Here is a 112,621-nt window from a genome sequence, read left to right as displayed (position 1 = left end):
CAGGCGAGCATGGGGCGAGCGGTTGAGGGCTTGGAAGACTTGCAGGGTATCCAGTGCGGGCATGCTGTTCGAATCGGCAAGGGGTCCGGTTTCCGGTGGTTTGCATGCTACTCCCTCGCCGCTTCGCCGCCAGCCCCGGGCCGATAAAAAGCGCAAGTTTATGCAAGCGCCCAAGGTCGGGCGGGCGGGACACTGCACGCCTTATAAAGGAGTCGTGCCATGAACCTATCGCTGTACCTGTTGACCGTGCTGATCTGGGGCACCACCTGGATCGCCCTGAAACTGCAACTGGGGGTGGTGGCGATTCCGGTGTCCATCGTCTATCGCTTCGCCCTGGCGGCCCTGGTGCTGTTCGTCCTGCTGCTGCTCAGCCGCAAGCTGCAGCCGATGAACCGTCGTGGCCACCTGATCTGCCTGGCCCAGGGCCTGTGCCTGTTCTGCATCAACTTCATGTGCTTTCTGCACGCCAGCCAGTGGATCCCCAGTGGTCTGGTGGCGGTGGTGTTTTCCACCGCGACCCTGTGGAACGCCCTCAATGCGCGGGTGTTCTTCGGCCAGAAGATCGCCCGCAATGTATTGCTCGGCGGCGGCCTGGGGCTGTTGGGGTTGGGGCTGCTGTTCTGGCCGGAGCTGGCAGGCCATAGCGCCAGCCCGCAAACCCTGCTGGGCCTGGGCTTGGCTCTGCTCGGCACCCTGTGTTTCTCGGCGGGCAACATGCTCTCCAGCCTGCAGCAGAAAGCCGGGCTCAAGCCTCTGACCACCAATGCCTGGGGCATGGCCTACGGCGCGACCATGCTGGCGGTGTACTGCCTGGCCCAGGGCATCGCCTTCGACGTGGAATGGAGCACCCGCTACATCGGCTCGCTGCTGTACCTGGTGATACCGGGTTCGGTGATCGGCTTCACCGCCTACCTGACCCTGGTGGGGCGCATGGGCCCGGAGCGCGCGGCCTATTGCACGGTGCTGTTCCCGGTGGTGGCGCTGAACGTCTCGGCGTTTGCCGAAGGCTACCAGTGGACCGCCCCAGCGCTGGCCGGGCTGGTGCTGGTGATGCTGGGCAACGTCCTGGTGTTTCGCAAACCCAAACCTGCCTCTGTAGCCGCTGCCGAGCTCGCGAGGCTGCGAACGGCGGCGCAGCCGTCGCAAAACCAGGCGACCTGATTCTGCCGGGCTATCGCTGAAGGTCCTGCGGACCTTGTCGCAGCCTCGCAGGCTCGGCAGCGGCTACAGGGGGTGATAGGCAGTGGGGGTCAGCCCTTCCACACTTGCGGGTTGACCAGGTCCTGCGGGCGTTCGCCCAGCAGGGCGCTGCGCAGGTTGGCCATGGCGCGGTTGGCCATGGCGTCGCGGGTTTCATGGGTGGCCGAGCCAATGTGCGGCAGGGTCACCGCGTTCTTCAGTTGGAACAGCGGCGACTCCGCCAGCGGCTCTTTTTCGTACACATCCAGGCCGGCGCCGCGAATCTGGCCCTTCTGCAAGGCTTCGATCAGCGCCGGTTCATCCACCACCGGGCCCCGGGAAATGTTCACCAGGATCGCGCTGGGCTTCATCAGCGCCAGTTCGCGGTGGCTGATCAGGTGTCGGGTCTGTTCACTCAACGGCACTACCAGACAGACGAAATCCGCCTCCGCCAGCAGCTGCTCCAGGCTGCGAAACTGCGCCCCCAGTTCCTGCTCCAGGGCCGCCTTGCGGCTGTTGCCGCTGTAGAGGATCGGCATGCCGAAGCCCAGGCGCCCACGACGGGCGATGGCCGCGCCGATGTTGCCCATGCCGACGATGCCCAGGGTCTTGCCATGCACATCGCAGCCGAACAGCGCCGGGCCGACGCTGGCCTGCCATTGCCCGGCCTTGGTCCAGGCATCCAGCTCGGTCACTCGGCGAGCGCTGCTCATGAGCAGGGCGAAGGCCAGGTCGGCGGTGCTTTCGGTGAGCACGTCGGGGGTGTTGGTGAGCATCAGCCCGCGTTCGTTGAAATAGGCCAGGTCATAGTTGTCGTAACCCACCGAGATGCTCGATACCACTTCCAGCTGCGCGGCGTTTTCCAGTTGTGCGCGCCCCAGCTTGCGGCCGACGCCGATCAGGCCGTGGGCCCGGGGCAGGGCTTCATTGAACTGCGCGGCGATGTCTCCCAGCTTGGGGTTGGGGACGATGACCTCGAAGTCCTGTTGCAGGCGTTCGGTCATCTCGGGGGTGATGCGGCTGAAGGCAAGTACCGTCTTTTTCATTGCGGGAAGACTCGTCAGGCGGGAGAGAATGCCAAGCAAGCTAACATTCCCCACCGGCTTTTTGTAGCCGCTGCCGCAGGCTGCGATGGCTTGCAACGGGGGCGGCCTGGTGGCCGCTCTGCAGGGTTCGGCGAGAGTTGCTCAGGCTGAGCCCGCGCAGCCTCGCCTTGGCTCGACAGCGGCTACAGGCCCCCGGTTCAAGGGGGCGGTGCTCAGGTGGCCAGGCGTGCGCCGCTCAGGCTGCCGCTCAGTTCATAGGCCGCCAGTTCCGCCTGGTGCGCGGCGAGGATCTCCGGCAGGGAGCCGCGCAGGTATTCGACCCAGGTCTTGATCTTGGCATCCAGGTACTGGCGCGACGGGTAGATGGCGTACAGGTTCAGTTCCTGGGAGCGGTACTGGGGCATCACGCGTACCAGGGTGCCGTTGCGCAGGCCTTCGATGGCGGCGTACACCGGCAGCACGCCAATGCCCATGCCGCTGATGATCGCGGTCTTCATGGCATCGGCGGAGTTCACCAGGAACGGCGAGCTGTTGATGGTGACCATCTCCTGGCCTTCCGGGCCGTCGAAGGCCCACTTCTCAAGCGGTATCACCGGGCTCACCAGGCGCAGGCAGGCGTGGTTCAGCAGGTCGCTGGGTTTTTGCGGGCAGCCGTTGGCTTTCACATAGGCCGGGGAGGCGCAGACGATGCTGTAGGTGATCCCCAGGCGCTGGGAGACGAACCCCGAATCCGGCAGCTCGCTGGCCAGGACGATGGACACGTCGTAGCCCTCGTCCAGAAGGTCCGGCACGCGGTTGGCCAGGGTCAGATCGAAGGTCACGTCCGGGTGCGACTTGCGGTAGCGGGCGATGGCGTCGATCACGAAGTGCTGGCCGATGCCGGTCATGGTGTGCACTTTCAATTGCCCGGCGGGGCGGGCATGGGCGTCGCTGGCCTCGGCCTCGGCTTCTTCGACGTAGGCCAGGATCTGCTCGCAGCGCAGCAGGTAGCGTTTGCCGGCTTCGGTCAGGGCGATGCGGCGGGTGGTGCGGTTGAGCAGGCGGGTTTGCAGGTGAGCCTCAAGATTGGAGACTGCGCGCGAGACGTTGGCCGTGGTGGTGTCCAGTTGCACCGCCGCGGCGGTGAAACTGCCGGCTTCGGCCACACAACTGAAGGCGCGCATGTTTTGCAAAGTGTCCATGGGGTGCTCTCTGGGGAGATGGCAAATTGTGACACGAAGTTACGGGGGCTTGGATAGGCGACCAAGGGATTATCGCGTTTACGGTAACAAAGATTCACAGGAATCCCTGCTTATCGCCGCCCCGGCCGCCCCCTAGAATTGCCCCGATCCGTAGGAGTCGGCGTGCCGGCGATCCGCGCAACGCGGTGTAGCAGGCGTATCGCTGCGCCGGCCGGCCGACTTCCACGAGAGAAATACTCCCCCCCGATCTTCAGGAATTCGCAGCAGTGCCGCGTCGCATCAGCAGAGGGTTCAAGACCCTCAGTGTTTGGGCTTTATCGTTAGCAATCAGCGGCTGCATCGGAACCGGAGGCATTGCCCCACAAGGCAAGACACTTCCCGCTAATACATTGGCCACCGACGAGGCGATAAAGAGCGCCGCGCGCGACGCCCATTGGCCCAGCGCCCAGTGGTGGCAGGCCTACGGCGACCCGCAGCTGAACCGCTGGATCGAGCTGGCCTTGCAAGGCAGCCCGAGCCTGGCCATGGCCGCCGCCCGGGTGCGTCAGGCCAAGGCCCTGGCCGGTATCGCCGAGTCGGCCGAGTCGTTGCAGATCAAGGGCGACGCCACCCTCAAGCGCCACAACTGGCCCACCGATCAGTTCTACGGCCCCGGCGCCCTGGCCAACACCACCACCTGGGACAACAACGCCGCCCTGGGCTTCAGTTATGCCCTGGACCTCTGGGGCCGGGAGAGCAACAACACCGAGCGCGCCGTCGACCTGGCCCACATGAGTGTGGCCGAGGCCCGTCAGGCCCAGCTGGAACTGGTGAACAACGTGGTGCGCAGCTATATCCAGCTGTCCTTGCACTTCGCCCAGCGCGATATCGTGGCCGCCACCCTGAAGCAGCAGCAACAGATTCTCGAACTGGCGCAACGGCGCCTGGACAGCGGCCTGGGTACCCATTTCGAAGTCAGTCAGGCCGAGGCGCCGCTGCCGGAAACCCATCGCCAGCTGGACGCCCTGGACGAAGAAATCGCCCTGACTCGCAACCAACTAGCGGCCCTGGCCGGCAAGGGCCCGGGAGAGGGCGCGCAACTGCAGCGGCCAAGCCTGTCCCTGGGCGCCGCGCTGAAACTGCCCTCGGCCCTGCCCGCCGAACTGCTGGGCCAGCGCCCGGACGTGGTCGCCAGCCGCTGGCAAGTGGCGGCCCAGGCTCGCGGCATCGATGTGGCTCACGCTGGCTTCTACCCCAACGTCGACCTGGTGGGCAGCATCGGCTTCATGGCCACCGGCGGCGGGGCCCTGGAGTTCCTCACCGGCAAGAAGCTCAACTACAACGTCGGCCCGGCCATCAGCCTGCCAATCTTCGACGGCGGGCGCCTGCGCTCGGAACTGGGTGACGCCGCGGCCGGCTACGACCTGGCCGTGGCCAGGTACAACCAGACCCTGGTGGACGCGCTGAAAAGCATCTCCGACCAGTTGATCCGCCGCGAGTCCATGGACAAGCAGCAAGCCTTCGCCGCCGAGTCGGTGGCCGCGGCGCAGAAGACCTACGACATCGCCACCGTGGCCTTCCAGCGCGGCCTGACCGACTACCTGAACGTGCTCAATGCCCAGAGCCTGCTGTTTCACCAGCAGCAGATCCAGCAGCAGGTGCAGGCCGCGCGCCTGACGGTCCAGGCGGACCTGGTGACGGCCCTGGGCGGCGGGCTGGAAGCCGGCCGCGACGTCCCCGCGCAGGATCGCCTTGAGGCACCCAAGACTCCCGCGGCCCTGGCCGTGTTCGACCACTGAAGCAGGCCCCCATGACTTCCTTGCCCGCCCCTTTGCGCTGGCTGTACTCCCTTGAATGGCGCCGGGGTTTCTTCGACTGGGCGCGCAGCGACGGCGTGACCTGGGTCTATATCTTCAAGGTCCTGGCCGCCGCGTTCCTTACCCTGTGGCTGGCCATGCGCCTGGAGTTGCCGCAACCGCGCACGGCGATGATCACCGTGTTCATCGTCATGCAGCCGCAGAGCGGCCAGGTGTTCGCCAAGAGCTTCTACCGCTTTCTCGGCACCCTGACCGGCTCGGCGGTGATGGTGGCGCTGATCGCCCTGTTCGCCCAGAACACCGAGCTGTTCCTCGGTTCCCTGGCGATCTGGGTTGGTATCTGCTCGGCCGGTGCCGCGCGCTACCGCAACTTCCGCGCCTATGGTTTCGTGCTGGCCGGCTACACCGCGGCCATGGTCGGCCTGCCGGCCCTGGCTCACCCGGAAGGCGCCTTCATGGCGGCGGTGTGGCGGGTGCTGGAGATCTCCCTGGGGATTCTCTGCTCGACCCTGGTCAGCGCCGCGATCCTGCCGCAAACCGCCAGCGCCGCCATGCGCAATGCCCTGTACCAGCGCTTCGGGGTGTTCGCCCTGTTCGTCACCGACGGCCTGCGCGGGCGCAGCCAGCGCGACAGTTTTGAAAGCAGCAACGTGCGCTTCATCGCCGAGGCCGTGGGCCTGGAAGGGTTGCGCAGCGTCACCGTGTTCGAAGACCCGCACATGCGTCGGCGCAACGGTCGCCTGAGCCGCCTGAACAGCGAATTCATGGGCATCACCACGCGCTTCAACGCCCTGCACCAGTTGCTCGAACGCCTGCGCAGCAGCGGCGCCGACCAGGTGGTGGCGGCGATCAAGCCAGGGCTCTATGACCTGGCGGAACTGCTGGACGGTTTCTCCGGCCGTGCCCTGACCAGCCCCGACGCGGCGCGCCTGGCCACGGCCCTGGCGGCCTACAAGGCCGAGCTGCCGGCGCGGGTGCGCAGCCTGCGGGCGGCCTTTCAGGAGAGCGGCCCGAGCGACGCCGAGCAGCTGGATTTCCATACCGCCTACGAGCTGCTCTACCGCTTTGTCGACGAGATGCACAGCTACGCCCAGACCCACGCGTCCCTGGCCGACCACCGCCACGAACGCGAGCGTTGGGACGAGCCCTACACCCCGCAGACCAACTGGCTGGCCTGCGCCGCCTCGGGCATCCGCGCGGCCTTTGTGCTGGTGGTGCTGGGCAGCTACTGGGTGGCCACCGCCTGGCCCAGCGGCGCCACCATGACCCTGATCGCCGCCGCCACCATCGGCCTTTCGGCGGCCACGCCGAACCCCAAGCGCATGGCCTTCCAGATGGCCTGCGGGACCTTTATCGGCGCGCTGGTGGGCTTCGTCGAAATGTTCTTCGTGTTCCCCTGGATCGACGGTTTCCCGCTGCTGTGCCTGATGCTCGCGCCGGTGATCGTGCTCGGTTCGTTCCTCGCGTCCAGGCCCAAGTACGCCGGGGTCGGCCTGGGCTTGCTGATCTTCTTCAGCACCGGTTCGGTGCCGGACAACCTGACCGTCTACAACCCCTACGCCTTCATCAACGACTACATCGCCATGGTCATGGGCATGCTGGTCTGCGCCGCGGCGGGGGCGATCATCCTGCCGCCCAACAGCCGCTGGCTGTGGCGCCGCCTGGAGCAGGACCTGCGCGGCCAGGTGGTGTACGCCATCAGCGGCAAGCTCAAGGGCCTGGCATCGAGCTTCGAAAGCCGCACCCGCGACCTGCTGCACCAGGCCTATGGCCTGGCGGTGGGCCAGCCCAAGGTGCAGAGCGAGCTGCTGCGCTGGATGTTCGTGGTGCTGGAAGTCGGCCACGCCATCATCGAGTTGCGCAAGGAACAGGCGATCCTCCCGGTGCACCCGGCCTATGCCGAGTCCCAGCCCTGGCGCCAGGCGATCCGGGTCATGGGCCGCTCTTTGGTGCGGCTGTTCCTGCAACCGAGCCAGAGCAACCTGGAGCGCGGCCTGATCGCCGTGGACCACGCCATCAGCCGGGTCCAGGCCACCGACGAACCCTTTGCCCCGCACTTCGACACCTCGGCCCTGCGCCGGGTCAAGAGCTACCTGCACTTCATCCGCACTTCATTGCTCGACCCGCAATCGCCGCTGGCGGCCTATGCCCTGGCCAAGCCTACGGCGCCTGCACCCCAAGGACTTGACCATGCCTCGTGAAATCGCCTTCCACGGCGTTTACATGCCCACCATGACCCTGATGTTCTTCATCGCCGCGGCCCTGGCCTGGGCCCTGGACCGGTTCATCTCCGGCTATGACCTGTATCGCTTCTTCTGGCACCCGGCGCTGCTGCGCCTGAGCCTGTTCTGCTGTCTGTTCGGCGCCATGGCGCTCACTGTCTACCGTTGAGACCCCCGCAATGAAAAAGTTTTTCAGCCTGCTCGCCACCCTGCTCGTGCTGGCCCTGGCCCTGTGGATCGGCCGCACCCTGTGGGAACACTACATGTACACCCCCTGGACCCGTGACGGCCGGGTGCGCGCGGACATCATCAACGTCGCCGCCGATGTGACCGGCGAAGTGGTGGACGTGCCGGTCAAGGACAACCAGCTGGTGCGCAAGGGCGACCTGCTGATGCAGATCGACCCCGAGCACTACCAGATCGCGGTCAAGCAGGCGCAAGCGCTGGTGGCGTCGAAGAAGGCCACCTGGGAGATGCGCAAGGTCAACGCCCGGCGCCGCGCCGACCTGGACAACCTGGTGATCTCCAAGGAAAACCGCGACGACGCCGGCAACATCGCCGACTCGGCCCTGGCCGACTACCAGCACGCCCAGGCCCAGCTGGAGGCGGCGGAACTCAACCTCAAACGCACCCAGGTGCGGGCGGCGGTGGACGGCTACGTCACCAACCTCAACGTGCACCGTGGCGACTACGCGCGCATCGGCGAGGCGAAGATGGCGGTGGTCGACATGAACTCGTTCTGGGTCTACGGCTTCTTCGAAGAAACCAAGCTGCCCCATGTGCGCGTGGGGGATAAGGCCGACATGCAACTGATGAGCGGCGAAGTGCTCAAGGGCCATGTGGAAAGCATTTCCCGCGGCATCTACGACCGCGACAACCCGGAAAGCCGCGAACTGATCGCCGACGTCAACCCGACCTTCAACTGGGTGCGCCTGGCCCAGCGCGTACCGGTGCGCATCCACATCGATGAAGTGCCGGAAGGCGTGCTGCTGGCGGCGGGCATCACCTGCACCGTCATCGTCAACCCCGAGCCTCTGTAGGAGCTGGCTTGCCAGCGAAAGCGCCGGCAGGGGCGATTAAAGGCGTAGCGCCCGCCGCACAGGTTATGGCGTGCGCTTGGCCAGGAGGGTTTTGGCCTTGGCCACGCTGTCTTCCACGCTCAGGTCATCGTCCTCCAGCACGGCCTGCAGCGCCGGGTCTTGCCACAGGTCCACGGCCGGCCCGGTGCTTTGCACCAGGCGGGAAATCAAGGCATAGGCCACCAGTTGGCCGCGGGTGTGGAACTTCGGGTAGCGGTCCTGCATGTCCACCAACTGGGCGACGAACGCATGCTGTTGCTCAGGCGACATGCCCGCGAACACCTCCGGGTAGTCGTAGTAGATATCCCCTGTGCCCAGGAGGATGACGTTCTGGCGCAGTTCCTGCTCAAGATCCTGTTTGGAGGGGAGCTGGCTGAGCAGCCGGGTGTAGTGCTGTTCGCCTTCGGCCATCTGCTGAGGGCTCATCTTGCGTTTCAGCGCTTCGAGCGCTTGGGCGTCATCCAGGGTTCGGGCCCAGGCGTAGGCCAGCGGGAAATTGTCCTGTTCGTTGCTGCGCAGCATCTCTTGTTGCGAGTCCTGGTCGCCGTGCCGGGCGGCGCGTTCCAGCCAGGCCATGGCCAATGCCTTGTTCGCGGGCTGGTCCAGCTTGCCAAGGTTGTAGATGTCGTACAGGCCCGCTTCCGCGCAGGATTCGTTGTGCTGGGCGGCGTAGGCGATGTAGTTGAAGGCTTCGCTTTTGTCATAGTCCTTCTGCCTGGAGCCGACAATCCCGCCCAGGAGGCACAGGCTCATGGTGTCGCGGGGGGCGGCCATGATCAGGCAGGCGCGGGCCATTTGTATGGCCTTGCTCGCCAGCAAGGTGCGGCTTGCGCCATGCAGTACCTTGTCCTCATTCATCAGTCGGATGCCGAGGCCGACCAGCCGTTCGCTGTCCATCTCCGGCGAGCAGTACGGGTTGGCTTCGACCTTGGGCAGGATCTGTTCCAGGCTCAGGTCCGGCAGGGTGGCATTGAGTTTTTCGTCCGGTGACGAGGCATTGCAGCCCAGCAGCAAGGCGAACAGGGCCAACGGTAGTGCTCTACGACATTTCAATGGGGCAGATCCCTGATCGGCGAATGAACAAAGGCGCACCGCAGTAGGAGCTGGCTTGCCAGCGAAGGCGGTCGCAAGGTTTGCACTCGGCTCGCGGTACACCCTGGATGGCTTGCGTGCGTGGGGCTCAGAGCTTGGCGCTCAGGCCAAACCGCTTCATCAGTCCCTTCTCCAGCAACCCCTTGGGCAGCAGGTTGGCCAGCAGCGGCAGGGCGCGACTGCCATTGCCCAGGCGCAGCAGGCGTGGCGGCTTGTCCTGTTGCACGGCCTTGAGCAAGCCGGCGGCAAATTCGCTGGCCGGGGTCGGCTTGTCCTGGGAGGCCTTGGCCCGGGAGCGGATGCCCTCGCGCAGTGGCCACCAGGGCGATTGTTCGTTGAGCAGCTGTTCGGCTTCGTGCCCGGCATTCTTGGCAAAACTTGAAGCAATGGCCCCGGGCTGCACTTCCATGACCCGGATGCCGAACGGCGCCAGTTCCATGCGCAGGGCATCGCTCAAGGCATGCACCGCGGCTTTCGAGGCGCAATAGGCACCGGCAAACGGCGTCACCAGCACCCCGGACACACTGCCGATATTCACCACCAGGCCGCGACTGCGGCGCAGCACCGGGAACATCGCCCGGGTCACCCCGACCACCGAAAATACGTTGGTTTCGAACTGGCGCTGCATGGCTTGCACGCCGCCATCCAGCAGCGGGCCCATGGCGCCGTAGCCGGCATTGTTGATCAGCACATCCAGGCCGCCGTACTGCTGGTTGATCTCCTCGCTCAAGGTGCTCAGGGCCGGGCCATCATTCACATCCAGTTGCACGGCCTTGAAACCGGCGGCTTGCAGAGCGCTGACGTCCTCGGCCTTGCGGGCGGTGGCCAGTACCGTGAAACCGGCGCCCTTGAAGGTGTCCGCCAGGGCGCGGCCGATGCCGCTGGAACAACCGGTGATCAACGCGACGGGCATGGCGCGGTCCTTGTGCTGGGAGAGGGGAGGGGCGAATCAGTCGGAGAAACTACCCTGTAAACGCTCGGCGCGAAACTCCAGGGTTTGCGGACGATAGCCGGGGCGCAGCGGCGGCAGGGGCAAGCAGTCCTGCCAGTTGGCGCCGGCCTGCAACTCGCCGGGGCCACGGTAGCGCGGGGCGCTGTACTGGTTGTCGGCGAGGTTGACCGTATCCCCCGGCGCGTAGGCCGCGACCCGCCAGCGCAGCTCGATCAGCGGCACCTTGTTGCCGTTGTTCAGCTTGACCTGCAATGGACGGTCGGCGGGGCAGTGCTCCGGCGCGTAGGTCAGGCGCAGCTCCAGGCGCGCCAGTTGCTGGGCTTCGCGGTTGTCCAGCCAGACCACCCAGCACGCCACCAGGGCCAGGCCGAACGCGGCGGCCAGGGACACGGGCAGGGCTTTGGCGGGGTAGCGCAGAAGCAGGATCAGCCAGGTAATGACCAGCAGAACGCCGATGAACATGACGCGAGCCTCGGGGAAAAGGAGGGGACATCCTACCTAAGCGTAGGTGGGGTTGGCGATGGAGGAGGGCTGTTGTGGCGTTATCCACAGGCCAGGTTTTGATGGGGGCGTTAGGGACAGCAGAAGGTCTGTCAAAGCGGATTTATGCCGATAGTGGACATCATGTGGTCCACTCTGGTGCCCGCCCGAGCAGGTAGCTGGCATGCTCCGGGGGGCATCTATCCATTCTTGGAACACCTTTACCGGGACTGGAAAATGTTCAGGTTCTCAGGGCTGCAAACATCGAACGAGGCGAATGCTAGCTGAAGGGGTGGGCTCCACTTTCGACGGTGAAGAGTGCTGGTGCCAAGGACGAGACCTGCCCGTGGTGGCGATCTATGAGGTGTATAATCTCCGGGCTTTGGCATCAATCATGGGGCGATGATGGACCTATCACTGCAGCAGATTTTGCAAACTGCACAGGTCAGCGATCTGAAGAAGCTGGGGACGTTTCTTGAGGTCAAACGCTTTGTCGAAACTCAGCTTCATTTGAAGTTAGGGGCAAATGGCTGGAGCTCTTTATCTTTGAAGTTAAAGCGCCTGAGTGCCCTTGCAGAAGAGGGGCGAGAGTGCGAACGCGTGCTTATTGATGCGTTGCCCTATCCGGTTGTGCGCAATGAAGTTTCAAAAAGAATCGGCTTCAGGATGTGCGCCAGGAATGTTGCAGAACTTAGAGGCGCTTTGTCCCTGTTGTCAAAATGCGCTGCTCGTCCTGGGTTTGATCCTTATGAGCGTTTCGAAAAGAACAAGCTTAAAAACTTTGTCAGCAGTTCAAGACTGGAAGGCATAGATATACCGGTCTTCGACGAAAAAGCCTCGTTGGAAAAAATCTTGGCCAAGCATGGAAGACCGTTGAATGGATAAATACGACTGTAGTGGTCAACAATTCCCGGACACATAATTACGTCTTTCTTCCGCAACCGCTGGCGGTACGAAACCGTTGTGCTGATGCGGCCTTGTCCAGTTATACCGCTGCATGAGATAGCGGCCGATGTCCCGCTCGGCCAACGCTGTAGTCATGTAACCCACCGTCGGCACCCACTCTGTTTTCAGGCTACGAAACAGCCGCTCCATGGGCGCGTTGTCGTAGCAATTTCCCCGTCGGCTCATGCTTTGGGTCATCCGATAGCGCCATAGTCGCTGGCGGAAGCCACGACTGCTGTATTGGCTACCCTGGTCGCTGTGGAACAGGACGCCATGCGGCTTGCCTCGTATCTGGTAAGCCCTGTCGAGCGCCTTGATGACCAGATCAGCATCGGGCTTGGCGGACATCGCCCAGCCCACCACTCTGCGGCTGCACAAGTCCAAGACGACGGCCAGGTAATGCCATCGGCCCTGCGTCCAGATATAGGTGATGTCACCGCACCAAACTGTGTTCGGCGTTGCCACGGTGAACTGCCGATTAAGGACATTGGGAATGTCGGGGCGCTCAACCGTGGCCTTCTTGTACGCATGAGAACCAGGCTGCTTGCTGATCAAACTCTGTTCCTTCATCAAACCTCTGACCTTGACGCGTCCGATCTCGATACCTTCATTGCGAAGCATGGCAACGAGACTGCGACTACCGGCTGAGCTACGGCTTTGGTTGAACAGCTCGTTGATGCGGCTGCGCAGGCTCACTCGATACACATCGACACGACGCCGCCGAGCCAGATGGGCGTAGTAACAAGATCGGGGCAGTTCGAAGAGCGAACACAACAGCTGAACAGGGTAGTGCTTGGCCAATTGCCGAATCGACTTCAACGTCTGCGCCCGTGCTCCTCGGCCATCAAGAGCGCAGTGGCCTCCTTTAAGATTTTCTTCTCAAGCTCCAGCCTGTTGATGCGGGCCTGAAGCTCTTGGATCGTCTGCTGCTCTGGCGTGAGCGCCTTGGCGGTGGGCGTGACGCCCCCACGCTCCAGTTGCAACTGGGCGACCCAGCGGCGTAATGCGGTCTCGCCCACGTCGAGGGACTTGGCAGCCTCAGGGCAGCTGTAGCCTTGGTCAAGCACCAAGCTGGCAGCCTCACGCTTGAAGGCGGGGGGGAAGGTACGTCGTTGTCTGCTCATCGAACACCTCTGTATGGCGATCATTCTCGCCTAAAAAGGTGTCCGGTTTCATTAGACCACTACATATCGAGATCAGTAGTCGGCCGCGTCCAGCAGCTTCGATTGAGTTTGTTTTCTCCAAAGATTAAGACCGTTTCGGGATCTATCGTAGATGAGTAGATTTTTTCGCATTAAACTCCCTACCTATCTATCACTCCGAGACCAGACATATGCTGAAGTCCTTGCACCTGAAGGGAGTTGGTCCGGCCAACGAGCTAGGTCCCATCCAATTTTCTGAACGACTAAATTTTATTACTGGCGATAACGGCCTAGGAAAAAGCTTCATCTTGGACACCGCTTGGTGGGTGTTAACTCGAACCTGGGCGAGAGACTCTGTTGCAACCCCTCGCGAGTCATTTAAAACACCAAGCATTAGTTTTGAATACAGCAAGGTCACGGCTGGAAATAAACATGGCGAGATCTTCTTTAAGAACGGTCTCTGGCCACAACCAAAAGCGAGACCTGCAATCCCTGGCGTAGTTATTTATGCCGGTGTCGATGGGAGCTTTTCCGCATGGGACCCTGCCAGGAACTACTGGAGCAACGCAGAGGAAGAACAAGAAGAGAAGATTCGGGCATTCAATTTTACACCAAATGAAGTTTGGTACGGCGCAACGTCGGAGAAGGGCACAAACATCTGCAACGGGCTAATTGCTGATTGGGTGCGCTGGCAACAAATAGCGCCAGATACTACCTTCAAAGAATTGACTAAAGCGCTTGATGCCCTATCACCTTCAGGGTTAGAGAAACTTGAACCAGGACCTCCTAGATACCTAGGGGCAATTGATGAGACTTTATACCCGACCCTTAGAATGCCGTATGGCGAAGATGTTCCTTTAACGCATGCTTCAGCTGGTATGCGCCGCATTGCTGCTCTGGCCTATCTAATTGTATGGACCTGGAGCGGACATCAGCGGGCGTGCAAAATTAGAGGTATAAAGCCTGCAAAAGAAATCATTTTTCTTATTGATGAAATTGAATGCCACCTTCATCCGCAATGGCAAAGGCGAATTGTCCCAGCCCTTTTAGACGTCATGAAAGTCATGACCCGAGAAAAGGTTTCGGTTCAATTAATCGTTGCAACACACTCTCCCTTGGTGCTTGCGTCGGTAGAACCCGCATTTGACGAATCAAAAGACTCTGTATTCCACATTCGTTTGAGCGATGGACAGGCAGTGATTGAACCAGAGGTTTGGGCAAAGCAAGGTGACGTTGTCAACTGGCTAGTATCTGATACTTTTGGGATGCAACAAGCACGATCCGTAGAGGCTGAACGCGCGATTGAAGCTGCCGAGGCATGGATGCGCGGAGAACTCACAGATCTACCTGATAAATTAAATACAGAACGTAAAATTCACAACGAACTTATTCGCGTTCTACCTGGCGGGGACCACTTCTGGCCGCGCTGGATTGTGTGGACAGAGAAAAATAAAACTAAAGGATCGGTAAAGTGATTCCTATCCCTAACCCTATCGAGGAGCCGTCAAAATTTGACGAGCGATGCAGAAAAGCTGGAGCGGCTTGGCTAAAGGATAACCCTAACTGCGAACGCCCGACGGATAAGTGGACACCTTTTCGCCATGCATTAGCCGACGGTTTTTCGAATCGTTGTGCCTTTGGAGCAATGTATATCCCTAGCGGCACTGTTGATCATTTCGTCAGTTGGAAAGAAGATAATTCTCTAGCGTATGAGTGGGCAAACTTTCGATATGTCGAAGGGTGGGTAAATTCCTCGAAAAACAAAAAGGAAGCCTCCCTAGTCCTAGACCCCTTCGTAGTGGGTGAAGGATGGTTCGAAATTTTACTTCCATCAATGCAGCTTGTGGCTACTGATCTTATTCCCGATGAATTTAAAGAACTGGCAAAAAGCACTTTGGAAAAGCTTCCAATCCGAGACGACGAGCGAATACTCCGAGTCCGCCGAGAGTGGTACAGAATGTATGAGGAGGAGGAGCTTACCCTCGAAGGATTGAGAAAAAAGGCCCCTCTTATCGCAGCAGCGGTTGAGAAAAAGAATGCGCAAGATGGTGGCTAATCCTCGCAAATCCAAAGTTGGCCGCAATGGCCTGCTTGTTCTGGCGTGCTACGGCGTGCCGCCATCCTGAACATTCCCAACACCCGTGGCTTGGACATAAACTGCGACGCCTTTGTCGTTGCTCCGTATCGAACCCGGGACTAGCCTTTGAGCGTCGCTGCGAAAGCAGTGATCGGGTTTGGTCGCCCGACTTGATACAGGCGCAACAGCGCCCCTTGACGATTGCAGGCGCTTTTTTTGCGCCCGCATTTCCGTGCAATGGCGGCTGTGCGTGGAAGGGCTTCGGCCCTGCCGGGTTCCTGTATCTCCGGTCGACCAATCCACGCACGGCTGCCACCCATTCGTTTGGTCGCGAACGTGGCAGTCCTCACTTTGATACGGGAGGTTCAACCATGTGCGCTATCAAGACCTCGGGCTTCGTCACCTTCGGTTCCTGTGGTGACGCCGATCAGTCCCTGTTCCGCGTCAATGCCGATGTGCCTTTGCAGCAGGCGCTGGAGCACGCGTCGACCCTGCTGTACTACGCCAAGAAACTCGCCCTGGATGCGGCCATGGAAGACCAGGGCGAGCGCTACGCCTGGGCCGCGCATTTTCTGGCGGAAATGGGCAAGGCGGTGATCGATGACGTGGGATTGGGAATGAAGGAAGAGGTGTTGCAGGCCTGATCGATGTTTCTTGATGGAGGGAGTCGAAAGGGCGCTGCGTCTTCGTGGGAGGGACGCAGCGCTTTTTTGCTTCTTGTAGCCGCTGCCGCAGGCTGCGAACGACCGCGCAGCGGGCGCAGGGGGCTTGAGATCGCTGAAGGTCCTTCGGCCCTTTTCGCAGCCTGCGGCAGCGGCTACAAAAATCCCCCTGTCCAAGTGCCTGCGGATAGGGGACGCAGGCACCTGGAAAGGGGGAGCACAAAGGTCTTGCTAGCACGACTCCCTGCTTTTACTTGCAGCTTGCCGCTTGAAACTTGCCGCTGCGCTTACTGCGCGATGGTTTTCACCGAGACGCCACGTTCCACCGGGGTGGAGCGGCCGTAGATATCTTCAAAGCGCTCGATATCGTCCTCACCCAAATAGCTACCCGATTGCACTTCGATGATCTCCAGCGGGATCTTGCCCGGGTTGCGCAGGCGATGCACCGAGGCAATCGGGATGTAGGTGGACTGGTTCTCGGTGAGCAGGAACACGTTCTCGTCACAGGTGACTTCGGCGGTGCCGCTGACCACGATCCAGTGTTCGGCGCGGTGGTGGTGCATCTGCAGCGACAGGCAGGCCCCCGGCTTGACCGAGATGTGCTTGACCTGGAAGCGCCCGCCCATGTCCACCGAGTCGTAGGAACCCCACGGGCGGTAGACCTCGCAGTGGTTCTGGGTTTCGCTGCGGCCCTGTTCGTTGAGGGTGTTGACCATCTGTTTCACCCCTTGGACCTTGTCCTTGTGGGCAATCATCATGGCGTCCTTGGTTTCCACCACCACGATGTTTTCCAGGCCGATCACCGACACCAGTTTGCCGTTGCCGTGGATCATGCAGTTCTTGCTGTCCTGGATCACCACATCGCCCTTGCTGACGTTGCCGTTGGCGTCCTTTTCATGCACGTCCCACAGCGACGACCAGCAGCCCACATCGCTCCAGCCGGCGCTCAGGGGCACCACGCAGGCGCGCTGGGTCTTTTCCATCACCGCGTAGTCGATGGAGTTGTCCGGGCAGCAGGCGAAGGTGGCTTCGTCGATGGTCACGGTGTCCGGGTCTTGCTGGCTGCGTTCCAGGGTCAAGAGGCAGGTGTCGTAGATGTCCGGGTCGTGTTTCTTCAGTTCTTCGAGGAAGCGGCTGGCGCGGAACAGGAACATGCCGCTGTTCCAGAAGTAGCCGCCGGCCTGGACGAATTCGTTAGCGCGTTTTTCGTCGGGCTTCTCGACGAACTGCGCGACCCGGCTGATGCCTTCCGGCAGCAGGGCGTCGTTGGCGGACTTGATGTAGCCATAGCCGGTTTCCGGCTTGGTCGCCGGGACGCCGAACAGCACCATTTCACCACGCTCGGCGGCCACGGTGGCCAGGGCCAGGGCTCGTTGCAGGGCTTTCTGGTCGTCGAGGACGTGGTCGGCGGGCAGCACCAGCATCAGCTCGTCGCGGCCTTCGTTGACCAGCATCATCGCGGTCAGGGCCACGGCCGGGGCCGTATTGCGGCCGAAGGGTTCCATGAGGATGCGCTGGGATTCGAGTTTACGCGCCGCCAGTTGCTCGTTGACGATGAAGCGGTGGTCCTTGTTGCAGACCACGATCGGGGTATCCATGCCTTCGAATACCAGGCGCTCCAGGGTTTGCTGGAACAGGGTGTGTTCGCCGGTCAGGGCGAGGAATTGCTTGGGGAATTGCTTGCGCGAAAGCGGCCAAAGACGTGAGCCGCTACCACCTGACAAGATCACCGGAATCATGTTGTTACTCCTTCAAACATCGTATGGGTTAGAGCTACTGCGTTCTGTCGTTTCACTCTTGTTTTTGTCTCGGTGTAGCCGCTGCCCAGGTACGAGGCTGCGATGGGCTGCGAAGCGGCCCCTGAGGGCGGTCCTGCGGACCGCGTCGCAGCCTCGGGCCTCGGCAGCGGCTACAGGTCTTAGCGGGTGGAGACGGGGCGTTTCACCCAGACCGGCGACAGGCTGCTGCCGTTGCCGGTGACGTAGAGCACCGCCGCTTCGCCGCGCTCCAGGGCCACGGGCTTGAGGTCGCTGACTTTTTTCTCACCGTCGTACAGGGCGAAGCTGACCTTCACCGGGTTGATTTCGCGCTCGCCGCGGCCTTTGGCGGCCACGGCCTTGACCACGTCGGTCTTGCCGTCGGCGGTCTTCAGGGTCAGGGCCTGGTCACTGAGGTTCTGCACCCGCACCAGGGATTTCTGCTTGTTCTTGAACGGCGGTTCTTCGATCAACTGCGGCTGGCCGCTGGCGTTGTTGACCAGGGTGTAATAGTGATCGGCGGCCAGTTTCACCGGCACGCTCTGGCTGCCCACCTTGGCGGTGTAGTCACCGCCGGGCATGAAGCTGAAGTCGCTGCTGGCCAGGGGCGCGACGTCATTGACGTTGGTGCTGCCCACCGTGGCGCTGACTTCGCTGTTGCTGGCGTTGTACAGGCGCACGAAGGTCGAGCCCTTGGGCGCGGTGGGGCCGTACAGGGCGGCGTCGCCACCGGCGAAGGCCGACAGGGACAGGACGCTCATGCCGGCAGCCAGGGTGATTGCTTGGGCGAGACGACGAGGAGTAGTGATGAAAGTCATGAGTGTTACCTCTTTTTCAGTTTTGCGCCCGGTCGGGCGTCTCGGATTTGGTGTTAACAGCTAGGTTCTGTTGGCGAGCACCGGCTTGCTTGAGTTCTGCGACCCACTGCGGGTCGGCGTCGCCGATTTCGTTGTTCACAGGCAGATAACGTTCAGGGAATTCCCAGATCAGTACCTGGGGCGGGTGGTTCTTGAAGTCGTCGCTTTTCAGGTAGCTGAGCATCGGCAGGATCGGCCCGTGGCCGTCTTCGGCGTAGCTCAGCACGTCGCTGTGCAGGGCCTGTTTCAGGGCGCCGACGAAGTTCCAGTTGGGGTTGGCGCTGTAGCTGGTGCCCACCAGGGTCACTGGCACTTCGTGGTCGGCGAACAGCGCATCGTCGGCGGCCGGCTGTTCCCCGCTGGCGCGGGTCACGCGCTTTTGCAGCGGCTCTGCGGCCGGCATCAGGTTGTCGAACAGCGGGTCCAGGGGCAGGAAGCGCCGCAGGTCGCCCTGGTGCTTCACCGTCTCTTGGGTCTCGGTGACGAAACGTTGTGGCGGGCCGCTGAGCGGGGCCTTGGTGGCAATGGCCTGGGCCAACTGGCGGGCGACGACTTCGGCGCCGGCCGGGGTCCAGTGGGTGTCGGTGCGCAGGAACACTGGCTGGCCCTGTTGCTTGGCCTGTTGCAGGGGCCCCAGCAGGTCGGGGGCGAGAATCTTGTCGGCGGCGACCCGGGCGTGGAAGTCCTGGTAGAGGTTGGCGTGGATCCGTGCCGGGCGCACTTCGTCCAGGTGTTCCGGATACAGCCGGGCCTTGGCCGGGACGATGGCCATCACCAGTTTCACCCCGTGCGCCTTCAAGGTCTGGCGCACGCCTTCCACCAGGGCGTAATTGCCCTGCAGATTGAGCTCCTCGTTGACCACCGGGTTGAACTCTTCATCGCTGTACAGCCACTGGTCGCGGCCCAGCACCACCCCGGGGCGGCCTTCGTTGAACAGCTTGAAGTCCAGGGCGGCCCACAGGTTGGTGCCCAGACGCTTGATCGGGAACTGGTCGTCGTAGTGGGTTTCCACCGCCTTGGCCCAGCGCCCGTTGAGCACGGTGGCGTCGTTGTTGGTGCGCAAATCGAAGAAGCTGCGCACCGACCACAGCCCCAGCACCAGCAGGGTCAGCAGGAACAGGGCGATGTAGAACACACGTAATGAGCGGGTCATGGGTAGATCCCTCAGAACTGGAAGTAAAGGAACGGCGAGAAGCTTTGCGCCGAGAGTTTGAGAATCGAGGCAATGAACAGCAGCAGCACCAGGGCGCGCATGGCGTAGCGCGACCAGTCGGCGCTCCAGTAGGCCGGCTGCACCTGGGCCTCGGTGCCGACGATGTAGCCCGGCTGGTGAATGCTGCCGGGCTTGTCCCCGGGCACCGCCTTGATCAGGCCGGGCTGGGCGCTGGCCGGGCCGTCGGCGGGGCTGTCGACTTCAGGCTTGGCCTTGACCGGCGCCGGGTTGCGGTACAGGTCACGCAGGCCGAAGAACGCCAGGGTGGCGTAGGCCAGGATCAGGGTCGCCACTTGCAGGCCGGTGAGGCTGGCGCGGTTGAGTTCCGACAGCGACCAGTCGCCGAAGCTGAACATCGCGCCATACATGCGCCCGGCCACGTGCAGGTTCTCGGCGCGGAAGATCACCCAGCCCATCACCACCAGCAGGAAGGTCAGGGCCCAGCGGATCGGGTTCAGGCTGCGTGGGGTGGTGTTGATGCCCAGGGCCTTTTCGATGGCCAGCCACATGCCGTGCCAGGCGCCCCAGACGATGTAGGTGAAGTTGGCGCCGTGCCACAGGCCGCCCAGGAGCATGGTCAAAAACAGGTTGCGGTAGGTGATCAGGGTGCCTTTGCGGTTGCCGCCCAGGGTGATGTACAGGTAGTCCCGCAGCCAGGTAGAGAGGCTGATGTGCCAGCGCCGCCAGAACTCGGTGATCGACTGGCTGATGTAGGGCTGCTTGAAGTTTTCCATGAAGCGAAAGCCCATCATCAAGCCCAGGCCGATGGCCATGTCGCTGTAGCCGGAGAAGTCGAAATACAGCTGCGCGGTGTAGGCCAGGGCGCCGAGCCAGGCATCGCCCGTGGTGGGGTTGTGCAGGGCGAAGCAATGGTCGGCGACCACCGCCAGGGTGTCGGCGATGAACACCTTCTTGATGAAACCCTGCATGAACCGCGTGCAGCCTTCGGAGAACTTGTCCAGGGTGTGGGTACGGTGGTTGAACTGCTCCGCCAGGTCGCGAAAGCGCAGCACGGGGCCGGCGATCAGGTGCGGGAAGATCGCCACGAACGCCGCGAAGTCGATCAGGTTGCGGGTGGCCGGGGTGTCGCCGCGGTAGACGTCGATGATGTAGCTGATGGACTCGAAGATGTAGAACGAGATGCCGATCGGCAGCAGCACGTGGGTCAGGATGAACGGCTCAAGCCCCATGGAGGCCATGATGGCGTTGATGCTGTCGACGCCGAAGTTGGCGTACTTGAAGTAGCCGAGGATGCACAGGTCCACCGCCACCCCCAGCAGCAGCCAGCGCTGGGCGGGTCGGGTGCGCACACCGGCGGCGCCGACTTTCAGGCCGATCCAGTAGTTCCACAGGGTGACCCCGGCGAACAGCGCCAGGAAGTCCACGCGCCACCAGGCATAGAACACATAGCTGGCGATCAGCAGCAGCAAGTTGCGATAGCGTTGCCCGCTCAAGTAGTACAAGCCGAGAAAGATCGGCAGGAACAGGAACAGGAACACATTGGATGAGAAAACCATCCCGATCTCTCCATGTTTAACCAATAGTCAGAGGCCGGAGCCCCCCCAAACCCCCCACTGAAAAAACCGTGGGAGGCGTACTGCATTGATGACGCTCTCTGTAGCCGCTGCCGAGGTACGAGGCTGCGATGGGCTGCGAAGCGGCCCCTGGGGGCGGTCCTGCGGACCGCGTCGCAGCCTCGTGCCTCGGCAGCGGCTACAGGTTCAGGTGCTACGGGTTTGTGCTGCCTTTTTCGTGGGCCGGGTCGTAGACCTTGGTCAGGTCGCCACCCAGGCGGAAAGTCTTGAACGGCTGCATCTTGTGCTTGCGCTCCAATGTCTCTGGAGCGCAGGTGTAGAGGCTGCAGTAGGGTTCCAGCCAGGCGAATTTCGAGTCGACCTTGAGGTCGGTCATGTCCTGGGCCTTGCCGTTTTTCTGCTCGAAAAGCTCCGGGTCCTTGACCCCGGCCAGCACCCGTTCGCCCAGGCGCTTGAGCGCGCTGTTGTTCTCCTGGCGCAGGTCGACGCCGTTGACCTGGGCGAAGCTGGCGATCATCGCCAAAGGCGGCAGGGCGTAGTTGTGGTAGGCCAGGGCCCGCTGCTGGCGCTTGAGTTCGTTGGGCAAGAAGCCGTCGGCATCGACCTGGTTGGCGCCGACCTTGTATTCCTTGACCGTCCAGTCGAACAGGTCGCGGCGGTTGGTGGCCACGGCGGTGGCCATCACCGACCAGGCGGCCCAGTAGGAGTGGTTGTTGGTCTTGTCCAGGGGCAGGTTGTCCCAGTCGCTGACCACCTGGTCGGCCATCTTGCTGAACCAGGCTTCGATCTTCTGTGCCTGTTCCTGGTGGGTGGCCAGGGGGTGGGAGTCGGAGAACTTCAGCCGCAGGTAGGCCGAGGCCATGCTGCCCAGGGCCCATTTGCGCATCGACTTGCCGGTGTGGTTGAAGTCCTTGGACATCAGCGCGTCGGCCTGGGCCCAGGCGCTGAGCCAGGCAAGGGTGCAGTCCAGCTGTTCCGGGCGGCCGTCGCGCATGAACTGCATGACCCGTTTGCTGGTGCCGCGCTCGATCTTGGTGATGTCGGCGGTGGTGTCGCGAAAGGCCTGTTCGGACTGCACGTTGAGGGTGGCCCGGGCCTTGTCCGAGCCTTCGTACTTGCTGCGAAACTGCAGGGCGCCGGTGTAGGGCGTGGGCATGGCGTCGCAGCCTTCGCTGTGGTCACCGCTCTTGAACTTGTCCACCGGGGCGTAATAGCCCTGGGGCGGGCGCAGCGGCGCGGCGGCCTGGGCGCTGCCGGTGACCATGGCCAGCCCCAGCAGGCTGGGTATCAACAAGCGTTTCAAGTCTGTGCTTTGCATAGGTAACCTCATTGCCCGATCTGCGCGGTGCGTTGCTCGGCGCTCGGGAATACGTTGCGTTTGCAAATTTTCGCTTCGACCTTCTGCCCCGCAGTGCCCGCTTCCGGGCCCTGGATCTCGACCGCCAGCAGGTTCTGCGTGGCCCAGTCTTCATCGGTGCGCAGTTCGAAGGCGAAGCGCCCGTCGGTGTCGGACGTTTCCGGTTTTTCGATCTTTATGTCCTCGTGGCGGCCGTTCATGTACCAGAGGGTGGCTTGCAGGGTTTTCACCGAGGTGTCGGCGAAGCGGATGTCGACCTGATGGCCGCTGTTGCGCAGGTCCAGGTTCTTGCTGTTGACCAGCAGTTCGTTCTTGCCCGGCTTGAGGGTGGTGCTGGCGCTCATCTGCGCGTCCTTGCCTTCGCAGCCGTTGTCCAGCAGGGCCATCATCTGCCGGTAGATGGTTTCCTGGTCCAGGCGGTACAGCGGCGAGAATTCCCAGATCAGGATCTTCGGCGGGCTCTTCTGGAATTCGTCGCTGCCCAGGTATTGCAGCATCGAGCCTTCCAGGCCACCGCCGGGGAAGGCGACGTTGAGAATGTCGGCGCCGATGGCCTCTTCGAGGAAGCCGGCGAAGTTGTAGTTCTTGCCGCTGTGGCTGGTGCCCACCAGGGTGATCTGCGGGTTGCCGGAATCACCGAACAGGTCGCCGTCGCCGGCCTCGCCCTTGGGCTCGGTGGTGAACTGGTCCATGTACTGGATGGCGTAGCTGGTGCCGCACAGCTGGCCGGCCATGTTGTGCAGGGTGCCGGTCTTGCCCATGCGCCCGGACTTGTGGGTTTCGAATTCACGCCGCGGAATGTCGGCGAACGCTGGCAGTTGCTTGACCTTGTCGGCGACGATCTTCGCCGTGCGCTGGGCGCCATAAGGGGTCCAGTGCTGGTCGCCGCGGAAGTAGAAGTCGTGGGCCGGCAGGGTTTCTGGCAGTTGTTCGTTGGTCAGCGGCGACAGGTCCGGCACCACGTAGCCCATCTGCGCGAAGCGCCCGAGCATGGCCTTGTAGTTGCTCAGCGCCTTGTCGTAGTCGAAGCGGGCTTTCTCCGCCGGGTTGAGCTTGTTGCGGTTCACCAGGCCGCGAGTCGGCTGATAGACCAGCACCAGTTCCACGCCCTTGCTCTTGAAGGCTTGGTGCAACTGCTTGAGGCGGCGGTAGCCCTCGGGCGTGGTGTCAAATTCGGTGCGCAAATCTTCCTGGGTGCGGAACAGCCAGTCGCCCTGGGCTTGTACCAGGGTGGTGAAGTTCTGCTGGTAGCGGGTCACGTAGTTCTTCGCATCGTGGGCGGCCGGGCACAGGTTGCAGCACGGCTCGGCCTTGAAGCTGGGGGCGGCGCTCGGCGCGCTGGCCCCGTCGGCGCGGGCGCCAGCGCTGGCGGCGAGAAGCCCCGCGGTCAGGGCCGACAGGCCCAGGAGTTTGATCCAGTGTGGGTGCATGCAAGTCATCCTCAATCGCGCAATTCGGTCTGGCGTTCGACGGGGTCGATCAGCACGGCCTTCTGCTGGCGCACCAGCAGGTCGAGAATTTCATCCTGGCGCTCGCCCAGGACCCCGGAGAAGCTGATGCCGCTGCTTTTGGTCGGCGCCAGCATCGACACCCGGTACAGCTCCACGCTCAGCGGCGAGTCGATGGACATCGGCCCGCTGCCGTTGGCCGCCAGCTCGCCACCGACCACGATCAGCGAAACCTGGGCGTCGAACGGGTCGAGCTTGATGTCGCGGTCGGTGTCGGAGAGGTCCTTGATGTGGCCGAAGACCCCGGTCAGGCCGTTGGCCATGGCGATGTTTTCGTAGAGGCGGATGTTCACGCTGTTGCGAATGCGGATGCCGTGGCGGCGGTTGCTGATCACCTTGTTGGCGTAGATCAGGTTGTCGGCACTCTCGTAGAGGGTGATGCCGTCGCTGTGGTTGCGGTAGATCTCGTTGTAGGCGATCAGGTTGTTGACGCTGTTACGGTCGATCACCAGCCCCGAGAGGTGGTTGTCGTAACTGCGGTTGTTGAAGATGAAGCTGTCGTTCACCTCCCGGGAAATGATGATGCCGTGCTTCTTCTTGGTGCCGTGGACGGTGTTGTCGGCAATGATCAGGCCGTGGGAGCGGTCGTGGGGGTCGATGCCGTAGACGATGTTGTCCTTGTAGGTGTTGCCCTTGAGCACAAAATCCCGGGTTTCGTAGCAGTAGAAGCCGTACCACATGTCCGAGAAGGTCGAGCCGATGATCCAGCCGGTGGGCTCGGGGCGCTTGAGCACCTTGGCCATGTTCGGCGTGTACTGGGAAATGCTCACCCCGTAGGACTTGGAGTTGGCGTAGCCGAAGCTGGCCATCTGGCTGTTGACGATGTAAGTCTCGGTGCCGCCCCAGGCCAGCAGGAACGGGCGGAATTCCTTGGGCGAACGGAAGGTCGCCGGGCCGTTGTCCTGTTCGCGCCAGCCGGTGACCTGGGTGTCACGCACGAACAGCTGGCCGTCGTTGACCAGGAACGAGCCGCCTTCCTGGGACAGGCGCAGCTCCCGGGTCTGTTTGTCGATTTCGAGAATGCCGTGGCGGCCGACGACGATCGGCACGCGGGCCAGGTAGACCCCGGGCGCAGTCTCGCTGATGTACTGCTTGGGCAGTTTCTTGGCCAGGTCCTTGAGGTTGATGTAACCGTCGTCGATAAAGATCGCCTGGGGGATGCCGTGCTGGCGCACCACCCATTCGGCCATCTTGTTGTCGCCGCCGATAAAGTCCTTCAGGGCGTCTTCCTGCATCATCCGGCGCACGCTGATCTTGCCCGGCTGGCTGCGCACGATCTTTGCCGCGACGGCTTCGGCGGTGTAGCCGGATAGGTCCGGCAGGGTCGGCTTGGCCAGGGCCAGGGGTTCGGTGGGCGCGCTGCTGACGGTGTAGGTCTTGGCCTGCTGCAGGCCCTTGGCGACGATCGGCGCCTTGGCCGTTTCGACGCTGGCGAAGGCGGCGCTGCTGGCCAGCAGCAGGGCGCCGGCCAGCAGGCTCAGGCGGCGGTGGTGAGGGTAGTAGTTCATCGTGGGGACTCCCTTCGCGGCGTGCATCAGAAGCGCCAGATCACGTCGATAAAGGCGCGGTGCATGTAGGAGTCGACCTCTTTGCCGTAGGCGTCGCCGGGCTTGAATACGCCACCGCGAAACCGCACCAGGGCCGAGGGTTCGTCGATCGACTGGCTCAGGGCCGCGGGCAACAGGCCTTGCTTGAAGTACTTGGTGACCACCAGGTCCAGCTCCTGGCCGAGGTCCTTCTTGCCGTCCTGCAGCGGCAGCGCGGTGCTGGAGAGCAGGTTGCCGTTGCCGTCATAGTCGTTGTCCACGGCGTTGATGCCGTTGCTGCCCACCGGCTTATTGCCGTCCACGCGCCAGAACTTGTGGTAGATCAGGCTGGCGTCGTATTCATCGTTGAGCATCCAGGAGCCGAACAGGGTGGCGGTCTGCATGTTGTTCATTTCGCCGCGAAAGGCTTCGCCGAAACGGTGCACCCGGGAGCGGGTGCCGGTGTAGTTGGAGCGGTTGCTTTCCAGGCCGTTCTGCTCGTACTCGGCGCTGGCCCGGGCGTAGGCCGCGCCCACTTGCCAGTTCGGGTCCAGGCGCAGGCGCACGCCCAGGTCGGTGGCCCAGCCGTCGAGGTTGTCGCCGCGCTTGGCCTGGGCTGGGCGGCTGCCGTCGGCGTTCAGCGGGTTGACCGTGTCGCGGTCGCCGCGCATGCCGGTGAGGCTGGCCCAGTAGTTGACGGTATTGGTGTTGCGAAAGTTGTAGGCGTCGCTGTTGGCTTGCAGGCCGAGCCAGGTCAGGTCGCCGTTCTGCTTCTTGTCCAGCGGGTCGCTGGCCACGCCGGGCTGGGCATAGTCGAGCTTGCCGTCGTCGTGGGTGTGGTGGGCGCGGATGCCCACCCACTGGCCGGGCGTCCACTGGTAGGCGGCGTCGGCGTACAGGTGCAGGCGGTCCTTGTCCTTGGGCGCCAGTTCCTTGAGGTCGGTGCGGTATTCGCTGAAGCGCTCGGCGGCGCCGACGTTGGCCCGCAGCAGGGTGGTATCGAAGGTCCAGTTCAGCGCCTCGATATTGGTGTCGCGCCACTGGCCGTCGTCGTTGCGCAGGCGCTGGCGGCCGAACTTCAACTGCTCGCCGGGGTAGGCGGTGAAGCCGCTGTAGCCGACCCAGAACTCGCGCATGGCCAGGTAGCTCTTCTGGGTCTTGCGGTCATCGTTGCTGGACTGCTGGCTGGCGTCGTCGCCGGACTGTTGCAGGGTGTCGGTTTCGATCACGTCGCTGGCGGTCACAGCCTGGCCCATGGCGTAGGCGCTCCAGTTGCCGCTTTCGCCATAGACCCAGGGCCGCAGGTCGAGGCCGATGCCGTTGACGTCGCCGCCGCGCTGGGTGCCCAGGTCGCGATCATCTTCGGACTGGCCGGTGATCTTCACTTCCAGGCCGAAGTTCCGGGTGTCGGTGAGGGCGGCCAGGGTCGGGTTGGACCAGAGCATGGCAAAACCCAGGGCCATGCCCAGTTTCGACAGGCACAAGCGCTTGCCTGTGATTGTGGCGGCGGGGTGTGCCCGGTCGCGCAGCGGCCGCGATTTGCGAGGGCTGGCGTGGCGAGCGCTTCGCGCTCGGTCGCAGCCTGCGGCAGCGGCTACAGGGTTTGTGTTGTATGGGCTGAGCTTCATAGGGATTCCTCGCCGTCTTCTTCCTGCAGGGCGTGCAGTTGCAGCGTGTTCTGGGTCAGGGCGCCACGCACCGCCTGTTCCTGTTGCAGCAGGCGCTGGGCTTCGGCGCGCTGGCCGGGGGGCAGTTGTTGTTCCAGCTGCTGGGCCAGTTCGTTGGCCTGGGGCGTGTCCTGGACCTTGGCCAGCTGGCTGAAGACGTAGGCGTTGACTGGGTTGGGCTGGGTGCCGCGGCCCTGGGAGAACAACTGGGCAATGGCGAAGTCGGCGCTGTTCTGGCCGTTGCGCGCGGCGCTCAGCAGGTGGTCCAGGGCTTTTTGCGGGTAGACCTGGCCCAGGTAGCCACGGCGGTAGATCTGCCCCAGGTAGTAGTCGGCGGCGACTTCCCGGCCCACGGCTTGCTGGAAATGCGCCTCGGCCACTTTCGCGTCCGCCGGCACCCACTTGCCTTCGTAGTAGAGCTTGCCCAGCAGCAGTTCGGCCCGGGGCTGGTCGGCGGCGCGGCCGTTGTCCAGGTATTCCATCATCTGCTCGACGTCGCCCAGCTCGGGGAAGTCGTAGAGCAGTTGCGCCAGGCTGACCCAGGATGCCGGGTAGCCGGGGGCGACCTGTTCCAGCAGGGCCTGGGCGGTCTTTTCGTCGGGCTTGCCGAGGCTGGCATCGCCCAGCACCCGGGCCACGCTGTCGACCCGTTGGGCGCTGACGCTGCCACGGCTGTAGCCGGCCTGTAGTTGCTTGATCAGCTCGGCCTGCTGCTCTGGCTGGCCGCGCTTTTGATAAACGGTGGCCAGTTCGACGTAGCAGATGTCGCTGCTGTTGAGGGCGGCCTTGCAGATGCTTTCCACCTCGGCCAGGTGCTGGTCGTAGCTGCCCTGGGTGCGGTACAGCAGGACCTGGGCCAGACCGGCTTCCGGGTAGCCGGCGGCGCGCCATTGGCTGATCTGCTGCTGGGCGTTGATGTTGGGGAAGCTGTGGGGGTATTGCAGGTACAGCATCGCCAGGGGAATCAGGGTGTTGCCTTCACCGTTGGCAAAGGCTTTTTTCAACAGGCCTTCGGCTTCGTGCTGCTCGGCCTCGGTGGAACCGGGCTTGGCCACCAGCAGGCGGCCCAGGCGCGCCTGGGCCCGGGGCGAAGTATCGGCCGCAGCGCGGTAGGTGGCCTCGGCCTGCTGGATCTGCGCCGGGTCGCGGCTTTCCACCTGGATGTCGGCCAGGCCCACTTGCGCTTCGCTGTAGCCCAGGTCCGCCAGTTGGCGGTAGTTCTGCTGGGCCAGGGCGGTGTCGCCGCGCTTCAGGGCTTCGTTGGCCAGGCGCTGGTCCGGCAGGCCGGCGCAACCGGCCAGGCTCAGGGCCAGCGCCAGGGAGCACAGGGCCAGATGGCGGCGGCCTTGCGAGCTTTCGCGAGCAAGCTCGCTCCTACAGGGGGCGGCGGTGTTCTGGCAGGCGCGAGCTTGCTCGCGATCGAGTGCGCAGCATTCGCCAATGAAAAGGCTAGTCACAGGCATGTCCTCCGCTCAGAGACCCGCGGCCATGGCTTTGTCGATCAGCCAGTTCATCGACGGGCCGCGGTCGCTGCTGACTTCCACCGGGCGCCCGACGAAGGCGCTGCTCAGCGGCGCGTCGGGCTTGATCTGCACGCGGATGTCGGAGGACAGGTCGCTGCTGTTGAGGCTGGTGCTGCTGACGATGGTGCCGGTGCGCACGTCATCCTCGCCGGCGATCTGGAAGTTGACCTTGGTGCCCGGGCGCACGTCGCCGAACTGGCGGTAGGAGAAGCGCGCCTCGACAGTGGCCTGACTGCCCTTTGGCACCAGTTGGAAGATCACGTCGCCCTTGCTCGCGTACTGCCCGTCGGCCACCAGCTGCTGGGCCACGGTGCAGTCGCAGGGGGAGGTCAGGGTGCCGGTCATCTGCTTGCCGAACAGCTCCTCGACCTTGGCCGGTTGCAGCTGGTTTTCGTCCAGGTGGCCCTTGAGCACGTCCAGCATGCTGGTGCTGAAGCTGGCCAGGGGCGCGCCCTTGGCCACGCTGCCGTCGGTCTGCACCAGGCTTTGCACGGTGCCGTCGCGGGGCATGGTGACGTTCATGCCGGGGACGTTGACCAGCCCGGCCTGGGCGTGGCTGACGAAGTACATGCCGTACACCGACTTGAGCACAAAGCCGAAGGCGGCCAGGCCGACGATGAAGATCCCGGCGCTGAAGGTCACGGCCCGCAGGCGGCCCATGGTGGTCATGCCGCTGCCGCTGTCCTTGGTCTTGCGCGCCTTGGTGAAGTTGTCGCGCTGCAGGGTGGCGAGCACGTCGCCCATGCTGACGATGTCGCCGGCCAGGTGCGAGGTGATCAGGTGGCGCAGGGTGGAGATGTCCTGGGGTTCGAGGTTCTGGAACTGGCAGCCGACGCGGCCGCTCTGGCGATCGAAGGAGCGGATCTGCAATTCCACGTCCATGGCCAGGCCGAGGTTGTCGATGACAAATTGCAGGCGGCCCTTGTGCACGGCCCCCACGGTCAGCATCTGCTGCCCGGCTTTGAAGCTCAGGCCGCCGGCGGAGAGGTCGTGGACCCGCACTTCCAGGGGCTTGGCCTCGTTGCCGAAGAAGCGCAGCTTGGCCGGGATCTTGACCCGGGCGTGCTGGCGTTGGGCTTCGGATTCATGCACTACGTTGACGTTCACGGCGGTGTTCATAGAGTCGATTTCCTAGTTCATTCAGGCAAGTCGGGTCAGACCATCAGCAGCAGCACGGCGACGAACACGCTGCCGGCGGAGAAGGTCATGGTTCGAGACGACCAGGTGTTGAACCAACGTTGAAAGCTGGCGAGATCACGGGTCAGTTTGGTGTCCTGGCGGGTCCAGGATTGCTGGTCGAGGCGGAAGAACACGTAGATCTTCACCAGGGCGCCGACGATCTGGTTGTAATAGAGGATCAAGGGGTAGGCCGGGCCGATGCGATGCCCCGAGCAGGACAGCAGCAGGGTCAGGATCAGGCGGGTGATGCCGATCCACAGCAGGTAGGCCAGGAGGAAGGCGGTGCCGTACTTGACGCTGGCGATGATGGCCACGGTCAGGCCCAGCAGCGAGGTCCACATCGACACGCGCTGGTCGAACAGCACCACGCTGGTGAACAGTCCCAGGCGCTTGATCCCCAGGCCCAGTGCCCGGGCGTTCTGCCGCAGGTTGTTGCCGTACCAGCGGAACATCAGCTTGCGGCTGGCCTTGATGAAGCTCTTTTCCGGCGGGTGTTCCACGGTGTTGATCGCCGCGTCGGGCACGTAGAAGGTGTCGTAGCCCAGGCGCATCAGGCTGAACCAGCTGGACTTGTCGTCGCCGGTGAGGAACTTGAAGCGGCCCAGGCGCCAGTGCTGCAGGGAGTCGCTTTCCACGTCGGCGATGAAGTCCGGGTCGGTGACCACGGTGGCGCGGAATACCGACATGCGCCCGGTCATGGTCAGCACGCGCTTGGACAGGGCCATGGAGCACATGTTGATGTGGCGCTGGGCGAAGCGCAGCTTGTGCCATTCGCTCATCACGTAGCCACCGCGCACTTCGCAGAATTCGTTGGTGGTCAGGCCGCCGACGTTGTCGAACAGCTGGAACCAGGGCACGGTCTTGCGCACCACGCCTTCGCCGAGCACGGTGTCGCCGTCGATCACCGCCACCACCGCGCGGTTGTCCGGCAGGTGCCGGGAGATGGCGCGGAAACCGAAGGCCAGGCCGTCACGCTTGCCGGTGCCGGGGATGCGCACGAAGTCCAGCTTGACCCGCTCCGGCGGGTTCATCCGCGCCCACAGGCTTTTCACCAGCAGCTCGTCGGACATTTCCACGATGGAGCAGACCACGGTGGTGGGGAAGCCGCAGTCGATGGCTTCGCGGATCACCGAGCCGTAGACCTGGGCGGTGGTCAGCGCATCGATGCGAAAGCTGGTGACCATCAGGAACACGTGGGACGGGTCCGCCGCGCGGCCGAGCTTGCGCACCTTGCGCCGCAGGTGCGGGTAGACCACGTAGAGAAACAGCATGCCGCGCACGAAGTGCGTGGCGCCCATCGAGTAGCGCCAGATGCCCACGGCGCCAATCAGGAAAATGAAGTCCTTGGACTGCGAGTCGAAGGTCGATGCGGGCAGCAGCAAGGCCATGCCCATCAGCAAACTCAAGTAGAACAGCCAACCGGCGGCCTGAAGCAGGCCGTGCTTTAGCCTGTGCATAATCTGCATCCTAAAATCAGTTGCAAGCTCCAAGCCGCAAGCTTCAAGCGTGGTGCTCTCACTTGCGGCTGGAGGTTCGAAGCTTGCCGCTGCCTTACCAGCAGATGCCTTCGGTACGGCCCTGGGCGCTGGTGGCCTTGGACATGAAGCCCACCAGGTCGATGACCTGCTTGCCGTGGGGGACGTCTTCGGCCAGGGCGCGGAACTTCTCGTCGCGGTTGCCGAGGATGATCACGTCGGAATTGCCGATCACCGCGTCGAAGTCCGAGTTGAGCAGGGACGAGACGTGGGGGATCTTCGACTCGATGTAGTCCTTGTTGGCACCGTGGACCCGGGCGTATTCGACGTTGCTGTCGTAGATGCTCAGGTCGAAACCCTTGCCGATGAGCATTTCCGCCAGTTCCACCAGCGGGCTCTCGCGCAGGTCGTCGGTGCCGGCCTTGAAGCTCAGGCCGAGCAGGGCGACCTTGCGCTTGTCATGGCTGGAGACGATGTCGAAGGCGTTCTGTACCTGGGATTCGTTGCTGCGCATCAGCGAGTTGAGCAGCGGCGCCTCGATGTCCAGGGAGCCGGCGCGGTAGGTCAGGGCGCGCACGTCCTTGGGCAGGCAGGAGCCGCCGAAGGCGAAGCCCGGGCGCAGGTAGTACTGGGACAGGTTGAGGGTCTTGTCCTGGCAGACCACGTCCATCACTTCACGGCCGTCCACACCCACGGCCTTGGCGATGTTGCCGATCTCGTTGGCGAAGGTGACCTTGGTCGCGTGCCAGACGTTGCAGGTGTACTTGATCATCTCGGCGACTTCGATGTCCTTGCGGATGATCGGCGCGTCGAGCTCTTCGTACAGCGCTTGCAGCACATCGCCGGAGGCCTGGTCGAACTGGCCGATCACGGTCATGGGCGGGAAGTCGTAGTCCTTGATCGCGGTGCTTTCGCGCAGGAACTCGGGGTTCACCGCGACGCCGAAGTCCACCCCGGCCTTCTTGCCCGAGCAGTCTTCGAGAATCGGGATCACCACGTTCTTCACCGTGCCCGGCAGGACGGTACTGCGCACCACGATGGTGTGGCGGGTGGCCTTGTCGCGCAGGACGAAACCGATCTCGCGGCACACCGATTCGATGTAGTCCAGTTCCAGGTCGCCGTTCTTCTTGCTCGGGGTGCCGACGCAGATCATCGACAGGTCGGTATCGCGGATGGCTTCGGCGAAGTTGGTGGTGCCGCGCAGACGAGCGGTCTGAATCCCTTGTGCCAGAAGTTCACCCAGACCCGGTTCAACGATCGGCGATTTACCGGCGTTGATCAGGTCGATCTTGTCTTTCGAGATATCCACGCCAACCACTTCATGGCCCCGTGCGGACAGGCAACCGGCACAGACTGCACCGACGTAACCCAAACCAAATATGCTGATGCGCATCGCATTTACCTCTGTGTTATTCACGCCATTAGATGGCCGGAGTTAATGTTTGCCAGCTGTTGTTGCGCACTCGTAAGTACAGCGAAGTACGCTGTAGTGTCGGGTGCAGGCAGACTAAGTTCAGAGTGACTAAATAAATGCACTCAAGTTGTGTACAACCGATCCTTGTTGTTCTGGTTTGCCCTTGAATGTTGCCGGCGGCTCCTGCTGCAGGTTTCTCGAAAAAACCATCCGTAATCCTGTGGATGGCCTGGATGCCACGTAATGCGGGCTTTCCAGTTGATTTTCGTGGTCCTTGAAGGCCAGCTGTTCCTTGGCTCGTTAGGGGATAGTGGTGGCGCCTTATCTCCTGTTGTTTACCCTTTAGTTCAAGTTGGTGACCCGCTGGTCAAACCGTGGTCGCAACTTGATTAGTTTCTGCTGAGTCCGTGTAAGTCATCTCTTACAAGCTCGTTGAGAATCGTTACCGGTGGTATGAGCGGTGTCCGCAGGCATAGTTCCGGCCCGCTCATCCTGTTTTGCGAAATTTCTTGAAATAGTGAGAAAGATGGCACTGCTTTCAAACTGATAGCACTTAAGGTTTGGGCCTTTAGTTGTGGGGAGTTGAAGCGCGGGGATAGTTTTGTGCCACTACCGAATAAAAAAAGTGGTGCCACTACTGAAAAAAATCACTGTTGTCGAGTGAAAGAAAAGTTAGGGAAAACGCGAAAAGTTCTATAGCGCCAAAAAAATGGCTGATCAGAGGCGGGGAATGTGCGGGTGATCACATTCTGGCGCGCTCGCCGGATGGCAACGAGCGCGGCAGGGGAACGCTTTACTCCGGTGCGTGGTCGCGCAGGAATACCAGATTGTCGGCTTTGGATTGCTCCGCGCTGAAGCGGTAGCCCTGGACGTCGAATTGCTTGAGCTGGGCGGGGTCGTTGATGCGTTCCTGGATGACGAAACGGCTCATCAGGCCCCGGGCCTTCTTGGCATAGAAGCTGATGATCTTGTACTGGCCGTTCTTCAGGTCCTTGAACTCGGTGTTGATGATCCGTGCGTTCAGGGCCGTGCGCTTGACCGCCGAGAAGTACTCGTTGGAGGCCAGGTTGAGCAGCAGGTCGTCGCCTTGTTCGGCCAGCGCCTCGTTCAGCCATTCACTGATGCGGGTGCCCCAGAAGGCGTACAGGTCCTTGCCCCGGGCGTTGGCCAGCTTGGTGCCCATTTCCAGGCGGTAGGGCTGCATCAGGTCCAGGGGGCGCAGCAGGCCGTAGAGGCCGGAGAGCATGCGCAGGTGCTGCTGGGCGTAGTCGAAGTCCGCTTCGCTCAAGGTTTCGGCGTTGAGTCCGGTGTAGACGTCGCCCTTGAACGCCAGCAGCGCCTGCTTGGCGTTGTCCGGGGTGAAGGCCGGGGTCCAGCTGCCGAAGCGCGCGGCATTCAGGCCGCCGATCTTGTCGGATACGTGCATCAGCTCGCTGATCTGCGCCGGGCTCAGTTCCCGCAGTTGCTGGATCAGTTCCTGGGAGTGGTCGAGGTATTGCGGCTGGGTAAAGCGCTGGGTGACCGGCGGTGTTTCGTAATCGAGGGTCTTGGCGGGTGAAATCACCATCAGCATGGGGTCGTCTCCTTTAAGCGTCGGGGGATTCTAGGGGCTCGGGCGCCGGGACTCCACCTATCAAGGCGATAGCTGACGCGTGGTGGATGCCGGTTGTGGCTAGGGATGCCTTTGTTGCCCGGCGGATCGGCTATAGTGCCGCGCGGGTTTTGTTCTGGAGGCATCCCTTTTGCGTATCGCGTTTCTCTTCTCGGCCTGGCTTCTGAGTGTCAGCGTGCTGGCGGCGCCCAATGACGTGGCGACCCTGGATCGCAGCACCTGGCCGGAAAAGCTCGACAGCCCGACCCTGTTCGACGTGGCCTCGCGGGCCGAGATCCTGACCTTTGCCCGTGCCTTGCTGGTCAGCGAGGCCTGGGACGAGGCCTCGCTCAAGCAGCGTCTGGGCCTGCGCATGATCAACATGGCGGCGATCAACGAGCTGCGTGAGCATCTGTGGACGCGTCTGCTGGAGAACTACGACTTCGCCCAGCAGAGCTGCGATCAGGACGCTTCGTTCTGTTTCCTGGTGGAAAACATGCAGCAGCTGCGCAAGCAGGCCGGCAAGTTCCAGCTCAGCGAGGATTCCTATTACGCCCGTTGGGGCGAGCCCAGCCGCAGCTTCCACGAGCAGTACCTGGACGAGTTGCTGCGCAAGGCGGCGCTGTCCCCGCAGAGTAGCAGCGAGGTGCTGCGTTTCGGTGACTACGAGCGCAATGGCGACGAGCTCAATGACCGGCTGTTTCTGCTGACCTTCGACAGCGCTGCCAACCTGACGCCGGACAACACGCCCTGGCTCACCAACTACCTGCGCAAGGCCAATCTCAGCGGGACCTTCTTCGTCCTCGGCAACGATATCCAGAACCGCCTCGACAAGGCCTCGGTGGCCAGCCTGCAGTCGCTGTATTCCCGGCAGTGCGTCGGGGTCCAGGGCTGGGAATTCCGCTCCCACAGCCACTGGCAGGACTGGCAGTACTCGATCCAGCGCAGCGCCGATCTGGTGAAGAGCAAGCTGCCGGAAAACTATGTGCCGCTGTTCCGCCCACCCTATGGCCAGCGTCGCGCCGACGCCGAGGGCTTCTTCAATGCCCAGGGCATGCAGGTGGCGTTGTGGGACATCGACGCCCAGGACGGCGCCGGCAGACTCAAGGCCGAGGACAGTGGCCAACGGGTGCTGACCCTGATGCTGCTGTGGCGGCGCGGGGTGATTGCCTTCAATGCCAAACAGGACGGGGTCAAGACCAGCCTGCCCTGGTTGCTGGCGCAGACCGCGCAGAGCGGCATCGGCTGGGAAGATTGTCAGGACGCGTTTCGCTGAACGCGCCAAACGCCCGGAAACACGGGGCGTGGGCGGAAAAAGGGGTGGATTTCGACGGGATTTCGAGGAAGGCGGACTTCCGACTTTAACGGTGAGCAGGCGGTGCGCCAAGGGCTTTTCGTCACTCTGAAAAATAAACATCAAAAAAGCGTCAAAGTGCGTTTTCCTGTCACGGTTTTTGGAGTATTACGAACTCAGACCGCCGAAACCTGCGACACAGGTGGCGTCTTCCAAGACTCCTTGTGTGCAGCTCACCTGACCCCCCTGCGGGTGAATTCGGTGGTCATTCGAGGCGCGATACCCCATGGTATTGCGTCGACTGGCTCCCACATAAGGTGACCGAGTATGGATGACCACGGACGTAGCGCTTCTTCCAACCAGCCAATCCTTTATGTACTCGATACCAATGTATTGATTCACGATCCCAACGCCTTACTGAATTTCGAAGAACACCACGTCGCCATTCCCATGACCGTTCTCGAAGAGCTGGACAAGCTCAAGAGCGGGCATCACAGCGTGGCCGCAGAATGCCGCCAGGCGATCCGCCTGATCGACAAGACCCTGGGCGAGGCCTCGCCCGAGGATGTCGAGCTGGGGGTGCCGATCCAGCGCGGCAAGAGCGGGCCCAAGGGCTTGCTGTCGATCCTGATGAGCAAGCGCAACGAGCCCAACAGCCTGTTGCCGGAGAACCTCAACGACAACATCATCATCAACCAGCTGATCGACCTGCACGCGCGCAACAAGGACCTGCCCGTGGTGCTGGTGACCAAAGACATCAACATGCGCCTCAAGGCGCGGGCCTGCGGGATCGCCGCCGAGGACTACAGCACCGACCAGCTGGTGGACGACGTGTCCCTGCTGCCCAATGGTTTCCACAACATGAGCGGCTCGTTCTGGGACCGCGTAAGCAAGGTGGAAACCCGCCAGGACCACGGCCGTACCTGGCACCAGGTGCAGTTGATCGACAACCTGCCGGCGGTGCACATCAATGAATTCATCATCGACGAACAGGGCTTTGTCGGTTGGATCAAGGAAATCCGCGCCGACGTGCTGCTGATCCTCGACCTGCATCAGGAACCCCTGTTGCACCAGGAAGCTTGGGGCCTGAAACCGCGAGACATCTATCAGGGCCTGGCGCTGTACGCGCTGCTCGACCCGGACATCCACCTGGTCAACCTGTCCGGCGCCGCCGGCTCCGGCAAGACCATCCTGGCCCTGGCCGCCGCCATCGAGCAGACCATGGTTAGCAAGCGCTACCGGCGCATCATCGCCACCCGCAGCGTGCAGGGGCTGGACCAGGAGATCGGCTTCCTGCCGGGCACCGAGGCGGAGAAGATGGAACCCTGGCTGGGCGCTATCACCGACAACCTCGAAGCCCTGCATATGGATGACGAGAACACCCACGGCAGCGTCGACTACATCCTCAGCAAGGTGCCGTTGCAGTTCAAATCCCTGAACTACATTCGCGGTCGCAGCTTCCAGCAGAGCCTGATCCTGATCGACGAATGCCAGAACCTCACCCCGCACCAGATGAAAACCATCATCACCCGTGCCGGCGCCGGTTCAAAAGTGGTGTGCCTGGGCAACCTGGCACAGATCGACACCCCTTACCTGTCGGCCACCAGCTCGGGCCTGACCTACCTCACCGAACGCTTCAAGGACTTCCCCAACGGCGTGCACATCACCCTGCAAGGGGTGCCGCGCTCGATCCTGGCGGAGTACGCAGAAAGCCATCTGTAACTGCAATTCCTTCCAGCACGGGCGGCCTTCGGGTCGCCCGTTTTGCATTCGGCCTGGGGCACTGGGTTATTCTGCGGCTCCCCGCCGCCGAGCGCTTCCCAGTTGGAAAACACCGGATGACCCGCGTTTCCCTGCGCAATATCGATCTGAATCTGTTGGTGGTACTCGATGCCTTGCTGACGGAAAAACACGTGACCCGCACCGGCGAGCGCCTGCACCTGAGCCAGCCGGCCATCAGCCATTCCCTGGGCAAGCTGCGGGTGCTGCTGGATGATCCGTTGCTGATCCGCCAGGGCAACGACGTGCTGCTCAGCCCCCTGGCCCGCAGCCTGCAGGCGCCCCTCAAGGAGATTCTCAGCCAGATCGAAACCTTGCTCGGCAAATCCCTGGACTTCGACCCGGCCAGCTCCCAGCGGATCTTTCACCTGGCGATGTCGGATTACGCGGCGGCCATCGTCCTGCCCCGGTTGCTGGTGCGCCTGCGCGGCGAGGCGCCACTGATGCGCCTGGTGGTGACCCAGGGTAGCCGGCACCAGATGTCCGAGCAGATTGCCCAGGGCCAGATCGACCTGGCCCTGGGGGTGTTTCCCAGCCTCGGGGGAGAGATCGTCAAGGAGGTGCTGTTTGCAGAAACCTTCTCTTGCCTGGTGGATGGCAGCACCTTGGGCGCGGAGCAAAGCCTGGACTTGAGCACCTATCTGGCGCGTCCGCATTTGCAGGTATCGATGGATGGTTGCTTCAACGGTGAGGTCGATCAGCGCCTGGCAGACGAAGGCCTGCAGCGGCAGATTGCGTTCAGCGTGCCTCATTGGGGCGCGGCGCCGAACCTGATCCGTGGCACCGACCTGATCCTCACCGTGGCCAGCCGCACCCTGGACGAGATCCCGCTGCAGCCCGGACTGCTGCGCCTGACCCCGCCGCTGAACATTGCGCCCTTCAAGTTCGTGCAGATCTGGCATTCGCGTTTCAGCGATGACCTGGCCCATCGCTGGTTGCGTGAGCAGGTCCGGCTGGCCAGCGTGTCCCAGGACTGAGGCGGCCTCTCAGCCCCGGGTGGTGATGACGAAACCGCCGATCACCACCAGCACGCCGATCAGTTTCTGCAGGCTGATGTCCTTGCGTGGCAGGCCCACCAGGCCGAAGTAGTCGATGATCAGCGAGATCAACAACTGGCCGATGATCACCACCATGATGAAATTCAGCGCCCCCAGGCGCGGTGCCATCAACAGCGCCACGGTGATGTAGAGCACCCCGGCCAGGCCGCCCATCCAGATCCACCAGGGGCCTTGCAGCGCGGCCATCAGATTGGGCTTGGGCAACTTGATGAACAGCAGCAGGCCCCCCAGCACCAGCAGGCTGACCAGCAGCGAAACACCGGTGGCCCACAGTGGATGCCCCAGCAGGGTGCCCAGGCGGGCGTTGGTCCCGGCCTGGAGGGGCACGGCAAAACCGGCGAGCAGGCTGAGCAGGATCGAAACGAACAAGGCCATGGCGCGACTTCCTTTTTTGGACGTAGGCGCTGTTGTACGTTTATCCGCCGCCGGGCTCCAATTCGTTGTTCTGATGCGGGATATTCGTCGGGCTGATTGCCGGTTGGAGCGGGCAGATGCCCCGTGCGAAAAACTGACCCGCAGGTTTACAATCGGCCCACCTGATCAGGAGTAACGCCGTGCTGACTCATCTCGATTCCCAAGGGCGCGCCAATATGGTCGACGTCACCGACAAGGCCGTGACCTTTCGCGAGGCGGCGGCCGAAGCGCGGGTGCGCATGCTCCCGCAAACCCTGCAGATGATCGTCAGTGGCGGTCATCCCAAGGGCGATGTCTTTGCCGTGGCGCGCATCGCCGGGATCCAGGCGGCGAAGAAGACCAGTGACCTGATTCCCCTGTGCCATCCCCTGATGCTGACCAGTGTCAAGGTCGAACTCAGTGCCCAGGGCGAGGACAGCGTGCACATCGTGGCGCGTTGCAAGCTGTCGGGGCAGACCGGGGTGGAAATGGAGGCGCTGACCGCCGCCAGCGTCGCCGCGCTGACCATCTACGACATGTGCAAGGCCGTGGACCGCGGCATGACCATCGAAGGCGTGCGGGTGCTGGAGAAATCCGGTGGCAAGAGCGGCGATTACCGGGTGGCTGACGCATGAGGATCTCGGTGAAGTTCTTTGCCCGTTACCGTGAGGCCCTGGGGCTCGATGGCCTGCTTGTCGAGGGTGACTTTGCCTGTGTCGACGATGTGCGCCAGGCGTTGCTGTCCCGCGAGGGCGCCAGCGTATTGGCCGAACAGAACCTGATGTGCGCCCGCAACGAAGAGCTGTGCCAGCTGGACGAACCCCTGGCGGACGGCGATGAAGTGGCGTTCTTTCCCACCGTGACCGGAGGCTGAGATGGCGATCCGTGTGCAATCCGCGGCCTTCGATCCCGGCGCCGAAGTCAACGCCATGCACGCCGCCAATACCGGGGTTGGCGCGGTGGTCAGCTTTGTCGGCTACGTGCGCGACTTCAATGACGGCCAGGACGTGCACGGCATGTTCCTGGAGCACTACCCGGGTATGACCGAAAAGGCCCTGGGCAAGATTGCGGCCGAAGCCGAGCAACGCTGGCCGCTGTTGCAACTGGAGGTGCTGCACCGCATCGGCGCCCTGGAGCCGGGCGAGCCGATTGTCTTCGTCGGCGCGGCCAGTGCCCATCGCCAGGCGGCGTTCGATGCCTGCGCCTTTGTCATGGATTATCTGAAGACCCGGGCGCCGTTCTGGAAAAAGGAAAACACTGCCGACGGCCCCCGTTGGGTGGAAGGCCGCGACAGTGACCACGCGGCGGCCGCGCGCTGGAAAGACTGATCCCCTGATGCTGGCCGGCGGCGCCCGAGTCCGCCGCAATCCAACCTGTAATCGACTGCGATTGTTCCCGCCGACCGCTGGGGATAAGTCGCTGCGCGCGCCGTTGACGATATGTACGTAAAAGTCCAGTATGGAATTACAAGTACAAATACAGCGTCCTCCGTTTCATCCTTTCCTTCTGTCTTGCCAAACCAACAACAACCCGCGAGAGATCGAACATGAAAAAATGCCCCCTCATCAGTGGCCTGGCCTTGAGCCTGTTGGCGTGCAGCAGCCTGATGGCTGCCGAGAAAACCCTGCGCCTGGGTATCGAGGCGGCGTATCCGCCGTTCGCCTTCAAGACCGCCGACGGCAAGATCGGCGGTTTCGACTACGACATCGGCAATGCCCTGTGCGCGCAGATGCAGGTCAAGTGCGAGTGGGTCGAGGGCGAGTTCGACGGTCTGATTCCCTCGTTGAAAGTGAAGAAGATCGACGCCGCGCTGTCCTCCATGACCATCACCGCGGAACGCCGCAAATCGGTGGACTTCACCCACAAGTACTACTTCACCTCGTCGCGCCTGGTGATGAAAAAGGGCGCGGTGGTGGATGAACAGTACGCCAGCCTCAAGGGCAAGACCGTGGGCGTGCAGCGTTCCACCACCACCGACCGTTTCGCCACCGAGGTCTTCGAACCCAAGGGCATCAAGGTGGTGCGCTACAGCAACAACGAAGAGATCTACATGGACCTGGCTGCCGGGCGCCTGGACGCGATCTTCGCCGACACCATTCCCTTGGAGGATTTCCTGTCGATGCCTCGGGGCGCCGACTACGCCTTTGTCGGGCCCGAGTTGAAGGATCCCAAGTACGTCGGCGAGGGCGCGGGGATCGCGGTGCGCAAGGGCAACAGTGAGCTGGTGGGCGAGTTGAACAAGGCCATCGATGAGATTCGCGCCAAGGGCGAATATCAGAAGATCCAGGCCAAGTACTTCAAGTCGGATATTTATGGGGATTGAGACGTTGCGGCGTTCTTGAGGACGCCTTCGCGAGCGAGCTCGCTCCTACAGGTGTTGTGCAATTGCGTGTAGGAGCGAGCTTGCTCGCGAACCTCTATTGGCCCTTCAATTCCTTCAGGTGCTTGTACACCGTCGCCCGGCCCATGTTCAGCACGTTGGCCACGTAGTTGGAGGCGCTCTTGCCCTTGAAGGCGCCCTCGGCGTGCAGGGCCAGTACCAGTTCGCGCTTGTGATCGCGGGTCAGCAGGTTCAGCCCCAGCTGGCGCTCGCGCAGCCAGTTGTGCAGGAAGGTGTTGATGCGCTCTTGCCAGTCATCACGAAACAGCGAGTCGGGCTGGGGAATCAGCTTGCTCGGTGAGAGAAACAGGTCCAGCGCCGCCTTGGCGTTTTCCAGCAGCGAGATGTTCAGGTTGATGCACAGCACGGCCATTGGCTGGCCGTGGCTGTCGCGCAGCACGCTGCTGAGGCTGCGGATCTTCTGTCCGTCCCAGTTGAGCTTTTCATAGGGGCCGATATTGCGTTCGTCGCTGTCGCCGCTGAGCAGGTCTTCCAGGGCCGCATCGTCGCCCACTTCGCGCTTGGACAGGTTGTTGGCGATGTAGTCGATCTTCTGCGTGCGCAGGTCGTGGAGCACCACCTCGGCGTGAGGGAAAAACAACGTGGCAATGGCATCGGCAATCGCCCGGAAATTGTCCAGGGCAGGGTCCTTTGCGGGTGAGGTCATGGGTCTTACTCCAGGCGGCATCGGCGCCCGCCGTTAGCGGGCGCAGGGAGTGTGCCGCAATCGTTCGGGCGCGTCATCCCGAGGGCGGTTTCAGCCCAGGCGGGCAGGGGACAGCAGGGCGGGCGTGAGGCCGAAGCGGGTCAGCGGTTCCGGCAGTGGCTGGCCCCGTACCAGGGCGGCGCTGGCCTGGCCCATGGCCGGGGAGGTCTGGATGCCGTAGCCGCCTTGCCCGGCGACCCAGAACAGCCCGGGCACCTGGGGATCGAAGCCGGCCAGCAGATCGCCGTCGCTGACAAAACTGCGCAGGCCGGCCCAGGTCCGGGTCGGACGACGGATGCTCAGGGTGGTGGCTTCTTCGATCTGGTAAATGCCCAGGGCGATGTCCAGCTCTTCGGGCTGCACATCGTGGGGCTCGACCGGGTCGGCGTTGGCCGGCGAGCCGAGGAACATGCCGGCGTCGGGCTTCATGTAGAAGGATTCGTCCAGGCTCACCAGCATCGGCCAGTGGTGAGTATCGAGCCCTTCGGGGCCGGCGAAGATAAACGCCGCGCGGCGCTTGGGTTGCAGGCCCAGGCGGCGGGCGCCGGCCATGGCGCCGATCTGGTCGGCCCAGGCGCCGGCGGCGTTGATCAGCAGCGGCGCGCTAAAGGTCTGGCCATTGGTTTGGACCTGCCACAGCCCTTGTTCGTCGCGCTGCAACCCCAGCACTTCATGGTTGGTATGGACCTGCCCCTGATGGCGGCGAATGCCCCGCAGGTAGCCCTGGTGCAGGGCGTCGGTGTCGATGTCGCTGGCACTGGGGTCGTAGAGGGCGCCATGGACCTTTTCGCGGCGCAGGATCGGCAGGCGTGCACAGGCTTCGTCTGCACTGAGCAGTTGCATCTCCGGCACCGAGGCCTTGGCGCTCAGGTATTGGTTGTTCAGTTCGGCCGGGTCACCGTTGAAGTCCACGGTCATTTCGCCCCGTGGGGTCAGCAGTGGGTGTTCGCAGAAACCTTCTGGCGGGTGGTCGAAAAAGTCCCGGCTGGCCAGGGTCAGGGCCCGCACCTGGGCGGTGCCATAGGCGGCGGTGTAGAGCGCGGCGGAACGGCCGGTGGAGTGGTAGGCCGGGTGCGATTCGCGTTCCAGCACGATGACCCGGCCGTGGCGCGACAGCCAGTAGCCGGTGGAGGCCCCGGCGATACCGCCGCCGATGATGATGAAGTCTGCCTGGGTCATGGATAACTCCGGAAAAAATGCAGGTGACGGGGGCTCATGGCTGGCGCTGCAAGTGGTACAGGGCGTTGGCCAGGGCGATGTCTTCCAGGCCCAGGCCGATGGAGCGGAAGAACACATGGCGCTCGGCGCTGGGGCGCCGGGCCTGGCCGCTGAGCAGCTCCGGCAGGTCGCCGAGGATCGCCGCGCTGTCCCAGCCGTGCTGTTCGCCGGCAATCAGCATCTCGCCGGCCGAGCCCGGGGTGGTGCGCCGGTAGTCGCAGTAGACCTGCAGCTCCGGCAGGGCCGCGGGCGGTACTTCATGGGCCCGTGGCGCGTTGGTGCTGATGGAGGTGATCAGCGCCGGCTTGTCGAGGGTGCGGGGATCGATGACCGGTCCGGCGGACGAGGTGCAGAGCATGATCACGTCGGTGTCTTCGACAGCTGCTTCCAGCTCGGGAACCAGTTGCAGGCGTGGATCGAGGGCCTGGAGCTGTGCAAGCTCCTCGGCGGGCTTGCTCGCCAGGCTTGGGGAATAGAGGCGGATGCTCTGCCAGGGGCGCAGGTCTTTCACATAGTGCAGGTGAGCCTGGGCCACCGCGCCGCTGCCGATGATCGCCAGGTGCCGGGCCTCGGGCGTGGCCAGTGCCTCGACGGCGACCGCCGTGGTGGCGGCGGTGCGCGCGGTGGTCAGTTCGGCGGCGTCGCACAGCAGCAGCGGCTGGCCGCTGTCCATGGACATCAGCAGGGTCCAGGCGGTCACCAGCGGGCCTTCGGCGCGAACGATGTAGGGCGAAGTCTTGACCCCGTACACCCGATCCTCAGCCAGCACCCCGAGGTAATTGATGAAGTCGCCGGCGCCCCGGGGAAACTCCACCAGCTGCTGCGCCGGTTGCACGGCTAGCCCGGCGGCCAGGTCGCGGAACAGTTTGCGCAGGATCTGCGGGACGTCGATTTGCCCGAGCAACTGGCGGGCTTCGGGCCGGGCAATCAGGTAGGGCGTGCTGGACATGCAAGGGCTCCCATCAAATTAAACTAATTTGTCCATTATGGACTTTTGGTGTTGGTGGGCAATATCCAGGCGAAAAAAAAACGCAGCCGGTGATGGCTGCGTTTTTTCGCGGCGACCGTGATCAGGCTTGCGGGCGTTTGCGCTCCACTGGGCGCAACAGCTCGGCGGGTGGCATCTCGCAGCTGATCTTGCGTCCCAGCAGGGCTTCGATCGATGGCAGCTGGTAGGAGTCGTCCTCGCCGGCAAAGCTGATGGACACGCCCTCGGCCCCGGCGCGACCGGTACGGCCGATACGGTGCACGTAGTCGTCCGGCACTTCCGGCAGGGTGAAGTTGATCACATGGCTGATGCCGTCGATATGGATGCCGCGGCCGGCCACGTCGGTGGCCACCAGGACCCGGATCTTGCCTTCGCGGAAGCCTTCCAGGGTCTTGATCCGCTTGTGCTGCGGCACGTCGCCGGACAGCTGGGCGGCGTTGACGCCGTCGCGCACCAGGCGTTCCTCGATGCGCCGCACTTCGTCCTTGCGGTTGGCGAAGACCATGACCCGTTCCCAGCCATTGTCGGTGACCAGGTTGTACAGCAGCTTGTACTTGTCGGCCCCGGCCACGGCATAGATGTGCTGTTCGACGTTTTCGCTGGCGACGTTCTCGGCCTCGATCTCGACGATCGCCGGGTCGGTGGTCCATTGCTTGGCCAGGTTCATCACGTCATCGGTGAAGGTGGCGGAGAACAGCAGGGTCTGGCGTTCGCTCTTGGGCGGAGTCTGGCGAATGATCTGCCGCACCTGCGGGATGAAGCCCATGTCGAGCATGCGGTCGGCTTCGTCGAGCACCATCACTTCGACCATGTCCAGGTGCACGTCGCCGCGCTGGTTGAAATCCAGCAGGCGGCCCGGGGTGGCCACCAGGATGTCGCAGTGGCGGGCTTCCAGGTGCTTGAGCTGCTTGTCGAAATCCATGCCACCGACGAAGGTCATGACGTTGAGGCCGGTGTACTTGGTCAGCGCCGCTGCGTCCTTGGCGATCTGCACCACCAGCTCCCGGGTCGGGGCAATGATCAGCGCCCGAGGCTCGCCCATGTAGCGCTCTTTGGGCGGCGGGGTCTGCAGCAACTGGGTGATGATCGAGATCAGGAACGCGGCGGTCTTGCCGGTGCCGGTCTGGGCCCGGCCGATGGCGTCCTTGCCCGCCAGGGTATAGCCCAGCACCTGGGCCTGGATCGGCGTGCAATAAGGAAAGCCCAGGTCCTGGATGGCGTGCATCAGTTCCGGAGCCAGCTTGAAGTCGTGGAAGCGGGTCTTGCCCTCCTGGGGTTCGACCACGAAGTCTTCAAGTTTCCAGGGATTGGCCGGCGGCTTGGGCGCGCGCGGACGGCGCGGCTGCTCAGGCTTGGGTTGTTCGGCCTTGGGCTTCTCTTGGCGCGGCGCTTTGGGAGCGCAAGGGGCGGCCGATGTGTTCACCGGTTCTTTTTTAGCTGCGGTAGTGGGGGCGCTCCGTTCCGGCTGACGGCCGTCGTTGCGGCTGCTGGAATTGGGGGAGGGGGCGCTGGGGCTTGGCGCGAGCGGCTCAGCCTCGCTTTTACCGAAGATTTTCTTGAGTGCTTTGAGCACGATCATCTCATCAATTGGTTAAGGAATGTACGCCGGCCAGTGTAATGCAAGAAACGGGCGCGGCGTAGTCTGTTGCTCTGGGCCCTGGCTTGAGGCGGTTTTTCTAGCGCAAACGCTCGTTCAGCCAGGTGCCGATGTCGCGGATTTCTTCTGGTAACACCTCGTGCCCCATTGGGTATTCCTGCCATGTCACGGTGACACCATGCTGTTTCAGGTACTCGTAGGCGGTGCGGCCCATGGCGTTTTGCACCACTTCGTCGTACTGGCCGTGCAGCGACAGCACCGGAATCCGCTGTTGACTGGCGGAAAGTTGCAGTTCGTCGCCAAAGGTCGGGGCATAGGTGGAGAGGGCAAGTACGCCACCCAATGGACCCTGCCATTTGAGGAAGGCGGTGTGCAGCACCACGGCGCCGCCCTGGGAGAAACCGGCCAGGAAGATTCGCGAGGCGTCTATTCCGCTGGCGCGTTGTTCCTCGATAAGTCTGATGACCTCATCGGACGATTCATCGAGCTGTTCGCGACTGATCGCACGAGCCGGGTTCATGGCCAAAATGTCGTACCAGCTGGGCATGGCATATCCGCCATTGATGGTCACGGCACGGGTCGGCGCCTGGGGCAGAACGAAGCGGGTGCTCAAGAGTTTTTCCTGCAGCATCTCGGCCACCGGCAGGAAGTCGTAACGGTCCGCTCCCAGGCCATGAAGCCAGATCACACAGGCATCTGCGGGCTTGCTGGGCTGAAGAATCAAGGGCTCGGTCATGGCTGCTCCATTTTTGTGCGTGCGCGCTGATTGAGTGCGAGGTTAAGGGGCGCGCCCGGTTGATCGGTAAAGAAGATGTCGCACGGTTGAACGTTTTGCTATTGACCACTGGCTGAAACGCTTTAGCCGGAACTGTGGTACGGGCTTTGCTATGGCTCAGAAAGAGGAGTGGAAGTGATAGCACGCTCTGCCGGCGGTAACACTAACAGGCTACCGCGGGCGATGGCATAGCCAACCTCCTCTGATACCGGTTCGCCAATGGCCGCTACGGGCTTTGCGAACGGCAAAGGGCTACAGCCCGTTCGGCCGATTGGTGAGATGTAGGCCCCCCATTACGTGGATTTCTCCTACTAGACTCATAGCGAAGGTCTTACGCCGCTTGACCCCATAAAAAAGCCGACACGGGTCAACAGCGCCTCATGAGGGTGCGGCAGGACTCAAGCTCCGACACAACAAGAGCAAAACTGGAGGTTTGAATGAAGATGTTGAAATCCACCCTGGCCGCTGTCACGGCGGCCACGGTACTGGCTACAAGCGGTTTCGCACAGGCGGGTGCGACTCTGGATGCAGTACAGAAGAAAGGTTTCGTACAGTGCGGCGTCAGTGATGGTTTGCCGGGCTTCTCGGTTCCGGATGCGACCGGCAAGATCCTCGGGATCGACGCCGACGTCTGCCGCGCAGTGGCTGCTGCGGTATTCGGTGATGCGACCAAGGTCAAGTTCAGCCAGTTGAACGCCAAGGAGCGCTTCACCGCGCTGCAATCCGGCGAAATCGACGTGCTGTCGCGCAACACCACCTGGACCAGCTCCCGCGATGCGGGCATGGGCCTGATGTTCGCCGGTGTCACTTATTACGACGGCATCGGCTTCCTGGTGAACAACAAACTGGGTGTGAAAAGTGCCAAGGAGCTGGACGGCGCGACCATCTGTATTCAAGCCGGTACTACTACCGAGCTGAACGTGTCGGACTACTTCCGTGGCAATGGTCTGAAATACACCCCGATCACCTTTGATACCTCCGATGAAAGCGCCAAGTCCCTGGAATCCGGGCGTTGCGACGTGCTGACCTCCGACAAGTCCCAGCTCTACGCACAGCGCAGCAAGCTGGCCACCCCGACCGATTATGTCGTGCTGCCGGAAACCATCTCCAAGGAGCCGCTGGGCCCGGTGGTGCGTAAGGGCGACGAAGAGTGGTTCAGCATCGTCAAGTGGACCCTGTTCGCCATGCTCAACGCCGAAGAGGCGGGCATCACTTCGAAAAACGTCGAAGCTGAAGCCAAGTCGACCAAGAACCCTGATGTAGCACGTCTGCTGGGCGCGGACGGTGAATACGGCAAAGACCTGAAACTGCCGAAGGATTGGGTAGTACAGATCGTCAAGCAAGTAGGTAACTACGGTGAAGTGTTCGAGAAAAACCTCGGCAAGAGCACGCCACTGGCCATCGACCGCGGCCTGAACGCGCTGTGGAACAACGGCGGCATCCAATACGCACCACCTGTGCGCTGATGGTTCTATCACCCGGCGGGCCAACCGCCGGGTGATGTTCTGTTCCATTATTCCTGGGGCACTTCATGCAAAATTCAATCGGCGCACCCAAGCAGAGGCTTAGCCTCAGCGATCCGCGTGTGCGCGCCTGGCTGTTCCAGATCATCACCCTCGTGGCGGTGGTTTCGCTGGGCTGGTTTCTGTTCGACAACACGCAAACCAACCTGCAGCACCGGGGTATCACCTCGGGTTTCGACTTTCTTGAGCGCAGCGCCGGTTTCGGCATCGCTCAACACCTGATTGCCTACACCGAAGCGGACAGTTATGCCCGGGTCTTCGTCATCGGCCTGCTCAATACGCTGCTGGTGACCTTTATCGGGGTGATCCTGGCGACTCTGCTGGGGTTCATCATCGGCGTGGCGCGGCTGTCGCAGAACTGGATCATCAGCAAGCTGGCGACGGTGTATGTGGAAGTGTTCCGCAACATTCCGCCGCTGCTGCAGATCCTGTTCTGGTACTTCGCGGTGTTCCTGACCATGCCGGGGCCGCGCAACAGCCACAACTTCGGCGACACCTTCTTTGTCAGCAGCCGGGGCCTGAACATGCCGGCGGCGCAGATGGCCCCGGGGTTCTGGGCGTTCGTGGCGAGTGTGGTGCTGGCCATCGTCGCCATCGTGCTGATGTGCCGCTGGGCCAACAAACGCTTTGAAGACACCGGGGTGCCGTTCCACAAGTTCTGGACCGGCCTGGCGCTGCTGCTGGCGATTCCGGCGCTGTGCATGCTGGTTTTCGGCTCGCCGGTGCATTGGGAGTTGCCGAAGCTGCAAGGCTTCAACTTCGTTGGCGGTTGGGTGCTGATCCCCGAGCTGCTGGCCCTGACCCTGGCCCTGACCGTCTACACCGCGGCCTTCATCGCCGAGATCGTGCGTTCCGGGATCAAGTCGGTGAGCCACGGCCAGACCGAGGCGGCTCGCTCCCTGGGGCTGCGCAACGGTCCGACCCTGCGCAAGGTGATCATTCCCCAGGCCCTGCGGGTGATCATTCCGCCGCTGACCAGCCAATACCTGAACCTGGCGAAGAACTCGTCCCTGGCCGCCGGTATCGGCTACCCGGAAATGGTTTCGCTGTTCGCCGGCACGGTGCTCAACCAGACCGGCCAGGCCATCGAGGTCATTGCCATCACCATGAGCGTGTACCTGGCGATCAGTATCAGCATTTCCCTGCTGATGAACTGGTACAACAAGCGCATTGCGCTGATCGAGCGGTGAGGAAGCGCCCATGACGACTCATATTTTCAAGCCCGACATGCCGCCGCCCAGCCGCAGTATCGGGGTGCTGGCGTGGATGCGCGCCAACATGTTTTCCAGCTGGCTCAACACCCTGTTGACCCTGTTTGCCTTCTACCTGATCTACCTGGTGGTGCCGCCGCTCCTGCACTGGGCGATCCTCGACGCCAACTGGGTCGGCACCACCCGTGCCGACTGCACCAAGGACGGCGCCTGCTGGGTGTTCATCCAGCAGCGTTTCGGCCAGTTCATGTATGGCTACTACCCGGTGGAACTGCGCTGGCGGGTGGACCTGACCGTGTGGCTGGCGGTGATCGGCGTGGCGCCGTTGTTCATCTCGCGCTTCCCGCGCAAGGCGATCTACGGCCTGGGTTTCCTGGTGTGGTACCCGGTGCTGGCCTACACCCTGCTGCATGGCGGTTACCTGGGCTTGAGCAACGTCGCCACCAGCCAATGGGGCGGTCTGATGCTGACCCTGGTGATTGCCACGGTGGGGATTGCCGGAGCCTTGCCGCTGGGGATCCTGCTGGCCTTGGGACGACGTTCCAACCTGCCGGCGATCCGCGTGGTCTGCGTGACCTTCATCGAGTTCTGGCGCGGCGTGCCGCTGATCACCGTGCTGTTCATGTCCTCGGTGATGCTGCCGCTGTTCCTGCCTGAGGGCATGAACTTCGACAAGCTGCTGCGGGCGCTGATCGGGGTGATCCTGTTCCAGTCGGCCTATGTGGCCGAGGTGGTGCGTGGTGGCCTGCAAGCCATTCCCAAGGGCCAGTACGAAGCGGCTGCGGCCATGGGCCTGGGTTACTGGCGGGCCATGGGCCTGGTGATTCTGCCCCAGGCCCTGAAGCTGGTGATTCCCGGCATCGTCAACACCTTCATCGCCCTGTTCAAGGACACCAGCCTGGTGATCATCATTGGCCTGTTCGACCTGCTCAACAGCGTCAAGCAAGCCGCCGCCGACCCCAAATGGCTGGGCATGGCCACCGAAGGCTATGTCTTCGCGGCCCTGGTGTTCTGGATTTTCTGTTTCGGTATGTCCCGCTACTCCATGCATCTGGAGCGTAAGTTGGACACAGGCCACAAGCGTTAGGAGTACCTCCATGAGTGAAGCGAACAAAAAGCCTGTGGGCCCTGAAGGCATTATTCAGATGCAGGGTGTGAACAAGTGGTACGGCCAGTTCCACGTGTTGAAGGACATCAACCTCAACGTCCGCCAAGGTGAGCGCATCGTGCTGTGCGGGCCTTCGGGTTCGGGCAAATCCACCACCATCCGTTGCCTCAATCGCCTGGAAGAGCACCAGCAGGGGCGCATCGTGGTGGACGGCGTGGAGCTGACCAACGACCTCAAGCAGATCGAGGCCATCCGCCGGGAAGTGGGCATGGTGTTCCAGCACTTCAACCTGTTTCCGCACCTGACCATTTTGCAGAACTGCACCCTGGCGCCGATGTGGGTGCGCAAGATGCCCAAGCGCAAGGCCGAGGAAATCGCCATGCATTACCTGGAGCGGGTGCGCATTCCGGAGCAGGCCAACAAGTACCCGGGCCAGCTGTCCGGTGGCCAGCAGCAACGGGTGGCGATTGCCCGGGCGCTGTGCATGAAGCCCAAGATCATGCTGTTCGACGAACCCACCTCGGCCCTGGACCCGGAAATGGTCAAGGAGGTGCTGGACACCATGATCGGCCTGGCCGAAGACGGCATGACCATGCTCTGCGTGACCCACGAAATGGGCTTTGCCCGCACCGTGGCCAACCGGGTGATCTTCATGGACAAGGGCGAGATCGTCGAACAGGCGGCACCGAACGACTTCTTCGACAACCCGCAGAACGATCGCACCAAGCTGTTCCTGAGCCAGATCCTGCATTGATCCTGATCCAGGGCCCGCGCTGACGATAAACCCGGACTGGCTCCGGGTTTATTTTTGCCCGGCGTTCAACCGCCGGCAGCGCCGAGCTGTGGTTCGGCGGGGGCGCCCAAGGTCGAGGGCGCCGGCCGTGACTCGCCCAGCTCCAGTACGTCCTTCATCAACCGTGGGTGGCGATCCAGCAGGCGCATCAGCACATACAGCGGTTGGGGCACGCCGACTTCGCCGCGCTCGTAGCGGGAAAAGGCATTGTGCCCGCCGCCGGACAGCAGTTTGACCGCTTCCTTCTGCGAGAGGTGCAGCTTGCGGCGGATGCGCTTGATGTCGGTGGCGACGCTTTGCCGGTACTCCTCCAGCAATTGGTCGCCCGCGGCGGCGTAGCGTTCTGCACTGGCGGCGTCGAATTCGACTTCACCGCATTCCTGGCATTCCCAGCCCGCCAGGCCATGGAGGTGACGCTGCAGGTGCCGGTAGTCGATGAGCTCGCTGCGCTGCTCGAAGGCCAGCATGCCGGTCGGGGCGCCGCAGCTGTAGCATTGTTGCCGTTTCATGTTTCTGCCTCCTTGAAGGAGATCACCGGAGGCCCTGCACCGGGGCGGTAGGTGACCTTGATGTAGAGCGTCCAGTTATCGATGCGGGTGTAATACACGTCCTGCCACAGCCGATGATCGCCATAGGTGGTCATCGATTTGTAGAACAGGCTGCCCTGGAGTCCGGCTATCGCTCGTTGCATGTCGGCCAGGGACAATCCGAGTTCCTTGCCGCAGCGCAGTGCGCTTCGAGTGAAGGCTTGTGCTCCTTGCCGAGCGACCTGCGCCTTGATCAGCGACAGGTCATGGTGAGGTGTTTTCTTTTCCATGAGACACCCTTGAGGCTTGATCGAAACTACCCTTATAGGGTTTTTTGTCAAGCCCTGTTTGCCTTGGCGAAAGTGCCTCCTCCAGCCTAAAACGTTGAACTCTCGGAAAAGCCTGAATACCATGTCGGACAATTCATCCGATGATTGGATGATTGAGCGAGTCCCATGAGCGAAACATCCCCCCTGATCAAAAAATCCCTGGTCGACCAGGCCCTGGAGCAACTGCGCAAACGCATCAACAGCGGTGTCTGGCGGGTCGGCCAGCGCTTGCCCACCGAGCCGGAACTGGCCCATGAACTGGGCATCAGCCGCAATACCGTGCGCGAAGCCATGCGGGTGCTGGCGTTCTCCGGACTGATCGAGATCCGCCAGGGCGACGGCAGTTATCTGCGAGCGGTGGCCGATCCACTGGACATGCTCCAGGCCCTGTCCCAGTGTTCCCTGGAACAGGCCCGGGAAACCCGGCAGATCCTTGAGGTGGAGGCGGTCGGCCTGGCGGCCCTGCGCCGCACCGACGAGGACCTGCAGGCCCTGAAGCGAGCCTTGCAGGCCAGCAGCGGGCATTTTCATGGCGATCTGGAAAGCTACATCGGCTGCGACCTGGTGTTTCACCAGCGCCTGGTGGATGCCGCCCACAACCCGACCCTCAGCCAGCTGTACCGTTATTTTTCCAGCGTGGTCGGCGCGCAGTTGCGCCAGACCCTGACCCTGACTCCGCGTCGCCAGGACGTCTTCGATCTCCATCAGCACCTGCTGGATGCCATCGAGCAAGGCGACCCCGAGCGGGCCAAGAACCTTTCCCGCCAGTTGATCAACGAATCCTGAATCCGAGACCTTTATGCCTAACCACCAGGCCCCTCCGAACACCCCGTCGCCCCCAGAATTGCTGATCGACGCCGAGGCCGATGACGAACCCGTCCAGCAGGCCCCTGCACCCTTGCGCCGGCCCTGGCTGTTGCTGCTGGGGCTGATTCTGGTGGCGCTGAACCTGCGTCCGGCACTGTCGAGCATGGCGCCGTTGCTCAGTGACGTCTCCCAGAGCCTGGGCCTGTCGGCGGCCAAGGCGGGGTTGCTGACCACCTTGCCGGTGTTGTGCCTGGGGCTGTTCGCGCCTCTGGCGCCGCTGCTGGCCCGGCGCTTCGGTGCCGAGCGGGTGGTGCTGGGGATTCTCCTGACCCTGGCCCTGGGCATTGTCCTGCGCAGCTCGCTCGGTGAGTTCGGCGTCTTTGCCGGGAGCGTCCTGGCCGGGGCCAGCATCGGCGTGATCGGGGTGCTGCTGCCGGGCATCGTCAAGCGCGATTTTGCCCGGCATGCCGGCACCATGACCGGGGTCTACACCATGGCCCTGTGCCTGGGGGCGGCGATGGCGGCCGGCGCGACGGTGCCCCTGAGCCAGCATTTCGGAGACAGCTGGGCCATGGGCCTGGGGTTCTGGGTGGTGCCGGCGCTGGCGGCGGCGCTGTTCTGGTTGCCGCAGGTGGGGCACAAACACGGCGCCCATCATGTGGCCTTCCGTGTGCGCGGGTTGCTGCGTGATCCCCTGGCGTGGCAGGTGACCCTGTACATGGGCCTGCAATCGTCCCTGGCGTACATCGTGTTTGGCTGGTTGCCGTCGATCCTGATCGGCCGCGGGCTGAGTCCGACCCAGGCCGGACTGGTGCTCTCGGGATCGGTGATCGTGCAGCTGGCCAGTTCCCTGGCGGCGCCCTGGCTGGCGACCCGGGGCAAGGACCAGCGCCTGGCCATCGTGTTGGTCATGCTGATGACCCTGGGCGGCCTGTTCGGTTGCCTGTATGCGCCGCTGGACGGCTTGTGGGGCTGGGCGATCCTGCTGGGCCTGGGGCAGGGCGGCACCTTCAGCCTGGCCCTGACCCTGATCGTGCTGCGCTCGCGGGACACCCATGTGGCGGCCAACCTGTCGAGCATGGCCCAGGGCGTCGGCTACACCCTGGCGTCCATGGGGCCGTTTGCGGTGGGGCTGGTGCATGACTGGACCGGTGGCTGGAACGCCGTGGGCTGGATTTTCGCGGTGTTGGGCAGCGGGGCAATCATCGCCGGGTTGGGCGCCGGCCGTTCGCTGTATGTGCAGGTGCAGAGCGAGAGAATCTGACGGGCTTCGCTGTCGGTATTTGCCTGGCAAATGCCGATAGTGTTCGCCGGGGTTGCGGATTATTGTGCTGCATCCCCCTTACCCTTTCGGAGTCCGTTCATGAGTGATGCCCATCGCGCCCTGATTACCGAGTTCTACCAGGCCTTCCAGCGGCTCGATGCCGAGGCCATGAGCGCCTGCTACACCGAGGACATCGTATTCAGTGATCCGGCCTTCGGCGAATTGCGCGGACGTGACGCCGGTGACATGTGGCGCATGCTCACGTCCCGGGCCAAGGACTTTTCCCTGACCTTCGATCAGGTGCGTGTCGACGAGCGCTCGGGTGGTGCGCACTGGGTCGCCACCTACCTGTTCAGCCAGACCGGCAACACCGTGGTCAATGACATTCAGGCGCGCTTCGTGTTTCGCGACGGCAAGATCTGCGAGCACCACGATCATTTCGACCTGTGGCGCTGGGCGCGTCAGGCCCTGGGGGCCAAGGGCCTGTTGCTGGGCTGGACGCCGCTGCTGAGGAATGCCGTTCGCGCCCAGGCCCGCAAAGGCCTCAAGGCCTTCCAGAGCGGTCGCTGAACGCCATCCTCTGCTAAGATCGCGGCTTGTTATCCACAGGCCCCGATGGTTTTTGTGAGCAGCCCCGATCCATCCCCCGTGATTGCCGCCGACCTGGCCGCGCCGGCCAGCAAACCCTGGTTTGTGTACCTGGTGCGTGCGGCCAACGGCGCTCTGTACTGCGGCATCAGCGATGACCCGGTAAAGCGCTTCGCCAAGCACCAGAGCGGCAAGGGCGCGCGTTTCTTTCTCTCCAGCCCGGCGGTGGCCCTGGTCTACACCGAAGCCTGCCGAGACAAGAGCGAGGCCCTGCGCCAGGAGCGGCTGATCAAGAAACTCAGGAAGAGCGCCAAGGAATGCCTGGTGGCTTCGGCCAGCGCCGCGGCATCAATCTGACTGATAGGTTCTCATCAGTTGCATCTGTAGGCCGTCCACGGATTGCGCGCTAAGCTTCAGCGCTCTCCCTCTTGTGGCGGACCCCAGCATGTCAGAGTTGATCCTGCACCATTACCCGACTTCTCCCTTCGCGGAAAAAGCCCGCTTGCTCCTGGGTTTCAAGGGCCTGTCCTGGCGCTCCGTGAAGATCTCCCCGGTCATGCCCAAACCTGATCTCACGGCCCTGACCGGTGGCTATCGCAAGACCCCGGTGTTGCAGGTCGGCGCGGATATCTATTGCGACACGGCCTTGATCGCCCGGCGCCTGGAGCAGGAAAAAACCTCGCCGGCGCTGTTCCCCGAAGGCCAGGAAATGATCAGCGCGACTTTCGCCGCCTGGGTCGACTCGGTGGTGTTCCAGCATGCGGTGACCCTGGTGTTCCAGCCCGAATCGGCGGCCGTGCGCTTTGGCAAGCTGCCGCCGGAAGCGGTCAAGGCCTTCATGGCCGACCGCGCCGGGCTGTTCAGTGGCGGCAGCGCCAGCCGTCTGCCCCTGGACGTGGCCAAGCATCAGTGGCCGACCCTCATGGCGCGTCTGGAGCAGCAGCTGCAGCGCGAGCGGGGGGACTTCCTGTTTGGCGAGCCGTCGATTGCCGATATCGCCCTGGCTCACCCGCTGTGGTTCCTCAAGGGCACGCCGGTGACCGCACCGCTGGTGGACGAGTATCCGGCGGTATCCGCCTGGTTGGCGCGGGTGCTGGGCTTTGGTCACGGCTCCTTCACCGAGATGAGCGCCGAAGAGGCCCTAGAGGTCTCGCGCAGCGCTACCCCGGCGCCACTGCCGGATGAGCGGTTTGTCGATCCCAACGGCTTCAAGGCGGGCCAGCAGGTGGTGATTGCCGCCACTGACTATGGTGTTGATCCGGTGGCGGGCGAGTTGCTGTTTGCCGGCACTGAAGAATTGATCCTGCGTCGCGAAGATTCGCGTGCCGGCGTGGTGCACGTGCACTTCCCGCGGTTGGGTTTCCGTATCCAGGCGCAGTGATCCACACCTGTAGGCGCTGGCTTGCCGGTGCCTACGGTTGCAGCGCCGCCATGATGGCATTGGGATCATAGGTGCGGAGCAGGGTTCCATTCACATCCAGAATCGGAATCCCGGCACCACCCAGAGCGGTGTAGGCCTTGCGCGCCTCGGCATCTTTCTCGATGTCGAACTCGCGGTAGGGAATGCCCTTCTGATCGAGAAAGCGCCGGGTGGCCTTGCAGTAGCCGCACCAGTCGGTGGCGTACAGCACCACCCGGGCCTGGCTGCGGATCTCTTCGCTGACCACCGCCGAAGGGTTGAACAGGCGCTCGATCTTGCCCCAGTGCTGATAGATCACCACCACCAGCAGGATCAGCAAGAACTTCTTCAATACCCCCTGGAGCATCAGTTGCGGCGCTTGAGCTGGTCGGTCAGCTGGGTCGGCAGGCCCTTGATGATCAGGGTCCCGGCTTCTTCGTCGTACTCGATCTTCGAGCCCAGCAGGTGGGCTTCGAAGCTGATGGACAGGCCCTCGGCGCGACCGGTGAAGCGGCGGAACTGGTTGAGGGTGCGTTTATCCGCAGGAATTTCCGGTGACAGGCCGTAATCCTTGTTGCGGATGTGATCGTAGAAGGCCTTGGGACGGTCTTCGTCGATCAGTTCCGAGAGCTCCTCCAGGCCCATGGGCTCGCCGAGCTTGGCCTGGCTGCTGGCGTAGTCCACCAGGGTCTTGGTCTTTTCCCGGGCCGACTCTTCCGGCAGATCCTCGCTTTCGACGAAGTCGCTGAAGGCCTTGAGCAGGGTGCGGGTTTCGCCCGGGCCGTCGACGCCTTCCTGGCAGCCGATGAAGTCGCGGAAATACTCCGAGACCTTCTTGCCGTTCTTGCCCTTGATAAAGGAGATGTACTGCTTGGACTGCTTGTTGTTCTGCCACTCGGAGATGTTGATCCGCGCCGCCAGGTGCAACTGGCCCAGGTCCAGGTGGCGCGACGGCGTCACGTCCAGCTCGTCGGTCACGGCCACGCCTTCGCTGTGGTGCAGCAGGGCGATGGCCAGGTAGTCGGTCATGCCCTGTTGGTAATGAGCAAACAGCACGTGGCCACCCACTGACAGGTTGGATTCCTCCATCAGCTTCTGCAGGTGTTCCACCGCCACCCGGCTGAACGCGGTGAAGTCCTGGCCGCCGTCCAGGTACTCCTTCAGCCAGCCGCTGAAGGGGAAAGCGCCGGACTCGGGATGGAACAGGCCCCAGGCTTTGCCCTGTTTGGCGTTATAGCTTTCATTGAGGTCGGCGAGCATGTTCTCGATGGCCGCGGACTCTGCCAGTTCGGAGTCTCGGGCATGCAGAACTGCGGGGCTGCCGTCGGGTTTTTTGTCGATCAGGTGGACGATGCAATGACGGATCGGCATGGGCTTCTCGGCTGATTGAAGGGGGAGGGCGGGCTCCCCGAAAAAGTGCCCAGTGTACCGCAGCCGAGGGTTCGGGCGCGGTTTGCCGGGCGATGAACGGCTGGTCGGTAACGCTTATGCATTTTTTTACCGATTTAGAGCAATAAAGCTGACCAAATGGCTAGGTAGAGGCGGATATTTCCCCGTCTGTGTGCTAGTTTTGCCCCGTCTTACGCGATGTCTCAGCGTTAAGCGTGCATTCAGCATTTGTCGGGTCGAACCAAACCCTGATTTCGGTATCTATAACCCCGATCTGTCGTGGTTGTAACCGGGGTGCCAGATTCACAAGATCTGGCTCGATGGCTGACACTGCACTCTGCAATCCAAATGAATTTGATAGGGAAGGAACACCACAATGGCTATTACTAAAGACCAACTGATCGCTGATATCGCTGAAGCTATCGACGCGCCGAAAACCACCGCGCGTAACGCTCTGGACCAACTGGCCCAGATCGTTGCTGATCAGTTGGAAAATGGCGGCGAAATCACTCTGCCAGGTATCGGCAAGCTGAAAGTGACCGAGCGTCCTGCCCGTACTGGCCGTAACCCATCGACTGGCGCTGCCATCGAAATCGCTGCCAAGAAAGTTATCAAGCTGGTTGTGGCTAAAGGCCTGACCGACGCTGTTAACAAGTAAGACTTGCAGTGAAACCGTGCTCAGAAGTTCTCCGGGCACGGTTTGTGTGACACCGATTCACGCAAGGTGAATCGTCTTTGAATCCCCCGCCTCTCTAGCTCTTCCTAACCCAACGTTCCTGACTCCAGGCCTGTTGCTGTGCCTTGTCCTTGAAGGTCCAGGCGACGAAGCGGCTCTGTTTCTGTCCCTGGGACATCTCCACCACCTGGCTTTCCAGGGCGCCGGCCTTTTTCAGTGCGCTTTCAATCGCCGGCAGGTTCGAGGCCTTTGACACCAGGGTGCTGAACCACAGCACTTGCTGGCCGACGCCGGCGCTCTCGCTGATCAACTGGCTGACAAAGCGAATTTCCCCACCTTCGCACCACAGTTCCCGGGCCTGGCCGCCAAAGTTCAGCACCGGCAGCTTGCGCTTGGGATCGGCCTTGCCCAGGGCTCGCCATTTGCGCTGGCTGCCGCGGGTGGCCTCATCCAGGGAGGCGTGAAAGGGTGGATTGCACATGGTCAGGTCGAAACGCTCGGTGCTTTCCAGCAGGCCGCTGAGGATCTGCTTGGGGTTGCCCTGCTGGCGCAGGCTGATGGCCTTGTTCAAGCCGTTGGCCTGGACAATGGCCTTGGCCGCGGCCAGGGCGGTGCTGTCGATGTCCGAACCGAGGAACTGCCAGCGGTAGTCGCTGTAGCCGATCAGCGGGTAGATGCAGTTGGCGCCGACCCCGACGTCCAGCACCCGTACCGCCGCGCCCCGAGGGATTTCACCCTGGTTGTGGCTGGCCAGCAGGTCGGCGAGGAAATGCACGTAGTCGGCGCGACCGGGTACCGGCGGGCACAGGAAGTCCGCCGGAATGTCCCAGTGGGCAATGCCATAGAAGGCCTTGAGCAGGGCACGGTTGAACACTCGCACGGCTGCCGGGTCGGCGAAGTCGATGCTTTCCTTGCCGTAGGGATTGAGGATCACGAACTGCCCCAGTTCCGGGGTGCTCTTGATCAGTTGCGGGAAGTCGTAACGCCCCTGGTGACGATTGCGCGGATGCAGGCTGGCCTTTTCCCGGGGCGCGGTGATTTTTGGGGCGGCGGGCTTGGGCTTTTTGCGCGCAGGCTTGGGGGTGTTGGGGGCGGTCATTGGGGATCGATTCGGGGCTGGTTCAAAGTGGCGGGCATTGTCACACAGGAGCAGCGGTAAGTTTCAAGCGGTGAGCGACAAGTGATGGGCGCGTATCTCCTTGGCGCATGAGACAACGCGCATAAAAAAGGGAGGCCGTTGCCGGCCTCCCTCTTTCACATCGCGCGAATCGCCGTTACAGGCTGGAAATCCGTGCGTGCTGTTCCGCCAGCTTGCCCAGGGCCTGTTCGGCCTCGGCCAGTTTGGCGCGTTCCTTCTCGATCACTTCGGCCGGTGCCTTGTCGACGAAGGCGGCGTTGGACAGCTTGCCGCCCACGCGCTGCACTTCGCCTTGCAGGCGCTGGATTTCCTTGTCCAGACGAGCCAGTTCCGCACCCTTGTCGATCAGGCCGGCCATGGGCACCAGCACTTCCATCTCGCCCACCAGGGCGGTGGCGGACAGCGGAGCTTCGTCGCCGGCGCCCAGTACGGTGATGGATTCGAGCTTGGCCAGCTTCTTCAGCAAGGCTTCGTTCTCGGTCAGGCGCCGCAGGTCTTCGGCACCGGCGTTCTTCAGGAACAGGGCCAGGGGCTTGCCCGGGCCGATGTTCATTTCCGCGCGAATGTTGCGGGTGCCGAGCATCAGGCCCTTGAGCCACTCGATGTCGTCTTCGGCGGCCTGGTCGATGCGGGCTTCGTTAGCCACAGGCCAGGGTTGCAGCATGATTGTCTTGCCTTCCGCGCCCGCCAGCGGCGCCAGGCGCTGCCAGATTTCTTCGGTGATGAACGGCATGAACGGATGGGCCAGGCGCAGGGCTACTTCCAGCACGCGCACCAGGGTGCGACGGGTGCCGCGCTGGCGTTCAACCGGCGAGTTCTCGTCCCACAGCACCGGCTTGGACAGCTCCAGGTACCAGTCGCAGTACTGGTTCCAGATGAACTCGTACAGGGCCTGGGCGGCCAGGTCGAAACGGAACTGGTCGAGCTGGCGGGTGACTTCGGCTTCGGTGCGCTGCAGTTGCGAGATGATCCAGCGGTCCGCCAGGGACAGCTCGTAAGCCTCGCCGTTCTGGCCGCAGTCCTCGCCCTTGTCCAGTACGTAGCGCGCGGCGTTCCAGATCTTGTTGCAGAAGTTGCGGTAACCCTCGACGCGGCCCATGTCGAACTTGATGTCGCGACCGGTGGTGGCCAGGGAGCAGAAGGTGAAGCGCAGGGCGTCGGTGCCGTAGCTGGCGATGCCGTCGGCGAATTCGGCGCGGGTCTGCTTCTCGATGGCTTTCTGCAGCTTGGGCTGCATCAGGCCGGTGGTGCGCTTCTGCACCAGGGTTTCCAGGTCGATGCCGTCAATGATGTCCAGCGGGTCGAGGACGTTGCCCTTGGACTTGGACATCTTCTGGCCTTGGCCGTCGCGGACCAGGCCGTGCACGTACACGGTCTTGAACGGAACCTGCGGCGTGCCGTCTTCGTTCTTCACCAGGTGCATGGTGAGCATGATCATCCGGGCGACCCAGAAGAAAATGATGTCGAAGCCGGTGACCAGCACGTCGGTGGGGTGGAAGGTCTTGAGGAACTCGGTCTGCTCCGGCCAGCCCAGGGTGGAGAAGGTCCACAGGCCCGAGCTGAACCAGGTGTCGAGCACGTCGTTGTCCTGCTGCAGGGCAACGTCCGGGCCGAGGTTGTGCTTGGCGCGGACTTCGGCTTCGTCGCGACCGACATAGACCTTGCCCGACTCGTCGTACCAGGCCGGAATGCGGTGGCCCCACCACAGCTGGCGGCTGATGCACCAGTCCTGAATGTCGCGCATCCAGGAGAAGTACATGTTCTCGTACTGCTTGGGCACGAAGGCGATACGGCCGTCTTCCACGGCAGCAATGGCCGGCTCGGCCAGCGGCTTGGTGGAGACGTACCACTGGTCGGTGAGCCACGGCTCGATCACGGTGCCGGAGCGGTCGCCCTTCGGCACTTTCAGGGCGTGGTCGTCGACGCTGACCAGCAGGCCGGCGGCGTCGAAGGCGGCGACGATCTGCTTGCGCGCTTCGAAGCGGTCCAGGCCCACGTATTCGGCCGGGATCTTGCCGTCGATGCTTTCGTTGAGACTGCCGTCCAGGTTGAACACCTGGCAGGCCGGCAACACAGCGGCGTTCTTGTCGAAGATGTTCAGCAGCGGCAGGTTGTGGCGCTTGCCGACTTCATAGTCGTTGAAATCGTGGGCCGGGGTGATTTTCACGCAGCCGGTGCCGAATTCGGGGTCGCAGTAGTCATCGGCGATGATCGGGATGCGCCGGCCGACCAAGGGTAGTTCGACGAACTGGCCGATCAGGGCCTTGTAGCGCTCGTCTTCGGGGTTCACCGCGACGGCGGAGTCGCCGAGCATGGTTTCCGGACGGGTGGTGGCGACGATCAGGTAGTCGTTGCCTTCAGCGGTCTTGGCGCCGTCGGCCAGCGGGTACTTGAGGTTCCACAGGAAGCCTTTCTCGTCGTGGTTTTCCACTTCCAGATCGGAAATCGCCGTGTGCAGCTTGGTGTCCCAGTTGACCAGGCGCTTGCCGCGGTAGATCAGGCCGTCTTCGTGCAGACGGACGAAGGCTTCCTTGACCGCCTCCGAGAGGCCGTCGTCCATGGTGAAGCGCTCGCGGCTCCAGTCCACGGATGAGCCCAGGCGGCGGATCTGGCGGCTGATGTTGCCCCCGGACTGATCCTTCCATTCCCAGACTTTTTCGAGGAATTTTTCCCGGCCCAGGTCGTGACGATTCTGGCCCTGGGCTTCGATCTGGCGCTCCACCAGCATCTGCGTGGCGATACCGGCGTGGTCGGTGCCCGGCTGCCACAGGGTGTTGCGACCCTGCATGCGGCGGAAGCGGATCAGGGCGTCCATGATCGCGTTGTTGAAACCGTGGCCCATGTGCAGGCTGCCGGTGACGTTCGGCGGCGGGATCATGATGGTGTAGGAGTCGCCCGCGCCTTGCGGGGCGAAGTAGTTCTCTGACTCCCAGGTCTGGTACCAGGAAGTTTCAATGGCGTGCGGCTGGTAGGTCTTATCCATGCGCGGCGGGACCCTATTGGCATTTATTCAGGAAAAGCCGGGAAGTATAGCGGAGGGCGGCGGCAGCAAGCCACCAGCGGCAAGCGACAAGATGGCCATGCCCGGCTTTTGCGTGTGGCTTATGGTTTGCCGCTGGTGGCGGCTGCGAGCAGGCGTTCCAGGCGGGCGTCGAGGCGGCGCTTGATCTCGGTTTCGATGTGCGGGGCGAAGTCGTCGATCACGTCTTGCATGATCAATTGCGCGGCGGCGCGCAGCTCGGTGTCCAGGTGCAGCAGGGCGTCGGCACTGTTGCTGGCGACAGGTTTGGCTGCCGGAGCTGGCGCAGGAGCTTTGGCCTGAGCGGGTGCGGGTGCGGTGACTTGAGCCGGGGGCGGCGCAGGTTGCGGTTTGGCCGGTGCGGTGGGGGCGGTGTCGGTTGCGGCTTGTTGCTGGCTGCCCACCATGTCGAACAGCAGGGGGATTTGCACTTCACTGCTCACGGTCTCGGTCAGCAGCGGGGGTTGCAGGTTGTCATCACCGAGCAGTTGCCGGATCGACTCAAGGTCATCCAGCAGGTGCGCGGGTTTTTGCAGCGGGTTGGGAGTGTCCATCGGGTGCTCAGAGTCGCTGTAAACGGTGATCTTGCAGAGGATAGCCCTGTTCGCGATAGAAACGGAAACTCTCGCGGGCCGCCTGACGAATAGTCGGGTCTTCCACCACCACCTCGGCAATTCGGGCAAAACGCGAGGCGAAGGCCGGTACTTTCAGGTCCAGGTTCACCAGCAGGTCGTTGTGTTGACCGGGGTCCTGGCCCAGGCCGAGCACGATCAAGCCTTCGGGTTCGCTTTCCGCCGGGCCGTGGGGGACGAAGGTTTCGCCCTTGAAGCGCCACAGGCGGGCATCGAGCTCATCCCGCTGCGCGGCATCGCTGCAATGCAGGTAGATGCGATGGCCCATGCGCCAGGCCTTGTCGGTGAGCTTGCAGGCAAAATCCAGGCGCGCCGCAGGGTCCGCGCTGGGAAGGATATAGAAGTCGACTTTGGTCATTGGGGTTCCTGAGCCGCAGAGGGCGCCGCCTTCAGGCGGCGACCTCTTTCGGTCATGGTTTTCAGGCTTTGGCGCGGTCCAGCAGGTATTGGGTCAGCAGGGGGACGGGACGGCCGGTGGCGCCCTTGTCCTTGCCGCCGCTGGTCCAGGCGGTGCCGGCGATATCCAGGTGCGCCCAGTTCAGGTTCTTGGTGAAGCGCGAGAGGAAGCAGGCGGCGGTGATGGTGCCGGCCTTTGGTCCGCCGATGTTGGCGATGTCGGCGAACGGGCTGTCCAGTTGCTCCTGGTACTCGTCGAACAGCGGCAGTTGCCAGGCGCGGTCGTCGGCTTGCCGGCCGGCGCTGAGCAGTTGCTCGATCAGTTCGTCGTTGTTGCCCAGCAGGCCCGAAGTATGGGCGCCCAAGGCGACGATGCAGGCACCGGTGAGGGTGGCGATGTCGATCACCGCTTGAGGCTTGAAGCGTTCGGCGTAGGTCAGGGCGTCACACAGCACCAGGCGGCCTTCGGCGTCGGTGTTGAGGATTTCCACGGTCTGGCCGCTCATGGTGGTGACGATGTCGCCAGGACGGGAAGCACCGCCGCTGGGCATGTTCTCGGCGCAGGCGAGGATGCACACCAGGTTGATCGGCAGCTTGAGCTCGAGCACGGCACGCAGGGTGCCGAACACGCTGGCGGCGCCGCCCATGTCGTACTTCATCTCGTCCATGCCGGCGCCCGGCTTGAGGCTGATGCCACCGGTGTCGAAGGTGATGCCCTTGCCCACCAGGGCGAACGGCTTCTCGGACTTCTTGCCGCCGTTGTACTGCATGACGATCAGGCGTGGCGGCTGGTCGCTGCCCTGGCCCACGGCATAGAACGAGCCCATGCCCAGTTCCTTGATCTTCTTTTCGTCGAGGACTTCGACTTTCAGGCCCTTGAATTCCTTGCCCAGGGCCTTGGCCTGCTCGCCGAGGAAGGTCGGGTGGCAGACGTTCGGCGGCAGGTTGCCCAGGTCGCGAGTGAAGGCCATGCCGTTGGCGATGGCCTGGGCGTGGGTCACGCCGCGCTGGACTTCGGCTTCGGCGGCCTTGATGGTCAGCAGGGTGATTCTTTTCAGGGCGCGGGGTTCGGCTTTCTGGCTCTTGTAGCGATCGAAGACATAACCGCCATCCACCAGGGTTTCCGCCAGCAGGCGGGTCTTGCCGTAGCTGTCGCGGCCCTTGACCACGACTTCGTCCAGCGCCAGCACGGCGTCGCTGCCGCCCAGGCCCTTGAGGGTGGTGAGCACGCCACTGATGATCTTGCGGAACGGGCGGTCGCCCAGTTCGCCATCCTTGCCGGTGCCGACCAGCAGCACGCGCTCGGCCTTGAGCTTGGCCACGCCGTGCAGCAGCAGGCTCTGGCCGACCTTGCCGGTCAGGTCGCCGCGCTTGAGCACGGCGCTGATGGCGCCGCCGCTGAGTTCGTCGAGTTGCTTGGCGACGCTGCCGAGCTTGCGGTCTTCGCCGATGGCGACCACCAGGGTGGCGGTCTTCAACGTTTCCGGGCTAACGCTTTTTACAACCAGTTCCATGTCCGGGTCCCTGAATGAATGGTCTGAGAGCGCAGGAAAGACTCCGGCGCGGGGCTTGTCTATATAGAAGAAGGCGTCGCCTGCCGGCGACGACAAAGCCGCCAGTTTGAACCTCGCCGGTCGCGGCTGACAACCCTCGTATCGGCCAAGTTCGCCGCTTTAGAGCGCCGGGAGAGCATCCTCCGTGACAGGCGCGCGCAATCACAGGATAATGCGCCATCTTTTTCGGCTGCCCTGCATTCTGGGGCCGCTCGATACGTTTGCTTGTTCGGCCGCCTTAGCCTGACAACCCTGGAGTGTCTGGTTTGATCGTCTTTCGTTATCTATCCCGCGAAATCCTGCTGACCCTGAGTGCCGTGAGTGCGGTGCTGCTGGTCATCATCATGAGCGGGCGCTTCGTCAAGTTCCTCGCGCAAGCCGCCTCGGGCGCCCTGGATCCGGGCTCGCTGTTCCTGATCATGGGCTTTCGCTTGCCGGGCTTCCTGCAACTGATCCTGCCTCTGGGGCTGTTCCTCGGCATTCTTCTGGCTTATGGCCGGCTTTATCTCGAAAGCGAGATGACCGTGTTGTCCGCGACCGGCATGAGCCAGCAGCGCCTGCTGGGCATGACCATGATTCCGGCCGCCCTGGTGGCGCTGGTGGTGGCGTGGCTGAGCCTGAGCCTGGCGCCGCAGGGGGCCAACCAGTTCCAGTTGCTGCTGAACAAGCAGGATGCCCTGACCGAGTTCGACACCCTGGTGGCCGGTCGCTTTCAGGCGCTCAACGACGGCAGCCGGGTGACTTATACCGAGCAGCTGTCGGAAGACCGGACCAATCTTTCCGGGGTGTTCATCTCCGAAAAACGCCTGAATCAGGAAAAGAAGGACCAGGGCATCTCGGTGCTGGTGGCCGAGAAGGGCCATCAGGACATCCGGCCCGACGGCAATCGTTACCTGATCCTGGAAAACGGCTACCGCTATGACGGCAACCCGGGCGAGGCCAACTACCGGGTGATCAAGTACGACACCTACGGCGTGCTGCTGGAGCGTCCGGATGTCAGCGACGAGGTCACCGATCGCGATGCCATGCCCACTGCCGACCTGATCGGCAAGGATGACCTGCGGGCCCGTGCCGAGCTGCAATGGCGCCTGTCCCTGCCGTTGCTGGTATTCATCGTGACCCTGATGGCGGTGCCGCTGTCCCGGGTCAATCCGCGCCAGGGCCGCTTCCTCAAGCTGATCCCGGCCATTCTGCTGTACATGGCGTACCTGACCATCCTGATCGCGGTGCGCGGTGCCCTGGAGAAAGGCAAGATCTCGCCCGCCCTGGGGTTGTGGTGGGTGCACCTGCTGTTCCTGGCCATTGGCCTGGGCTTGATGTACTGGGAACCGATGCGGTTGAAAATGGCGAGTCGTCGCAGCATGAAGGAGATGGCTCGTGGTTAAGCTCGATCGCTACATCGGTAGCAGTGTGTTCATGGCCATTCTCGCGGTCCTGGGGATCATCCTCGGGCTGGCCTCGCTGTTTGCCTTCATCGATGAGATGGGCAGCGTCAGCGATACCTACACCGTGATGGACGTGATGAGCTACGTCGTCCTTACCGCGCCGCGCCGGGTGTACGAGATGCTGCCGATGGCGGCTCTGATCGGCTGCCTGATCGGCCTGGGCTCCTTGGCCAGCAACAGTGAGCTGACCATCATGCGTGCCGCCGGCGTTTCCGTCGGGCGGATCGTCTGGGCGGTGATGAAACCGATGCTGGTGCTGATGCTGGTGGGTGTACTGGTGGGCGAGTACGTGGCGCCGGCCACCGAGACTCAGGCCCAGGCCAGTCGTGCCCTGGCTCAGGGTTCCGGCGATGCCCAGAGTTCCAAGCACGGCCTGTGGCACCGTCAGGGCGAGGAGTTCATCCACATCAACGCCGTGCAGCCCAATGGCTTGCTGTATGGCGTGACGCGTTACCACTTCGATGACAATCACCACATGCTGTCGTCGAGTTTCGCTCGTCAGGCGCGTTTTCACGAAACCTACTGGCAGTTGACGGATGTCACTACCACCTATTTCCGTGAGGGTCACACCGAAGTCATCAGCGTGCCCGACGAGCGTTGGGACGTGGCCTTGAGCCCGCAACTGCTGAGCACCGTGGTGATGGCGCCGGAGTCCCTGTCGATCAGTGGTCTGTGGGGCTACATCCATTACCTGGCGGATCAGGGGCTGAACAACGGTCGCTACTGGCTGGCGTTCTGGGTCAAGGTCCTGCAGCCCCTGGTGACGGCGGCCCTGGTATTGATGGCGATTTCCTTCATCTTCGGCCCGCTGCGTTCGGTGACCCTGGGGCAGCGCGTGTTCACCGGTGTGCTGGTGGGGTTCACTTTCCGCATCGCCCAGGATCTGCTGGGGCCTTCGAGCCTGGTTTTCGGCTTCTCGCCGCTGTTCGCGGTGCTGGTGCCGGCGGGTATCTGCGCCATTGCGGGCTTCTGGCTGCTGCGCCGGGCCGGTTGATTTCGCGGTTCTGCCAGGTTTCAAGCGCAACGCCCCGGTCTCTGGATCGGGGTGTTTTTGCATTTGACAAACGCTGACAGGCGAGCGTGACGCTCGTGCCGAGTATCAGGTACAATTCCCGGCTATTTTTCGGCGGGCCATGCCTGCAGCCTTTTTGAGTGTTCATCCGTGAGTGATTTGAGTCATATCCGCAATTTCTCCATCATCGCCCACATTGACCATGGCAAGTCGACTCTGGCCGATCGCTTCATCCAGATGTGCGGCGGCCTGGCCGAGCGCGAAATGGAAGCCCAGGTTCTGGATTCCATGGACCTTGAGCGTGAACGCGGGATCACCATCAAGGCCCACAGCGTCACCCTCTATTACAAAGCCCGCGACGGCATTACCTACCAGCTGAACTTCATCGATACCCCGGGCCACGTGGACTTCACCTATGAAGTCAGTCGCTCCCTGGCGGCCTGTGAAGGTGCATTGCTGGTGGTGGATGCCGGCCAGGGCGTTGAAGCCCAGTCGGTAGCCAACTGCTACACCGCCATCGAGCAGGGCCTGGAAGTGATGCCGGTGCTGAACAAGATCGACCTGCCACAGGCCGATCCGGAGCGGGTCAAGGAAGAGATCGAGAAGATCATCGGCATCGATGCCACTGACGCCGTGACCTGCAGCGCCAAGACCGGCCTGGGCGTGGACGAGGTGCTCGAGCGCCTGGTGACCACCATTCCGGCGCCGACCGGCAATATCGAAGACCCGCTGCAAGCGCTGATCATCGACTCCTGGTTCGACAACTACCTGGGCGTCGTGTCCCTGGTGCGTGTGCGTCACGGCCGGGTGAAGAAAGGCGACAAGATCCTGGTCAAGTCCACCGGCAAGATCCACCTGGTGGACAGCGTCGGTGTATTCAACCCGAAACACACCGCCACCGCCGACCTCAAGGCCGGTGAAGTGGGCTTCATCATCGCGGGCATCAAGGACATTCACGGCGCGCCGGTGGGCGACACCCTGACCCTGAGTTCGACCCCGGACGTGGAAGTGCTGCCAGGCTTCAAGCGCATCCAGCCGCAGGTCTATGCCGGCCTGTTCCCGGTCAGTTCCGATGACTTCGAGGATTTCCGCGAAGCGTTGCAGAAGCTGACCCTCAACGACTCGTCGCTGCAGTACACCCCGGAAAGCTCCGATGCCCTGGGCTTCGGCTTCCGTTGCGGGTTCCTCGGCATGCTGCACATGGAGATCATCCAGGAGCGCCTGGAGCGCGAGTACGACCTGGACCTGATCACCACCGCGCCGACGGTGATCTTCGAGCTGCTGCTCAAGACCGGTGAAACCATCTACGTCGACAACCCGTCCAAGCTTCCGGACCTGTCGTCCATCGAAGACATGCGCGAGCCGATCGTGCGGGCCAATATCCTTGTGCCGCAAGAGCACCTGGGCAACGTCATAACCCTGTGCATCGAGAAACGCGGTGTGCAGCATGACATGCTGTTCCTGGGTAGCCAGGTCCAGGTGACCTACGATCTGCCGATGAACGAAGTGGTACTGGATTTCTTCGATCGTCTGAAGTCCACCAGCCGCGGCTACGCCTCGCTGGATTACCACTTCGATCGCTACCAGTCAGCTAATCTGGTCAAGCTGGATGTATTGATCAACGGCGACAAGGTCGATGCCCTGGCATTGATCGTGCACCGTGACAACGCCCACTACAAAGGGCGTGCGTTGACCGAGAAGATGAAAGATCTGATTCCTCGGCAGATGTTTGACGTGGCAATCCAGGCCGCCATCGGCGGGCAGATTGTGGCGCGGACAACCGTCAAGGCCCTCAGAAAGAACGTACTGGCCAAATGCTACGGCGGCGACGTCAGCCGTAAGCGCAAGCTGTTGGAAAAGCAGAAGGCCGGTAAGAAACGCATGAAGCAAGTGGGCAACGTGGAAATTCCACAAGAAGCCTTCCTTGCCGTGCTCAGGTTGGATAGTTAGGTCCTATGTCACTAAATTTCCCGCTGTTGCTGGTCATCGCTGTCTTCGTATGCGGTTTCTTGGCGTTGCTCGATCTGGTGTTTCTCGCACCGCGTCGACGCGCGGCCATCGCCAACTATCAGGGCAGCGTCAGCCAGCCGGATGGGCTGGTGGTCGAGAAGCTGAACAAGGAACCGCTGCTGGTTGAATACGGCAAGTCGTTCTTTCCGGTGCTGTTCATCGTCCTGGTGCTGCGTTCGTTCCTGGTGGAACCGTTCCAGATTCCATCGGGCTCGATGAAACCGACCCTGGATGTCGGTGACTTCATCCTGGTGAACAAGTTTTCCTACGGGATCCGTTTGCCGGTGATCGACAAGAAGGTCATCGAAGTCGGTGATCCGCAGCGCGGCGACGTGATGGTGTTCCGCTACCCGAGCGATCCCAACGTCAACTACATCAAGCGTGTAGTGGGCCTGCCAGGGGACGAAGTGCGCTACACCAGCGACAAGCATCTGTTCGTCAACGGTCAGCCGGTGGCCGAGCAGTTGGTTGGCGCCGAGCCCGGCACCCTGGGCAGCGCCGAGCTGTACAAGGAGAAACTCGGTGCCGCCGAGCACTTGATCCGCAAGGAAATGAGCCGCTATCGGGCCACTCCTGACGGTCGTTGGGTGGTGCCCGCCGGGCACTACTTCATGATGGGCGACAACCGCGACAACTCCAACGACAGTCGCTACTGGGACGATCCAAGTATTCCCAAAGACCTGCTGGGCATGGTTCCCGACAAGAATATCGTCGGCAAGGCCTTCGCAGTCTGGATGAGCTGGCCCGAACCGAAACTCAGCCACCTGCCGAATTTCTCGCGGGTTGGCCTGATCAAGTAATCACACACGGCGCTGTTGAACACAGCGCCGAATGCTTTTCTGGCTCTTGTATAAAACGGCGCGCCTTCGGGCCATCCGTAACAGCCTTAAAGCCAGAAGCATGCAGTCAACGATATTCAGGATGTGGATTTGAACACAGCGTTAATTGCCACCCGCACTTCGTGCGCGGCCCCTAGGATGGCGAGTTTCGGCAACGAAATCAGTGTGGGTAAACCGTGAGCGTTTCTTTGAGCCGTCTCGAGCGTCAGCTCGGCTATTCCTTCAAGGACCAGGAGCTGATGCTCCTGGCCCTCACTCACCGCAGCTTTGCCGGACGCAACAACGAGCGCCTGGAGTTTCTCGGTGACGCCATCCTCAACTTCGTGGCCGGCGAGGCGTTGTTCGAGCGCTTCCCCCAGGCTCGCGAAGGCCAGCTGTCGCGTTTGCGCGCGCGCCTGGTGAAAGGTGAAACACTGGCGGTGCTGGCCCGCGGTTTCGACCTGGGCGAATACCTGCGCCTGGGCTCCGGCGAATTGAAGAGCGGCGGTTTCCGTCGTGAGTCGATCCTGGCCGATGCCCTGGAAGCCCTGATTGGTGCGATCTACCTGGACGCCGGCATGGAAACCGCCCGCGACCGCGTACTGTCCTGGCTGGCCTCGGAGTTCGAGAGCCTGACCCTGGTGGACACCAACAAAGACCCCAAGACCCGGCTGCAGGAGTTCCTCCAGTCCCGTGCCTGCGAACTGCCGCGCTACGAAGTGGTGGATATCCAGGGCGAGCCGCACTGCCGGACATTCTTCGTTGAATGTGAAGTCACCTTATTGAATGAAAAAAGCCGAGGTCAGGGTGTGAGCCGTCGCATTGCCGAACAGGTAGCGGCCGCCGCAGCACTGATTGCCCTGGGCGTGGAGAATGGCCATGACTGATTCAACCGCAACACGCTGTGGCTATGTCGCCATCGTCGGCCGCCCCAACGTGGGCAAGTCGACCCTGCTCAACCACATCCTCGGCCAGAAGCTGGCGATCACCTCGCGCAAGCCCCAGACCACTCGCCACAACATGCTCGGGATCAAGACCGAAGGCGCCATCCAGGCGATCTACGTCGACACCCCCGGCATGCACAAGAGCAACGAGAAGGCGCTGAACCGCTACATGAACAAGACCGCCTCGGCGGCCTTGAAAGACGTCGACGTGGTGATCTTCGTGGTCGACCGCACCAAGTGGACCGACGAGGACCAACTGGTGCTGGAGCGCGTGCAGTACGTGCAGGGCCCGGTGATCCTGGCGATCAACAAGACCGACCGCATCGAGGACAAGGCCGAGCTGATGCCGCACCTGGCCTGGCTGCAGGAGCAACTGCCGAATGCCGAGATCGTGCCGGTTTCCGCCCAGCAGGGGCATAACCTCGAAGCCCTGGAAGGCCTGATCGCCAAGCACCTGCCGGAGAACGACCACTTCTTCCCGGAAGACCAGATCACCGACCGCAGCTCCCGTTTCCTGGCCGCCGAACTGGTGCGCGAGAAGATCATGCGCCAGCTGGGGGCCGAGCTGCCGTACCAGATCACCGTGGAAATCGAAGAGTTCAAGCAGCAGGGCAAGACCCTGCATATTCACGCCTTGATCCTGGTTGAGCGCGACGGTCAGAAGAAAATCATCATTGGCGACAAGGGTGAGCGGATCAAGCGCATCGGCATGGAAGCGCGCAAGGACATGGAGCTGCTGTTCGACTCCAAGGTCATGCTCAACCTCTGGGTCAAGGTCAAGGGCGGCTGGTCCGACGACGAGCGCGCCTTGCGCTCGCTGGGCTACGGCGACCTCTGATGCCCTGCGCCGGCCAGCCGGCTCCTACACCTTCGCGTAGGAGTCGGCTGGCCGGCGAACAGCTGCAACCCCATCTTCGGACCCGGTTCCCTCTCTGCCCCTGAGATCCCTCGCAACCATGTCCAGCAACGCCCCAGTCGGCCAACTCGCCTACGTCCTGCACAGCCGCGCCTACCGCGAGAGTAGTGCCTTGGTGGATTTCCTAACCCCTCAAGGTCGCCTGCGTGCTGTATTGCGCAACGCCCGGGGCAAGGCTGGCACCCTGGCGCGACCCTTCGTGCCCCTGGAAGTCGAGTTTCGCGGCCGTGGTGAGCTGAAAAATGTCGGGCGCATGGAAAGTGCCGGAATCGCTTCCTGGCTCAATGGCGAAGCCTTGTTCAGCGGCCTGTACCTGAACGAGCTGCTGATCCGCCTGCTGCCGGCGGAAGATCCCCATCCGGCGGTATTCGACCACTACGCCGCCACCTTGCTGGCCCTGGCCGAAGGCCGGCCCCTGGAGCCTTTGCTGCGGGCCTTCGAATGGCGCCTGTTGGACGACCTGGGCTATGGCTTTGCCCTGGACAGCGACATCCATGGCGCGCCCATCGCTGCCGATGGGCTGTATCGCCTGCAGGTGGATGCCGGACTGGAACAGGTCTTCCTGCTGCAACCGGGCCTGTTCAATGGCACCGAGCTGCTGGCCATGGCCGAGGCCGATTGGAGTGCCCCCGGTGCCTTGTCGGCGGCCAAGCGCCTGATGCGCCAGGCCCTGGCCGTGCACCTGGGCGGTCGGCCCCTGGTCAGTCGCGAGCTGTTTCGCAAACCCTAGGCCTGCCGGTCGCTCATCCGCTGGCGGCGGCCGGCCACTTGCCGCGCTCGTTCTGCGTTCGTGCAAATGGCAACAGACCCTGTTCTCCCCGTATGCTGTGCGCCGAATTTACATTTATCCAGGAGCGCTTCCGTGACCACCAGCAATCGCATTCTTCTCGGCGTGAACATCGATCACGTTGCCACCCTGCGTCAGGCCCGCGGCACTCGTTACCCTGACCCGGTCAAGGCCGCTCTGGATGCGGAAGAGGCGGGTGCCGACGGCATCACCGTGCACCTGCGCGAAGACCGCCGGCATATCCAGGAGCGCGACGTGCTGCTGCTCAAGGACGTGCTGCAGACCCGCATGAACTTCGAGATGGGCGTCACCGAAGAGATGATGGCCTTTGCCGAGCGCATCCGCCCGGCGCACATCTGCCTGGTTCCGGAAACCCGTCAGGAGCTGACCACCGAGGGCGGACTTGACGTGGCCGGGCAGGAAGCACGGATCAAGGCGGCGGTGGAGCGCTTGTCGAAAATCGGTGCCGAAGTGTCGCTGTTCATCGACGCCGACGAGCGTCAGATCGAGGCCTCCAAGCGCGTCGGCGCGCCGGCCATCGAGTTGCACACCGGTCGCTATGCCGATGCCCAGACCCCGAGTGAAGTGGCCGATGAGCTGCAGCGCGTTGTCGACGGGGTTGCCGTGGGCCTGGCCCAGGGGTTGATCGTCAATGCCGGCCACGGGCTGCACTATCACAACGTCGAAGCGGTGGCGGCGATCAAGGGCATCAACGAGCTGAACATTGGCCATGCCCTGGTGGCGCATGCGCTGTTCGTCGGCTTCAAGGGCGCGGTGGCCGAGATGAAGGCGCTGATCCTGGCGGCTGCGGCCAAGGCCTGAATGGTCTTCGCCGGCCAGCCGGCTCCTACGCAGCCTCTGTAGGAGCCGGCTGGCCGGCGAAGGCTTTTAGAGCGGCGGATTGTCTTCCGTCGGCTTGGTCTTGTTGACCCCGGGCACGTGCAGGTTGCCCTCGGCGACCTGATCGCCTTCCAGCTGCGGCTGGGTTACCCAGGTCAGGATGTCGTAGTAGCGGCGGATGTTGGCGACAAAGTGCACCGGCTCGCCGCCCCGGGCGTAGCCATAGCGGGTCTTGCTGTACCACTGCTTCTGCGACAGCCGTGGCAGCATCTTCTTCACATCCAGCCATTTGTTCGGGTTCAGGCCTTCCCGTTCCGCCAGTTTGCGGGCGTCGTCCAGGTGGCCGGTGCCGACGTTGTAGGCGGCGAGGGCGAACCAGGTGCGGTCCGGCTCCTCGATCTTGTCGTCCAGCTGTTCCTTGATATACGCCAGGTACTTGGCCCCGCCACTGATGCTCTGCTTGGGGTCCAGGCGGTTGGACACGCCCATGGCCTGGGCGGTGTTCTGGGTCAGCATCATCAGCCCGCGCACGCCGGTCTTGGAGGTGACCTCGGCCTGCCACATGGATTCCTGGTAGCCCACGGCCGCCAGCAGGCGCCAGTCGAGCTTCTCTTGCTTGGCTGAATTCTTGAAGTGTTTCTCGTACTTGGGCAGGCGCTGCTGCAGGTGTTGGGCGAAGGTGTAGGCGCCGACATAACCGAGCACGTCCACATGGCCGTAATAGCGGTCCTTGAGGCGTTGCAGGGTGCCGTTCTTTTCCACCTTGTCGAGGAAACTGTTGATCTCATTGAGCAGGCTGTTGTCATCGCCGGCGGCGACCGCCCAGCTCTGGCTGCGGGCGTCCCCCAGGTCGAAGGCGACCCGCACATTGGGGAAGTACACCTGGTTCATCGCCAGTTCGTTGGAGTCCACCAGAGTCAGGTCGATCTGGCCTTCGTCCACCATGCGCAGCAGGTCGACGACTTCGACGGCGTCCGACTCCTCGTATTCGATGCCGGGGTACTTGAGCTTGAGCTGTGCCAGTTGTTCGGCGTGGCTGCTGCCCTTGAGCACCATGATGTGCTTGCCCACCAGGTTCTGTTCACTGGTGGGGCGGGACTGGCCGTTGCGATAGATGATCTGCGGGGTGACTTCCAGATAAGGGTGGGAAAACCGCACCTGCTGCTTGCGCTGCTCGCTGCTCACCAGGCCGGCGGCAGCCAGCACCGGGCCTTTGGGCTGGCCCAACTGGTCGTATAGGTCGTCGAGATTGTCGGCCGTCTCGATCTTCAGCTCCACGCCCAGATCGTCGGCAAAGCGCTTCACCAGCTCGTATTCGAAGCCGGTTTCGCCGTTGCGGTCCTGAAAGTAGGTGGCGGGGCTGTTACGGGTGATCACCCGCAGCACACCATCCTCCTTTACGCGCTCAAGGGTGCTGGGTTTTTCAACGCAGGCGCCGAGCATCAGGAAGAGTCCGGTTACGATGAGCCACTTGGCGCAGCGCGGACGTAAAGCCATAGGGGAAAACATTGGCGCAGTATACGCAAAGGATAACGGCCGCCATATCTCGACAGCGAAGGGCTTGTCTGCTAGCCAGCGGCGGCCTGGGCTGGAGGCCTCAAGAATGGGGCCTCGGTGGTCAATGTGACGATTAAAATAACCCGCGGCAATGACCCTGATGAGCCTTTGTTATAGGGCGCCGGGGCCAGGCCGACGTCCGGGCGCCACCCGGGGTTGGGTTTCGAGTGCCGATGGCAACGGTTTACGTTAGAATGCACGGCCTCAAAGCACACCCCCTTCCCGAGGCTGTCCCGAAGATGTTGATCCTGCGCGGCGCTCCTGCCCTTTCTGCCTTTCGCCACAGCAAACTCCTTGAACAACTGAGCCAGAAGGTTCCCGCTGTCACTGGCCTGTATGCTGAATTCGCTCACTTCGCCGAAGTTACCGGCGTCCTGACCGGCGACGAACAGCAGGTGCTTGCGCGCCTTCTGAAGTACGGCCCCAGCGTTCCGGTACAAGAGCCGAGCGGTCGTCTGTTCCTGGTCCTGCCGCGTTTCGGCACCATCTCGCCCTGGTCGAGCAAGGCCAGCGACATCGCCCGTAACTGTGGCCTGGCCAAAGTCCAGCGCCTGGAGCGCGGTATCGCTTTCTACGTGACCGGCGAGTTCAGCGATGCCGACGCCCAGTCGATCGCCGATGCCCTGCACGACCGCATGACCCAGATCGTGGTGGCCAACCTGGAGCAGGCCGCCGGCCTGTTCAGCCACGCCGAACCCAAGCCGCTGACCGCCATCGACATCCTCGGCGGTGGCCGTGCCGCGCTGGAAAAAGCCAACAGCGAGCTGGGCCTGGCCCTGGCCGAAGACGAAATCGATTACCTGATGAACGCCTTCCAGGGCCTCAAGCGTAATCCCCACGACATCGAACTGATGATGTTCGCCCAGGCCAACTCCGAGCACTGCCGCCACAAGATCTTCAACGCCAGTTGGGACATCGACGGCCAGAGCCAGGAAAAAAGCCTGTTCGGCATGATCAAGAACACCTATCAGATGCACAGCGAAGGCGTGTTGTCGGCCTACAAGGACAACGCCGCGGTGATCGTCGGTTCGGTTGCCGGGCGTTTCTACCCGAACCCTGAAACCCGCCAGTACGGAGCGGTGCAGGAGCCGGTGCACATCCTGATGAAGGTCGAGACTCACAACCACCCGACCGCCATCGCGCCGTTCCCGGGGGCTTCCACCGGTTCCGGCGGCGAGATCCGCGACGAAGGCGCCACCGGCCGCGGCGCCAAGCCGAAAGCCGGCCTCACCGGCTTCACCGTGTCCAACCTGCAGATCCCGGGCTTCGAACAGCCGTGGGAAGTGCCCTACGGCAAGCCCGAGCGTATCGTCAACGCCCTCGACATCATGATCGAAGGCCCCCTGGGCGGCGCTGCGTTCAACAACGAATTCGGCCGTCCGGCCCTGACCGGTTACTTCCGTACCTTCGAGCAATCCATTACCACCCCGCGTGGCGATGAAGTTCGTGGTTACCACAAGCCGATCATGCTGGCCGGCGGCATGGGCAACATCCGTGACGAGCACGTGCAAAAAGGCGAGATCACCGTCGGCTCCAAGCTGATCGTGCTCGGCGGCCCGGCCATGCTCATCGGCCTGGGCGGCGGCGCCGCTTCCTCCATGGCCACCGGCACCAGCTCGGCGGACCTGGATTTTGCTTCGGTACAGCGTGAAAACCCTGAGATGGAGCGCCGTTGCCAGGAAGTCATCGACCGTTGCTGGCAGCTGGGGGACAACAACCCCATCAGCTTCATCCACGACGTCGGCGCCGGCGGCCTGTCCAACGCCTTCCCGGAGCTGGTCAACGATGGCGGCCGCGGTGGTCGCTTCGAACTGCGCAACATCCCCAACGACGAGCCGGGCATGGCCCCGCATGAAATCTGGTCCAACGAATCCCAGGAACGTTATGTCCTGGCGGTGGGCGCGGCGGATTTCGAACGCTTCAAGGCCATCTGCGAGCGCGAGCGCTGCCCATTCGCGGTGGTCGGCGAAGCCACTGCCGAGCCACAGCTGACCGTGACCGACAGCCACTTCGGCAACAGCCCGGTGGACATGCCCCTGGAAGTGCTGCTGGGCAAGGCCCCGCGCATGCACCGTTCGGCCGTACGGGAAACCGAGCTGGGCGACGATTTCGATCCAAGCACCCTGGACATCGCCGAGAGTATCGAGCGCGTCCTGCATCACCCGGCCGTGGCCAGCAAGAGCTTCCTGATCACCATCGGCGACCGCACCATCACCGGCCTCGTGGCCCGCGACCAGATGGTCGGCCCATGGCAGGTGCCGGTGGCCGACGTGGCCGTGACCGCCACCAGCTTCGACGTCTACACCGGTGAAGCCATGGCCATGGGCGAGCGCACGCCGCTGGCCCTGCTGGATGCCCCGGCGTCCGGCCGCATGGCGATCGGCGAAACCCTGACCAACATCGCGGCCTCGCGGATCAACAAGATCAGCGACATCAAGCTCTCTGCCAACTGGATGTCCGCTGCCGGCCACCCGGGTGAAGACGCGCGTCTGTACGACACGGTCAAGGCCGTGGGCATGGAGCTGTGCCCCGAGCTGGGCATCACCATCCCGGTGGGCAAGGACTCGATGTCCATGGCCACCCGCTGGAACGAAGAGGGCGTGGACAAGAGCGTCACCTCGCCGCTGTCGCTGATCGTCACCGGCTTCGCGCCAGTGGCGGACATCCGTCAGACCCTGACCCCGCAACTGCGCATGGACAAGGGCACCACCGACCTGATCCTGATCGACCTCGGTCGCGGTCAGAACCGCATGGGCGCCTCGATCCTGGCCCAGACCCACGGCAAGCTCGGCAAGCAAGCGCCGGACGTCGATGACGCCGAAGACCTGAAAGCCTTCTTCGCGGTGATCCAGGGCCTCAACGCCGACGGTCACCTGCTGGCCTACCACGACCGTTCCGATGGCGGTCTGCTGGTCACCGCACTGGAAATGGCCTTCGCCGGTCACTGCGGTCTGAACCTGAGCCTCGACGCCGTGGCGGAAAACACCGCGGAAATCGCCGCCATCCTGTTCAACGAAGAACTGGGTGCGGTGATCCAGGTGCGTCAGGACGCGACCCCGGACGTGCTGGCCCAGTTCAGCGCTGCCGGCCTGGGCGACTGTGTGGCGGTGATCGGCCAGCCGATCAACAACGGTGAAGTGAGCATCTCCTACAACGGCGAAAGCGTGTTCGCCGGCCAGCGCCGTCTGTTGCAGCGTCAGTGGGCGGAAACCAGCTACCAGATCCAGCGCCTGCGGGACAACGCCGAGTGCGCCGAGCAGGAATTCGACGTCCTGCTGGAAGAAGACAACCCGGGCCTGAGCGTCAAGCTGGGCTTCGACGTCAACCAGGACATCGCCGCGCCTTACATCAAGAAAGGCGTGCGTCCCCAGGTGGCGGTGCTGCGCGAGCAGGGCGTCAACGGCCAGGTGGAAATGGCCGCGGCTTTCGACCGCGCCGGCTTCAACGCCATCGACGTGCACATGAGCGACATCCTCGCCGGTCGTGTCGACCTCAACGACTTCAAGGGCATGGTTGCCTGCGGCGGCTTCTCCTACGGCGACGTACTGGGCGCCGGTGAAGGCTGGGCCAAGTCGGCGCTGTTCAACAGCCGCGCGCGGGATGCCTTCCAGGGCTTCTTCGAGCGGACCGACAGCTTCACCCTGGGTGTGTGCAACGGTTGCCAGATGATGTCCAACCTGCACGAGCTGATCCCGGGCAGCGAATACTGGCCGCACTTCGTACGCAACCGCTCCGAGCAGTTCGAAGCCCGGGTGGCCATGGTCCAGGTCCAGGAGTCGAACTCGATCTTCCTGCAGGGCATGGCCGGTTCGCGGATGCCGATCGCCATCGCCCACGGCGAAGGCCATGCGGAATTCGAAAGCGAAGAGGCGTTGTTGGAAGCCGATCTGTCCGGCTGCGTGGCCCTGCGCTTCGTCGACAACCACGGCAAGGTCACCGAGCGTTACCCGGCCAACCCGAACGGCTCGCCGCGCGGGATCACCGGCCTCACCAGCCGCGACGGTCGCGTCACCATCATGATGCCGCACCCTGAGCGGGTATTCCGTGCCGTGCAGAACTCCTGGCGTCCGGATGACTGGAACGAAGACGCGGCGTGGATGCGCATGTTCCGCAACGCTCGCGCCTGGGTGAACTGAGGCCGATGTACAAGCTCAGCTTCTTCGTGCCTCCCAGCCATGTGGAGTTGGTCAAGAGCGCCGTATTTGCCGCCGGTGGCGGACGTATCGGCGCTTATGACCAATGCGCCTGGCAGGTGCTCGGCCAGGGCCAGTTTCGCCCGTTGGACGGCAGCCAGCCGTTTCTCGGGCAGACCGGTCAGGTGGAGCGAGTGGAGGAATGGAAGGTCGAGCTGGTGGTGGCCGATGAACTGATTGCTGATGCAGTGGCGGCCCTCAAGCAGAGCCATCCCTACGAGACGCCGGCTTATGAAGTCTGGCGCCTGGAAGCGTTCTGAGGTTATCCACCGATAAAAAGCCCGCTGCACCGGAGACGGTCAGCGGGCTTTTTTGTGGGCCTTCGCCTATAGGAGCCGGCTTGCCGGCGAAGGCGTCGTCAGACTCCCGCCTCCACCTTCCTGTGCAGCAGCGTTTGCAGAGCAGCCTGCAATCCCCCGGCCTTCTCGCCGATCAGCACGTGCCAGACATCCCCCTCCAGGCGCCGCGCTCCCTGGCAGCCCAGGCCCTTGAGGGCCGACTCCGACAGGCTGCGGCTGTCGCTCAACTGCACCCGCAACCGGGTCAGGGCGACGCAATCGCTCTGCAACAGATTGTCCCGACCGCCCAGGGCGTTGAGCCATTGCTGGGCTTCCTGGGTGGAGACTTCGATCGACCGGGGCGCCTCGGCAGGTGCCGCTGGCGCCGCGGCTTGGGCGGCCGTCGGCAGCGCCAGACGAATCTGGTCGGCGATACTGTCGGCCATCGGTCCCACCACCACCTGCAAGCTGCCGCCCTTGCCGGGACGCACCACGGCCAGGGCGCCCAGGGCTTTCAATTCGGCGTCCGCGGCCAGGTTGCGATCCGCCAGTTCCAGGCGCAGGCGCGTGGTGCAGGCGCCGACGGTGATCAGGTTGGCCGCACCGCCCAGGGCCTTGATATAGGCCGCGGCGCGCTGATCGGCGTCGAGCTCGCTCTTCTCCCCGGTGGGGCTGTCTTCGCGCCCTGGGGTCTTGAGGTTGAAGCGGCGGATGCAGTAGTCGAACACCAGGTAGTACACCACCGCATACAGCAGCCCCACCGGAAACACTTTCCAGCCATTGGTGGAACGTCCCCAGCCCAGGGCCATGTCGATGGCGCCGCCGGAGAAGGTGAACCCCAGGTGGATGTTCAAGAGGTTGGTCAGGGCCATGGCCAGGCCGGTGAGCAGCGCATGCACCAGATACAGCAGCGGGGCGAGGAACATGAAGGCGAACTCGATCGGCTCGGTGACCCCGGTGAGGAACGAAGTCAGGGCCATGGACAGGAAGATCCCGCCCATCACCTTGCGCCGCTCCGGCAGGGTGTTGCGGTACATCGCCAGGCAGGCGGCGGGCAGGCCGAACAGCATCATCGGGAACATCCCGGTCATGAACTGGCCGCCTTTCGGGTCGCCGGCGAAGTAGCGGGTCAGGTCGCCGGTGACCACCGCGCCGGTGCTCGGGTCGGTGAAGCTGCCGAAGATGAACCAGGCCATGTTGTTGAGGATGTGGTGCAGGCCGGTGACGATCAGCAGGCGGTTGAACACGCCGAAGACGAAGGCGCCGAAGCTGCCGCTTTCCAGCAGCAACTGGCCGAAGCTGTTGATGCCGTGCTGGATCGGCGGCCAGATCAGGCCGAACACCAGCCCCAGGCCCACGGCGGTGAAACCGGTGGCGATGGGCACGAAGCGCCGGCCGCCGAAGAACGCCAGGTACTCCGGCAGCTTGATGTCCTTGAAGCGGTTGTACAGCGCGCCGGCCATCAGCCCGCTGATGATCCCGGCGAGCATGCCCATGTTGATGCTGGCGTCCAGCACCTTGAGGGTCGAGATCATCACCAGGTAGCCGATGGCCCCGGCCAACCCGGCGGTGCCGTTGTTGTCCCGGGCAAAGCCCACGGCGATGCCGATGGCAAAGATCAGCGCCAGGTTGCCGAAGATCGATTGCCCGGCATCGTGGATGATGGCGATGTTCAGCAGGTCGGTGTCGCCCAGGCGCAGCAGCAGGCCGGCAATCGGCAGGATGGCGATGGGCAGCATCAGGGCGCGGCCGAGGCGTTGCAGGCCCTCGATGAAGTACTGGTACATGGCGTCTCTCCTGGAGTTCTTGTTATGGGTTCAGGGGCCAATGCCGAGCGCAGGCCTCGCGCACCGCGCCGGCACCCGGGAGGTCGAGCAGCGGCCGGCTCAGCCGGCGGCACGCGGCGGCATCCAGCTGGCGCACCCGGTCCTTGATTTCCCCCACCTGCGGCGGGCTCACCGACAGTTCGTGCACGCCCAGGCCGATCAGCACCGGGGTGGCCAGGGGATCGGACGCCAGGGCGCCGCAGACGCCGACCCAGCGTCCATGGCGTTCGGCACCGGCGCAGGTCTGGGCGATCAGCCGCAGCAGGGCCGGGTGCAGGGCGTCGACCCGTGCCGCCAGTCCGGCGTGGTCACGGTCCATGGCCAGGGTGTACTGGGACAGGTCGTTGGTGCCGATGGACAGGAAGTCGGCGTGTTCCGCCAGTTGCTCGGCCATCAGGGCCGCGGCCGGCACCTCGATCATCACCCCCAGCTCCGGCTGCTGGGCAAGGCCCAGTTCGGCGGCGAGCTGATCCAGGCGCTGACGGATGTGCAGCAGCTCGGTCACTTCGGTGACCATCGGCAGCATCACCCGGCAGCGTTGCACCGGGCTGACCTGCAGCAGTGCGCGCAGTTGCTGCTCCAGCAGTTCCGGCCTTGCCTGGGCCAGGCGGATGCCGCGCAGGCCCAGCACCGGGTTGGCTTCCACTGGCAGGGGCAAGTAATCCAGTTGCTTGTCGCCGCCGACATCGATGGTGCGGATGATCACCGGCTTGTCGCCCATGGCGTCCAGAACTGCCTGATAGGCCTGTAGCTGCTCGGCTTCATCCGGGGCGGTCTGCCGATCGACGAACAGGAACTCGGTGCGCAGCAGGCCGACGCCATCGGCGCCACCCAGGAGGGCGTCCCGGGCTTCGGCGCTGGAGGCGACATTGGCCGCCACTTCGATCGGCTGGCCGTCCCGGGTCAGGGCCGGACCATGGGCTTGTTGCTGTTGCCGTTCGCGGCGTTGACGCCGGGCTTGCGCGGCTTGCCGCACCTGGGCGATGCGTTGCGGGTCCGGCGCCAGCTCCAGGCGGCCGCCTTCGGCATCCAGCACCACGGTTTGCCCACCCTCGATTTCAAGCAGCTCCGGGCCCAGGGCCACCAGGCAGGGCAGGCCCTTGCCCCGGGCGAGGATGGCCACGTGGGAGGTGGCGCCACCGGCGGCCATGCACAGGCCGGCCACGCCCTGGGCGCTGAGTTGCAGCAGGTCGGACGGGGTCAGCTCCTCGGCGGCGACCAGAGCCCCGGGCGGCAGGTCGTAATGCCAGGCTTCGCCGAGCAAGGCCCGCAGCACCCGTTGTTGCAGGTCCCGCAGGTCGTTGGCGCGCTCGGCCAGCAGCGGATTGCCCAGTTGTTGCAGGACCTGGCACTGCTCGGCAATCGCCGAGCTCCAGGCATGGGTGGCGGCGCGTCCCTGGGCGATGGCCGCGTCGGCGGCGTCCAGCAGGGTCGGGTCTTCCAGCAGTCCCAGGTGGGCGTTGAAGATGTCCTGCTCCTGCTGGTCGTGGCGTTGCCGGGCCTGTTCCAGGGTGCGCAGGATTTCCCCGCGCACCTGCTTAAGGGCCGCGTTCAGGGCTTGTCGTTGCGGCTCGGGCTGATGCTGGCCGCGGTCCGGGGGGAGCTCCATGGCGTTGAGCCGCAGCAGGGGGCCGCAGACCAGCCCGGGTGCCGCGCACACGCCGTGCAACACGCCATCCTCGCGGGCCGGGCGCGGCACCTGGAGCGCCGCTGTGGGCGCAGCGGCGTGGACATCGTCCGCCAGGGCGCTGCCGAGGGTCTTGAGCAGCGCCTGCAAGGCGGCCTGGCAATCGTCGCCCTGGCAACTGACTTGCACTTCATCCTGTTCGCCGATGCCCAGGCCCATCAGGGCGATCAGGCTGGTGCAGGGCGCGCTTTTGTCCTTGAAGCTCAACTGCGAGTGGCTGCTGAATGCCGCCGCGGTCTGGCGCACCAGGGCGGCTGGGCGAGCGTGCAGCCCGCCGCGGTGGGCGACCCTGATCCGGGCGCTGGCCTGCTCGCCGGCGTCGGTCCGGGAAAGCTCCGGCCCGGCGGCATCCGTGCGGCGGCTGATATGCAGCAGCGGCTCGCCGACCTTGACCGAGGACAGGTCCAGGTGGCGCAGGTCGAAGTGTTCGCCGTTGGTCAGGATCATCAGGCTGATCAGGCTCCGGCAGTGCTGCGCCACATGGTCCAGGTCAACCCGCAGCAGGGGCTGGCCGGCGCTGACTTGCTGGCCTTGTTCCACCAGCAGGGCGAAGCCTTCGCCTTGCAGTTCAACGGTGTCCAGGCCCAGGTGCAGCAGCCACTCGGCACCGTTGGCGGCCCGCAGCGTCACGGCATGGCCGGTGCGCGCGATCTGGATCACTTGCCCGGAACAAGGGGCGTGCAGGGTGTCGTCGAGCGGGTCGATGGCAATCCCGTCACCCATGGCGCCACTGGCGAACACCGGGTCGGGGACGCTGTGCAGCGGCAGGACAGGCCCGCTGAGGGGGGCACTGAGCGTCAGGTCGTTATTGTTGTTGTGCATGGCGCAGTACTCATCGATCAAAGGTGGCTTAGTGCGTGCGGGTCACTTTGCTCAGGTGACGCGGCTGGTCCGGGTCCATGCTGCGGGCCTCGGCCAGGCCGGAGGCCATCACATAGAAGCTCTGGATCGCCAGGATCGGATCCAGCGCCGGGTGTTCGGCGCGGTTCAGGGTCAGGTCGCGCTCGCCGATGTCATCCGGTGCCGCCAGCAGCACCTTGGCGCCGCGCTGGCGCATGTCGGCGGCCAGGCTCAGCAGGCCGCCCTGTTCGGCGCCCCGGGGGGCGAACACCAGCAACGGGTAGTCGTGGTCGATCAGGGCCATCGGGCCATGGCGCACTTCGGCGCTGCTGAAGGCTTCGGCCTGGATCGCCGAGGTTTCCTTGAGCTTGAGCGCCGCTTCCTGGGCGATGGCGAAGCCGGCACCACGGCCGATCACCATCAATCGCTGGCAATCGCGCAGGGCGTTGATCGCCAGGTTCCAGTCCTGGGTTGCGGCCTGCTGCAAGCCTTCGGGCAGGGCCAGGCCGGCCTCCAGCAGGTGGCTGTCCTCGTTCCAGTGACCGATCAGCCGGGCGCTGGCGCTGAGGGTGGCGATAAAGCTCTTGGTCGCGGCCACGCTCTGCTCGGTGCCGGCGTACAGCGGCAGGGAGAATTCGCTGGCGGCTTCCAGCGGGCTGTTTTGTGCGTTGACCATGGCCACGCTCAGGGCCCCGCGCTTGCGCAGCAGGCGCACGCTGTTCACCAGATCCGGGCTCTGGCCCGATTGCGAGAAGGCGAACACCGCCTGGCCGCTGACCCGCAAGGGCGCTTGCTGCATGGTCACCACCGACATCGGCAGCGAGGCCACCGGGATGCCCACCTGTTGCATGGTCAGGTAGGCGAAGTAGCTGGCGGCATGGTCGGAGCTGCCCCGGGCCACGGTCATGGCCACTTGTGGCGGCTGGCGTCGCAGGCGGCCGGCGACCTCGACCAGGAACGGGTCCAGGTGCTGCAACTGGCTGCTGACGGCGGTGTGCGAGGACAGCGCCTCTTCAAGCATTTTTGAAGTCAATGTCTTCTCCTTCGACCATGACGGCGGTCAGTGTGAGTGCGCGGTCCAGGCGCACGCTGTCGGCCCAGCTGCCGGGTTGCAGGCGGCCGCGTTCAGGGATGCCGAGGTAATCGGCGGGAAATTGCGACAGGCGCTGGGAGGCTTCGGCCAGGGGCAAGCCGATCTTCACCAGATTGCGCAGGGCCTGGTCCATGGTCAGGGTGCTGCCGGCCAGGGTGCCGTCGGCCAGGCGCACGCCGCCCAGGCACTTGGTCACGGTGTGGCTGCCCAGCTGGTACTCGCCGTCGGGCATGCCGGCGGCGGCGGTGGAGTCGGTGACGCAATACAGGCACGGGATCGAGCGCAGGGCCACGCGCATGGCGCCGGGGTGCACGTGCAGCAGGTCGGGGATCAGTTCGGCGTACTGGGCATGGGCCAGGGCTGCACCGACAATCCCGGGCTCGCGGTGATGCAGCGGGATCATGGCGTTGTACAGGTGAGTGAAGCTGGTGGCACCGGCGGCGAGGGCGGCCACGCCTTCTTCGTAGCTGCCCAGGGTGTGGCCGATCTGCATGCGCACGCCGCGGGCGCTGAGTTCACGGATCAGGGCGTCGTGGCCGGCGATTTCCGGGGCGATGGTGATCACCCGGATGGGCGCCAGTTGCAGGTACTTCTCCACTTCCGCCAGGAGCGCGGTATGGGCGAAGTTGGGCTGGGCGCCGAGCTTGCCGGGGTTGATGTAGGGGCCTTCCAGGTGCACGCCGAGCACCCGGGCACAGCCCTTGGGGCGGTGTTCGGCGTAGACCCCGAGCTCGGCCAGGACCTGGCTGATTTCCGCGCTGGGGGCGGTCATGGTGGTGGCCAGCAGCGCGGTGGTGCCGAAACGCAGATGGGTGCGGGTGATGGTTTCGAAGGCCGGGCGGCCTTGCATGATGTCCTGGCCGCCACCGCCGTGGACGTGCAGGTCGATAAAGCCCGGCAGCAGGTAGGGCAGGTCATTGTCCGCCGGGTCGCAGGGGCTGCCTTCGATGGCGACGACCTTGCCGTGCTCATGGATCAGGCGGCCACGGACCCAGCCTTGGGGCGTGAGGATGTTGTCTTCGGACATGGGCGTTTCTCTGGCTCCAGGGGGCGGATTCAGCGTCGCAGTTCGGCGACGAAGTCGTAGTAGTCGTTGCGGCAGTAGGTGTCGGTGACTTCGATCGGCGTGTTGTCTTCCAGGTAGCCGACCCGGGTCATCAGCAGCATGGCGGTGCCGGGGGCAATGCCCACCAGGGCGGCGAATTCGTCCGAGGCATTGATTGCCTGGATGTGCTGCAGGGCCCGGACCACCGGGCGGCCGATGCTGTCGAGGTACTCGTAGAGCGAGTCACCGACCGCCTCGGGCTGGGCAATGATGCTGGCCGGCAGGGTGCTCATCTCGATGGCCATGACCGCGTCGTCGGCTTTGCGCAGGCGCTTGAGCCGCGCCACCTTGTCGTTGGGCGACAGGCCGAGGCGGATCAGCTCTTCGTGGGTCGGCGGGGTGAGGGTGCGTTCCAGCCACTGCGAGCCGGGGACGAAGCCTTTGAGGCGCAGCATCTCGCTGAAGCCGGAAAGGCGCGACAGCGGTTGTTCGAGGCGTGGCGTGATGAAGGTGCCCGAGCCCTGGCTGCGACGAATCAGGCCTCGTTCGAGAAGCACTTCCAGGGCCTTGCGCGCAGTCACCCGGGAGATGCCCAGCAGTTCGCTGAGGTTGCGTTCCGAAGGCAGCGCCTGCTCGGCTTTCCATTGGCCGGAGTGGATCGCCGCTTCCAGGTTGCGGGCCAGTTGCAGGTACAGCGGGGTCGGCTGGGAATCGTCGGGACGCAGGGTCAGGAGGTGATTCATCTGTAGGTTTTCCGATGCGGTTATGAGGTTGTTGTCGCCCGGTAATGCCGAAAAACTAATACCACTTAAATACCATGTCAACGCCACCTATCCGGTGGAGGTGCAGTAAATCCGGCGCTTTCGGGGTGCTTGGGAGGATAAAGGATTGAAGTGGTATTAGGCAGGTCTGGCCGCGAAGGCTATAGGTCGAGGTGGCGACCCGCGGCAGGTCGCCAAGTGGTATGCGCGCCCGGGGAGGGCTGCGGGGGGGAGAAATATTTTTTGCCGGGAGGCGGTTAAGGGCGTATTTCGATCAGCGTGCCGTCTTTCACCAGGCCCCAGACCTCGCGCATGTCGACGTTGCGCATGGCGATGCAGCCATCGGTCCAGTCCAGGGTGTGGAAGTACTGCTCGGGAAACTCTTCGGTGTCCGGGGTGCCGTGGATCATGATCATGCCGCCGGGATTGACCCCTTCGCGACGCGAGCGGGCGGCATCGGTGATGTTCGGGTAGGAGATGTGCATGGCCAGGTTGTAGCGGTCGCTGGTCTTGCGCCAGTCGAGCCAGTAGAGGCCTTCGGGGGTGCGTTTATCACCTTCCATGAGCTTGGGCCCCTTGGGCTTCTTGCCCAGGGAGATCCGGTAGGTTTTCAAGGGCTTGCCGCCATTGATCAACTGCAGTTGATGGGCGGACTTGAGCACCAGGACCTTTTCGATGACCTTGCCGTCCAGGGTTTCCACCGTGGAGGCCTGAGACAGAGTGACGACGGAACAGCACAGCAGGGCAAGCAACCAGCGCATTGACACGATATCCCCAGGCGCGCACGGAGTCCGTGCACGTTTTTATTGTTTAACTGATGGCAGGCTGAGAGAGCGGCGGAATGGATTCGGAGCGAACGGCATAAGCCTGTGCCCGCCGGTCAGCGAAGAAGCATTCTAAGGTACGACCGACGGTGCGAAAAGCCAGCTCGGACCAAGGGATATCGGCTTCGTCGAACAACTGCACTTCCAGGCTCTCGGGGCCGGCGGCGAAGTCCAGGTCGGCCAGTTCGGCGCGAAAGAACACGTGCACCTGGCTGATGTGCGGCACGTCGATCAGGGTGTAGATATTCAGGTTGCGCACCCGGGCGCAGGCTTCTTCGAAGGTTTCGCGGATGGCCGCCTGTTCCACCGTCTCGCCGTTTTCCATGAAGCCCGCCGGCAGGGTCCAGTAACCCAGGCGCGGTTCGATGGCGCGACGGCAGAGCAATACCTTGCCCTCCCAGGTCGCCAGGCAGCCGGCAACGATGTTGGGGTTCTGGTAATGGATGGTCTGGCAGTGATCGCAGACAAAGCGCAGGCGTGAATCGCCGTCGGGAATGCGCTGGGTCACCGGGTTGCCGCACTGGCTGCAAAATTTCATGAGGGGTATCCGCAAAGGCTGGGGCTATCTTGGCGCGCCGCCCGGTTGTCGGCAAGTTGTCGTTAAGCGACATGCCCGGGAGCGGGGGTTGGGCCACCGATTGGATTGGTGCATGATGCACGGTAGCCAACAGATCGAGATGCCTCATGCTGGACGAGCTACTTCATCGGGTAAGCCATTACACGCCACGAACCCTGGAGACCGACCGACGTTTCCCCGAGGCTGCGGTGCTGGTGCCCATCACCCGCAGCGACGAACCGGAATTGGTGCTGACCCTGCGCGCCAGCGGGCTGTCGACCCATGGTGGTGAAGTGGCCTTTCCCGGTGGCCGGCGCGATCCGGAAGACCCGGACCTGATCTTCACCGCCCTGCGCGAGGCCGAAGAAGAGATCGGTCTGCCGCCCGGACTGGTGGAGGTCATCGGCCCCTTGAGTCCGCTGATTTCCCTGCACGGGATCAAGGTCACGCCTTATGTCGGGGTGATTCCCGACTACGTCGAATACCGGGCCAATGATGCCGAGATTGCCGCTGTTTTCAGCGTGCCCCTGGAGTTCTTCCGCCAGGACCCTCGCGAACACACCCACCGTATCGACTATCAGGGCCGCAGCTGGTACGTCCCCAGCTACCGCTTCGGCGAGTACAAGATCTGGGGCTTGACCGCGATCATGGTGGTCGAACTGGTCAACCTGCTGTACGACGCCAATATCAGTCTGCATCACCCGCCGAAAACCTTTATCGACACGTGAGGCCATGGCTTGGCCTGGCATCACCCCGCGACTGCCTGAAGCATAAGGACAACAAGATGAAATACCGCCTGGGCGACGCCCGAGTCGACACCCATCCACAGAGCTGGGTGGCCCCGAATGCCACCTTGGTGGGCAAGGTCAAGCTGGAAGAGGGGGCCAGCGTGTGGTTCAACGCCGTGCTGCGTGGCGACAACGAACTGATCCTGATCGGCAAGCACAGCAACGTCCAGGACGGGGCCGTGATGCACACCGACATGGGCTTTCCACTGACCCTGGGCACTGGCGTGACCATCGGCCACAACGCCATGCTGCATGGCTGCACCGTGGGCGATTACAGCCTGATCGGCATCAATGCGGTGGTGCTCAATGGCGCGAAGATCGGCAAGTACTGCATCATCGGCGCCAATTCGCTGATCGGCGAAGGCAAGGAAATACCCGACGGTTCGCTGGTCATGGGCTCGCCCGGCAAGGTGGTGCGCGAACTGACCGAGGCACAGAAGAAAATGCTCGAAGCCAGCGCTGCCCACTACGTTCATAATGCCCAGCGTTATGCCCGAGATCTGGTTGAGCAAGAACAATGACCACCCCTGAAAGACCCGTCGCCTCGCCTTGCGTGAGCATCTGTGCCCTGGATGAGCAGGACATCTGCACCGGTTGTCAGCGCACGGTGGATGAAATCACCCGCTGGAGCCGCATGGACAACGGCGAGCGCCGCGCAGTCCTGGCCCTGTGCCATGAGCGGGCCAAATCCAGTGGCTTGCTGTGGATGGTCGGCTCCAGCTCGGCGAGCTGACCTGGCCAGTCGACGGCAAGCCGGTTCCTGCAATCCGGTGTAGGGGCCAGCTTGCCGGCGAAAGGGTTTCTTGGCCCAACCCCGGGGCTGCAGTAACCTGTGCGCCTTCCCGATAGGTACCCTTGGCCCCATGCTTTTCCTGATCACCTATATCAGCAGCGTCGTGCTGATCAACTACGCCTTTTCCGTCGCGCCGCAGCTGGATATCGTCTGGTCGGCCTGGGGCGGGCTGGTGTTTGTCCTGCGGGACATGGTGCAGACGCGCTTCGGCCATGGCGCCATCGTCGCCATGCTGGCGGCCCTGGTGTTGTCCTATGTCACCTCCGACCCGACCATCGCCCTGGCCAGCGCCACGGCGTTCGCCGTCTCGGAATGCATCGACTGGCTGGTGTTCAGCATCACCAAGCGGCCCCTGCATGATCGCCTGTGGATCAGTTCGGCCCTGAGCATTCCCCTGGATACCTTCATCTTCTACGGCATGATCGATGCCCTGACCCCTGGGGTCGTGTTGACCGCCCTGGGGTCGAAGTTCGCCGGGGTCACCGTGGTCTGGCTGGCCATGGCCTGGCGTTTGCGCAAAGCGGCGTGCGCCGGCTGAGCCAAAGGCCGCGGTTCATGTAAAATGCCGCGCTCTTTCCCCATGGGTCGCCCGCCTGGCGCTCGGCCCTCGATGATCCGCTCCTTTGAGGACCTTCAGATGACTCGTATCGGAACTCCATTGTCGCCAACCGCGACCCGCGTCTTGCTTTGTGGCTGTGGTGAGTTGGGCAAGGAAGTGGTGATCGAGCTGCAACGCCTGGGTGTCGAGGTGATTGCCGTGGACCGCTACGCCAACGCCCCGGCGATGCAGGTGGCCCATCGCAGCCACGTGATCAACATGCTCGACGGCGCGGCCCTGCGTGCAGTGATCGAGGCCGAGAAGCCGCACTTCATCGTTCCGGAAATCGAGGCCATCGCCACCGCGACCCTGGTGGAGCTGGAAGCCGAAGGCTTTACCGTGATCCCGACCGCCCGGGCCACTTCGCTGACCATGAACCGCGAAGGCATCCGCCGCCTGGCCGCCGAAGAGCTGGACCTGCCGACCTCGCCGTACCACTTCGCCGACACCTTCGAAGACTATTCCAAGGCCGTGCAAGACCTGGGCTTCCCGTGCGTGGTCAAGCCGGTGATGAGCTCTTCGGGCAAGGGCCAGAGCCTGCTGCGCAGCGCCGACGACGTGCAGAAAGCCTGGGACTACGCCCAGGAAGGCGGGCGTGCCGGCAAGGGCCGGGTGATCATCGAGGGCTTCATCGATTTTGACTACGAGATCACCCTGCTGACCGTGCGTCACGTGGGCGGCACCACTTTCTGCGCGCCGGTCGGCCATCGTCAGGAGAAGGGCGACTACCAGGAATCCTGGCAGCCGCAGGCCATGAGCCCCAAAGCCCTGGCCGAGTCCGAGCGCGTGGCCAAGGCCGTCACTGAGGCCCTGGGCGGCCGCGGCCTGTTCGGCGTGGAGCTGTTCATCAAGGGTGATCAGGTGTGGTTCAGCGAAGTGTCGCCGCGCCCCCACGACACCGGCCTGGTGACCCTGATTTCCCAGGATCTGTCGCAGTTCGCCCTGCATGCGCGGGCGATTCTCGGCCTGCCGATCCCGCAGATCCGCCAGTTCGGGCCTTCGGCGTCGGCGGTGATCCTGGTGGAAGGCAAATCCACCCAGACCGCCTTCGCCAACCTTGGCGCCGCCCTGAGCGAGCCGGACACCGCGTTGCGCCTGTTCGGCAAGCCGGAAGTCAACGGCCAGCGGCGCATGGGCGTGGCCCTGGCCCGTGATGAGTCGATCGAGGCCGCCCGGGCCAAGGCGACCCGTGCTGCGCAAGCGGTAGTGGTCGAGCTCTGAGAAGCATTGCGAGCAAGCTCGCTCCTACAAGGTTTGCGTTGAACCTGTAGGAGCGAGCTTGCTCGCGAAGCCCTTGTTCACACGACCCGATTCAAGTCGTTGTTACGGGTTTCCTTCAAGCACAGCACCGCGATCAAACTCAGGATCGCCGCCCCCGAAACATACCCCCCAACCCAGCTCAGCCCGCCCATCGCCACCAGCTTCTGGGCGAAGAAGGGCGCCGCCGAAGCACCGACAATGCCCCCCAGGTTGTAAGCCGCCGAAGCGCCGGTATAGCGCACGTGGGTCGGAAACAGTTCCGGCAGCAGCGCGCCCATCGGGGCGAAGGTGACCCCCATCAGAAACAGCTCGATGCACAGGAACAGCGCCACGCCGGCGGTGGAGCCCTGGGTCAGCAACGGTTCCATGGTGAAGCCGGACAGAATCGCCAGCACGCCGCCAACCACCAGCACCGGCTTGCGCCCGAAACGGTCGCTGGCCCAGGCCGACAGCGGGGTCGCCGCCGCCATGAACAGCACGGCAAAGCACAGCAGGCCGAGGAAGGTTTCCCGGCTGTAGCCCAGGGTGGCGACGCCGTAGCTCAGGGAAAACACCGTGGAGATGTAGAACAGGGCGTAGCACACCACCATCGAGGCCGCGCCCAGCAGCACCGGCATCCAGTATTGGCTGAAGAGTTCCACCAGCGGCATCTTCACTCGTTCCTGGCGCGCCACGGCGTTGGCGAACACCGGGGTTTCGTGCAGCTTCAGGCGCACGTAGAGCCCCACCATCACCAGCGCGGCGCTGAGCAGGAACGGAATGCGCCAGCCCCAGGCGCGGAACTGCGCGTCGTCCAGGCCCATGGCCAGGGCCAGGAACAGGCCGTTGGCGGCGAGAAAGCCGATGGAAGGCCCCAGTTGCGGGAACATGCCGAACCAGGCGCGTTTGCCGGCCGGAGCGTTTTCCGTGGCCAGCAGAGCGGCGCCGCCCCATTCACCGCCCAGTCCGAGGCCTTGGCCGAAGCGCAGCACGCAGAGCAGGATCGGCGCCCAGGCGCCAATGCTGTCATAGCCCGGCAACACGCCAATCAGGGTGGTGCAGACCCCCATCAGCAGCAGCGAAGCGACCAGGGTCGATTTGCGCCCGATGCGGTCGCCGAAATGGCCGAACAGCGCCGAACCCAGGGGGCGGGCGAGAAAGGCGATGCCGAAGGTCAAAAAGGCCGAGAGCATCTGTGCGGTGCCGGAGCTCTGGGGGAAGAACACCGGTCCGATCACCAGCGCGGCGGCGGTGGCGTAAACGTAGAAGTCGTAGAACTCGATGGCGGTGCCGATAAAGCTGGCGGTGGCCACCCGGGTCGCGGAATTGCTTGGTTGAGTGGGTACGGAGGCGCTGTAGGCGGTGTTGGTCGTCATGCGGGTATCCCTGACAGTCTGTGCTCCTGTGGAGCGAATTATTGTGGTCGAGCACCCAGGGATGTGGGTTTGGCGCGGTCGTCACTCGGGATGCAAGTGGCGTCGAACGGTGGCGGGTGATGCTTGCAGGATCGTCTTCGGTGCGGGTAGCACGTGGATCTGCGGGGCTTGGGTAAGCAGCGCGATTATAGAAAGGTGGCTAACGATCCAACAAGGGCTGTGGCGGTTGCCGGGGGGGCGTGACTGCGCCGGGCCCCGAAAGCCCTTGGCACAGGTTCAAGGCCAGGGCATCAGCCTGTAGGGGGGGCGTATCGGTGACGAGTCAGGCCCGGGCGGGAGGGCTGCTGGTGTGCCAGAGCAGCACGCGGCTGACGCGGTTTTCCTCGGTTTCGAGGATCTCCAGGCGGTAGCGGCCGATCTTCAGGCACACGGCGCTGTCGGGAATGGTTTCCAGGGCTTCGGTGACCAGGCCGTTGAGGGTCTTGGGGCCGTCGCAAGGCAGGTGCCAGCCCAGGCTCTTGTTCAGTTCGCGAATCGAGGCGGCGCCTTCCACCACATAGCGCCCGTCGGCCTGGGGATGGATGTGGGGGTTGTCCAGGCTGTGCTCGCTTTCGAACTCGCCGACGATTTCTTCGAGGATGTCTTCCAGGGTGACGATGCCCAGCACTTCGCCGTATTCGTCCACCACCATGCCCAGGCGCCGTTGCTGCTTGTGGAAGTTGAGCAGTTGCAACTGCAGCGGGGTGCTTTCCGGAACGAAGTAGGGCTCGTGGCAGGCGGCCAGCAGGGCTTCCTTGGTCAGGCTGGCGTCCGGCAGCAGGTGGCGGATCTGCCGGGTGTTGAGCACCGCTTCGACCTGATTGATATCGCTGTGGAACACCGGCAGCCGGGTGCGTTTGTTCGCGCGCAACTGAGCGATGATTTCCTCGATCGGGTCATCCAGGTTGATGCCGTCGACTTCGCTGCGGGGCACCAGGATGTCGTTGACCGTGATGTTGTCCAGGGCGTGGATGCCGGACAGCGCGTGCGGTTCCTGGGGCGTGGGTTCGTCGTCAAGCAGTGCCGGATCGTCGTCGCTGTGCTTGACCGCGCTGGCCTTGGCAGCGAACGGGCGCAACAGCAGCTGGCCGATGGCGTTGAGCAGCCAAGCTAAGGGGTAGACAAGCTTCATGGGGATGCCCAGCAGGCTGTTGCCAAAGCTCAGGGTGCCTTCCGGATAGCGCAATGCCAGGGTACGGGGCAGGTACTCGGCCAGCACCAGCAAGCCGCTGGTGCTGATCAGGCAGGCCAGCCAGGGGCCTTCTTCCGCCCAGTAGAACAGCGCCAGCAAGGTGCTGATGACCACCGCCAGGACCCGGCAGAGGGTATTGCACAGAATCAGGCTTTCCTTGGGGAAGGCCAGTCGCGCTGTCGGCTTGTCGCCGGAGCGCGAGCCGTTGCGTTGGGTCAGCAGGTGCTGTTGCGCGGCATCGATGGCCGTGAACAGCCCCGACCAGACGATCAGCAGGGCGATTACCGCGAGCATGGGCCCGGAGGGCAGGGAGTCGGTCATGGCCGGTCGTCAGATGTGCAGGATGTATTCACGAACCAGCTTGCTGCCGAAGTACGCCAGCATCAGCAGGCAGAAACCCGCGAGGGTCCAGCGAATCGCCTTGTGCCCGCGCCAGCCCAGGCGGTTGCGGCCCCACAGCAGCACGCTGAACACCACCCAGGCCAGGCAAGCCAGCAGGGTCTTGTGCACCAAGTGCTGGGCGAACAGGTTTTCGACGAACAGCCAGCCGGAGATCAGCGACAGCGAGAGCAGGGTCCAGCCGGCCCAGAGAAAGCCGAACAGCAGGCTTTCCATGGTCTGCAGGGGCGGGAAGTTCCTGATCAGGCCGGACGGATGCTTGTTCTTCAACTGATGGTCCTGCACCAGCAGCAGCAAGGCCTGGAACACCGCGATGGTGAACATGCCGTAGGCCAGGATCGACAACAGGATGTGGGCGAGAATCCCCGGCTCCTCATCGATCACAGGCACGGTGCCGGTTGGCACGAACTGCGCCAGCAGGGCCGTCAGCGCGCCCAGGGGGAATAACAGCACCAGCAGGTTTTCCACCGGAATCCGCCAGCAGGCCAGCAGGGTCAGGGCGATGACCGCCGCGGCGATCAGGCTGGCGGCGCTGAAGAAGTCCAGGCCCAGGCCTGCCGGGGTCAGCAGATGGGTCAGCAGGCTGATGCCATGGGCGAGCAGGGCCAGGATGCCCAGCGTAACCAGCAGGCGCTTGTTTGCCTTGGCGCCGGAGGCCAGGCGAGAGCCTTGATAGAAGGTCGCAGCGGCATAAAGGACGGCGGCGAGGGTGGGTAGCAAGCTGGGTGACAAGGGGAGCATAAATCCTGTTAGGCAGGCCCGAAAGTCGCTGAGTTTGGCATAGAACCCACAGCCCTGAAAGACCACGCAAGCAGACGGCGAGGTGTCCGCCACGCACAGTCTTCGCTATAATCCGCGACCTGCCCACGCCGCAGGCTCATCGAGCACTTGTTTATTACGCTCTGGGCCGCCATTACCCCGGTCTACCTTGGGCCTGAAAGGATCGAGCATGTTTGAAAACCTAACCGACCGTCTCTCGCAGACGCTGCGCCATGTCACCGGCAAGGCCAAGCTGACCGAGGACAACATCAAAGACACCCTGCGCGAAGTGCGCATGGCGCTGCTCGAAGCCGACGTTGCGTTGCCGGTGGTCAAGGACTTCGTCAACTCGGTGAAGGAGCGTGCGGTCGGCACCGAAGTGTCCCGCAGCCTGACCCCGGGCCAGGCCTTTGTGAAGATTGTCCAGGCCGAGCTGGAAAGCCTGATGGGCGCGGCCAACGAAGACCTCAACCTCAGCGCCGTGCCGCCAGCGGTGGTGCTGATGGCCGGTCTGCAAGGTGCGGGCAAGACCACCACCGCCGGCAAGCTTGCGCGCTTCCTTAAAGAGCGCAAGAAAAAGAGCGTGATGGTGGTGTCCGCCGACGTTTACCGCCCGGCGGCGATCAAGCAGCTGGAAACCCTGGCCAACGACATCGGCGTGACCTTTTTCCCGTCGGACCTGAGCCAGAAGCCGGTGGCCATCGCCGAAGCGGCTATTAAGGAAGCAAAACTCAAGTTCATCGACGTGGTGATCGTCGACACCGCCGGTCGCTTGCACGTCGACAGCGAGATGATGGACGAGATCCAGGCGCTGCACGCGGCGATCAAGCCGGTGGAAACCCTGTTCGTGGTCGACGCCATGACCGGTCAGGACGCCGCCAACACCGCCAAGGCCTTTGGCGATGCGCTGCCGCTGACCGGGGTGATCCTGACCAAGGTCGACGGCGACGCCCGTGGTGGTGCCGCGCTGTCGGTACGGGCCATCACCGGCAAGCCGATCAAGTTCATCGGCATGGGCGAGAAGTCCGAGGCCCTGGAGCCGTTCCACCCGGAACGTATCGCTTCGCGGATCCTCGGCATGGGCGACGTGCTCAGCCTGATCGAACAGGCCGAGCAGACCCTCGACAAGGAAAAGGCCGACAAGCTGGCCAAGAAGCTGAAGAAGGGCAAGGGCTTCGACCTTGAAGACTTCCGCGATCAGCTGCAACAGATGAAGAACATGGGCGGCCTGGGCGGCCTGATGGACAAGCTGCCGAACATCGGCGGCGTCAATCTGGCGCAGATGGGCAACGCACAGAGCGCTGCTGAAAAGCAGTTCAAGCAGATGGAAGCCATCATCAACTCCATGACCCCGGCCGAGCGCCGCGACCCTGAGCTGATCAGCGGTTCGCGCAAGCGTCGGATCGCCATGGGTTCCGGTACCCAGGTGCAGGACATCGGCCGCTTGATCAAGCAGCACAAGCAGATGCAGAAGATGATGAAGAAGTTCTCCGCCAAGGGCGGGATGGCCAAGATGATGCGCGGCATGGGCGGCATGTTGCCCGGCGGCGGCATGCCGAAGATCTGAAGAATCCGCGCCGGCAGTCATGCCGGCGCTTTTCCACGGGGACGTGGAATCTCGAGCAAACCCTCGATTGGGGCGCGCTCACTCGCTGTCGCTTGCGACGGCTTCGTAGCAAATCTGAGTGGCAGCCGATAGGCGCCGGAAAAAGTCATTTGCAAAAGTCCGGATATTCCTTAGAATATGCGGCCTTTCGGGCACCCATGCCCGCTGTGCATTTAGATTTGCAGCACCGACTACAGGAACGATGTTCACATGCTAACAATCCGTCTTGCCCTTGGCGGCTCCAAAAAGCGCCCGTTTTACCACTTGACCGTGACCGACAGCCGTAACCCACGTGACGGTTCGCACAAAGAACAAGTTGGCTTCTTCAACCCGATCGCTCGTGGTCAAGAAGTCCGCCTGTCCGTGAACCAAGAGCGCGTAGCCTACTGGCTGAGCGTGGGTGCACAGCCTTCTGAGCGCGTTGCTCAGTTGCTGAAGGAATCGGCTAAGGCTGCAGCCTGAACCCTATGAACGCGACGCCAGCTCCTGCTGATGATTTGATCGTTATCGGCAAAATCTACTCTGTTCATGGCGTTCGCGGCGAAGTGAAGGTCTTTTCCTTTACTGATCCGATTAAAAACCTGTTGGACTACAAAACCTGGACGCTCAAGCGCGAAGGTAGCGTGAAGCAGGTTGAGCTGGTCAGCGGACGCGGGAACGACAAGTTCCTGGTCGCAAAGCTCAAGGGTCTTGATGATCGCGAAGAAGCTCGTCTTCTGGCCGGTTACGAGATCTGCGTGCCGCGCAGCCTGTTCCCTGAACTGACCGACGGCGAGTACTACTGGTACCAGCTGCAAGGTCTCAAGGTCATCGACACCCTCGGGCAACTGCTCGGGCAGATCGATCACCTGCTGGAGACCGGCTCGAACGATGTAATGGTGGTCAAGCCTTGCGCTGGCAGCCTGGATGATCGCGAACGCCTGTTGCCCTATACCGAGCAATGCGTGTTGGCCGTCGACCTGGCCGCGGGCGAGATGAAGGTGGAATGGGACGCGGATTTCTAAGCGTGGCTAACTTGCGCGTAGAAGTGATCAGCTTGTTTCCCGAGATGTTTTCCGCCATCAGCGAGTACGGCATAACCAGCCGCGCGGTGAAACAGGGGCTGTTGCAGCTGACCTGTTGGAATCCGCGAGACTACACCACGGATCGACATCACACTGTGGACGATCGCCCGTTTGGCGGTGGCCCGGGCATGGTGATGAAGATCAAGCCCCTGGAGGATGCACTGGTTCAGGCCAGAAACGCAGCCGGGGAGGGTGCGAAGGTGATCTACCTGTCGCCCCAAGGCCGTCAACTGAATCAGTCGGCGGTGCGCGAGTTGGCGAATGAGGATGCATTGATCCTGATTGCTGGTCGTTATGAAGGCATTGACGAGCGGTTTATTGAAGCTCATGTCGATGAAGAGTGGTCGATTGGCGACTATGTACTCTCCGGTGGCGAGCTGCCGGCGATGGTCCTGATTGATGCGGTTACGCGACTGCTGCCCGGAGCTTTAGGGCATGTGGATTCCGCGGAGGAAGATTCCTTCACGGACGGTCTGCTGGATTGCCCGCACTACACCCGACCGGAGGTGTATGCGGATCAGCGTGTTCCCGACGTATTGCTAAGTGGCAATCACGCACACATCCGGCGTTGGCGTTTACAGCAGTCCCTTGGTCGGACCTATGAACGACGCGCCGATCTTCTGGAAAGCCGCTCGCTTTCTGGAGAAGAGAAGAAGCTGCTCGAGGAATATCTCCGCGAGCGGGACGATAGTTAACAACGTATCGATGGTAGATCCGACGATTTACCTTAGGAGCACAGCATGACCAACAAAATCATCCTTGCACTCGAAGCAGAGCAGATGACCAAAGAGATCCCAGCCTTTGCCCCGGGCGACACCATTGTCGTTCAGGTGAAAGTGAAGGAAGGCGATCGTTCCCGTCTGCAGGCGTTCGAAGGCGTAGTGATCGCCAAGCGCAACCGCGGTGTGAACAGCGCGTTCACCGTACGTAAAATCTCCAACGGTGTTGGCGTAGAGCGTACTTTCCAGACCTACTCCCCGCAGATCGACAGCATGGCTGTCAAGCGTCGCGGTGACGTGCGTAAAGCCAAGCTGTACTACCTGCGCGACCTGTCGGGTAAAGCAGCTCGCATCAAGGAAAAACTGGCTTAAGTCCAGCTTCCGATGCAGAAAAAAGCAGCCTACGGGCTGCTTTTTTGTTGCCCGTCATTTATCCCTCTTCAGTGTTTCAGGCAGTTGATCCATGTCCCCTCGCGAGCAAGAAATCCAGCGCCGCACCGAGCTCTCGGTGACCCGCGTGACCAAGGCGGTATTCCCGTCCACCACCAACCATCACAACACCCTGTTCGGCGGCACGGCCCTGGCCTGGATGGATGAGGTTTCGTTCATTGCGGCCACGCGTTTCTGTCGTTTGCCGCTGGTGACGGTGTCCACCGACCGCATTGATTTCAAGCATCCGATTGCCGCGGGTTCGATCGTCGAGTTGGTCGGGCGGGTGGTGACGGTGGGCAACACCAGCCTCAAGGTCGAAGTCGAGGTGTTTGTCGAAAGCATGAGCTGTGATGGGCGGGAGAAAGCCATCCATGGCCTGTTCAGCTTTGTTGCCATCGACGACGACAAGCGCCCGGTGCCGGTGCTTCCAGGGTTTGCCGCGTAGGAGCCGGCTTGCCGGCGAGCGGGGGCTCGGGCCTCTTCGCTGGCAAGCCAGCTCCTACGGGAACTCGGTTGTGTAGGGGCCGGCTTGTCGGCGAACGCGTTCTTGCGGGTCTCTTCGCTGGCAAGCCAGTTGGGGAGCTCGGTTACAGGGATTCGGGTTGGATCAGCGCCAGCAGGGTCCAGCCCGGTGCCGGCTTGAGGGTGCTTTCTGGGGTGACGACGTGCACCCAGCCGTTGCTGTCGCGAGCGAACAGCAGGGTGGCGCGTTCGCCGTGCAGGGCCTGGTAATCGTCCCAGCCGAAGGCCTCGGTCAGGTTCGTGCTGTACAGCTCGGCACCCTGGGCCAGTAGGCTGGCCAGCTTGGTGTAGGTCAGGGCCTCACTGCCCAGTAGCTGGCCACGGTGCTCGTGACTGGCGCGGTGCTTGTCGGTGCGCCGGCTTTCCTGGCTGTTGGCCAGGGCGAACAGGCGCTGATGACCGAAGTCGTGACGAAAGCGCATGGCCGCCAGGGTGTTGAGTTCGCCGGAGGGCGAGAGCGCCAGCAGATGCCCCAGGCCTACCAGGTCCAGGTGCGCGTCGGCGTGCTGCGAGGCCGGGTTGCCGAAGTAGGTCGGCAGGCCTTCCATGCGCGCTGTCCGGATGTTCTCCCAGCTGGAGTCGGTCAGCAGCACCCGGCTGCCCAGTTGCTGCAGGGCCTTGCCCAGGGTACGGGCCGGGCCGTTGGCCCCGACTATCAGAAAGCCGCTAGGCGCCGGTTCGGCGACCTTCAGCAGGCGCGCCAGGGGGCGAGCCGTGGCGCTTTGCAGCACCACGGTGCCGATGATCACGGCAAAGGTCAGCGGCACCAGCAGCAGCGCGCCCTGATGGCCGGCTTCGTCCAGGCGGATGGCGAAGATCGCCGACACCGCGGCGGCGACAATCCCCCGTGGGGCAATCCACGCCAGCAACGCCCGTTCGCGCCAGTTGAGGCTGGAGCCGGCGGTGGACAGCAGCACGTTCAGCGGGCGGGCGATGAACTGGATCACCAGCAGCAGGATCAGCACCAGTGGGCCCAGGGCGATCAGCGCCATGAGGTCCAGGCGGGCCGCCAGCAGGATGAACAGGCCGGAGATCAGCAGCACGCTGAGGTTTTCCTTGAAGTGCAGGATGTGCCGCACGTCCACGCCCTTCATGTTGGCCATCCACATGCCCATCAGGGTCACCGCCAGCAGCCCGGATTCGTGCATCACCTGGTTGGCGGCAATGAAGATTCCCAGCACCCCGGCCAGGCTTGCCAGGTTGTGCAGGTATTCCGGCAGCCACTGGCGACGCATGATGCTGCCCAGGACCCAGCCGCCGGCGATGCCGAACAGGCCGCCGCACAGCAGCACGCCGCCGAAGGTCAGCAGGCTGTGGCTCAGGCCGTCGCCGGCGGCACTGGCAATGATGAAGCTGTAGACCACCACCGCTAGCAGGGCGCCGATGGGATCGATGACGATGCCTTCCCAGCGCAGGATATTGGCGATCGAGGCCTTGGGCCGCACCACGCGCAGCATGGGCACGATCACCGTCGGCCCGGTGACCAGGGTCAGGGTGCCGAACAGCAGGGCCAGCATCCAGTCGAAGCCCAGCAGCCAGTGGGTGGCCAGGGTGATTACCGCCCAGGTGGACAGCGCGCCGAGGGTCACCAGGCGGCGCACCACGCTGCCGATCTCGCGCCACTCCGAGAGGTGCAGGGTCAGGCTGCCTTCGAACAGGATCAGCGCCACCGCCAGCGACACCAGGGGCATCAGCAGCGGGCCGAACATTTCCTGCGGGTCGAGCCAGCCGAGCACGGGGCCGGCCAGGATGCCGCTGAGCAGCAGGAACAGAATGGCCGGCAGCTTCAGCCTCCAGGCCAGCCACTGGCAGCCCAGTGCCGCCGCGCCGATGCCGCCGAAGGCCAGCAGAATCTGTTGTTCGCTCATCAATGCACCCTGTTCCTTGAAATGGCTGGCTATGAAAGACTAGCGACCCTCCGTGCAGTTCACTATTTTTTTACCCGCGGCCCCTGGGCCGAGCCTTTCGAGTCCTTATGCCTGCCATCGACCACCCCCTGATCGACCGTTTTCTCGATGCCCTGTGGTTGGAGAAAGGCTTGTCCGACAACACCCGCGACGCCTATCGCAGCGATCTGGCGCTGTTCAACGGCTGGCTGCAGGAGCAGGGGCTGGAGCTGCCGCGAGCCGGTCGCGAGTTGATCCTCGATCACCTGGCCTGGCGTGTGGAGCAAGCCTACAAGCCCCGTTCGACGGCGCGGTTTCTCTCCGGCCTGCGCGGGTTCTATCGCTATCTGCTCAGGGAAAAGCTGATTGAGGTCGACCCGACCCTGCGGATCGACATGCCGCAACTGGGGCGGCCGTTGCCCAAGTCGCTGTCGGAAGCGGATGTCGAGGCGCTGCTGGCCGCCCCGGACCTGAGCGAGGCCATCGGCCAGCGCGACCGCGCCATGCTCGAAGTGCTCTATGCCTGCGGGTTGCGGGTCACCGAGCTGATCAGCCTGACCCTGGAGCAGGTCAACCTGCGCCAGGGCGTGTTGCGGGTCATGGGCAAGGGCAGCAAGGAGCGCCTGGTGCCCATGGGCGAAGAGGCGATTGTCTGGGTCGAGCGCTACCTGCGCGATGGCCGTGCCGAGTTGCTGGGCGGGCGACCCAGCGACGTGCTGTTTCCCAGCCAGCGCGGCGAACAAATGACCCGGCAGACCTTCTGGCATCGGATCAAGCATCAGGCCAAGGTCGCCGGGATCGGCAAGGCGCTGTCGCCCCATACCCTGCGCCACGCGTTTGCAACGCACCTGCTCAACCACGGCGCCGATTTGCGGGTGGTACAGATGTTGCTGGGGCACAGCGACCTGTCCACCACCCAGATCTACACCCATGTGGCCCGCGCGCGGCTGCAGGATCTGCACGCCAAGCATCATCCAAGGGGTTGATTGGGCGTCCGTGCGGCGCTTTGCGTCGCCCGTAGTCGGTGCCGGCAAACAGATGTGATAGGCTTTGCCGGTTTGCAAAAAGGCTGTTTGCCCGCGTTTGGTCCCGACCCGCGCTGGCACTTGCCCATTTGCCCGCCTTCAGGAGTTCCCATGCGTTTGACCCAGATTATTGCCGCCGCCTCCCTGGCGTTGCTCAGCACCTTCGCCGTGGCCGATGACAGTGCCGAGAAAGCCATCCGCAAGAGCCTCGAGACGCTGCAGCTCGAAGTGCCGGTGGAGAGCATCACCGCCAGCCCCCTGGCGGGCCTGTATGAGGTCAAGCTCAAGGGCAGCCGCGTGCTGTACGCCAGCGCCGACGGCCAGTTCGTGGTTCAGGGCTATCTGTTCCAGCTCAAGGACGGCAAGCCGGTCAACCTCACGGAAAAAACCGAGCGTCTGGGCATTTCCAAGTTGATCAACGGCATTCCGGTCGCAGAAACTGTGGTCTATCCGGCCATTGGCGAAACCAAGACCCACATCACCGTATTTACCGACACCACCTGCCCGTACTGCCATAAGCTGCACGCGGAAATCCCGGCGTTGAACAAGCAGGGCGTGGAAGTGCGCTACGTAGCGTTCCCGCGCCAGGGCCTAGGCTCGCCGGGTGATGAACAGTTGCAGGCGGTCTGGTGCTCGGCGGACAAGAAAGCCGCGATGGACAAGATGGTCGACGGCAAGGAAATCAAGGCCGCCAAGTGCGAGAACCCGGTTGCCAAGCAGTTCGCCCTGGGCCAGTCGATCGGTGTCAACGGCACCCCGGCCATCGTCCTTGCCGATGGCCAGGTCATTCCTGGTTATCAGCCAGCACCACAGATCGCCAAATTGGCCCTGGGTGCGAAATAATCCTGCATCGTCACGCTAGCCTTTGACGATCATGCCCCTCCGGGTGCAACCGGAGGGGCATTAATAGAGAGCCGCGCTGTTTGCGGCTGTTTTCTACGGCCGGCCTTGAGTCGGCCGTTTTATGGGGAGTTCAGAGTGAATCCGGTCAAAGTAGGCATCTGTGGGCTGGGTACTGTCGGTGGCGGTACCCTAAACGTACTTCAGCGCAACGCCGAGGAGATTGCCCGCCGTGCCGGGCGTGGAATCGAAGTAGCGCAAATTGCTACCCGTACGCCAAAGCCGCAGTTCCAAACGACCGGTATTGCGATGACCAACGATGTCTTCGCCGTGGCCACCAACCCCGAGATCGATATCGTCATCGAGCTGGTGGGCGGCTACACCGTGGCCCGTGAACTGGTGCTCAAGGCCATCGAGAACGGCAAGCACGTGGTCACCGCGAACAAGGCGCTGATCGCCGTGCACGGCAACGAAATCTTCGCCAAGGCCCAGGAGAAGGGCGTGATCGTGGCCTTCGAAGCCGCCGTGGCCGGTGGCATCCCGGTGATCAAGGCGATCCGCGAAGGGTTGTCGGCCAACCGCATCAACTGGCTGGCGGGGATCATCAACGGCACCGGCAACTTCATCCTCTCGGAAATGCGCGAGAAGGGCCGCACCTTCGAAGACGTGCTGGCCGAAGCCCAGGCCCTGGGTTACGCCGAAGCCGACCCGACCTTCGACGTTGAAGGCATCGATGCCGCGCACAAGCTGACCATCCTGGCGTCCATCGCCTTTGGTATCCCGCTGCAGTTCGACAAGGCCTACACCGAAGGCATCACCAAGCTGACCACCGCCGATGTGAACTACGCCGAAGCCCTGGGCTACCGCATCAAGCACCTGGGCGTGGCGCGCCGCACCGAGGCCGGCATCGAGCTGCGGGTGCACCCGACCCTGATCCCGGCCGACCGCCTGATCGCCAATGTCAACGGCGTGATGAACGCAGTCATGGTCAATGGCGATGCTGCCGGTTCGACCCTGTTCTACGGCGCCGGCGCCGGCATGGAGCCGACCGCTTCCTCGGTGGTGGCCGACCTGGTGGACGTGGTTCGCGCCATGACCAGCGACCCGGAAAACCGCGTGCCGCACCTGGCGTTCCAGCCTGACTCGCTGTCGGACCACCCGATCCTGCCGATCGAGTCCTGCGAAAGCGCCTACTACCTGCGCATCCAGGCCAAGGATCACCCGGGCGTATTGGCCCAGGTGGCGAGCATCCTCTCGGAGCGCGGCATCAACATCGAATCGATCATGCAGAAGGAAGTGGAAGAGCAGGACGGCCTGGTGCCGATGATCCTCCTGACCCACCGCGTTCTGGAGCAGCACATCAATGATGCGATCACCGCCCTGGAGGCCCTGCAGGGCGTCGTCGGCCCAGTGGTCCGTATCCGCGTCGAACATCTCAATTGAAGCAGCGGCAAGCTTCAAGTGCCAAGCGGCAAGCCAGAAGCGCAACTGCTCTGGCCCGTCGCTTGTAGCTTGCAACTTGCAGCTCAAACCGAAGGTTTGTCCCCATGCGCTATATCAGTACTCGTGGCCAGGCACCGGCCCTGAATTTCGAAGATGTGCTGCTGGCCGGTCTGGCCAGCGACGGCGGTCTCTATGTGCCAGAGAACCTGCCGCGCTTTACCCAGGAAGAAATCGCTTCCTGGGCCGGCCTGCCGTATCACGAGCTGGCGTTCCGGGTCATGCGCCCGTTCGTCACCGGCAGCATTCCGGATGCCGACTTCAAGAAAATCCTCGAAGAAACCTACGCGGCCTTCTCCCACAACGCCATCGCGCCGCTGCGCCAGTTGAACGGCAATGAGTGGGTGCTGGAGCTGTTCCACGGCCCGACCCTGGCGTTCAAGGACTTCGCCCTGCAACTGCTGGGTCGCCTGCTGGACTACGTGCTGGAGAAGCGCGGCGAGCGCGTGGTGATCATCGGCGCCACGTCGGGTGACACCGGTTCGGCGGCCATCGAAGGTTGCAAGCGTTGCGACAACGTCGACATCTTCATCCTGCATCCGCACAACCGTGTATCGGAAGTGCAGCGCCGGCAGATGACCACCATCCTCGGCGAGAACATCCACAACATCGCCATCGAAGGCAACTTCGACGACTGCCAGGAAATGGTCAAGGCCAGCTTCGCCGACCAGGGCTTCCTCAAGGGCACCCGTCTGGTGGCGGTGAACTCGATCAACTGGGCGCGGATCATGGCCCAGATCGTCTACTACTTCCACGCGGCCCTGCAGCTGGGCGGTCCGGCGCGCTCCATCGCGTTCTCGGTGCCCACCGGCAACTTCGGCGACATCTTCGCCGGCTACCTGGCACGCAACATGGGCCTGCCCATCAGCCAGCTGATCGTCGCCACCAACCGCAACGACATCCTGCACCGCTTCATGAGCGGCAATCAGTACGTCAAGGAAACCCTGCACGCGACCCTGTCGCCGTCCATGGACATCATGGTGTCGTCGAACTTCGAACGCCTGCTGTTCGACCTGCACGGGCGCAACGGTGCGGCCCTGGCCGCGTTGATGGACAGCTTCAAGCAAGGTGGCGGTTTCAGCGTCGAAGAAGATCGCTGGACCGAAGCGCGCAAGCTGTTCGATTCCCTGGCGGTGAACGACGAGCAAACCTGCGAAACCATCGCCGAAGTCTTCGCCCAGACCGGCGAAGTGCTGGACCCGCACACTGCGATCGGCGTCAAGGCCGCCCGTGAATGCCGTCGCAGCCTGGACACGCCGATGGTGATCCTGGGCACCGCGCACCCGGTCAAGTTCCCGGACGCGGTGGAGAAAGCCGGTGTCGGCAAGGCCCTGGAACTGCCGGCGCACCTGTCCGACCTGTTCCAGCGCGAAGAACGCTGCACGGTCCTGGCCAACGACCTGAAAGCGGTGCAGGCTTTCGTCAGCCAGCACGGCAATCGTGGCAAGCCGCTCTGATACTTTGGCTTGACTGAAAAACAGCCCGTCTCCGGACGGGCTTTTTATTGCCCGCAAGGAGCTGTCGCCGCTGCGCAAAACACTCAAGGCTGCGGCAAAGCCAAGAGGGGGGAGTGGCTCTGGCGATTGGCGGTCGTCGCCGTTTTATCCTTGTCATCTTGTCCGTGCATGCTCGAATACATACCGCGTAACAGGCTTTTTTACGGTGCGAACTTTCTTCTCGGGCCGGTGGTCATTTACTGTGGAAACGCCCTTGGGCACTTGTTTCGGACTATTGAGTGGTGATCGAGATGGAAAGTATCAGCCTATTGCTGGGTGAAGCTTTGAGCCCGTATCAAGTAACTCTGGCCCCATCGGGCGCCCACGGCGAATGCCTGGTGATCCTGAAGAACGCCGCTGGCGCGATTGTCGTGGAGCGTGAGGTCAATCAGGCCCAGCTCACTGACAAGCGCCTGCTGACCGATGTGGTCGATGGGCTGCATCGTGATGTGCTGATCGCCGAAGGGCGGTTGGAGCCTTGTGTGATCGCAGCCTTGCGCCACGCCGCCGAAGGCAAGGTGTTCGATCAGCACCGCTGATGCACATTTTTACGGAACCTTCCCGCCCGTGTATCAGTCAGACTCAGTATCAGCAGGATCAGGCATTGTGCTCCGGTGCTTGTAGCCGGCTGATACCGGTCGTCAAAGACCGCGTTTAACCCCGAGTCGTCTCCCCACTTCTCGGGGTTTCTTTTTGCCCGGGATTTGTCAGTGGTCGTGCAGGTCCTGGAAGTAGATGCGGGCGTCAGCGCGGTATTCGTCGCGCATTCCGGGGTCCAGCCAGGCGGCATACAGCTCCACCAACTGCTCTTCGCGCAGCTTGAGCAGGGCCTGGTTGATTCGGGTAATGGCCTGCCTGCCCTCCGGGGTGTCGGAGCAGCCGACGTGGATTTCCTGATACTTGCTGGTGCCTTCGATCGCAAAGAACTCCAGATCCTGCGGGTCGATCCCCTGCTGCACGGCTTGATAGCGGATTTCCGGCCAGTAGCCCAGGAGCAGTTGCAGGCGGCCCAGACGCTGCATCTGCAGCAGGCTGCCCAGGGCATCGTTGCCATAGTGGGCGCGAATCTGCTGGGGCGACACTTGTTGTAGCAGGTTGTCGAGCTGTTGCCCGTAGCTGCGCTCGGCTACCACGCCAATCAGTTCCTTGCTGCTTTCGAGCAGGCCACGCAGGTCGACCTTGCCATCGTGCAGGAAGTGCGCGAGTTGCGCGCGGTCGGCGCGGCGGATCGCCAGGCCATTGCTCAATACGCGAAAGCTGGTGATGGAGAAGGCGACCCACTGCGCGCGCTCCTTGCTCCAGATCAGCGCCGGGTCGCAGGTGAAGCTGGGCTCGCGCAGCATTTGCATGCCTCGGGCGCGATTGACCCGGACCAGTTCGTGCTGGTACTCGGGCAGGCTGGCGATCAGTTGCGGCATCAGCAGGTCGACGACCCCGCGGCCCTTCTGCTGGCCTTCGAACACATTCAAGGGGGGCAGGTCGCGCAACAGCCAGGTGAGCATTTCCCCGGCGTGGCCGGGTGTGCAGGGCAACCACAGCAGGCACGCCGCGAGCGCCATCGTCAGTCGGCCAGGGCCGGGGTTCGAGCGTCGATGTGCCGGTTGTGGAGCGTCGGTGTGAGACGGCTGTTTCAGGTTAGATTGCCCCAGAGTTGCGCAAGTGTTGGATCTGTTCGCTGCTGTAGCCCAGGCCTGCCAGGACCTCGGCCGAATGTTCGCCGAGCTCGGGCCCGACCCAGTCCGCGGAGCCGGGCGTCTCAGAGAGTTTCGGCACGATGCCGGGCATCTTGAAGGCCTTGCCGTCCGGCAGCTTGGCCTGGAGGAACATTTCCCGGGCCAGAAATTGCGGGTCGTTGAACATGTCTTCGGCGCTGAAGATCCGGCTGGCCGGGACTTCGGCCTGATTCAGTTGCTCCAGCACCCGTTCCAGGGGCAGGGACGCCACCCAGCGATCGATCACCCCGTACAGCTCGTCGCGGCGGGTGTCGCGTCCGTCGTTGCTGGCCAGGGCGGGATCGTTGGCCAGGTCGTCGCGGCCGATAAGCAGCATGAAGCGCTTGAAGATCGCGTCGCCGTTGGCGCCGATCTGCACATGTTTGCCGTCCAGGCTGGTGTGGATCGAAGACGGGGTGATGCCGGGCATGATGTTGCCGCTGCGCTCGCGGATAAAGCCGAACACGTCGAACTCCGGAACCATGCTTTCCATCATGGCGAAGATCGCCTCGTACAGCGCCACGTCCACCACTTGCCCCTGGCCACCGTTGACCTCGCGATGACGCAGGGCCATCAGGGCGCCGATCACGCCCCACAGGGCGGCGATGGAGTCGCCGATGGAGATCCCGGTACGCACCGGCGGACGATCCTCGAAGCCAGTGATGTAGCGCAGGCCGCCCATGGATTCGCCTACGGCGCCGAAGCCCGGCTGGTCCTTCATCGGTCCGGTCTGGCCGAAGCCCGACAGGCGCACCATCACCAGTTTCGGGTTCAGGGCGTGCAGCACGTCCCAGCCCAGGCCGAGTTTCTCCAGCACGCCGGGGCGGAAGTTCTCGATCAGGATGTCCGCTTCGCCCAGCAGCTGCTTGAGCACTGCCAGGCCTTCGGGGTGCTTGAGGTTCAGGGTCAGGGATTTCTTGTTGCGGGCCTGGACGAACCACCACAGCGAAGTGCCTTCATACAGCTTGCGCCACTTGCGCAACGGATCGCCGCCGTCCGGGGACTCGACCTTGATCACCTCGGCACCGAACTCGGCGCAGATGCGCGAGGCGAAGGGGCCGGCGATCAGGGTGCCGAGTTCGATCACTTTCAATCCGGCGAGGGGCTTGCTGAGACTGTTCATGGGGCATCCGCTGGGCAGGAAAATCCGCCTAGCCTAGACCATTGGTTGCCATTAAGGCAGCGCCCGGCGTTGGCCTTTATTCATTATTTCCAGGTGGATGAAGGGATAATTGTGCTTCTCATTCCCTTTCGTGACGGGTTTAATGACGCCGTTCGAGAAAAAGCCCTTGCAAAGGACGCAATCTGGTCTATGCCCGTGACGCTTGCCTGAGTGGCATTTCTGATAAATCTCGTTACAAATACCCGGTCAAAAACTTACATGTAATGAATTGAACTTCTTACATGTGATGCTCTAGTCTGTGCGCCATGGAAAACAAATCCTCAGCCCATTACCAACGTTTATTCCGCCAGCGCCTGCGTGATCAGGGCCTGGTGAAAAAGGAAGTCTGGATACTGCCGGAGAACGCCCAGGCGTTGCTGGCGGTTGAACGCAAACTGCGTCAGCCCTTCGAAGGGCTGGCTCCTGTGGAAAAGGATGGAGAAATGAGCATGCCGCAGATCTGGAATGCCCGATCGCTGTGCCAGGCCCTGATGGCCACCGAGTTGTTCAGCAGCGGCGAAGCCAGCGTTGAACTGCTTGAAGGCGCCGAGCCGAGCTTGCACGTGACCATGCGCGAATACGGCGACCTGCCGCTGTTCGTCGCCCTGTCCGGCGAGCAGATCCTGGTCGAAGCCCTGCTCTGGCCGCAAAGCAAAGTCACCGATGTGCAGGCCTTCAACGAAGAAGTGCTGCTCAGCCGCCAGTTGTTCCCGCTGTCGAGCATCGGCCTGGAAACCGGCTTGGGCGGCGAGCGCTTCTACATGATGTTCGGTGCGCTCAGCGCCACCTCGATCCTCTCCAACGTGCTGTACGAGATCGAAACCCTGGCCAGCAACGTGATCAGGGCTACCGAGGCCTACGAAGGCTACCTGAAGGCTCAGGCCTGACCTGGAGGAATGCACATGAACGTATGGAGCAAGTTGCTCACCGCCCTGCGCGGTGGTGCCAATGAAGCGGGCGAGGCCCTGGTGGACAGTCAGGCGCTGAGGATTCTCGATCAGGAAATCCGCGACGCCGATCAGGAACTGCGCAAGTCCAAGGAAGCCCTGGCCGAGATCATGGCCCGGCAGAAACTCGCCGCCGAGCGCGCCAACGGCAGCGCGGCGAAGATCGCCGAGTATGAAAGCTACGCCCTCAAGGCCCTGGAGTCGGGGAACGAACCGCTCGCCCAGGAAGTGGCGCAGAAAATCGCCAACCTGGAAAACGACCTGGCCGTGGAGCGCGAGCAGGCCGACGGTTTCGCCGCCAGCGTGGCCCAGTTGCGCAAGGCCGTGACCCAGGCCGAAGGCAATATCAAACATCTGAAACAACAGGTGGATACCGTCAAGGCCACCGAGAGCGTGCAGAAGGCTCAGCAGGCCGTGGCCCAGCGCTACGGCGGCTCACAGAGCAAGCTGCACACCGCGGTGGAGTCCCTGGAGCGGATCAAGCAGAAGCAGGCCGAGCGTGCGGCGAAGATGGAAGCCGCAGCGGAACTGGCCAGCACCAGCAACCCCGACGATGCCCTGGACGCCAAGTTGCGCGAAGCCGGGATCGTCGCCGGCAGCACCAGCGCCGACAGCGTGCTGGCGCGCCTCAAGGATCGTAACAAGTCCTGATTCACCGTTGTGTTGTAGGGGCGGGGCCGATGGGCCTTGCCCGGCTTTTTCAGGGATAGGAAAGCAATGGAAATCTTCCTGCAGACAGTGTTGTCGTTCCCCACAGTGCTGTTCAGCTTCATGCTCTGCCTGGCGGTGATCTACTGGGCCGTGGTGGCCATGGGCATGCTTGAAGTCGATCTGCTGGACTTCGAGGCCGATTCGCTGCTCGACAGCGCCCATGCCGGCGAAGGCCTGGCCGGGCTGCTGATCAAGTTCAAGCTCAACGGGGTGCCGGTCACCCTGGTGCTGACCCTGCTGATGTTCTTCAGCTGGTTCCTGACCTACTTCGCCGAACTCTACGTCCTCAGCCACCTGCCCCTGGGTTGGCTGCGCTATCCCCTGGGCCTGTTGCTGGCAGTGCTTGCACTGTTCCTGGCGGCGCCCATCAGCGCGGCCATCTGTCGCCCGCTGCGTCCGCTGTTTCACAAGATGGAAGCCACCAGCAGCCAGTCGGTGCTGGGGCAGACCGCCGTGGTACGCAGCGGCAGAGTCACCCTGGAACACGGCGAAGCCGTGCTCGAGAACGGCGGCGCGGGCCTGATCCTGCGTGTGCGTGCCGATGAGGCACGAGCTTTCAAACGCGGCGATCGCGTCGTGTTACTGGAGTATCTGGAGGCGCAACACGCCTATCGGGTCATTACCGAGGACGAGTTTCGCGGCCTCTGAGCCCGGGCTTCCTCAGAATCAAAGGAGATTGATTGCATGAATTTACCGTCGCTGCTGCCCATCCTGCTCGGGATCGGCCTCGTCGTCTTGGTGGTCTTCGGCCTGCTGGCCCTGTTCAAGGCCTTCTACATCAAGGTCCCCCAAGGCACGGCGCTGATCGTCAACGACATGTCCTCGACGCCCAAGGTGCACTTCACCGGCGCCCTGGTGTACCCGGTCATCCACCTCAAGGAGTTCATGCGCATCTCGCTGATCACCCTGGAAGTCGACCGTCGGGCCAAGGATGGTCTGATCTGCCGCGACAACATGCGCGCCGACATCACCGTGGCCTTCTACCTGCGGGTCAATGAAACCCAGGAAGACGTGCTCAAGGTGGCCAAGGCCATCGGTGTCGACCGTGCCTCCGACCGCGCCGCGGTCAACGAGCTGTTCAACGCCAAGTTCTCCGAAGCGCTGAAGACCGTGGGCAAGCAGTTCGACTTCGTCCAGCTGTTCGAGAACCGCCAGGACTTCCGCGACCGCATCATCGAGATCATCGGCAACGACCTCAACGGCTATGTGCTGGAAGACGTGGCCATCGACTACCTGGAACAGACCGCCAAGCACTCCCTGGACCCGAGCAACATTCTCGACGCCGAGGGTATCCGCAAGATCACCGAGCTGACCGCGGCGCAGAACGTCATCACCAACGAACTGGAGCGCAACCAGGAACTGGCGATCCAGAAAAAGAACGTCGAGACT

Annotated in this window: 105 protein-coding genes (2 of these 105 running past the window's edge); 56 read left to right on the top strand and 49 right to left on the bottom strand. The window is 63.1% G+C overall.

Annotation, left to right across the window (positions count from 1 at the left end):
- Positions 1–63: the 5' end (the start) of a helix-turn-helix transcriptional regulator gene (locus tag GGI48_RS09785; protein ID WP_016968498.1), read on the bottom strand. It extends 813 nt beyond the left edge of the window; only the first 63 of its 876 coding nucleotides appear in the window; its start codon is at positions 61–63; its stop codon lies off the left edge, out of view.
- Positions 64–219: 156 nt separating this feature from the next.
- Between GGI48_RS09785 and GGI48_RS09780 the strand changes: the two genes are divergently transcribed.
- Complete coding sequence (locus GGI48_RS09780; protein WP_047301859.1) at positions 220–1,161, top strand: DMT family transporter; 942 nt, start codon at positions 220–222, stop codon at positions 1,159–1,161.
- A gap of 89 nt (positions 1,162–1,250) precedes the next feature.
- On the opposite strand, the gene GGI48_RS09775 is transcribed toward GGI48_RS09780, so the two are convergent.
- Positions 1,251–2,225 (bottom strand): D-glycerate dehydrogenase, encoded by a 975-nt coding sequence (locus tag GGI48_RS09775; protein ID WP_179598046.1) that lies wholly within the window; start codon positions 2,223–2,225, stop codon positions 1,251–1,253.
- 212 nt (positions 2,226–2,437) lie between these two features.
- Positions 2,438–3,406 (bottom strand): LysR family transcriptional regulator, encoded by a 969-nt coding sequence (locus tag GGI48_RS09770; protein WP_047301864.1) that lies wholly within the window; start codon positions 3,404–3,406, stop codon positions 2,438–2,440.
- 266 nt (positions 3,407–3,672) lie between these two features.
- Between GGI48_RS09770 and GGI48_RS09765 the strand changes: the two genes are divergently transcribed.
- From GGI48_RS09765 to GGI48_RS09750, 4 genes are read left to right on the top strand one after another with little or no spacing between them, the layout of a single operon-like run.
- Positions 3,673–5,184, top strand: a complete 1,512-nt coding sequence (locus GGI48_RS09765; RefSeq protein ID WP_016968502.1) for an efflux transporter outer membrane subunit — start codon at positions 3,673–3,675, stop codon at positions 5,182–5,184.
- 11 nt (positions 5,185–5,195) lie between these two features.
- A complete protein-coding gene (locus tag GGI48_RS09760; RefSeq protein WP_016968503.1) occupies positions 5,196–7,403 on the top strand; it encodes an FUSC family protein in 2,208 nt (735 codons plus the stop codon).
- The gene (locus tag GGI48_RS09755) at positions 7,393–7,593 is read left to right on the top strand and encodes a DUF1656 domain-containing protein (protein WP_007930063.1); all 201 of its coding nucleotides are present in this window, start codon (positions 7,393–7,395) and stop codon (positions 7,591–7,593) included. Before GGI48_RS09760 ends, GGI48_RS09755 begins: the two co-directional genes overlap by 11 nt.
- 10 nt (positions 7,594–7,603) lie before the next feature.
- Entirely contained in the window at positions 7,604–8,464 is an 861-nt protein-coding gene (locus GGI48_RS09750) for an HlyD family secretion protein (protein ID WP_016968504.1), read from the top strand.
- A gap of 63 nt (positions 8,465–8,527) precedes the next feature.
- Here GGI48_RS09750 and GGI48_RS09745 read toward each other — a convergent pair whose 3' ends face one another.
- From GGI48_RS09745 to GGI48_RS09735, 3 genes are all read right to left on the bottom strand, one after another.
- Positions 8,528–9,556: a sel1 repeat family protein gene (locus tag GGI48_RS09745; protein ID WP_179598044.1), complete on the bottom strand. Its 1,029-nt coding sequence runs from the start codon at positions 9,554–9,556 to the stop codon at positions 8,528–8,530.
- A 127-nt stretch (positions 9,557–9,683) separates the two neighbouring features.
- Entirely contained in the window at positions 9,684–10,508 is an 825-nt protein-coding gene (locus GGI48_RS09740; protein ID WP_047301868.1) for an SDR family oxidoreductase, read from the bottom strand.
- A gap of 36 nt (positions 10,509–10,544) precedes the next feature.
- Positions 10,545–11,009, bottom strand: a complete 465-nt coding sequence (locus GGI48_RS09735) for a multidrug transporter (RefSeq protein WP_179598042.1) — start codon at positions 11,007–11,009, stop codon at positions 10,545–10,547.
- 423 nt (positions 11,010–11,432) lie between these two features.
- Between GGI48_RS09735 and GGI48_RS09730 the strand changes: the two genes are divergently transcribed.
- Complete coding sequence (locus GGI48_RS09730; RefSeq protein WP_179598040.1) at positions 11,433–11,912, top strand: YhfG family protein; 480 nt, start codon at positions 11,433–11,435, stop codon at positions 11,910–11,912.
- A 15-nt stretch (positions 11,913–11,927) separates the two neighbouring features.
- Here GGI48_RS09730 and GGI48_RS09725 read toward each other — a convergent pair.
- A protein-coding gene (locus GGI48_RS09725; RefSeq protein ID WP_179598038.1) for an IS3 family transposase occupies positions 11,928–13,096 on the bottom strand; the annotation gives its coding sequence in 2 pieces (ribosomal slippage) (positions 11,928–12,835 and positions 12,835–13,096; 1,170 coding nt in all).
- 209 nt (positions 13,097–13,305) lie between these two features.
- On the opposite strand from GGI48_RS09725, the gene GGI48_RS09720 reads away from it, so the two are divergent.
- The 3 genes from GGI48_RS09720 (at position 13,306) to GGI48_RS09710 (ending at position 15,835) form a co-directional block, all read left to right on the top strand.
- A complete protein-coding gene (locus GGI48_RS09720) occupies positions 13,306–14,589 on the top strand; it encodes an AAA family ATPase (RefSeq protein ID WP_179598036.1) in 1,284 nt (427 codons plus the stop codon).
- Complete coding sequence (locus GGI48_RS09715) at positions 14,586–15,170, top strand: hypothetical protein (protein ID WP_179598034.1); 585 nt, start codon at positions 14,586–14,588, stop codon at positions 15,168–15,170. The genes GGI48_RS09720 and GGI48_RS09715 overlap by 4 nt, the downstream gene beginning before the upstream one ends.
- A 392-nt stretch (positions 15,171–15,562) precedes the next feature.
- Entirely contained in the window at positions 15,563–15,835 is a 273-nt protein-coding gene (locus GGI48_RS09710) for a DUF3077 domain-containing protein (RefSeq protein WP_016968509.1), read from the top strand.
- Between the two features lie 305 nt (positions 15,836–16,140).
- On the opposite strand, the gene GGI48_RS09705 is transcribed toward GGI48_RS09710, so the two are convergent.
- The 13 genes from GGI48_RS09705 to yaaA form a co-directional block, all read right to left on the bottom strand.
- Positions 16,141–17,592, bottom strand: a complete 1,452-nt coding sequence (locus GGI48_RS09705) for a mannose-1-phosphate guanylyltransferase/mannose-6-phosphate isomerase (RefSeq protein ID WP_047301870.1) — start codon at positions 17,590–17,592, stop codon at positions 16,141–16,143.
- 179 nt (positions 17,593–17,771) lie between these two features.
- Entirely contained in the window at positions 17,772–18,428 is a 657-nt protein-coding gene (locus GGI48_RS09700; protein ID WP_179598032.1) for an alginate O-acetyltransferase AlgF, read from the bottom strand.
- A gap of 16 nt (positions 18,429–18,444) precedes the next feature.
- The gene (locus GGI48_RS09695; protein ID WP_179598030.1) at positions 18,445–19,620 is read right to left on the bottom strand and encodes an alginate O-acetyltransferase; all 1,176 of its coding nucleotides are present in this window, start codon (positions 19,618–19,620) and stop codon (positions 18,445–18,447) included.
- Between the two features lie 11 nt (positions 19,621–19,631).
- Positions 19,632–21,197: an MBOAT family protein gene (locus GGI48_RS09690; protein ID WP_179598028.1), complete on the bottom strand. Its 1,566-nt coding sequence runs from the start codon at positions 21,195–21,197 to the stop codon at positions 19,632–19,634.
- Positions 21,198–21,408: 211 nt separating this feature from the next.
- Positions 21,409–22,533: a mannuronate-specific alginate lyase gene (locus GGI48_RS09685; protein WP_179598026.1), complete on the bottom strand. Its 1,125-nt coding sequence runs from the start codon at positions 22,531–22,533 to the stop codon at positions 21,409–21,411.
- Between the two features lie 8 nt (positions 22,534–22,541).
- Positions 22,542–24,002, bottom strand: a complete 1,461-nt coding sequence (locus GGI48_RS09680; RefSeq protein ID WP_179598024.1) for an alginate O-acetyltransferase — start codon at positions 24,000–24,002, stop codon at positions 22,542–22,544.
- Between the two features lie 11 nt (positions 24,003–24,013).
- Entirely contained in the window at positions 24,014–25,615 is a 1,602-nt protein-coding gene (gene algG, locus GGI48_RS09675; protein WP_179598022.1) for a mannuronan 5-epimerase AlgG, read from the bottom strand.
- Entirely contained in the window at positions 25,615–27,069 is a 1,455-nt protein-coding gene (locus tag GGI48_RS09670) for an alginate export family protein (protein WP_179601962.1), read from the bottom strand. Before GGI48_RS09670 ends, algG begins: the two co-directional genes overlap by 1 nt.
- Before the next feature lie 161 nt (positions 27,070–27,230).
- A complete protein-coding gene (algK, locus tag GGI48_RS09665) occupies positions 27,231–28,736 on the bottom strand; it encodes an alginate biosynthesis TPR repeat lipoprotein AlgK (protein WP_179598020.1) in 1,506 nt (501 codons plus the stop codon).
- A 9-nt stretch (positions 28,737–28,745) separates the two neighbouring features.
- The gene (locus GGI48_RS09660) at positions 28,746–29,915 is read right to left on the bottom strand and encodes an alginate biosynthesis protein Alg44 (protein WP_179598018.1); all 1,170 of its coding nucleotides are present in this window, start codon (positions 29,913–29,915) and stop codon (positions 28,746–28,748) included.
- Between the two features lie 35 nt (positions 29,916–29,950).
- On the bottom strand, positions 29,951–31,432 hold the full coding sequence (gene alg8 / locus GGI48_RS09655) for a mannuronan synthase (protein ID WP_409565361.1): 1,482 nt from the start codon (positions 31,430–31,432) through the stop codon (positions 29,951–29,953).
- Between the two features lie 94 nt (positions 31,433–31,526).
- A complete protein-coding gene (locus GGI48_RS09650; RefSeq protein WP_179598016.1) occupies positions 31,527–32,843 on the bottom strand; it encodes a nucleotide sugar dehydrogenase in 1,317 nt (438 codons plus the stop codon).
- 814 nt (positions 32,844–33,657) lie between these two features.
- Entirely contained in the window at positions 33,658–34,437 is a 780-nt protein-coding gene (yaaA, locus tag GGI48_RS09645) for a peroxide stress protein YaaA (protein WP_016968493.1), read from the bottom strand.
- Between the two features lie 169 nt (positions 34,438–34,606).
- Here yaaA and GGI48_RS09640 point away from each other — a divergent pair, with 169 nt between their 5' ends.
- From GGI48_RS09640 to GGI48_RS09630, 3 genes are all read left to right on the top strand, one after another.
- Positions 34,607–35,731: a polysaccharide deacetylase family protein gene (locus tag GGI48_RS09640; protein ID WP_179598014.1), complete on the top strand. Its 1,125-nt coding sequence runs from the start codon at positions 34,607–34,609 to the stop codon at positions 35,729–35,731.
- Positions 35,732–36,076: 345 nt separating this feature from the next.
- Positions 36,077–37,471 carry a PhoH family protein gene (locus tag GGI48_RS09635; RefSeq protein WP_016968495.1) on the top strand — a complete coding sequence of 465 codons (1,395 nt, stop codon included), beginning with the start codon at positions 36,077–36,079 and terminating at the stop codon, positions 37,469–37,471.
- Between the two features lie 116 nt (positions 37,472–37,587).
- Positions 37,588–38,505, top strand: coding sequence for a LysR family transcriptional regulator (locus GGI48_RS09630; protein ID WP_179598012.1), 918 nt, complete (start codon positions 37,588–37,590; stop codon positions 38,503–38,505).
- Positions 38,506–38,514: 9 nt separating this feature from the next.
- Here the strand turns inward: GGI48_RS09630 and GGI48_RS09625 are convergent, their stop codons facing one another.
- The gene (locus GGI48_RS09625) at positions 38,515–38,961 is read right to left on the bottom strand and encodes a DMT family transporter (protein WP_179598010.1); all 447 of its coding nucleotides are present in this window, start codon (positions 38,959–38,961) and stop codon (positions 38,515–38,517) included.
- Positions 38,962–39,140: 179 nt separating this feature from the next.
- Here GGI48_RS09625 and moaC point away from each other — a divergent pair, with 179 nt between their 5' ends.
- The 4 genes from moaC to GGI48_RS09605 all read left to right on the top strand — a co-directional run bounded on the left by moaC (position 39,141) and on the right by GGI48_RS09605 (position 41,302).
- Positions 39,141–39,614 (top strand): cyclic pyranopterin monophosphate synthase MoaC, encoded by a 474-nt coding sequence (moaC, locus tag GGI48_RS09620; protein ID WP_047284014.1) that lies wholly within the window; start codon positions 39,141–39,143, stop codon positions 39,612–39,614.
- Entirely contained in the window at positions 39,611–39,853 is a 243-nt protein-coding gene (locus GGI48_RS09615) for a MoaD/ThiS family protein (protein ID WP_016964466.1), read from the top strand. Before moaC ends, GGI48_RS09615 begins: the two co-directional genes overlap by 4 nt.
- A gap of 1 nt (position 39,854) precedes the next feature.
- A complete protein-coding gene (gene moaE, locus GGI48_RS09610; protein WP_179598008.1) occupies positions 39,855–40,307 on the top strand; it encodes a molybdopterin synthase catalytic subunit MoaE in 453 nt (150 codons plus the stop codon).
- Between the two features lie 218 nt (positions 40,308–40,525).
- Entirely contained in the window at positions 40,526–41,302 is a 777-nt protein-coding gene (locus tag GGI48_RS09605) for an ABC transporter substrate-binding protein (protein WP_179598006.1), read from the top strand.
- A gap of 94 nt (positions 41,303–41,396) precedes the next feature.
- Here the strand turns inward: GGI48_RS09605 and GGI48_RS09600 are convergent, their stop codons facing one another.
- The 5 genes from GGI48_RS09600 to GGI48_RS09580 all read right to left on the bottom strand — a co-directional run bounded on the left by GGI48_RS09600 (position 41,397) and on the right by GGI48_RS09580 (position 46,604).
- On the bottom strand, positions 41,397–42,026 hold the full coding sequence (locus GGI48_RS09600; protein ID WP_016964468.1) for a transcriptional regulator: 630 nt from the start codon (positions 42,024–42,026) through the stop codon (positions 41,397–41,399).
- A gap of 90 nt (positions 42,027–42,116) precedes the next feature.
- Positions 42,117–43,244 (bottom strand): FAD-binding oxidoreductase, encoded by a 1,128-nt coding sequence (locus tag GGI48_RS09595; RefSeq protein ID WP_179598003.1) that lies wholly within the window; start codon positions 43,242–43,244, stop codon positions 42,117–42,119.
- A gap of 34 nt (positions 43,245–43,278) precedes the next feature.
- Complete coding sequence (locus tag GGI48_RS09590; protein WP_179598001.1) at positions 43,279–44,232, bottom strand: ornithine cyclodeaminase family protein; 954 nt, start codon at positions 44,230–44,232, stop codon at positions 43,279–43,281.
- Between the two features lie 121 nt (positions 44,233–44,353).
- On the bottom strand, positions 44,354–45,850 hold the full coding sequence (rhlB, locus tag GGI48_RS09585; RefSeq protein WP_179597999.1) for an ATP-dependent RNA helicase RhlB: 1,497 nt from the start codon (positions 45,848–45,850) through the stop codon (positions 44,354–44,356).
- Positions 45,851–45,947: 97 nt separating this feature from the next.
- Positions 45,948–46,604: an alpha/beta hydrolase gene (locus GGI48_RS09580; RefSeq protein ID WP_016965201.1), complete on the bottom strand. Its 657-nt coding sequence runs from the start codon at positions 46,602–46,604 to the stop codon at positions 45,948–45,950.
- A 476-nt stretch (positions 46,605–47,080) separates the two neighbouring features.
- On the opposite strand from GGI48_RS09580, the gene GGI48_RS09575 reads away from it, so the two are divergent.
- From GGI48_RS09575 to GGI48_RS09560, 4 genes are all read left to right on the top strand, one after another.
- Positions 47,081–48,109, top strand: coding sequence for an amino acid ABC transporter substrate-binding protein (locus GGI48_RS09575; RefSeq protein ID WP_016965200.1), 1,029 nt, complete (start codon positions 47,081–47,083; stop codon positions 48,107–48,109).
- 65 nt (positions 48,110–48,174) lie between these two features.
- Entirely contained in the window at positions 48,175–49,356 is a 1,182-nt protein-coding gene (locus tag GGI48_RS09570; protein WP_103740999.1) for an amino acid ABC transporter permease, read from the top strand.
- Between the two features lie 10 nt (positions 49,357–49,366).
- On the top strand, positions 49,367–50,464 hold the full coding sequence (locus GGI48_RS09565) for an amino acid ABC transporter permease (protein WP_179597997.1): 1,098 nt from the start codon (positions 49,367–49,369) through the stop codon (positions 50,462–50,464).
- A 10-nt stretch (positions 50,465–50,474) separates the two neighbouring features.
- Positions 50,475–51,239 carry an amino acid ABC transporter ATP-binding protein gene (locus tag GGI48_RS09560; protein WP_016965197.1) on the top strand — a complete coding sequence of 255 codons (765 nt, stop codon included), beginning with the start codon at positions 50,475–50,477 and terminating at the stop codon, positions 51,237–51,239.
- Positions 51,240–51,304: 65 nt separating this feature from the next.
- On the opposite strand, the gene GGI48_RS09555 is transcribed toward GGI48_RS09560, so the two are convergent.
- The gene (locus GGI48_RS09555) at positions 51,305–51,787 is read right to left on the bottom strand and encodes a type II toxin-antitoxin system MqsA family antitoxin (RefSeq protein ID WP_179597995.1); all 483 of its coding nucleotides are present in this window, start codon (positions 51,785–51,787) and stop codon (positions 51,305–51,307) included.
- A complete protein-coding gene (locus GGI48_RS09550) occupies positions 51,784–52,095 on the bottom strand; it encodes a type II toxin-antitoxin system MqsR family toxin (protein ID WP_179597993.1) in 312 nt (103 codons plus the stop codon). Before GGI48_RS09550 ends, GGI48_RS09555 begins: the two co-directional genes overlap by 4 nt.
- Before the next feature lie 165 nt (positions 52,096–52,260).
- Between GGI48_RS09550 and GGI48_RS09545 the strand changes: the two genes are divergently transcribed.
- The 5 genes from GGI48_RS09545 to GGI48_RS09525 all read left to right on the top strand — a co-directional run bounded on the left by GGI48_RS09545 (position 52,261) and on the right by GGI48_RS09525 (position 56,174).
- On the top strand, positions 52,261–52,920 hold the full coding sequence (locus tag GGI48_RS09545) for a FadR/GntR family transcriptional regulator (protein WP_179597991.1): 660 nt from the start codon (positions 52,261–52,263) through the stop codon (positions 52,918–52,920).
- A gap of 13 nt (positions 52,921–52,933) precedes the next feature.
- Positions 52,934–54,205: a CynX/NimT family MFS transporter gene (locus GGI48_RS09540; protein ID WP_179597989.1), complete on the top strand. Its 1,272-nt coding sequence runs from the start codon at positions 52,934–52,936 to the stop codon at positions 54,203–54,205.
- Positions 54,206–54,304: 99 nt separating this feature from the next.
- Positions 54,305–54,775: a nuclear transport factor 2 family protein gene (locus GGI48_RS09535; RefSeq protein WP_179597987.1), complete on the top strand. Its 471-nt coding sequence runs from the start codon at positions 54,305–54,307 to the stop codon at positions 54,773–54,775.
- 54 nt (positions 54,776–54,829) lie between these two features.
- Positions 54,830–55,150, top strand: a complete 321-nt coding sequence (locus GGI48_RS09530) for a GIY-YIG nuclease family protein (RefSeq protein ID WP_103741072.1) — start codon at positions 54,830–54,832, stop codon at positions 55,148–55,150.
- Positions 55,151–55,238: 88 nt separating this feature from the next.
- A complete protein-coding gene (locus GGI48_RS09525; RefSeq protein ID WP_179597985.1) occupies positions 55,239–56,174 on the top strand; it encodes a glutathione S-transferase family protein in 936 nt (311 codons plus the stop codon).
- A gap of 31 nt (positions 56,175–56,205) precedes the next feature.
- Here GGI48_RS09525 and GGI48_RS09520 read toward each other — a convergent pair whose 3' ends face one another.
- Positions 56,206–56,559, bottom strand: coding sequence for a glutaredoxin family protein (locus GGI48_RS09520; RefSeq protein ID WP_047301914.1), 354 nt, complete (start codon positions 56,557–56,559; stop codon positions 56,206–56,208).
- Complete coding sequence (gene yejK, locus GGI48_RS09515; RefSeq protein ID WP_016965188.1) at positions 56,559–57,563, bottom strand: nucleoid-associated protein YejK; 1,005 nt, start codon at positions 57,561–57,563, stop codon at positions 56,559–56,561. Before yejK ends, GGI48_RS09520 begins: the two co-directional genes overlap by 1 nt.
- A 394-nt stretch (positions 57,564–57,957) precedes the next feature.
- On the opposite strand from yejK, the gene GGI48_RS09510 reads away from it, so the two are divergent.
- Entirely contained in the window at positions 57,958–58,239 is a 282-nt protein-coding gene (locus tag GGI48_RS09510) for an HU family DNA-binding protein (protein ID WP_003440137.1), read from the top strand.
- A gap of 94 nt (positions 58,240–58,333) precedes the next feature.
- Here GGI48_RS09510 and rlmF read toward each other — a convergent pair whose 3' ends face one another.
- The 5 genes from rlmF to GGI48_RS09485 all read right to left on the bottom strand — a co-directional run bounded on the left by rlmF (position 58,334) and on the right by GGI48_RS09485 (position 64,956).
- Positions 58,334–59,356, bottom strand: a complete 1,023-nt coding sequence (gene rlmF, locus GGI48_RS09505) for a 23S rRNA (adenine(1618)-N(6))-methyltransferase RlmF (protein ID WP_179597983.1) — start codon at positions 59,354–59,356, stop codon at positions 58,334–58,336.
- Between the two features lie 175 nt (positions 59,357–59,531).
- The gene (locus GGI48_RS09500; RefSeq protein WP_179597981.1) at positions 59,532–62,378 is read right to left on the bottom strand and encodes a valine--tRNA ligase; all 2,847 of its coding nucleotides are present in this window, start codon (positions 62,376–62,378) and stop codon (positions 59,532–59,534) included.
- Positions 62,379–62,497: 119 nt separating this feature from the next.
- On the bottom strand, positions 62,498–62,968 hold the full coding sequence (locus tag GGI48_RS09495; protein WP_047301918.1) for a hypothetical protein: 471 nt from the start codon (positions 62,966–62,968) through the stop codon (positions 62,498–62,500).
- Positions 62,969–62,975: 7 nt separating this feature from the next.
- On the bottom strand, positions 62,976–63,404 hold the full coding sequence (locus tag GGI48_RS09490; protein WP_047301921.1) for a DNA polymerase III subunit chi: 429 nt from the start codon (positions 63,402–63,404) through the stop codon (positions 62,976–62,978).
- 61 nt (positions 63,405–63,465) lie between these two features.
- Positions 63,466–64,956, bottom strand: a complete 1,491-nt coding sequence (locus GGI48_RS09485) for a leucyl aminopeptidase (protein ID WP_179597979.1) — start codon at positions 64,954–64,956, stop codon at positions 63,466–63,468.
- 305 nt (positions 64,957–65,261) lie between these two features.
- On the opposite strand from GGI48_RS09485, the gene lptF reads away from it, so the two are divergent.
- From lptF to pdxJ, 8 genes are all read left to right on the top strand, one after another.
- Entirely contained in the window at positions 65,262–66,380 is a 1,119-nt protein-coding gene (gene lptF / locus GGI48_RS09480; RefSeq protein ID WP_016967820.1) for an LPS export ABC transporter permease LptF, read from the top strand.
- The gene (lptG, locus tag GGI48_RS09475) at positions 66,373–67,434 is read left to right on the top strand and encodes an LPS export ABC transporter permease LptG (RefSeq protein WP_016967821.1); all 1,062 of its coding nucleotides are present in this window, start codon (positions 66,373–66,375) and stop codon (positions 67,432–67,434) included. Before lptF ends, lptG begins: the two co-directional genes overlap by 8 nt.
- Positions 67,435–67,602: 168 nt before the next feature.
- Positions 67,603–69,402, top strand: coding sequence for a translation elongation factor 4 (lepA, locus tag GGI48_RS09470; protein ID WP_047301924.1), 1,800 nt, complete (start codon positions 67,603–67,605; stop codon positions 69,400–69,402).
- Between the two features lie 5 nt (positions 69,403–69,407).
- On the top strand, positions 69,408–70,262 hold the full coding sequence (lepB, locus tag GGI48_RS09465; protein WP_016967828.1) for a signal peptidase I: 855 nt from the start codon (positions 69,408–69,410) through the stop codon (positions 70,260–70,262).
- Between the two features lie 215 nt (positions 70,263–70,477).
- Positions 70,478–71,167, top strand: a complete 690-nt coding sequence (gene rnc / locus GGI48_RS09460) for a ribonuclease III (protein WP_011059421.1) — start codon at positions 70,478–70,480, stop codon at positions 71,165–71,167.
- Positions 71,160–72,062, top strand: coding sequence for a GTPase Era (gene era, locus GGI48_RS09455; protein ID WP_016967829.1), 903 nt, complete (start codon positions 71,160–71,162; stop codon positions 72,060–72,062). The genes rnc and era overlap by 8 nt, the downstream gene beginning before the upstream one ends.
- Positions 72,063–72,180: 118 nt before the next feature.
- Positions 72,181–72,870, top strand: a complete 690-nt coding sequence (recO, locus tag GGI48_RS09450) for a DNA repair protein RecO (RefSeq protein ID WP_047301927.1) — start codon at positions 72,181–72,183, stop codon at positions 72,868–72,870.
- A gap of 132 nt (positions 72,871–73,002) precedes the next feature.
- Entirely contained in the window at positions 73,003–73,749 is a 747-nt protein-coding gene (gene pdxJ, locus GGI48_RS09445) for a pyridoxine 5'-phosphate synthase (protein WP_179597977.1), read from the top strand.
- Positions 73,750–73,815: 66 nt separating this feature from the next.
- On the opposite strand, the gene mltF is transcribed toward pdxJ, so the two are convergent.
- Positions 73,816–75,276, bottom strand: coding sequence for a membrane-bound lytic murein transglycosylase MltF (gene mltF / locus GGI48_RS09440; RefSeq protein ID WP_016967831.1), 1,461 nt, complete (start codon positions 75,274–75,276; stop codon positions 73,816–73,818).
- A 287-nt stretch (positions 75,277–75,563) separates the two neighbouring features.
- On the opposite strand from mltF, the gene purL reads away from it, so the two are divergent.
- Entirely contained in the window at positions 75,564–79,460 is a 3,897-nt protein-coding gene (gene purL / locus GGI48_RS09435) for a phosphoribosylformylglycinamidine synthase (RefSeq protein WP_179597975.1), read from the top strand.
- A gap of 5 nt (positions 79,461–79,465) precedes the next feature.
- Entirely contained in the window at positions 79,466–79,777 is a 312-nt protein-coding gene (locus tag GGI48_RS09430) for a YqfO family protein (protein WP_016967836.1), read from the top strand.
- Between the two features lie 98 nt (positions 79,778–79,875).
- Here GGI48_RS09430 and nagE read toward each other — a convergent pair whose 3' ends face one another.
- The 7 genes from nagE to GGI48_RS09395 all read right to left on the bottom strand — a co-directional run bounded on the left by nagE (position 79,876) and on the right by GGI48_RS09395 (position 88,409).
- On the bottom strand, positions 79,876–81,582 hold the full coding sequence (nagE, locus tag GGI48_RS09425; protein WP_179597973.1) for an N-acetylglucosamine-specific PTS transporter subunit IIBC: 1,707 nt from the start codon (positions 81,580–81,582) through the stop codon (positions 79,876–79,878).
- A gap of 22 nt (positions 81,583–81,604) precedes the next feature.
- Positions 81,605–84,130, bottom strand: coding sequence for a phosphoenolpyruvate--protein phosphotransferase (gene ptsP / locus GGI48_RS09420; protein WP_179597972.1), 2,526 nt, complete (start codon positions 84,128–84,130; stop codon positions 81,605–81,607).
- 28 nt (positions 84,131–84,158) lie between these two features.
- Complete coding sequence (locus tag GGI48_RS09415) at positions 84,159–85,181, bottom strand: SIS domain-containing protein (protein ID WP_179597970.1); 1,023 nt, start codon at positions 85,179–85,181, stop codon at positions 84,159–84,161.
- On the bottom strand, positions 85,162–86,268 hold the full coding sequence (nagA, locus tag GGI48_RS09410; RefSeq protein ID WP_179597968.1) for an N-acetylglucosamine-6-phosphate deacetylase: 1,107 nt from the start codon (positions 86,266–86,268) through the stop codon (positions 85,162–85,164). The genes GGI48_RS09415 and nagA overlap by 20 nt, the downstream gene beginning before the upstream one ends.
- A 29-nt stretch (positions 86,269–86,297) precedes the next feature.
- Complete coding sequence (locus GGI48_RS09405; protein ID WP_016967538.1) at positions 86,298–87,029, bottom strand: GntR family transcriptional regulator; 732 nt, start codon at positions 87,027–87,029, stop codon at positions 86,298–86,300.
- Between the two features lie 275 nt (positions 87,030–87,304).
- The gene (locus GGI48_RS09400) at positions 87,305–87,808 is read right to left on the bottom strand and encodes a murein L,D-transpeptidase family protein (protein ID WP_047301939.1); all 504 of its coding nucleotides are present in this window, start codon (positions 87,806–87,808) and stop codon (positions 87,305–87,307) included.
- Positions 87,809–87,857: 49 nt separating this feature from the next.
- The gene (locus tag GGI48_RS09395) at positions 87,858–88,409 is read right to left on the bottom strand and encodes an NUDIX hydrolase (RefSeq protein WP_016967537.1); all 552 of its coding nucleotides are present in this window, start codon (positions 88,407–88,409) and stop codon (positions 87,858–87,860) included.
- Positions 88,410–88,555: 146 nt separating this feature from the next.
- Here GGI48_RS09395 and GGI48_RS09390 point away from each other — a divergent pair, with 146 nt between their 5' ends.
- The 5 genes from GGI48_RS09390 to purT all read left to right on the top strand — a co-directional run bounded on the left by GGI48_RS09390 (position 88,556) and on the right by purT (position 91,827).
- Positions 88,556–89,155 carry a CoA pyrophosphatase gene (locus GGI48_RS09390; RefSeq protein ID WP_016967536.1) on the top strand — a complete coding sequence of 200 codons (600 nt, stop codon included), beginning with the start codon at positions 88,556–88,558 and terminating at the stop codon, positions 89,153–89,155.
- A 56-nt stretch (positions 89,156–89,211) separates the two neighbouring features.
- Entirely contained in the window at positions 89,212–89,736 is a 525-nt protein-coding gene (locus GGI48_RS09385) for a gamma carbonic anhydrase family protein (RefSeq protein WP_103741012.1), read from the top strand.
- Positions 89,733–89,948 carry a DUF1289 domain-containing protein gene (locus tag GGI48_RS09380; RefSeq protein WP_103741013.1) on the top strand — a complete coding sequence of 72 codons (216 nt, stop codon included), beginning with the start codon at positions 89,733–89,735 and terminating at the stop codon, positions 89,946–89,948. The genes GGI48_RS09385 and GGI48_RS09380 overlap by 4 nt, the downstream gene beginning before the upstream one ends.
- A 130-nt stretch (positions 89,949–90,078) precedes the next feature.
- Positions 90,079–90,546 carry a VUT family protein gene (locus GGI48_RS09375; protein ID WP_047301943.1) on the top strand — a complete coding sequence of 156 codons (468 nt, stop codon included), beginning with the start codon at positions 90,079–90,081 and terminating at the stop codon, positions 90,544–90,546.
- Positions 90,547–90,645: 99 nt separating this feature from the next.
- Positions 90,646–91,827, top strand: coding sequence for a formate-dependent phosphoribosylglycinamide formyltransferase (gene purT, locus GGI48_RS09370; RefSeq protein WP_047302181.1), 1,182 nt, complete (start codon positions 90,646–90,648; stop codon positions 91,825–91,827).
- A 77-nt stretch (positions 91,828–91,904) separates the two neighbouring features.
- On the opposite strand, the gene GGI48_RS09365 is transcribed toward purT, so the two are convergent.
- From GGI48_RS09365 to GGI48_RS09355, 3 genes are all read right to left on the bottom strand, one after another.
- Positions 91,905–93,221, bottom strand: coding sequence for an MFS transporter (locus GGI48_RS09365; protein ID WP_179597966.1), 1,317 nt, complete (start codon positions 93,219–93,221; stop codon positions 91,905–91,907).
- Positions 93,222–93,543: 322 nt separating this feature from the next.
- Positions 93,544–94,773, bottom strand: coding sequence for an HlyC/CorC family transporter (locus GGI48_RS09360; RefSeq protein ID WP_179597964.1), 1,230 nt, complete (start codon positions 94,771–94,773; stop codon positions 93,544–93,546).
- A 9-nt stretch (positions 94,774–94,782) separates the two neighbouring features.
- Positions 94,783–95,592, bottom strand: coding sequence for an inner membrane protein YpjD (locus GGI48_RS09355; RefSeq protein WP_179597962.1), 810 nt, complete (start codon positions 95,590–95,592; stop codon positions 94,783–94,785).
- A 208-nt stretch (positions 95,593–95,800) separates the two neighbouring features.
- Between GGI48_RS09355 and ffh the strand changes: the two genes are divergently transcribed.
- The 6 genes from ffh (at position 95,801) to GGI48_RS09325 (ending at position 99,876) form a co-directional block, all read left to right on the top strand.
- The gene (gene ffh, locus GGI48_RS09350; RefSeq protein ID WP_047301950.1) at positions 95,801–97,177 is read left to right on the top strand and encodes a signal recognition particle protein; all 1,377 of its coding nucleotides are present in this window, start codon (positions 95,801–95,803) and stop codon (positions 97,175–97,177) included.
- A 249-nt stretch (positions 97,178–97,426) separates the two neighbouring features.
- Complete coding sequence (gene rpsP, locus GGI48_RS09345) at positions 97,427–97,678, top strand: 30S ribosomal protein S16 (RefSeq protein WP_007927680.1); 252 nt, start codon at positions 97,427–97,429, stop codon at positions 97,676–97,678.
- Positions 97,679–97,683: 5 nt separating this feature from the next.
- Positions 97,684–98,220 (top strand): ribosome maturation factor RimM, encoded by a 537-nt coding sequence (gene rimM, locus GGI48_RS09340; RefSeq protein WP_016967527.1) that lies wholly within the window; start codon positions 97,684–97,686, stop codon positions 98,218–98,220.
- Complete coding sequence (gene trmD, locus GGI48_RS09335; RefSeq protein ID WP_016967526.1) at positions 98,202–98,975, top strand: tRNA (guanosine(37)-N1)-methyltransferase TrmD; 774 nt, start codon at positions 98,202–98,204, stop codon at positions 98,973–98,975. Before rimM ends, trmD begins: the two co-directional genes overlap by 19 nt.
- Positions 98,976–99,020: 45 nt before the next feature.
- The gene (rplS, locus tag GGI48_RS09330) at positions 99,021–99,371 is read left to right on the top strand and encodes a 50S ribosomal protein L19 (protein ID WP_009047143.1); all 351 of its coding nucleotides are present in this window, start codon (positions 99,021–99,023) and stop codon (positions 99,369–99,371) included.
- A gap of 91 nt (positions 99,372–99,462) precedes the next feature.
- Positions 99,463–99,876 carry an acyl-CoA thioesterase gene (locus tag GGI48_RS09325; protein WP_016967525.1) on the top strand — a complete coding sequence of 138 codons (414 nt, stop codon included), beginning with the start codon at positions 99,463–99,465 and terminating at the stop codon, positions 99,874–99,876.
- A 142-nt stretch (positions 99,877–100,018) separates the two neighbouring features.
- Here GGI48_RS09325 and GGI48_RS09320 read toward each other — a convergent pair whose 3' ends face one another.
- Positions 100,019–101,821: a sodium:proton antiporter gene (locus GGI48_RS09320; protein WP_179597960.1), complete on the bottom strand. Its 1,803-nt coding sequence runs from the start codon at positions 101,819–101,821 to the stop codon at positions 100,019–100,021.
- Between the two features lie 107 nt (positions 101,822–101,928).
- On the opposite strand from GGI48_RS09320, the gene xerD reads away from it, so the two are divergent.
- From xerD to GGI48_RS09295, 5 genes are all read left to right on the top strand, one after another.
- Complete coding sequence (gene xerD, locus GGI48_RS09315; protein WP_016967523.1) at positions 101,929–102,825, top strand: site-specific tyrosine recombinase XerD; 897 nt, start codon at positions 101,929–101,931, stop codon at positions 102,823–102,825.
- 150 nt (positions 102,826–102,975) lie between these two features.
- The gene (locus GGI48_RS09310; protein ID WP_047301958.1) at positions 102,976–103,707 is read left to right on the top strand and encodes a thioredoxin fold domain-containing protein; all 732 of its coding nucleotides are present in this window, start codon (positions 102,976–102,978) and stop codon (positions 103,705–103,707) included.
- A 135-nt stretch (positions 103,708–103,842) separates the two neighbouring features.
- Complete coding sequence (locus tag GGI48_RS09305; RefSeq protein WP_016967521.1) at positions 103,843–105,147, top strand: homoserine dehydrogenase; 1,305 nt, start codon at positions 103,843–103,845, stop codon at positions 105,145–105,147.
- A gap of 104 nt (positions 105,148–105,251) precedes the next feature.
- Positions 105,252–106,661, top strand: a complete 1,410-nt coding sequence (thrC, locus tag GGI48_RS09300; protein ID WP_016967520.1) for a threonine synthase — start codon at positions 105,252–105,254, stop codon at positions 106,659–106,661.
- Between the two features lie 290 nt (positions 106,662–106,951).
- Positions 106,952–107,239 (top strand): DUF3509 domain-containing protein, encoded by a 288-nt coding sequence (locus GGI48_RS09295; protein ID WP_020372559.1) that lies wholly within the window; start codon positions 106,952–106,954, stop codon positions 107,237–107,239.
- 168 nt (positions 107,240–107,407) lie between these two features.
- Here GGI48_RS09295 and GGI48_RS09290 read toward each other — a convergent pair whose 3' ends face one another.
- Together GGI48_RS09290 and GGI48_RS09285 are read right to left on the bottom strand one after the other, a co-directional pair.
- Entirely contained in the window at positions 107,408–108,259 is an 852-nt protein-coding gene (locus tag GGI48_RS09290; RefSeq protein ID WP_047301959.1) for a TIGR02285 family protein, read from the bottom strand.
- A 76-nt stretch (positions 108,260–108,335) separates the two neighbouring features.
- Positions 108,336–109,535, bottom strand: coding sequence for a CaiB/BaiF CoA transferase family protein (locus GGI48_RS09285; RefSeq protein ID WP_179597958.1), 1,200 nt, complete (start codon positions 109,533–109,535; stop codon positions 108,336–108,338).
- A 305-nt stretch (positions 109,536–109,840) separates the two neighbouring features.
- On the opposite strand from GGI48_RS09285, the gene GGI48_RS09280 reads away from it, so the two are divergent.
- The 4 genes from GGI48_RS09280 to GGI48_RS09265 all read left to right on the top strand — a co-directional run.
- Positions 109,841–110,461, top strand: a complete 621-nt coding sequence (locus tag GGI48_RS09280) for a YjfI family protein (protein ID WP_179597956.1) — start codon at positions 109,841–109,843, stop codon at positions 110,459–110,461.
- Between the two features lie 15 nt (positions 110,462–110,476).
- A complete protein-coding gene (locus tag GGI48_RS09275; RefSeq protein WP_179597954.1) occupies positions 110,477–111,172 on the top strand; it encodes a PspA/IM30 family protein in 696 nt (231 codons plus the stop codon).
- A gap of 66 nt (positions 111,173–111,238) precedes the next feature.
- Entirely contained in the window at positions 111,239–111,880 is a 642-nt protein-coding gene (locus tag GGI48_RS09270) for an OB-fold-containig protein (RefSeq protein ID WP_047284066.1), read from the top strand.
- Between the two features lie 36 nt (positions 111,881–111,916).
- Positions 111,917–112,621, top strand: partial view of a flotillin family protein gene (locus GGI48_RS09265; protein ID WP_016963965.1) — the start only. It continues 1,371 nt past the right edge of the window; 705 of the gene's 2,076 nt are visible here — the first part of the coding sequence; the start codon lies at positions 111,917–111,919; its stop codon lies off the right edge, out of view.

This window comes from Pseudomonas protegens, from assembly GCF_013407925.2.
Taxonomy (GTDB): domain Bacteria; phylum Pseudomonadota; class Gammaproteobacteria; order Pseudomonadales; family Pseudomonadaceae; genus Aquipseudomonas; species Aquipseudomonas fluorescens_AP.
The sequence above is the reverse complement of the archived record's forward strand: the minus strand, read 5'-3'. Positions and strand labels throughout refer to the sequence as shown.

Excerpts from the sequence above, each read along its gene's own strand:
- GGI48_RS09700 (WP_179598032.1), bottom strand. The coding sequence starts at position 18,428 with ATGACTTTCATCACTACTCCTCGTCGTCTCGCCCAAGCAATCACCCTG.
- purT (WP_047302181.1), top strand. The coding sequence starts at position 90,646 with ATGACTCGTATCGGAACTCCATTGTCGCCAACCGCGACCCGCGTCTTG.
- mltF (WP_016967831.1), bottom strand. The coding sequence starts at position 75,276 with ATGTTTTCCCCTATGGCTTTACGTCCGCGCTGCGCCAAGTGGCTCATC.
- GGI48_RS09570 (WP_103740999.1), top strand. The coding sequence starts at position 48,175 with ATGCAAAATTCAATCGGCGCACCCAAGCAGAGGCTTAGCCTCAGCGAT.
- GGI48_RS09690 (WP_179598028.1), bottom strand. The coding sequence starts at position 21,197 with ATGGTTTTCTCATCCAATGTGTTCCTGTTCCTGTTCCTGCCGATCTTT.
- GGI48_RS09320 (WP_179597960.1), bottom strand. The coding sequence starts at position 101,821 with ATGAGCGAACAACAGATTCTGCTGGCCTTCGGCGGCATCGGCGCGGCG.
- xerD (WP_016967523.1), top strand. The coding sequence starts at position 101,929 with ATGCCTGCCATCGACCACCCCCTGATCGACCGTTTTCTCGATGCCCTG.
- nagE (WP_179597973.1), bottom strand. The coding sequence starts at position 81,582 with ATGTACCAGTACTTCATCGAGGGCCTGCAACGCCTCGGCCGCGCCCTG.
- alg8 (WP_409565361.1), bottom strand. The coding sequence starts at position 31,432 with ATGCACAGGCTAAAGCACGGCCTGCTTCAGGCCGCCGGTTGGCTGTTC.
- yejK (WP_016965188.1), bottom strand. The coding sequence starts at position 57,563 with ATGCCGATCCGTCATTGCATCGTCCACCTGATCGACAAAAAACCCGAC.
- thrC (WP_016967520.1), top strand. The coding sequence starts at position 105,252 with ATGCGCTATATCAGTACTCGTGGCCAGGCACCGGCCCTGAATTTCGAA.
- GGI48_RS09555 (WP_179597995.1), bottom strand. The coding sequence starts at position 51,787 with ATGAAACGGCAACAATGCTACAGCTGCGGCGCCCCGACCGGCATGCTG.
- GGI48_RS09580 (WP_016965201.1), bottom strand. The coding sequence starts at position 46,604 with ATGACCGAGCCCTTGATTCTTCAGCCCAGCAAGCCCGCAGATGCCTGT.
- GGI48_RS09600 (WP_016964468.1), bottom strand. The coding sequence starts at position 42,026 with ATGACCTCACCCGCAAAGGACCCTGCCCTGGACAATTTCCGGGCGATT.
- GGI48_RS09385 (WP_103741012.1), top strand. The coding sequence starts at position 89,212 with ATGAAATACCGCCTGGGCGACGCCCGAGTCGACACCCATCCACAGAGC.
- rimM (WP_016967527.1), top strand. The coding sequence starts at position 97,684 with ATGAACGCGACGCCAGCTCCTGCTGATGATTTGATCGTTATCGGCAAA.
- GGI48_RS09630 (WP_179598012.1), top strand. The coding sequence starts at position 37,588 with ATGACCCGCGTTTCCCTGCGCAATATCGATCTGAATCTGTTGGTGGTA.
- purL (WP_179597975.1), top strand. The coding sequence starts at position 75,564 with ATGTTGATCCTGCGCGGCGCTCCTGCCCTTTCTGCCTTTCGCCACAGC.
- GGI48_RS09405 (WP_016967538.1), bottom strand. The coding sequence starts at position 87,029 with ATGAATCACCTCCTGACCCTGCGTCCCGACGATTCCCAGCCGACCCCG.
- GGI48_RS09310 (WP_047301958.1), top strand. The coding sequence starts at position 102,976 with ATGCGTTTGACCCAGATTATTGCCGCCGCCTCCCTGGCGTTGCTCAGC.
- GGI48_RS09590 (WP_179598001.1), bottom strand. The coding sequence starts at position 44,232 with ATGTCCAGCACGCCCTACCTGATTGCCCGGCCCGAAGCCCGCCAGTTG.
- trmD (WP_016967526.1), top strand. The coding sequence starts at position 98,202 with ATGGGACGCGGATTTCTAAGCGTGGCTAACTTGCGCGTAGAAGTGATC.
- GGI48_RS09605 (WP_179598006.1), top strand. The coding sequence starts at position 40,526 with ATGAAAAAATGCCCCCTCATCAGTGGCCTGGCCTTGAGCCTGTTGGCG.
- GGI48_RS09395 (WP_016967537.1), bottom strand. The coding sequence starts at position 88,409 with ATGAAATTTTGCAGCCAGTGCGGCAACCCGGTGACCCAGCGCATTCCC.
- rlmF (WP_179597983.1), bottom strand. The coding sequence starts at position 59,356 with ATGACCGCCCCCAACACCCCCAAGCCTGCGCGCAAAAAGCCCAAGCCC.
- rplS (WP_009047143.1), top strand. The coding sequence starts at position 99,021 with ATGACCAACAAAATCATCCTTGCACTCGAAGCAGAGCAGATGACCAAA.
- GGI48_RS09560 (WP_016965197.1), top strand. The coding sequence starts at position 50,475 with ATGAGTGAAGCGAACAAAAAGCCTGTGGGCCCTGAAGGCATTATTCAG.
- GGI48_RS09280 (WP_179597956.1), top strand. The coding sequence starts at position 109,841 with ATGGAAAACAAATCCTCAGCCCATTACCAACGTTTATTCCGCCAGCGC.
- GGI48_RS09495 (WP_047301918.1), bottom strand. The coding sequence starts at position 62,968 with ATGGACACTCCCAACCCGCTGCAAAAACCCGCGCACCTGCTGGATGAC.
- GGI48_RS09735 (WP_179598042.1), bottom strand. The coding sequence starts at position 11,009 with ATGTTCATCGGCGTTCTGCTGGTCATTACCTGGCTGATCCTGCTTCTG.
- GGI48_RS09380 (WP_103741013.1), top strand. The coding sequence starts at position 89,733 with ATGACCACCCCTGAAAGACCCGTCGCCTCGCCTTGCGTGAGCATCTGT.
- GGI48_RS09290 (WP_047301959.1), bottom strand. The coding sequence starts at position 108,259 with ATGGCGCTCGCGGCGTGCCTGCTGTGGTTGCCCTGCACACCCGGCCAC.
- GGI48_RS09650 (WP_179598016.1), bottom strand. The coding sequence starts at position 32,843 with ATGCGCATCAGCATATTTGGTTTGGGTTACGTCGGTGCAGTCTGTGCC.
- GGI48_RS09710 (WP_016968509.1), top strand. The coding sequence starts at position 15,563 with ATGTGCGCTATCAAGACCTCGGGCTTCGTCACCTTCGGTTCCTGTGGT.
- GGI48_RS09485 (WP_179597979.1), bottom strand. The coding sequence starts at position 64,956 with ATGGAACTGGTTGTAAAAAGCGTTAGCCCGGAAACGTTGAAGACCGCC.
- GGI48_RS09635 (WP_016968495.1), top strand. The coding sequence starts at position 36,077 with ATGGATGACCACGGACGTAGCGCTTCTTCCAACCAGCCAATCCTTTAT.
- yaaA (WP_016968493.1), bottom strand. The coding sequence starts at position 34,437 with ATGCTGATGGTGATTTCACCCGCCAAGACCCTCGATTACGAAACACCG.
- GGI48_RS09695 (WP_179598030.1), bottom strand. The coding sequence starts at position 19,620 with ATGACCCGCTCATTACGTGTGTTCTACATCGCCCTGTTCCTGCTGACC.
- recO (WP_047301927.1), top strand. The coding sequence starts at position 72,181 with ATGTCCAGCAACGCCCCAGTCGGCCAACTCGCCTACGTCCTGCACAGC.
- GGI48_RS09355 (WP_179597962.1), bottom strand. The coding sequence starts at position 95,592 with ATGCTCCCCTTGTCACCCAGCTTGCTACCCACCCTCGCCGCCGTCCTT.
- GGI48_RS09565 (WP_179597997.1), top strand. The coding sequence starts at position 49,367 with ATGACGACTCATATTTTCAAGCCCGACATGCCGCCGCCCAGCCGCAGT.
- GGI48_RS09510 (WP_003440137.1), top strand. The coding sequence starts at position 57,958 with ATGGCTATTACTAAAGACCAACTGATCGCTGATATCGCTGAAGCTATC.
- GGI48_RS09760 (WP_016968503.1), top strand. The coding sequence starts at position 5,196 with ATGACTTCCTTGCCCGCCCCTTTGCGCTGGCTGTACTCCCTTGAATGG.
- GGI48_RS09545 (WP_179597991.1), top strand. The coding sequence starts at position 52,261 with ATGAGCGAAACATCCCCCCTGATCAAAAAATCCCTGGTCGACCAGGCC.
- GGI48_RS09705 (WP_047301870.1), bottom strand. The coding sequence starts at position 17,592 with ATGATTCCGGTGATCTTGTCAGGTGGTAGCGGCTCACGTCTTTGGCCG.
- GGI48_RS09490 (WP_047301921.1), bottom strand. The coding sequence starts at position 63,404 with ATGACCAAAGTCGACTTCTATATCCTTCCCAGCGCGGACCCTGCGGCG.
- GGI48_RS09680 (WP_179598024.1), bottom strand. The coding sequence starts at position 24,002 with ATGCACCCACACTGGATCAAACTCCTGGGCCTGTCGGCCCTGACCGCG.
- era (WP_016967829.1), top strand. The coding sequence starts at position 71,160 with ATGACTGATTCAACCGCAACACGCTGTGGCTATGTCGCCATCGTCGGC.
- GGI48_RS09295 (WP_020372559.1), top strand. The coding sequence starts at position 106,952 with ATGGAAAGTATCAGCCTATTGCTGGGTGAAGCTTTGAGCCCGTATCAA.
- GGI48_RS09270 (WP_047284066.1), top strand. The coding sequence starts at position 111,239 with ATGGAAATCTTCCTGCAGACAGTGTTGTCGTTCCCCACAGTGCTGTTC.
- GGI48_RS09615 (WP_016964466.1), top strand. The coding sequence starts at position 39,611 with ATGAGGATCTCGGTGAAGTTCTTTGCCCGTTACCGTGAGGCCCTGGGG.
- GGI48_RS09670 (WP_179601962.1), bottom strand. The coding sequence starts at position 27,069 with ATGGCCCTGGGTTTTGCCATGCTCTGGTCCAACCCGACCCTGGCCGCC.
- ptsP (WP_179597972.1), bottom strand. The coding sequence starts at position 84,130 with ATGCACAACAACAATAACGACCTGACGCTCAGTGCCCCCCTCAGCGGG.
- GGI48_RS09755 (WP_007930063.1), top strand. The coding sequence starts at position 7,393 with ATGCCTCGTGAAATCGCCTTCCACGGCGTTTACATGCCCACCATGACC.
- GGI48_RS09520 (WP_047301914.1), bottom strand. The coding sequence starts at position 56,559 with ATGCTCCAGGGGGTATTGAAGAAGTTCTTGCTGATCCTGCTGGTGGTG.
- GGI48_RS09275 (WP_179597954.1), top strand. The coding sequence starts at position 110,477 with ATGAACGTATGGAGCAAGTTGCTCACCGCCCTGCGCGGTGGTGCCAAT.
- GGI48_RS09325 (WP_016967525.1), top strand. The coding sequence starts at position 99,463 with ATGTCCCCTCGCGAGCAAGAAATCCAGCGCCGCACCGAGCTCTCGGTG.
- GGI48_RS09740 (WP_047301868.1), bottom strand. The coding sequence starts at position 10,508 with ATGCCCGTCGCGTTGATCACCGGTTGTTCCAGCGGCATCGGCCGCGCC.
- moaE (WP_179598008.1), top strand. The coding sequence starts at position 39,855 with ATGGCGATCCGTGTGCAATCCGCGGCCTTCGATCCCGGCGCCGAAGTC.
- rhlB (WP_179597999.1), bottom strand. The coding sequence starts at position 45,850 with ATGATCGTGCTCAAAGCACTCAAGAAAATCTTCGGTAAAAGCGAGGCT.
- GGI48_RS09575 (WP_016965200.1), top strand. The coding sequence starts at position 47,081 with ATGAAGATGTTGAAATCCACCCTGGCCGCTGTCACGGCGGCCACGGTA.
- GGI48_RS09430 (WP_016967836.1), top strand. The coding sequence starts at position 79,466 with ATGTACAAGCTCAGCTTCTTCGTGCCTCCCAGCCATGTGGAGTTGGTC.
- GGI48_RS09400 (WP_047301939.1), bottom strand. The coding sequence starts at position 87,808 with ATGCGCTGGTTGCTTGCCCTGCTGTGCTGTTCCGTCGTCACTCTGTCT.
- GGI48_RS09780 (WP_047301859.1), top strand. The coding sequence starts at position 220 with ATGAACCTATCGCTGTACCTGTTGACCGTGCTGATCTGGGGCACCACC.
- algK (WP_179598020.1), bottom strand. The coding sequence starts at position 28,736 with ATGCCTGTGACTAGCCTTTTCATTGGCGAATGCTGCGCACTCGATCGC.
- GGI48_RS09730 (WP_179598040.1), top strand. The coding sequence starts at position 11,433 with ATGGACCTATCACTGCAGCAGATTTTGCAAACTGCACAGGTCAGCGAT.
- GGI48_RS09360 (WP_179597964.1), bottom strand. The coding sequence starts at position 94,773 with ATGACCGACTCCCTGCCCTCCGGGCCCATGCTCGCGGTAATCGCCCTG.
- GGI48_RS09535 (WP_179597987.1), top strand. The coding sequence starts at position 54,305 with ATGAGTGATGCCCATCGCGCCCTGATTACCGAGTTCTACCAGGCCTTC.
- lepB (WP_016967828.1), top strand. The coding sequence starts at position 69,408 with ATGTCACTAAATTTCCCGCTGTTGCTGGTCATCGCTGTCTTCGTATGC.
- GGI48_RS09500 (WP_179597981.1), bottom strand. The coding sequence starts at position 62,378 with ATGGATAAGACCTACCAGCCGCACGCCATTGAAACTTCCTGGTACCAG.
- GGI48_RS09660 (WP_179598018.1), bottom strand. The coding sequence starts at position 29,915 with ATGAACACCGCCGTGAACGTCAACGTAGTGCATGAATCCGAAGCCCAA.
- GGI48_RS09775 (WP_179598046.1), bottom strand. The coding sequence starts at position 2,225 with ATGAAAAAGACGGTACTTGCCTTCAGCCGCATCACCCCCGAGATGACC.
- GGI48_RS09625 (WP_179598010.1), bottom strand. The coding sequence starts at position 38,961 with ATGGCCTTGTTCGTTTCGATCCTGCTCAGCCTGCTCGCCGGTTTTGCC.
- ffh (WP_047301950.1), top strand. The coding sequence starts at position 95,801 with ATGTTTGAAAACCTAACCGACCGTCTCTCGCAGACGCTGCGCCATGTC.
- algG (WP_179598022.1), bottom strand. The coding sequence starts at position 25,615 with ATGCACGCCGCGAAGGGAGTCCCCACGATGAACTACTACCCTCACCAC.
- GGI48_RS09685 (WP_179598026.1), bottom strand. The coding sequence starts at position 22,533 with ATGCAAAGCACAGACTTGAAACGCTTGTTGATACCCAGCCTGCTGGGG.
- nagA (WP_179597968.1), bottom strand. The coding sequence starts at position 86,268 with ATGTCCGAAGACAACATCCTCACGCCCCAAGGCTGGGTCCGTGGCCGC.
- GGI48_RS09525 (WP_179597985.1), top strand. The coding sequence starts at position 55,239 with ATGTCAGAGTTGATCCTGCACCATTACCCGACTTCTCCCTTCGCGGAA.
- GGI48_RS09365 (WP_179597966.1), bottom strand. The coding sequence starts at position 93,221 with ATGACGACCAACACCGCCTACAGCGCCTCCGTACCCACTCAACCAAGC.
- GGI48_RS09390 (WP_016967536.1), top strand. The coding sequence starts at position 88,556 with ATGCTGGACGAGCTACTTCATCGGGTAAGCCATTACACGCCACGAACC.
- GGI48_RS09375 (WP_047301943.1), top strand. The coding sequence starts at position 90,079 with ATGCTTTTCCTGATCACCTATATCAGCAGCGTCGTGCTGATCAACTAC.
- GGI48_RS09750 (WP_016968504.1), top strand. The coding sequence starts at position 7,604 with ATGAAAAAGTTTTTCAGCCTGCTCGCCACCCTGCTCGTGCTGGCCCTG.
- GGI48_RS09285 (WP_179597958.1), bottom strand. The coding sequence starts at position 109,535 with ATGAACAGTCTCAGCAAGCCCCTCGCCGGATTGAAAGTGATCGAACTC.
- GGI48_RS09720 (WP_179598036.1), top strand. The coding sequence starts at position 13,306 with ATGCTGAAGTCCTTGCACCTGAAGGGAGTTGGTCCGGCCAACGAGCTA.
- GGI48_RS09550 (WP_179597993.1), bottom strand. The coding sequence starts at position 52,095 with ATGGAAAAGAAAACACCTCACCATGACCTGTCGCTGATCAAGGCGCAG.
- rpsP (WP_007927680.1), top strand. The coding sequence starts at position 97,427 with ATGCTAACAATCCGTCTTGCCCTTGGCGGCTCCAAAAAGCGCCCGTTT.
- GGI48_RS09540 (WP_179597989.1), top strand. The coding sequence starts at position 52,934 with ATGCCTAACCACCAGGCCCCTCCGAACACCCCGTCGCCCCCAGAATTG.
- GGI48_RS09595 (WP_179598003.1), bottom strand. The coding sequence starts at position 43,244 with ATGACCCAGGCAGACTTCATCATCATCGGCGGCGGTATCGCCGGGGCC.
- GGI48_RS09770 (WP_047301864.1), bottom strand. The coding sequence starts at position 3,406 with ATGGACACTTTGCAAAACATGCGCGCCTTCAGTTGTGTGGCCGAAGCC.